This window comes from Pseudoalteromonas sp. T1lg122 (assembly GCF_002964825.1).
Classification (GTDB): domain Bacteria; phylum Pseudomonadota; class Gammaproteobacteria; order Enterobacterales; family Alteromonadaceae; genus Pseudoalteromonas; species Pseudoalteromonas gelatinilytica.
The window spans coordinates 57,007-145,606 of sequence record NZ_PQCG01000033.1; the positions used below are offsets into that span (position 1 = coordinate 57,007).

71 protein-coding genes and 2 pseudogenes are annotated in these 88,600 nt (G+C 42.5%); 23 read left to right on the top strand and 50 right to left on the bottom strand.

The genetic code is table 11. The features are described from left to right. Nucleotides 1-163 precede the first annotated feature (163 nt). Nucleotides 164-2,296 carry a S8 family peptidase gene (locus C2M33_RS16670; RefSeq protein ID WP_105174945.1) on the top strand — a complete coding sequence of 711 codons (2,133 nt, stop codon included), beginning with the start codon at nt 164-166 and terminating at the stop codon, nt 2,294-2,296. 87 nt (nt 2,297-2,383) lie between these two features. Here the strand turns inward: C2M33_RS16670 and C2M33_RS16675 are convergent, their stop codons facing one another. The 5 genes and pseudogenes from C2M33_RS16675 to prlC all read right to left on the bottom strand — a co-directional run bounded on the left by C2M33_RS16675 (nt 2,384) and on the right by prlC (nt 9,176). Then, entirely contained in the window at nt 2,384-2,857 is a 474-nt protein-coding gene (locus tag C2M33_RS16675; protein ID WP_105174946.1) for a peroxiredoxin, read from the bottom strand. Between the two features lie 105 nt (nt 2,858-2,962). After that, complete coding sequence (locus C2M33_RS16680) at nt 2,963-4,888, bottom strand: methyl-accepting chemotaxis protein (RefSeq protein ID WP_105174947.1); 1,926 nt, start codon at nt 4,886-4,888, stop codon at nt 2,963-2,965. A 150-nt stretch (nt 4,889-5,038) separates the two neighbouring features. Further along, a complete protein-coding gene (locus tag C2M33_RS16685) occupies nt 5,039-5,794 on the bottom strand; it encodes a class I SAM-dependent methyltransferase (protein WP_063699868.1) in 756 nt (251 codons plus the stop codon). Between the two features lie 43 nt (nt 5,795-5,837). Continuing rightward, nucleotides 5,838-7,016, bottom strand: coding sequence for a response regulator (locus C2M33_RS16690; RefSeq protein WP_063699869.1), 1,179 nt, complete (start codon nt 7,014-7,016; stop codon nt 5,838-5,840). 109 nt (nt 7,017-7,125) lie between these two features. Further along, nucleotides 7,126-9,176 (bottom strand): annotated as a pseudogene (gene prlC, locus C2M33_RS16695) (oligopeptidase A). Between the two features lie 151 nt (nt 9,177-9,327). Between prlC and gorA the strand changes: the two are divergent. Next, nucleotides 9,328-10,689: a glutathione-disulfide reductase gene (gorA, locus tag C2M33_RS16700; protein WP_105174948.1), complete on the top strand. Its 1,362-nt coding sequence runs from the start codon at nt 9,328-9,330 to the stop codon at nt 10,687-10,689. Nucleotides 10,690-10,935: 246 nt separating this feature from the next. Next, complete coding sequence (locus C2M33_RS21135; RefSeq protein WP_158685599.1) at nt 10,936-11,670, top strand: MauE/DoxX family redox-associated membrane protein; 735 nt, start codon at nt 10,936-10,938, stop codon at nt 11,668-11,670. Nucleotides 11,671-11,724: 54 nt separating this feature from the next. Here C2M33_RS21135 and C2M33_RS16710 read toward each other — a convergent pair whose 3' ends face one another. The 10 genes from C2M33_RS16710 to C2M33_RS16755 all read right to left on the bottom strand — a co-directional run bounded on the left by C2M33_RS16710 (nt 11,725) and on the right by C2M33_RS16755 (nt 24,823). Beyond that, nucleotides 11,725-11,973: a hypothetical protein gene (locus tag C2M33_RS16710; protein ID WP_199776374.1), complete on the bottom strand. Its 249-nt coding sequence runs from the start codon at nt 11,971-11,973 to the stop codon at nt 11,725-11,727. Nucleotides 11,974-12,149: 176 nt separating this feature from the next. Further along, nucleotides 12,150-13,589 (bottom strand): metalloprotease TldD, encoded by a 1,440-nt coding sequence (tldD, locus tag C2M33_RS16715; RefSeq protein ID WP_105174950.1) that lies wholly within the window; start codon nt 13,587-13,589, stop codon nt 12,150-12,152. Further along, nucleotides 13,586-14,416 (bottom strand): carbon-nitrogen hydrolase family protein, encoded by an 831-nt coding sequence (locus C2M33_RS16720; RefSeq protein WP_105174951.1) that lies wholly within the window; start codon nt 14,414-14,416, stop codon nt 13,586-13,588. The genes tldD and C2M33_RS16720 overlap by 4 nt, the downstream gene beginning before the upstream one ends. Further along, a complete protein-coding gene (locus tag C2M33_RS16725) occupies nt 14,406-18,263 on the bottom strand; it encodes a YhdP family protein (RefSeq protein WP_105174952.1) in 3,858 nt (1,285 codons plus the stop codon). Before C2M33_RS16725 ends, C2M33_RS16720 begins: the two co-directional genes overlap by 11 nt. After that, nucleotides 18,263-19,735 carry a ribonuclease G gene (gene rng / locus C2M33_RS16730; RefSeq protein WP_063699882.1) on the bottom strand — a complete coding sequence of 491 codons (1,473 nt, stop codon included), beginning with the start codon at nt 19,733-19,735 and terminating at the stop codon, nt 18,263-18,265. Before rng ends, C2M33_RS16725 begins: the two co-directional genes overlap by 1 nt. A 1-nt stretch (nt 19,736) precedes the next feature. Further along, nucleotides 19,737-20,306 carry a Maf family protein gene (locus C2M33_RS16735; RefSeq protein ID WP_063699884.1) on the bottom strand — a complete coding sequence of 190 codons (570 nt, stop codon included), beginning with the start codon at nt 20,304-20,306 and terminating at the stop codon, nt 19,737-19,739. Beyond that, nucleotides 20,306-20,785, bottom strand: a complete 480-nt coding sequence (mreD, locus tag C2M33_RS16740; RefSeq protein WP_054552785.1) for a rod shape-determining protein MreD — start codon at nt 20,783-20,785, stop codon at nt 20,306-20,308. Before mreD ends, C2M33_RS16735 begins: the two co-directional genes overlap by 1 nt. Further along, nucleotides 20,778-21,620 carry a rod shape-determining protein MreC gene (gene mreC, locus C2M33_RS16745; protein WP_054563354.1) on the bottom strand — a complete coding sequence of 281 codons (843 nt, stop codon included), beginning with the start codon at nt 21,618-21,620 and terminating at the stop codon, nt 20,778-20,780. The genes mreD and mreC overlap by 8 nt, the downstream gene beginning before the upstream one ends. After that, nucleotides 21,620-22,663 (bottom strand): rod shape-determining protein, encoded by a 1,044-nt coding sequence (locus C2M33_RS16750; RefSeq protein WP_054552787.1) that lies wholly within the window; start codon nt 22,661-22,663, stop codon nt 21,620-21,622. The genes mreC and C2M33_RS16750 overlap by 1 nt, the downstream gene beginning before the upstream one ends. A gap of 132 nt (nt 22,664-22,795) precedes the next feature. Further along, the gene (locus tag C2M33_RS16755; protein ID WP_063699886.1) at nt 22,796-24,823 is read right to left on the bottom strand and encodes an SUMF1/EgtB/PvdO family nonheme iron enzyme; all 2,028 of its coding nucleotides are present in this window, start codon (nt 24,821-24,823) and stop codon (nt 22,796-22,798) included. 238 nt (nt 24,824-25,061) lie between these two features. Here C2M33_RS16755 and C2M33_RS16765 point away from each other — a divergent pair, with 238 nt between their 5' ends. Further along, nucleotides 25,062-25,961: a 1-aminocyclopropane-1-carboxylate deaminase/D-cysteine desulfhydrase gene (locus C2M33_RS16765; protein WP_105174954.1), complete on the top strand. Its 900-nt coding sequence runs from the start codon at nt 25,062-25,064 to the stop codon at nt 25,959-25,961. On the opposite strand, the gene C2M33_RS16770 is transcribed toward C2M33_RS16765, so the two are convergent. The 4 genes from C2M33_RS16770 to C2M33_RS16785 form a co-directional block, all read right to left on the bottom strand. Then, nucleotides 25,958-27,682 (bottom strand): EAL domain-containing protein, encoded by a 1,725-nt coding sequence (locus C2M33_RS16770; protein WP_158685600.1) that lies wholly within the window; start codon nt 27,680-27,682, stop codon nt 25,958-25,960. The two genes, C2M33_RS16765 and C2M33_RS16770, sit on opposite strands and share 4 nt — an antisense overlap. Nucleotides 27,683-27,968: 286 nt before the next feature. Continuing rightward, a complete protein-coding gene (locus tag C2M33_RS16775; protein ID WP_158685601.1) occupies nt 27,969-29,879 on the bottom strand; it encodes a methyl-accepting chemotaxis protein in 1,911 nt (636 codons plus the stop codon). A gap of 243 nt (nt 29,880-30,122) precedes the next feature. Beyond that, nucleotides 30,123-30,809 carry a single-stranded DNA-binding protein gene (gene ssb / locus C2M33_RS16780; RefSeq protein ID WP_063699892.1) on the bottom strand — a complete coding sequence of 229 codons (687 nt, stop codon included), beginning with the start codon at nt 30,807-30,809 and terminating at the stop codon, nt 30,123-30,125. A gap of 20 nt (nt 30,810-30,829) precedes the next feature. Then, nucleotides 30,830-32,197, bottom strand: coding sequence for an MFS transporter (locus C2M33_RS16785; protein ID WP_105174957.1), 1,368 nt, complete (start codon nt 32,195-32,197; stop codon nt 30,830-30,832). Between the two features lie 162 nt (nt 32,198-32,359). Here C2M33_RS16785 and uvrA point away from each other — a divergent pair, with 162 nt between their 5' ends. Further along, nucleotides 32,360-35,179 (top strand): excinuclease ABC subunit UvrA, encoded by a 2,820-nt coding sequence (gene uvrA, locus C2M33_RS16790; protein ID WP_105174958.1) that lies wholly within the window; start codon nt 32,360-32,362, stop codon nt 35,177-35,179. A 12-nt stretch (nt 35,180-35,191) separates the two neighbouring features. Further along, complete coding sequence (locus C2M33_RS16795) at nt 35,192-36,247, top strand: hypothetical protein (protein WP_105174959.1); 1,056 nt, start codon at nt 35,192-35,194, stop codon at nt 36,245-36,247. Between the two features lie 14 nt (nt 36,248-36,261). Here the strand turns inward: C2M33_RS16795 and C2M33_RS16800 are convergent, their stop codons facing one another. Next, entirely contained in the window at nt 36,262-36,507 is a 246-nt protein-coding gene (locus C2M33_RS16800; RefSeq protein ID WP_105174960.1) for a hypothetical protein, read from the bottom strand. Nucleotides 36,508-36,784: 277 nt separating this feature from the next. On the opposite strand from C2M33_RS16800, the gene C2M33_RS16805 reads away from it, so the two are divergent. Together C2M33_RS16805 and C2M33_RS16810 are read left to right on the top strand one after the other, a co-directional pair. After that, a complete protein-coding gene (locus C2M33_RS16805) occupies nt 36,785-36,976 on the top strand; it encodes a hypothetical protein (protein ID WP_063699902.1) in 192 nt (63 codons plus the stop codon). Nucleotides 36,977-37,031: 55 nt separating this feature from the next. Further along, nucleotides 37,032-37,925 (top strand): TraB/GumN family protein, encoded by an 894-nt coding sequence (locus C2M33_RS16810; RefSeq protein WP_105174961.1) that lies wholly within the window; start codon nt 37,032-37,034, stop codon nt 37,923-37,925. A 133-nt stretch (nt 37,926-38,058) separates the two neighbouring features. On the opposite strand, the gene trpS is transcribed toward C2M33_RS16810, so the two are convergent. From trpS to rpe, 3 genes are read right to left on the bottom strand one after another with little or no spacing between them, the layout of a single operon-like run. Continuing rightward, nucleotides 38,059-39,063: a tryptophan--tRNA ligase gene (trpS, locus tag C2M33_RS16815; RefSeq protein ID WP_063699907.1), complete on the bottom strand. Its 1,005-nt coding sequence runs from the start codon at nt 39,061-39,063 to the stop codon at nt 38,059-38,061. A 51-nt stretch (nt 39,064-39,114) separates the two neighbouring features. Next, nucleotides 39,115-39,780 (bottom strand): phosphoglycolate phosphatase, encoded by a 666-nt coding sequence (locus C2M33_RS16820; RefSeq protein ID WP_105174962.1) that lies wholly within the window; start codon nt 39,778-39,780, stop codon nt 39,115-39,117. Continuing rightward, on the bottom strand, nt 39,777-40,463 hold the full coding sequence (gene rpe, locus C2M33_RS16825; RefSeq protein ID WP_105174963.1) for a ribulose-phosphate 3-epimerase: 687 nt from the start codon (nt 40,461-40,463) through the stop codon (nt 39,777-39,779). The genes C2M33_RS16820 and rpe overlap by 4 nt, the downstream gene beginning before the upstream one ends. Nucleotides 40,464-40,796: 333 nt before the next feature. On the opposite strand from rpe, the gene C2M33_RS16830 reads away from it, so the two are divergent. Beyond that, nucleotides 40,797-41,093, top strand: coding sequence for a hypothetical protein (locus tag C2M33_RS16830; RefSeq protein ID WP_063699915.1), 297 nt, complete (start codon nt 40,797-40,799; stop codon nt 41,091-41,093). Nucleotides 41,094-41,098: 5 nt separating this feature from the next. Next, complete coding sequence (locus C2M33_RS16835; RefSeq protein ID WP_105174964.1) at nt 41,099-41,275, top strand: DUF2970 domain-containing protein; 177 nt, start codon at nt 41,099-41,101, stop codon at nt 41,273-41,275. Here the strand turns inward: C2M33_RS16835 and C2M33_RS16840 are convergent. The 9 genes from C2M33_RS16840 to C2M33_RS16880 all read right to left on the bottom strand — a co-directional run bounded on the left by C2M33_RS16840 (nt 41,225) and on the right by C2M33_RS16880 (nt 50,203). Further along, a complete protein-coding gene (locus C2M33_RS16840) occupies nt 41,225-42,097 on the bottom strand; it encodes a Dam family site-specific DNA-(adenine-N6)-methyltransferase (RefSeq protein ID WP_105174965.1) in 873 nt (290 codons plus the stop codon). The two genes, C2M33_RS16835 and C2M33_RS16840, sit on opposite strands and share 51 nt — an antisense overlap. Before the next feature lie 53 nt (nt 42,098-42,150). Further along, on the bottom strand, nt 42,151-43,560 hold the full coding sequence (locus C2M33_RS16845; RefSeq protein ID WP_105174966.1) for an AAA family ATPase: 1,410 nt from the start codon (nt 43,558-43,560) through the stop codon (nt 42,151-42,153). Then, entirely contained in the window at nt 43,560-44,630 is a 1,071-nt protein-coding gene (gene aroB, locus C2M33_RS16850; protein WP_063699923.1) for a 3-dehydroquinate synthase, read from the bottom strand. The genes C2M33_RS16845 and aroB overlap by 1 nt, the downstream gene beginning before the upstream one ends. A 27-nt stretch (nt 44,631-44,657) precedes the next feature. Next, nucleotides 44,658-45,176, bottom strand: a complete 519-nt coding sequence (gene aroK / locus C2M33_RS16855) for a shikimate kinase AroK (protein ID WP_036973192.1) — start codon at nt 45,174-45,176, stop codon at nt 44,658-44,660. Nucleotides 45,177-45,355: 179 nt separating this feature from the next. Next, the gene (locus C2M33_RS16860; protein ID WP_105174967.1) at nt 45,356-47,449 is read right to left on the bottom strand and encodes a type IV pilus secretin PilQ; all 2,094 of its coding nucleotides are present in this window, start codon (nt 47,447-47,449) and stop codon (nt 45,356-45,358) included. After that, on the bottom strand, nt 47,436-47,972 hold the full coding sequence (locus tag C2M33_RS16865; protein ID WP_063699925.1) for a pilus assembly protein PilP: 537 nt from the start codon (nt 47,970-47,972) through the stop codon (nt 47,436-47,438). Before C2M33_RS16865 ends, C2M33_RS16860 begins: the two co-directional genes overlap by 14 nt. Beyond that, nucleotides 47,969-48,574: a type 4a pilus biogenesis protein PilO gene (locus tag C2M33_RS16870; protein WP_063699927.1), complete on the bottom strand. Its 606-nt coding sequence runs from the start codon at nt 48,572-48,574 to the stop codon at nt 47,969-47,971. Before C2M33_RS16870 ends, C2M33_RS16865 begins: the two co-directional genes overlap by 4 nt. Further along, entirely contained in the window at nt 48,564-49,136 is a 573-nt protein-coding gene (locus C2M33_RS16875; RefSeq protein ID WP_063699929.1) for a PilN domain-containing protein, read from the bottom strand. Before C2M33_RS16875 ends, C2M33_RS16870 begins: the two co-directional genes overlap by 11 nt. After that, a complete protein-coding gene (locus tag C2M33_RS16880; protein ID WP_063699931.1) occupies nt 49,124-50,203 on the bottom strand; it encodes a pilus assembly protein PilM in 1,080 nt (359 codons plus the stop codon). The genes C2M33_RS16875 and C2M33_RS16880 overlap by 13 nt, the downstream gene beginning before the upstream one ends. A gap of 132 nt (nt 50,204-50,335) precedes the next feature. Between C2M33_RS16880 and C2M33_RS16885 the strand changes: the two genes are divergently transcribed. After that, on the top strand, nt 50,336-52,846 hold the full coding sequence (locus C2M33_RS16885; protein WP_063699932.1) for a penicillin-binding protein 1A: 2,511 nt from the start codon (nt 50,336-50,338) through the stop codon (nt 52,844-52,846). A gap of 83 nt (nt 52,847-52,929) precedes the next feature. Here C2M33_RS16885 and metL read toward each other — a convergent pair whose 3' ends face one another. Both metL and metB read right to left on the bottom strand, forming a co-directional pair. After that, nucleotides 52,930-55,275 (bottom strand): bifunctional aspartate kinase/homoserine dehydrogenase II, encoded by a 2,346-nt coding sequence (metL, locus tag C2M33_RS16890; protein ID WP_063699933.1) that lies wholly within the window; start codon nt 55,273-55,275, stop codon nt 52,930-52,932. A gap of 5 nt (nt 55,276-55,280) precedes the next feature. Next, entirely contained in the window at nt 55,281-56,540 is a 1,260-nt protein-coding gene (gene metB, locus C2M33_RS16895) for a cystathionine gamma-synthase (RefSeq protein WP_105174968.1), read from the bottom strand. A gap of 224 nt (nt 56,541-56,764) precedes the next feature. Between metB and metJ the strand changes: the two genes are divergently transcribed. Further along, entirely contained in the window at nt 56,765-57,085 is a 321-nt protein-coding gene (metJ, locus tag C2M33_RS16900; RefSeq protein ID WP_063699935.1) for a met regulon transcriptional regulator MetJ, read from the top strand. Nucleotides 57,086-57,185: 100 nt separating this feature from the next. On the opposite strand, the gene C2M33_RS16905 is transcribed toward metJ, so the two are convergent. Together C2M33_RS16905 and rpmE are read right to left on the bottom strand one after the other, a co-directional pair. Continuing rightward, nucleotides 57,186-58,427, bottom strand: coding sequence for a malic enzyme-like NAD(P)-binding protein (locus C2M33_RS16905; RefSeq protein WP_063699937.1), 1,242 nt, complete (start codon nt 58,425-58,427; stop codon nt 57,186-57,188). A gap of 526 nt (nt 58,428-58,953) precedes the next feature. Beyond that, a complete protein-coding gene (gene rpmE, locus C2M33_RS16910) occupies nt 58,954-59,169 on the bottom strand; it encodes a 50S ribosomal protein L31 (RefSeq protein WP_036973208.1) in 216 nt (71 codons plus the stop codon). Nucleotides 59,170-59,403: 234 nt separating this feature from the next. Between rpmE and priA the strand changes: the two genes are divergently transcribed. The 5 genes from priA (at nt 59,404) to C2M33_RS16935 (ending at nt 64,518) form a co-directional block, all read left to right on the top strand. Further along, complete coding sequence (gene priA, locus C2M33_RS16915) at nt 59,404-61,584, top strand: primosomal protein N' (protein ID WP_063699939.1); 2,181 nt, start codon at nt 59,404-59,406, stop codon at nt 61,582-61,584. A 16-nt stretch (nt 61,585-61,600) separates the two neighbouring features. Next, nucleotides 61,601-62,128: an SPOR domain-containing protein gene (locus C2M33_RS16920; RefSeq protein WP_063699941.1), complete on the top strand. Its 528-nt coding sequence runs from the start codon at nt 61,601-61,603 to the stop codon at nt 62,126-62,128. An 80-nt stretch (nt 62,129-62,208) separates the two neighbouring features. Beyond that, nucleotides 62,209-62,727 carry an ATP-dependent protease subunit HslV gene (gene hslV / locus C2M33_RS16925; protein ID WP_008115012.1) on the top strand — a complete coding sequence of 173 codons (519 nt, stop codon included), beginning with the start codon at nt 62,209-62,211 and terminating at the stop codon, nt 62,725-62,727. 11 nt (nt 62,728-62,738) lie between these two features. Next, the gene (hslU, locus tag C2M33_RS16930; protein ID WP_063699943.1) at nt 62,739-64,067 is read left to right on the top strand and encodes an HslU--HslV peptidase ATPase subunit; all 1,329 of its coding nucleotides are present in this window, start codon (nt 62,739-62,741) and stop codon (nt 64,065-64,067) included. 76 nt (nt 64,068-64,143) lie between these two features. Then, on the top strand, nt 64,144-64,518 hold the full coding sequence (locus C2M33_RS16935; RefSeq protein WP_105174969.1) for a gamma-butyrobetaine hydroxylase-like domain-containing protein: 375 nt from the start codon (nt 64,144-64,146) through the stop codon (nt 64,516-64,518). Between the two features lie 93 nt (nt 64,519-64,611). On the opposite strand, the gene C2M33_RS16940 is transcribed toward C2M33_RS16935, so the two are convergent. The 3 genes from C2M33_RS16940 to C2M33_RS16950 all read right to left on the bottom strand — a co-directional run bounded on the left by C2M33_RS16940 (nt 64,612) and on the right by C2M33_RS16950 (nt 68,180). Then, complete coding sequence (locus tag C2M33_RS16940) at nt 64,612-66,492, bottom strand: methyl-accepting chemotaxis protein (protein WP_105174970.1); 1,881 nt, start codon at nt 66,490-66,492, stop codon at nt 64,612-64,614. 105 nt (nt 66,493-66,597) lie between these two features. Then, nucleotides 66,598-67,647, bottom strand: coding sequence for an MJ1255/VC2487 family glycosyltransferase (locus tag C2M33_RS16945; RefSeq protein ID WP_105174971.1), 1,050 nt, complete (start codon nt 67,645-67,647; stop codon nt 66,598-66,600). Continuing rightward, a complete protein-coding gene (locus C2M33_RS16950; RefSeq protein ID WP_105174972.1) occupies nt 67,644-68,180 on the bottom strand; it encodes a phosphatase PAP2 family protein in 537 nt (178 codons plus the stop codon). Before C2M33_RS16950 ends, C2M33_RS16945 begins: the two co-directional genes overlap by 4 nt. A gap of 212 nt (nt 68,181-68,392) precedes the next feature. Here C2M33_RS16950 and rraA point away from each other — a divergent pair, with 212 nt between their 5' ends. Both rraA and C2M33_RS16960 read left to right on the top strand, forming a co-directional pair. After that, nucleotides 68,393-68,890, top strand: coding sequence for a ribonuclease E activity regulator RraA (gene rraA, locus C2M33_RS16955; RefSeq protein ID WP_054552822.1), 498 nt, complete (start codon nt 68,393-68,395; stop codon nt 68,888-68,890). Between the two features lie 5 nt (nt 68,891-68,895). Continuing rightward, complete coding sequence (locus C2M33_RS16960) at nt 68,896-69,945, top strand: formimidoylglutamase (protein WP_105174973.1); 1,050 nt, start codon at nt 68,896-68,898, stop codon at nt 69,943-69,945. Nucleotides 69,946-70,102: 157 nt separating this feature from the next. On the opposite strand, the gene C2M33_RS16965 is transcribed toward C2M33_RS16960, so the two are convergent. Both C2M33_RS16965 and hutI read right to left on the bottom strand, forming a co-directional pair. Beyond that, nucleotides 70,103-71,785, bottom strand: coding sequence for a GGDEF domain-containing phosphodiesterase (locus tag C2M33_RS16965; protein WP_171038290.1), 1,683 nt, complete (start codon nt 71,783-71,785; stop codon nt 70,103-70,105). A 121-nt stretch (nt 71,786-71,906) separates the two neighbouring features. Continuing rightward, nucleotides 71,907-73,148, bottom strand: a complete 1,242-nt coding sequence (gene hutI, locus C2M33_RS16970) for an imidazolonepropionase (protein ID WP_105174975.1) — start codon at nt 73,146-73,148, stop codon at nt 71,907-71,909. Nucleotides 73,149-73,290: 142 nt separating this feature from the next. Here hutI and hutC point away from each other — a divergent pair, with 142 nt between their 5' ends. Then, nucleotides 73,291-73,998 (top strand): histidine utilization repressor, encoded by a 708-nt coding sequence (hutC, locus tag C2M33_RS16975; RefSeq protein ID WP_063699958.1) that lies wholly within the window; start codon nt 73,291-73,293, stop codon nt 73,996-73,998. On the opposite strand, the pseudogene C2M33_RS16980 reads toward hutC, so the two are convergent. Continuing rightward, nucleotides 73,999-74,768: pseudogene (locus tag C2M33_RS16980) on the bottom strand (NADP-binding protein). Between the two features lie 123 nt (nt 74,769-74,891). Here C2M33_RS16980 and C2M33_RS16985 point away from each other — a divergent pair. Next, the gene (locus C2M33_RS16985; protein WP_105174977.1) at nt 74,892-76,916 is read left to right on the top strand and encodes a methyl-accepting chemotaxis protein; all 2,025 of its coding nucleotides are present in this window, start codon (nt 74,892-74,894) and stop codon (nt 76,914-76,916) included. Here C2M33_RS16985 and C2M33_RS16990 read toward each other — a convergent pair. From C2M33_RS16990 to C2M33_RS17005, 3 genes are all read right to left on the bottom strand, one after another. Next, the gene (locus C2M33_RS16990) at nt 76,901-77,110 is read right to left on the bottom strand and encodes a hypothetical protein (RefSeq protein ID WP_058583864.1); all 210 of its coding nucleotides are present in this window, start codon (nt 77,108-77,110) and stop codon (nt 76,901-76,903) included. The genes C2M33_RS16985 and C2M33_RS16990 overlap by 16 nt on opposite strands. A 254-nt stretch (nt 77,111-77,364) precedes the next feature. Next, a complete protein-coding gene (locus C2M33_RS17000) occupies nt 77,365-77,523 on the bottom strand; it encodes a YqaE/Pmp3 family membrane protein (RefSeq protein WP_064971745.1) in 159 nt (52 codons plus the stop codon). 57 nt (nt 77,524-77,580) lie between these two features. Continuing rightward, on the bottom strand, nt 77,581-78,147 hold the full coding sequence (locus C2M33_RS17005; RefSeq protein WP_105174978.1) for a BON domain-containing protein: 567 nt from the start codon (nt 78,145-78,147) through the stop codon (nt 77,581-77,583). Nucleotides 78,148-78,476: 329 nt separating this feature from the next. Here C2M33_RS17005 and C2M33_RS17010 point away from each other — a divergent pair, with 329 nt between their 5' ends. After that, nucleotides 78,477-79,136, top strand: coding sequence for a LiaF domain-containing protein (locus C2M33_RS17010; protein WP_105174979.1), 660 nt, complete (start codon nt 78,477-78,479; stop codon nt 79,134-79,136). 433 nt (nt 79,137-79,569) lie between these two features. On the opposite strand, the gene C2M33_RS17015 is transcribed toward C2M33_RS17010, so the two are convergent. Both C2M33_RS17015 and pmbA read right to left on the bottom strand, forming a co-directional pair. Continuing rightward, nucleotides 79,570-79,986 (bottom strand): VOC family protein, encoded by a 417-nt coding sequence (locus C2M33_RS17015; protein WP_063699978.1) that lies wholly within the window; start codon nt 79,984-79,986, stop codon nt 79,570-79,572. A 129-nt stretch (nt 79,987-80,115) separates the two neighbouring features. Next, nucleotides 80,116-81,453, bottom strand: coding sequence for a metalloprotease PmbA (gene pmbA, locus C2M33_RS17020; RefSeq protein WP_063699980.1), 1,338 nt, complete (start codon nt 81,451-81,453; stop codon nt 80,116-80,118). Between the two features lie 137 nt (nt 81,454-81,590). Between pmbA and yjgA the strand changes: the two genes are divergently transcribed. After that, a complete protein-coding gene (gene yjgA, locus C2M33_RS17025) occupies nt 81,591-82,112 on the top strand; it encodes a ribosome biogenesis factor YjgA (protein WP_063700007.1) in 522 nt (173 codons plus the stop codon). Nucleotides 82,113-82,505: 393 nt separating this feature from the next. On the opposite strand, the gene C2M33_RS17030 is transcribed toward yjgA, so the two are convergent. The 3 genes from C2M33_RS17030 to secA form a co-directional block, all read right to left on the bottom strand. Beyond that, entirely contained in the window at nt 82,506-84,578 is a 2,073-nt protein-coding gene (locus tag C2M33_RS17030) for a M13 family metallopeptidase (protein ID WP_105174980.1), read from the bottom strand. A 426-nt stretch (nt 84,579-85,004) separates the two neighbouring features. Continuing rightward, the gene (gene mutT / locus C2M33_RS17035) at nt 85,005-85,406 is read right to left on the bottom strand and encodes an 8-oxo-dGTP diphosphatase MutT (protein ID WP_105174981.1); all 402 of its coding nucleotides are present in this window, start codon (nt 85,404-85,406) and stop codon (nt 85,005-85,007) included. Between the two features lie 62 nt (nt 85,407-85,468). After that, nucleotides 85,469-88,177 carry a preprotein translocase subunit SecA gene (gene secA / locus C2M33_RS17040; protein ID WP_105174982.1) on the bottom strand — a complete coding sequence of 903 codons (2,709 nt, stop codon included), beginning with the start codon at nt 88,175-88,177 and terminating at the stop codon, nt 85,469-85,471. Between the last annotated feature and the right edge of the window lie 423 nt (nt 88,178-88,600).

The window sequence follows — 88,600 nt, forward strand, 5'->3', positions numbered from 1 at the left end:
AAACACCATTAAAAGACTAGTTTAGACGTCTATACATTTAGTTATAACCAAAATAGAGACAACCATAATAAAACGATATTTTAACTAAATTTACATTTATTTTACCTTTGTCCCCCTTCGCGAAAAATATCGTGGAGATTTACATAACAATCTAGGGATCATTATGACAACTAACAACAACTTGAAGAAGTGCGCAATTGCACTGAGCTTGACTGCGTTGTTTGGGACGACGGCAGCAATGGCTACTCCAAACCAACTAATGTCACCATCTATGCAGGAAACTGCGGCGAAATTACAAGGCCAAGAAGGCTTTGGTACACAATTCATCATCAAGTATAAAAACAACAGTGATGAAATGATGACAATGTCGGCAGCAGAACAAACGCCGACTATGATGAGTAAAAAAGCAAAAGGCTTTGTTAAAAACTTCACCAGCAAAAAAGGTAAAGTAAAAGCACAATACGTTCGTGCAATGGCGATGAATAATCACCACGTAATGCGTGCTAATAAAAAACTTTCTGCTGAAGAAGCACAAGAATTCATGCAAGAGATGGTTGCAACAGGTAACGTTGAATACATCGAAATCGACCAAATGTTAAAGCCATTTGCAACGCCTAACGACCCTCGTTATGACGACCAATGGCACTACTACGAGCAAGCGGGTGGTCTTAACCTTCCTACAGCTTGGGATACAGCAACGGGTAGCGGTGTGGTTGTTGCGGTACTTGATACAGGTTACCGCCCACATATTGATTTAAATGCCAACATTCTTCCTGGCTATGACATGATCTCTAACGTGTCTGTAGCTAACGATGGGGGTGGTCGTGATAGCGATGCTCGCGATCCGGGTGATGCAATCAGCGCTAACGAATGTGGTTACACACATGGTGCGCAAAGCTCAAGCTGGCACGGTACGCACGTTGCGGGTACTGTTGCGGCAGTGACTAACAACGGTGAAGGTGTTGCCGGTGTTGCTTACGATGCGAAAGTAGTTCCTGTACGTGTACTTGGTAAATGTGGTGGTTTAACTTCTGATATCGCTGACGGTATTATCTGGGCTTCAGGTGGTTCGGTTTCTGGCGTACCAGCAAATGCTAACCCTGCAGATGTTATCAACATGAGTTTAGGTGGTAGCGGTTCATGTAGCTCTACAACACAAAGCGCTATCAACCAAGCACGTAACAACGGCACTGTGATCGTAATCGCTGCGGGTAACGATAACGATAACTCTGCAAACTACAACCCAGGTAACTGTAATGGTGTTGTAAACGTTGCATCTGTTGGTCGTAACGGTGGTCGTGCTTATTACTCAAACTACGGTAGCAACATTGACGTTGCAGCACCGGGTGGCGCACAAAGCTTTGCGAATGACTCTGAAGGTGTGTTATCAACACACAACTCAGGCTCTACAAGCCCAAGCAGCGATTCATATCACTACTCGCAAGGTACGTCGATGGCAGCACCACATGTTGCGGGTGTAGCAGCGCTAATCAAGCAAGCTAAACCATCTGCAACGCCAGATGAGATCGAAAGCATCTTAAAATCAACAACTCGTTCTTTCCCTGCAACATGTACAAGCTGTGGTACAGGTATTGTTGATGCAGCAGCCGCTGTGGCAGCAGCATCAGGCACAACACCACCACCAACAGGCAATGTGTTAGAAGATGGCCAAGCACTAACAGGTTTAAGTGGCTCTGCTAGCAGCCAAACTTTCTACACAATGGAAGTGCCAACAGGTGCAACTAACGTAACCTTCACAATGAGTGGCGGTACAGGTGATGCTGACCTTTACGTTCGTGCAGGTAGCGCACCTACAACGTCAACCTATGATTGTCGTCCGTATAAAGGTGGTAACAACGAAGTATGTTCTATCGATAACCCAACAGCAGGTACTTACCATGTAATGCTGAATGGTTACTCTGCATACTCAGGTGTTAGCCTAGTGGGTGATTTAACAACTTCTGGCGGTGGTTCAGGCTCAGGTTCACCACAAGCAGGTGGCGGCACTGTAACTGATATCTCTGCAAGTGCTGGTCAGTGGAAACACTACACGCTAGAAGTACCAGCAGGTATGGCAAGCTTCACTGTTACGACGTCTGGTGGTTCGGGTGATGCTGACTTATTCGTTAAGTTTGGTAGCCAACCAACGTCATCTAGCTATGACTGTCGTCCGTACAAAAACGGTAACGCAGAAACATGTACATTCAGTAATCCACAAGCAGGTACGTGGCACTTAAGCTTAAATGCTTACCGTACTTTCTCTGGTGTAACATTGGATGCACAGTATCAACCTTAATAGTTGATCTCCCCAGTATCCCCCTGGGACTTTTCAGCCGGACTTACGTCCGGCTTTTTTGTACTAATATCAAATAGCGAATTGATATTAAAGCTTTTCAAGAACAGCTTCAGCGCGGCTTACTACAAACTCTTTGTCTTGTTCAACAAACAGCCCTGTTACCGTTTGGTTTTCAACGATCATCGCATAACGCTTTGAACGTACGCCACCAAAACCAGCGGTGTCTTTATCTAAACCAAGTGCTTTAGTAAAGCTTGCATCACCATCAGCTAACATACGAATATGCTCTGCGTTATGAGCTTCACCCCATGCTTTCATTACAAATGCATCGTTCACCGATACACAGTAAATTGCATCAACGCCTTTAGCGGTAATTTTATCGGCTAGCGTAATAAACTCAGGTAAGTGAGCGTTTGAACAGGTTGGCGTAAATGCACCAGGCACCGCAAATAACACTACTTTTTTATCTGCAAATAATGCCTCTGTTGATAGTGTATGCATGCCCTCACTGGTTAATTCGCTAAGGGTTGCTGCAGGTAAATTTTGGCCTTGTTCGATCATTGTAATTCCTTGAAAGAAAATAAGAGTACAGAGTATATACCCAAAAAATTGAATACCGCATGATTTAAGGGCAAACAATGCAAACCATTGCTCGCCCTTGAAGAGTTATAAACCTAAGCTGGTTTTAATGGTGTGCATTTGCTCTTGTAGGCGATGCTGGATATCACTAACCAGTGAGTTTGACTCACTTACCTGCCCTTTCATGCTCTGCATTGATTGGCTAAAGTTTTCGAGTAAGGCATTTTGCTGTTTAGCAAGCTCCATAGCATCAAACGCGACTTTATTAGCATCTTGCGCGTTATCGGCAACGCCTTCTGAATTACGTTTAAGCTCTTGAGCATTTTGTGTTTGTAGCTCGGCATCATTTGCCAGTGCGCTAATTTGCTCCGATACCATGGTGGAGTTTTCACTTAATCGGTTTAGCTGATTGTTAATATCATCAAGCGAACCTTGTGTTTGTCTGGCAAGTTTTCGTACTTCATCGGCGACAACTGCAAAGCCTCGACCATGCTCACCTGCACGTGCCGACTCAATCGCCGCATTCAATGCCAGCAAGTTTGTTTGCTCAGCAATGTTCTTGATTACTTCAATGACTTGGCCAACATCATCAACCCCTTTTAATAGCTCTTTTAAGCTACCTAGACCTTGCTCAACGCGCTCTTCAGTACGAGAGCTTGCGGTTAACATGCTGTCGGCAAAGCCTAGGCTTTGCTCCATCGCACCAAAAGTTTGTTTGGCGTTGTCAGCCACTTGACCATTAATGTTATTGACCTGCTCACCAATGTGCTGAATATCACTTAATAAGCCTTGGTTTTGTTCCACCTGAGAGTGGCTGGCATCCGTTTGCTGAGCAATGGTATGTAAGTGCTCGCTCATCTCTAGCATAAAGTCATTAATAACTTTAAGCATTTGTGCTCGCTCTTCTGCCTCACCTCGCTGGCGCTCAATCAATTGATTAAAGTAATGGGCGATTTCACCGACTTCGGTTTTCGGATTTTTACTCTCGATATTTTTAAGCTCATTACTTTCAATTAAGAAAGCAAAGCCGTCGCGTAACTGACGCAGTGGGTTAAGTACTTGGTTACGCTGAACAAAGTAAACGCCACCCGCTAAAACCACCAGCATGCCAATAGCCACGCAAAACACGATAAATACTTGTTGTTTAAGTTGGCTTTGTTCGTCTTTTAGTTTTTGCTCTGCACCGAGTACCGTTGCTGAAAGCGCACCGATTTGTTCGCGCAGTGCCTGCATACCGGTTTGACGTAGCTCAGCTTGTTCAAGGGTCGATGCTAAATCACGTGGAAAGCGTTTAGGCCAACTACTTAGCTCTGCTTTAATGTCACCCGCTAAATCTTCAGCTTCTTCACCCAGAAACAAGGCGTCTTCATCCACTTCGCTCATTACACCTAGGTTTTCGAGTCTATCGATTTTAGCAGCAAGAGCGTTTAGGTTTTCAACACTTTGATTGAGGCTATTTTTAGTGTCTTGATCAAAGTTGATCACCAACTTGTAAGTATACAAAGCAAGTGATGTCACTTCGCTGTAGTAGTCAGCAGCAAGTCGATAATACTCAAGAGCAAGCGCAGTTTGCGGCTCTGCTTTGCTTGCATAACCAATTAACGATGAAGCAGAGCCTGCCATTTGTCTTAACGAGTTATCGAGCAGTGCCATTTCGTTACCCGATAGCTTACCTAAAGCGCGATACTTACCATTAATGTCTTTATCGAGGGCCGTAAGTTGGCTATTTAGTTGACCCGCTAGATCATTTGGTAGCTCAGCTAAATGCTGCTTTTTAACATCGCTAATCAGCGTTGAGGCTTTATTTAAGTGTTGGCTGTCACCTTGCTCTAAATAATCATCAAGGTAACTTTTTAAATCAATAATGATGGTGTTTTTCAGCTTATTATAAGCGTTATCTTGCTGCTCTAAGCCGAGTAAGGTTTGACTAGCCCAGAACAAGGTGGCTGCCAGTAAGATACTGGCGAGTGTGAGTAAAACGGCCAATAGCCGAGTAAATGATGACACGCGCATAAACGATATTCCCAAGTAACGTTACGCGCGTAGAATATTAACCTTTTATGACAATTTGATGTAAACCGTAAAAAATAACAGGTAAAAGCGATAACAACTAACCCAAAAGGGTTAAATAAATACCAATTCGCTTAATATTGCGGATTAGTATCAGACCATTGCAGCTTTTACGTATACATCAAAGCGGTTCTTTTTGGTTTTGATTTGCATACTCGGGGTTTTGTCATTTAGAAATGGGGCGTAATCAGGGCGCTTCACGACGACTCGCTTACTGGCAAGTGGATAAGCAAATTCTAATAAATCATCAGCATCGCTGTCTGCACCGACGAGTTCTTGGAATACTCGCATTTCCTTTTTAACAAGGGCTGATTTTTCACGATGAGGAAACATAGGATCTAAGTACACAACATCAGGTACTTCGTTACATTGCGCCAGTAGAGTATGACTAGAGCCAAACACTAAACTCATGTTTTCTTTCATCCAAGGGCCGATTTCTGCATCGTTATAGGCGCGTTCTAGGCCATCAAATAATAGCGCAGCAACCACTGGGTGGCGTTCATGCAAAATCACTTTACAGCCAAGTGATGCCAGTACAAAGCCATCGCGGCCAAGTCCTGCGGTGGCATCTAGCACCACAGGCGTGGCACCTTTGTTTAAACCAACCGCTTTTGCGATAGCCTGCCCTTTACCACCACCAAACTTACGTCGATGAGCTGCGGCACCCGTTACAAAATCAACATGGATAGCACCAAGCTTTGGCTCGTCCTTTTTCTTCAAGCTCAGACCTTGATCGTCATAATGAAGCGAAAAACCTGCATTTTGCTCAGCCCACTTGACCAAACCAAAACGCTGTTCAATCGCATCTAAATAAGGACGCATTTCTTTAAAAGGACAATGAATTACCACGCAAAACTCCGAGCTATCTGATTCGCCGCCAGTATAGCATGCCTTAAAATAGCTCGATATCCGTTTGTGAGGTCACATCTTCGGTATCACTCGGCTCTGCCATTTTTTGTAAACTTGCTAAAAGCGAGCTTCGCGATTCGATAATGTGCTTTAACTGATACTTTATAAACGCCAAGTCTTCATTCAGTGAGGTAAACAGTAATTGCGTTTGTTTTAATTGCTGCAGGTGAAACGCAACTTCGTCGCTACTCGCCAAACCGCTTTGTTCAATAGATTTATTTAGCTCATCGAGTTGGGCGGCAAGCTTCTCAACAGCGTGTTCGCGAGAATCGCTGTTCAGATACATTTGATCAGACAAGTCATTAAACGCATTACCAATTTGCTGTGCCTGCGTAAGCGCACGCTCATTGTTTTCCATGTCTTGTACTTTGGCGTTAGTCACCTCAAGAATATGCGGGAATAAATCTTTGTAACGACCATACAGCTGGGCATCATCTAATGGCATATTCTTAACCAGCATCGATACTTTAGGGTAATTAATAATTGTGCGATGGCTAAAATCAACAAAGCGATTCGCATCTCGGTGTTTTTCGAGTAGCTCTTGCTCAAGTGGACACACCCCGCCATCTGCACTACAAAATACGCCAACATCTTGATACCAAAACGCCAGCACGACATCGAGCTCCATCGGGTTAAAAAACTCAAACATATGTTCCGATAACGCTTTGATATCGTGAGCATGATAACTTTGCCCTACGTAGCGCATGATGCGTCCCATATCGCCTGAATCTGTCATCGCGATTTCGGCAGTAATTTGCGCTCGCTCAACATCACTTTTAAGTTTTTTCGAGTGCTGGCGATATTGATACAACACGCGAATACGTGCCATCAGCTCTTCAGCATTAAATGGTTTTACAATGTAATCAGCAGCACCTGCGTTATAGCCTTTTACACGGTCTGGTAGGTCTGACTTACCCGATAAAAACATCACTGGAATATCTTTTGTTTGCGGGTTAGCTTTTAATTCGTTACATACCTCAAAGCCTGTTTTTCCCGGCATTTCGATATCAAGTAAGATGATGTCAGGATTGTACTTTAACGCCTGTCTTAATCCTTCGTCGCCATTTTTAGCATGGATCAGTGTGCAAAAGCCTGATAGCGATTCCTCAATCACATGATGGATATATTTATCATCATCAATGGCTAATACAAGTTTTGACATGCTTAATTCCTATAAACTCTTTTTTATGAAGGATAGTACGAGAGCGTGATTTTGCGAAGAAATATTAATAAAAAAAGCGCCTTACGGCGCTTTAGATCAACAAAAATTATTATGCAGCAATGCCGCTATGTCTAAGTAGCGCATCAACTTGTGGTTCGCGTCCTCGGAACTTTTTAAATAGCTCCATAGGCTCTTCACTGCCCCCTTTTTCTAAAATGTTCTTTAAGAACGCTTCGCCCGTTGCTGGGTTAAAAATGCCTTCTTCTTCAAATTTAGAAAACGCATCCGCCGAGAGTACTTCAGCCCACTTGTAAGAGTAGTAACCTGCGCTATAACCACCCGCAAAAATATGGCTAAAACCATGCTGGAAACGGTTAAACGCGGGGGCTTTAACAACGGCCGTTTTACTGCGCACTTCATCAAGTGTTGCTTGAATATTACATGGCTCACCCGCTTTGTACGTATGGTGAATCGTAAAATCAAACAACGAGAACTCAAGCTGACGCAGCATTTGCATACCTGATTGGAAGTTCTTCGCCGCAAGAAGTTTATCTAATAACTCTTTTGGTAACGGTTCACCTGTTTCGTAATGACCCGAAATAAAGCTTAAGGCTTCTTCTTCGTAACACCAGTTTTCAAGGAACTGACTTGGCAACTCAACCGCATCCCATGCTACACCGTTAATACCTGCAACCGGCGCTGCATCAACTTGCGTCAACATATGATGAATACCGTGACCAAACTCATGGAATAAGGTCGTTACTTCGTTATGGGTAAACAAGGCTGGCTTATCACCCACTGCTTTATTAAAGTTACATACTAAATACGCAACAGGGGTTTGTAATTCGCCGTTAGCACGTACTTTACGACCCATACAGTCATCCATCCAGGCGCCGCCACGCTTACGATCGCGAGCATATAAATCGAGATAAAAACGACCACGTAAAGTATTGCTGCTATCGTAAATTTCGAAGAAGCGTACATCTGGGTGGTACGTATCAAAGTCTGTGACTTCTTTAACGCTAATACCAAATAAGCGATTTACTGTGGTGAATAAGCCACTTAATACCGTATTTGCAGGGAAATATGGACGCAATACTTCATCAGAAATCGCGTACTTTTCTTGCTTAAGTTTTTCGCCGTAGTAAGCGTAGTCCCACGCGGCAAGCTCTGTCACACCGTGCTTATCTTTTGCGTAAGCAGTTAACTCAGCAAGTTCTTGCTCAGCTTGCGGTTTTGATTTGTCGGCTAAATCTTCTAAGAATGAAAAAACCTGCTCTGGCGTTTCAGCCATTTTAGTCGCCAATGACATGTCAGCGTAGCTGTTAAAGCCCAATAACTCGGCAAGCTCGTGACGCAGTGCAAGCTCTTCGCTCATAATGGCAGAGTTATCAAATTCACCGGCGTTAGGGCCTTGATCAGAAGCACGCGTCACAAACGCAGTGTAAAACTCTTCACGTAACTCGCGGTTATCTGCGTAGGTCATAATGGGTAAGAAGATGGAAAATCTAGCGTGAATACCCAGCCATCTAGATCTTTGCTTTTAGCTGTATCAGCACCAAGGGCTAATGCAGACTCAGGTAAACCAGCCAGTTCGCTTTCATCAGTAATGTGCTTTTGCCAAGCAAGCGTGGCATCCATCACATTATTACCAAACTTAGAAGCCAACTCAGATAAACGCGCACTAATTTCGCCATAACGCTTTTGTTGCTCAGGCTTTAAAGCGATACCAGATAGCTCAAAATCACGCAGTGCATTAGTAATGGTTTTTTGTTGGGCAATGGTCAGAGTTTTAAATTCGTCACTGCTGTGAAGTGCGTTGTAAGCATCGTACAAACCTTGATGCTGACCAACAAACGTTGAATACTCAGATAACAATGGCAAACATTGCTCATAGGCTTCACGTAGTTCATCGCTGTTAACGACAGAATTCATATGTGATACCGGTGAAAATAAGCGTGATAACTTGTCATCAGCTTCTTCAAGCGGAAGAACCAAATCATTCCATGTGTATGATTTAGTTGCCAGTACCTCATCTATTTTGGCACGGCACTCAGCAATCGCCGCTTTTAATGCTGGCACTACATGTGCTGGTTTAATTTTAGAAAACGGCGGAAGCCCTTCTAAACCAATGAGTGGGTTATTTTCTGCAATTGTCATTTTCGTTCTCAAATTTTATGCGAATATGATTTTGAAGTTGGGGCGAATTGATGAAATACAAGGGGCTTAACCTTGGTCTTTATTATGCTATTATCAACTTATTACTAAATCGATTAATTAATAAAGAATTATCTATTTTTGAGGACAAACTATGGCTCAGCATTTTGATTACATTGCAATTGGTGGTGGTAGTGGCGGTATTGCCTCTGCAAACCGTGCAGCAATGCGTGGCGCAAAAGTCGCTCTTATTGAAGCAAAACACATGGGTGGTACCTGTGTAAACGTGGGTTGTGTTCCAAAGAAAGTAATGTGGCACGGCGCACAAATTGCTGAAGCAATTAACGCATATGCACCTGACTACGGCTTTGATGTTGAATTAAAAGGTTTTAGCTGGGCTAAATTAGTTGAAAGCCGCGAAGCTTACATTGGTCGTATTCACCAAGGTTACAACAAGTACTTATCTAGCAATGGTGTAACTGTAATCAATGGCTTTGCTAAGTTTGTTGATAACAAAACAGTTGAAGTAAATGGTGAGCTATACACGGCAGACCATATTCTTGTTGCTGTTGGTGGCCGCCCTACTATTCCTAACATCCCAGGCGCTGAGCTTGGCATTGATTCGAACGGCTTCTTTGAACTAGACGCACAGCCTAAGCGTGTTGCTGTGGTTGGTGCAGGCTACATTGCCGTTGAAATCGCAGGTGTACTTCATAGCCTTGGTACAGAAACACACTTGTTTGTTCGTAAAAACAAACCACTTCGTACTTTTGACCCATACATTGTTGATACGCTTGTCGAGATCATGGCGAAAGAAGGCCCGACTCTTCACACTGATTGCACACCTAAAGAAGTAGTTAAAGAAAGCGATGGTAGCTTAACAATTCACTTTGAAAATGGTCACAGCCAAAACGTTGATGAAGTTATTTGGGCTATTGGCCGTACACCTACAACTGACAAGATCAATCTTGCTGCGGCAGGTGTTGAAGTCACTGAAGGTGGTTACGTTAAAGTAGACGAATTCCAAAACACCACTGCTGAAAACGTGTACGCAGTTGGCGATATCATCGAAAACGGTATTGAACTTACGCCAGTAGCCGTTAAAGCGGGTCGTATTTTATCAGAGCGTTTATTCAATAAAGAATTACCTGATGATTTAAAAATGGATTACGAGCTAGTGCCTACAGTGGTATTCAGCCATCCACCAATCGGCACAATTGGTTTAACAGAGCAACAAGCGATTGATCAATACGGCAGCGATAAAGTGAAAGTATATCGTTCAACCTTCGCAGCTATGTACACAGCAGTAACGCAACACCGTCAACCTTGTAACATGATGCTAGTTTGTGCTGGCGACGACGAAAAAGTTGTTGGCTTACACGGTATTGGTTTTGCCGTTGACGAAATGATCCAAGGCTTTGCTGTTGCAATGAAGATGGGAGCAACGAAAGCAGACTTTGATGCTGTTGTGGCTATTCACCCAACTGGCTCAGAAGAGTTTGTAACGATGCGATAAACTCGCGTTGCGAGTTGCGAGTTGCGAGTTGCGAGTTGCGAGTTGCGAGTTGCGAGTTGCGAGTTGCGAGTTGCGAGTCAATTTTAAAACCTTGTGGTACTGCCACAAGGTTTTTTTATGCTTAAAGCTGGCACAAACCTTGTAGCTGTTAATTAAGTAACCAGTTATAGCAATAAATCACCCTTATTTACTGTGTAATTAAGCAATTATTACGCAGTAAACAAGGCATTTTTACAAGGAGGCACTGTGTCTAAGTCTGCAATTTTATATCGCATGGTGACCGATGAGCATATTTGCCCATTCGGTTTAAAATCAAAAGATTTATTAGGGCGTCATGGTTACGATGTTGATGATCGACACTTAACCAGCCGTGAGCAAACTGACGAATTCAAACAGCAGCATGATGTAAAAACCACACCACAAACCTTTATCAATGATAAACGTATTGGCGGTTACGATGATTTGCGCGACTTTTTTAATCTACCTGAGGCAGGTCAGCAAGGTACCAGTTATACGCCGGTTTTAGCGATTTTTGCAGTGACCATGCTACTAAGCTGCGGTTTTACTTATGCCAGCGGTGAAGCTTTATTTTCTATGCAAAATCTGATGTTGTTCGTTGCATTATCCATGGCGGTATTAGCCATACAAAAGCTGCAAGACTTATTCAGCTTTTCTAACTCATTTATTACCTACGACTTACTGGCGATGCGTATCGTGCCCTATGCCTATGTTTATCCATTTATCGAGGCGTATGTAGCGTTAGGTATGGTGGCTAAACTACCAGCCTTAGCTGTTGCACCATTTTCATTATTTATTGGTGGTATAGGTGCGATATCGGTTATTAAGGCTGTGTATATCGATAAGCGAGAGCTGAAATGCGCCTGTGTTGGTGGCGACAGTAATGTGCCGCTCGGCTTTATCTCACTGAGTGAGAACCTATTTATGATTGCTGCAGGTATATGGATGCTTATTAGCATTTAGCAACATGTATAACAGTGGCTTAAATCTGCGGTTAAGCCACTTTAAAGCGTGATTTTAGCCACCGTTACGTAAATCGCGCTCGAATTCACTTTCGGTTTTTACTGGATGACAAGTCGATTTGACCGCGCCTTTTTTGCTGTCGTCATCTTCGGTGCTATAAATGGTATAGGTGTAATCAGTTTCGAGTTCACCACCTAAACATTCATGCTCAGCGTAGATTTCATTTTCAGCCCCATCAACCACGGCCTGTGATGCGCAGCCTGCAAGCATAGCAAGTGCGAGTACAATTGGAATTGCTTTCATATCTTGATCCTAAAATGCTATTTTTATTTTTGCTGTAAGCAATAGGTTAGCTCACACAATTAAGTTAACGGCAAAGTACCTTTATTGATACAAAATTTGTGTAAGTTTTTGTGTAAACAGAAAGCGAAGATAAGTGAGGCAGGTCAAGAATTTAACCTGCCATATAATAAATGGTTTTAAGCCGTGCCACCCACGGTTAGGTTGTTAATTTTAAGGCTTGGTTGCCCTACACCTACAGGTACGCTTTGGCCATCTTTACCACACACGCCAACACCTTTATCAAGCGCTAGGTCGTTACCAACCATCGAAATTTGCTGCATCACTTCTGGGCCATTGCCAATCAGTGTTGCGCCTTTGATAGGTTGCGTGATTTTACCGTTTTCAATTAAGTAGGCTTCAGAGGCACTAAATACAAACTTACCTGACGTAATATCTACTTGGCCGCCACCAAAGTTAGGCGCGAAGATACCTTTTTTCACCGAGCTGATTATATCAGCTTGGCTGTGCTCACCACCTAACATATAGGTGTTGGTCATACGTGGCATAGGTAAATGAGCGTACGATTCTCGGCGTGCATTACCAGTAGGGTTAACACCCATCAAACGGGCATTTAGCTTATCTTGCATGTAGCCTTTTAGAATACCGTTTTCAATAAGCACGTTATACGCAGCAGGCGTCCCTTCGTCATCCACGTTCAATGAACCACGGCGATCAGCAATGGTGCCATCATCCACGACTGTACACAGCTCAGATGCCACCTTTTCACCTACTTTACCGCTAAATGCCGATGCGCCTTTACGGTTAAAGTCACCTTCTAGACCATGACCTACCGCTTCGTGTAGTAACACACCCGGCCAACCTGCGCCTAGCACGACTTCCATGCTACCCGCAGGTGCATCGATTGCTTCTAGGTTTACTTTTGCTTGGCGAACAGCTTCTTCGGCGTATTCCATCCAACGCGGTTTGCCATCGACTAACTCTTTAAAATAGCCATAATCTAAACGCGCACCGCCCCCTGCACCACCGCGCTCACGACGGCCGTTCTTCTCAAGTAACACTGAGCAGTTTAAGCGAATAAGCGGGCGAATATCGGTGGCAAAGGTGCCATCACTTGCAGCAATTAACACTTCTTCATAAACCGCCGACATTGAACTGATCACTTGCTCAGCATCCGGCGCTAACTGACGAATATAGTTTTCAAGTTCACGTAGCAGGCTTACTTTGTCATCGTTGCTCATGCTTTGAATTGGCTGATGCGGCGCATACTGTTGTTTAGCAGCTACATCACTGAATACTTGAATCGTTTTGTTTTCGCCAGCATTGGCAATGCTGCGCGCTGCCGTTGCGGCTTTGTTTAACGCTTCAAGGTTAATCGCATCTGAGTATGAAAAACCGGTTTTTTCACCGCTAACAGCACGCACACCCACACCACGCTCAACGTTGTATGAGCCTTCTTTTACTAAACCGTCTTCAAGCACCCAAGATTCGTGGTGACTCGATTGAAAATACAGGTCGGCATAGTCAACTTGGTGCTGATGAATAAAAGCGAGCGTTTTTTCTAATTCTTCTCTCGTAAGTTGGCTGTCATGTAATAAATGCTGTTCAACCGTGTTCATAATAAATGCTCTCTAAATCGTTGCTGAGACTGCACAGGCATGTCTTGGCGAATTGTATTCAAGCGGTTTAAATCAAGCCCATGGCTGATAAACCCGGTACCAGAGGCAAGCTCACTGAGCGTTTCTCCCCATGGTGAAATAATTATGCTGTGGCCATAAGTGTGGCGGCCATTTTCGTGCTCGCCCCATTGTGCTGCAGCAACCACATAGCATTGTGTTTCGATTGCCCGCGCAGCTAATAAAATATGCCAATGAGCAGCACCGGTGACGGTGGTAAAGGCACTAGGCACTAAAATAATCTCAGCTCCTTGGCGCTGCATGGCAGTGAATAAGCCACTAAAACGTAGATCATAACATACTGCTAAGCCAATTTTACCAAATGGCGAATCAACCACCACAATATCCTTGCCGGCTTCTGTCGCATCAGACTCACGGTAACTGCGCGTAGTGTCGGCAACATCCACATCAAATAAGTGAATTTTGTTGTATTGCGCAACCACATCACCTTGGTTGTTAAATAAAAACGAGGCCGCTAAATACTTACCATTTTGCTGTGAAACAGGCAGGGTGCCAGCGGCTAACCAAATATCATGTTGCTTACATAAATCGGCAAGTTTCGCTTTATATGCCTCACTTTGCAGACCTAATTGATAGCTTGCTTGGCTTTGCTTACTAAAGATCAAAAAGCTTTCGGGTAAACACACTAGTAATGGCCGAGTTGAAGGAAGCGTTGATAACGTCTGTGCTAGAAAAGCAAGGTTTTGCTCAGCATTCATGCTTGAGCACATTTGTACTGCAACAACCTGTGGATGAGGATTAGCTTTCATTGTTATCTAAACTCGCTGAAGATGCGGCATCTTTTAATTTTAATTGCGTCGACGACTGCGGCTGACTTTGCGCAGCTTGAGGTAACGTCACTTCACGGCTCTTACGATCCACTTCTTTCACAACTGGGTCATTCATACTGCCTGTTACTTTAAAGTTGATCTCTGAGATCACCCGCGCGGAGTGAATCACTTTATCGATTGCCAGCGCCGCAAGACCACTTACCGGGTTAACCATCCATGCCACAATCACTGGAATACTCGACGTCACCTGCGGTGCAACTGCTAGGTCGTAATCAATTTCAAAGGTATTTAAATTAGTGTGGCCTTTAATCGTTAAATCGGCAGGCACACCATCAAGTTTGGTATCTTGAGTGTAAGCAATCCCCTTTTCTAGCTGCATGGTGCCTTGCATACTGTTATAGAAAAAGCCTTTGGAGAATACATCTCTAAAATCGAGTTTCAGCTTACGCACTAACGAATCTAAACTCAGTAATGAGAATACTCGCGCACCACCATCACTGATCTCAGCAAGGTGCCCTTCACCTAAACGCCAATCTAACTCACCGGCTAAACTTGGCACATCAAAGCTATAAGGTGCGCCTTGCCAAGCAAGATCAAACTTAATATTGGCATCTGAATCTTTTACTGTGGTGGTGATATCAAACTCATCAAATAACTCGCCAATATCGTCACTTTGTAAGTTACCACTAAAGCGTGTTTGCCCATCGGCAAATTGCCCTTTACCACGTAATACGTGGTCGCCTTTGTCTATAACCAGCTCAGTAAACAAGAGTTTATCGCTCTCCCCAACTAAGCTGCTTTTAATTTTATCGAGCTGATACTCAGCGACTTTACAATCTTCACAGTTAAACTCGATGGCTGGGACTCGGGTTAACCAGCTTAAATCTTCTGGTTCTGAGTCTTGCTCTGTTTGCTCTGCGACTTCGTTAAAATTAATACGCAGGTAGTCAGTAAAAATTTGAATTGGTCTGCGCGTTTCACCGGTTGGAATAAGTGCGTCGGCACGTAATTCTTTGGCATTTAGCTTTAACTCTAAGTCTGATTGTTTTGGCGCTAAGCGAAATTCAAAATCATTAAAGTCGATATTGTGTAGTGCCAGTTTATTAAATTTACCCGTTACGTTATTGAACGCAGGCATCACACTTGGCGCATCTGACTTAACTTTGGTAAGCGCAATAATCTGATCAATTAAGCCAAACCAAGGCACTATTTCAGTTTCTGGTAAATCGATAGATACCGCAAAACCTTCACGATTAAGCCCTAAATCTTGTGCCCCCAAAATTAAATGGGCATTACTAAATTTCTTTTCGCCATTATCTAAAATCGCATTAAAGAATAACTGCTCATCGATATTTGCGGTGATCAAATTAGAGATATGGTCACCCTGCACGATCGCAGTTAATGGCCATTTCTGCTCTGCGCCTTTGTTATAAGGTGCAGGTAGCTGGCTAGTTACACCGATTAAATTACCACTCACATCGGCGCGGTAATTAAAGTCATTAGGTAAAAAGTTAAGCGACACATTTATATCAACATCACTTTGACCGCTTAAGTAACCGGCCAATAAACCATGGGCTTGTTCAATCAAAGGTTCAGCTTCAAGGGCCAGCTTTATCGCAATTTCGGCGCGATAGGTATCAGCCACATTTTCACTGTTGTAGTTGGCAGTAAGTGGCATGCCCATCCAATCTGCTTTGGCATTTTTTAAGTCGATTTTATCGTTATTAAACTTAACAATACCGGTCATGTGGTTAAGGGTGATACCTGGCTGTGCAAGGTAAACCGGAATATTAGCCAATTCAACTTCACCTATCGCATCAACATGACCCGAACGTAAATTAACTAACAACTCAATATCGGCAGTTGCTTCGCCTTGTGGTTGCACAACTTCAAAAACACTCGCCAAAGGCTTGGCAAGCGGAGTCGCCGTGAAGAAAGGATTAAGCTTATCGCCATGAGCACGTTTATTAATGGCAACTTTTAGGATTTCTGCATTCATTAAATCAGCAATACTGACATGGACACTCTCCCCTAGAGAGAGGTTAACCAGTTTGCCCGACTTACTATAGATATCCATGCGCTCATTTTCGAAATGTAAAATGACGTTGGCATCTTCAACTTCTGGCCAGCTTGGTGAAAACTTATACTTAGCGTTTTCAACATTCGCCAATACTTCAAATTGGCCTTGCTGCTCTTTGAACGGAAATCCTTTAAATGGCCCTGAGAACAGCACTTGTGCCTTGTCTACTTCACCGCCTTTGATTGCCCCATTGAGGTAATTAACTAGGTTTTCGCTCATCACAGGTAACGGAAAATAATGCCCAGCGACTTTAGCATCCGCTGCGTAAGCTTCGGCATATAAATCTAACCGCGGCTCATCAGTCAGGCTTAGCATCATCTCTGCAGCCACAGTCACTTCGTCGTTATCAAGCCAAATATTATCGCTACTGATACGCCAGCCATCATCGTAATGGTGTAGGTCGAGTTCAACATTTAATTGATTGTAGGCAATATCTTGACTAAAGCTGCCATTGGTCAACAGTTGGTTATTCTCGCCATATAGCTGAATTCGACCAGCAGTTTGATTAATTAAGCCATCAACACGAATAGCTTGTCCGCCCGGAATACCTTGTAGCGCCAGCCAATTAATTTGCTCGCCTTGGAACCAAAGCTGCCAGTTATCTTGTTGACCGAACTCAAGGTAGGCATCACTTAACTGACCATTGGGTTGACGCGCTAAAAACGGGGCAAGCACTTCAAAGTTACTTAACTGCGATAACTTTGCCAGCAATGCAAAATCAAATTGCTTTAACCAAATTTGACTTTTATCACCAAGTTGAGCTTCAAATTGTAAGGTCGGCCATTGTTTTAAATCGCTTTCAAAGGTGAGTCCGGTGCTTTTTAAGCGCCAGCCATTTTGCTTTGGAAATAAATGAAAACCACCTTCACTCAAGCTAATTTGATGTGCCTCTTGGTTTTGTTGCCAGTTGATGAAACTCGGTAGCCACTGCACTTTCACATCGCTGATCAGGCCTTTCTCAAGGCTAAACCAGGTTTGTAAATTGATGTCGGAATTAAGCTGCTGCTTGTCGGTATTAATATATTGTGCAAGCCATTTAGACACATCGACATTCGCCGCTTGCACATAGATATCACCAGCCATGGTTTCGAGGGTCGAGCCATTCAATGCCATGCGGGCATCAAAGCTACCCACTGAAATTCCCGGTAACGCTAATGTGCCCGAACCTTGATGTTGCTCAGGGGTATTTTGCCAGACAATGTTCTCAAGGATCAGCTTACGCTCTTTACCGTCACTGAGGGTAAAGTTCAAACTGCTGTCTTGCACCGCAAAGTGACCCGTTTCACCAAGGAACAGGTTTTCGATCAATTCTTTTTGTTCAAAACTGCCTGTTTGCTGGTTATTGCCCAGATCAAGCATGGTGGGTAAATCAACATCAGCATGAAAACCATTGATCACAAAGTAGCTTGATTTAAGCTGACGGGTTTTTATAGATTCCCATAAATTAACCTCAAGGCTTGCTTTATCGATGGTGAGTGCGATGGGTGAGGTTTGGTTATCTTCAAACGAAATATCTTCGATAACTAAAGCGGGTCCCTTACCCTGCCAGCTGGCTGAGATAGAACCAATCGCTAAGTTTACGTCAAAGCGTTCATACAGAAACGCTTCAATATCATCTTTGTAGTCATTCGCATAAGGCAGTGAGTACTTCACTAGCGAGACAATAACGGCCAGCAGTACGAGAGTGATAGCAAAGACTTGCCATAACTTACGTAAACAATAAAAGCAGACCGTTTTTGCCTTCATTACATCATTACCACATCAAACTGTTCTTGGTTGTATAAACTCTCTGTTTGAATACTGACTTGCTTACCAATAAATAGTTCCAGCTCGGCAAGGTTGTGGTATTCATCATTGATCAGTGCTTCACTTACCGATGGAGAGGCATAAACCATAAACTTATCAGCTGCATAAGCACGGTTTACCCTAACAATTTCACGCAATATTTCGTAGCAAACTGTCTCAACGGTTTTTTGTGAACCACGCCCCGAACACGCAGGGCATACATCACAAAGGATATGCTCTAAGCTTTCGCGGGTACGTTTTCGGGTCATCTCTACTAAGCCTAGTGCAGATAGGCCATTTATGTTGGCTTTTGCACGATCTTTTGCGAGCGCTGACTCAAGCGAATGCAAGACTCGGCGTTTGTGCTCATCACTGATCATATCGATGAAATCGATAATAATGATGCCGCCTAAGTTACGTAAACGCAGCTGACGGGCAATGGCAGACGTTGCTTCGATATTAGTATTAAAAATGGTTTCTTCGAGGTTACGATGACCAACAAATGCTCCGGTATTGACATCAACGGTTGTCATCGCTTCAGTTTGGTCGATAATTAAATAACCGCCTGATTTAAGCTCAACTTTACGGTGTAGCGCTTTTTGAATTTCGGTTTCAACATCGAACAAATCGAAAATAGGTCGCTCACCCGGGTAATATTCAAGTGCTCCCGATAAGATAGGCACAAACTCTTCAGTAAACTCTTTTAGCTCTTGATACGTTAATTTAGAGTCAACGCGGATACGCTCCATGTCTTCGCCTACGTAGTCACGTAGCGTACGAAACGCTAGTGTTAAGTCTTCATGTAAGATGCTTTCTTTACTTATTTTTTTACGCTTAGTGACGATTTTTTGCCACAGCTTTTTTAAGAATTCCGCATCATGACGTAGCTCTGCTTCAGACGCCCCTTCAGCCGCAGTACGAACAATAAAGCTGCCATCTTCGTCGCCATACTCCGCAACAATTTTCTTTAAGCGTAAACGTTCCTCTTCGGTTTCGATGCGCTGGCTTACACCCACGTGTGTGGCATCTGGCATAAACACTAAGTAACGTGAAGGAATAGTGATATCGGTCGTTAAACGCGCGCCTTTGGTGCCCAGAGGATCTTTAACCACTTGCACCATGATGTATTGACCTTGGCGCACAAGCTCACGGATATCTTGTACTTTTTTGATTGGCTGCTCATCAACACCTTCTACAATTGAGGCACTGTTAACAATGTCTGAGGCATGTAAAAAGGCCGCCTTATCTAAGCCAATGTCGACAAACGCAGCCTGCATGCCTGGAAGTACGCGACTAATTTTACCTAAGTAAATATTGCCCACGATGCCAAGGTTGCCAATTCGCTCTAGTTGGATCTCTTGCAGTACGCCGTTTTCAATTAGCGCAACGCGACTTTCGCTCGGTGTAACGTTGATCAGTAATTCAGTGCTCATGTTACCCTCTTAAAAATTCGTTTAATAACAGCTCTGTCTCATATAAAGGTAAGCCGACAACCGCAAAATAGCTACCCGAAATATGGCTAACGAAGCGCCCACCTAGGCCTTGTATACCATAACCACCGGCTTTATCTTGTGGCTCGCCACTGTGCCAGTAAGCATCAATTTCAGCATCACTAAGTGGCTTGAATGTAACATCGGTGATCACAAGACAGCTTTTTACTTGCTCACTATCAGCAATTGCCACAGCCGTCATGACTTGATGAGTGCGGCCAGATAAGCGCTTCATGGTGGCGGTAAAATCAGTTTGGTCTAGCGGTTTACCAAGTGCAGTGTCATCAATGACAACCACGGTATCACTGCCAAGCACTGGACGGTCTGTGTAACCCATAGCAACGCCCGATTGTGCCTTGAGTCTGGCTAGGCGCTCTACATAATCACGAGGGGCTTCGTTTGGGAATTGGCTTTCATCAGCATCAACGCTAAATTGAGAAAACTCAACGCCAAGTTGGCTGAGCAACTCTTTTCGGCGCGGTGATGCAGACGCCAAATAAATTGCGGTTTGCATTATCTAATCCTGAAATGACGGCGATATTTACGCAAAATTAAGAATATCCACCACCAACAAAGCATGCCGGTTAGCACTGGCCACATATAATGCGGGCTAAAGTAAACGCCCATTAAAAAGTGGTTTAGCCAAAATTGCATAAGGTGGTAAAGCGTTAAAAACAAAGCAATTAAAATGCTTTGCTGCCATAAAGAAAAGTTTCTAATTTTTTGGAAGTTACTCGCAGTGATAAATATACACACCGAATAAGTCAGTGAGTTCACACCGAGAGGCGAGCCAGAGGCAAGGTCCATCAATAACCCAACGACCCAAGCTGTGCCAATATTTAAACGATGCGGCACCGCTAACGACCAATACATTAAAACCATCAACACCCAATCTGGGCGGTATGGTTCAAACGAAATTGGTAACGGCATTAGTGCCATTACCAATGCAAAGAAGATACTGATAGCAATCAGCAAAGAGTGACGACTATTCATTGCTGATGCTCTCCTGCTGATTGCGCCACAGCACAACCAATAAGCGAATACGGTCGAGTTGCGCAATTGGCTCAGCATAAACTTGTGCGAATGGACGCCCTTCATCACGGTTAATTTCGGTCACCACGGCAACCGGATAACCTTCTGGGAAGGTGCCACCAAGACCAGACGTAACCAAGATATCGCCAATGCGAACATCAAGGCTATGCGGTACATGTGATAGCTTTACCACGTTGATTTTGCCAATGCCCTCAACCACGGTACGCACATCGTTACGTAAAATACGCACAGGTGTGGCATGGGTTGTATCGGTCATCAGCAATACGCGAGAAGTCGTCGACCCGACTTGGGTGATTTGCCCCACTACCCCCATTTCATCAATCACTGCTTGGCCTTCACTTAGACCATCCGTTGTACCACGGTTAATAACCACTTGGTGGCTATACGGGTTTGAATGAACAGAGAGGACTTGTGCAATGATTTTACGATTTGATTGCTTAGCCGATGAACCGAGTAAAGCGCGTAATTTATCGTTTTCACGAGATAAAAATGACAGTTGTTGTAGTTGTTCGCTTTGTAATAACTGCTTCTTTTTTAACGCTTCGTTTTCGGTTAATAGCTGTTCGCGGGTATGCAGATTCTTCGCGCCAATACTAAATAGCTCATACGGCAAATTGGCAAGATAAATAAGTGGGCTAACTAGGGTATTTAGACTGGTGCGAATTGTTGTACCACCTTGAGTGTAGCGATCGCCCACGATCAACACGACACTCAAAAGCACTGCGACAAAAAGTCGCAGCTGCAAAGAGATGGTACGACCAAACAGTAACTTCATTAGTCGTAACTAAATACGTCACCACCGTGCATATCAATCATTTCTAATGCCTTACCGCCGCCACGCGCAACACAGGTTAATGGATCATCAGCAACCACAACCGGAATACCTGTTTCTTCCATTAATAGACGGTCTAGGTCTTTTAATAATGCACCACCACCGGTTAATACCATACCGTGTGCAGAAATATCAGATGCAAGCTCTGGCGGAGACTGCTCAAGAGCAACCATTACCGCGCTCACAATCCCCATTAATGGCTCTTGTAGTGCTTCTAAGATTTCGTGTGAGTTCAGCGTGAATGAACGCGGTACACCTTCGGCTAGGTTACGACCACGTACTTCAATTTCAATTGGCTCATCTGTTTTGAAAGCCGAACCGATTTGGTGCTTGATGTTTTCAGCAGTTGCTTCACCAATTAAGCTGCCAAAGTTACGGCGTACATAGTTGATGATAGCTTCATCAAATTTGTCACCACCAATGCGTACAGATGAAGAGTAAACCACACCATTTAATGAGATAATAGCAACTTCAGTTGTACCACCACCAATATCAACAACCATTGAACCGGTTGCTTCAGATACAGGTAAACCTGCACCGATAGCCGCAGCCATTGGCTCTTCGATTAGATATACTTCACGAGCACCTGCACCCATTGCAGACTCACGAATAGCACGTTTTTCTACTTGTGTTGCACCACAAGGCACACAAATAAGAACACGCGGGCTTGGGCGCATAAAGTTGTTGTTATGCACTTGCTTGATGAAGTGTTGTAGCATTTTTTCGGTCACGTAGAAATCAGCAATAACGCCGTCTTTCATTGGACGAATCGCTTTAATGTTACCCGGAGTACGACCTAACATTTGCTTAGCTTCGGTACCTACAGATGCTACGCTCTTAGGGCCACCAGCACGCTCTTGACGAATAGCAACAACTGAAGGCTCGTTTAATACGATACCTTCTTCTTTTACATAAATTAGGGTATTGGCTGTACCCAAGTCGATCGATAGATCGTTTGAAAAAATACCACGGAGTTTTTTAAACATGAGGCTGGATGACCTTTGAAAATTCGTTCTTATACTAGCTGCTCTCACTCTATCATGCTAATCATGAAAAAGCGCAACTGCTTTAATTAAATTGCTAAAAAAGGAAGCATCCATTGCTTCCTTTTTAAATTCTTATCGTTCGCGTACTAAACGGAAACCGATATAGTTTGCACGAAAATCTGGCGCTAAGATTAAGCGCGTTGAAACGCGTGCTAGGCTAGGAGCAAAATTCCATGCACCGCCTCGAACAGCCACATCAGACTGTCCTGACTTTTTGTTAGTCCATTCCCACACATTACCTACTGTATCGTATAGGCCAAATGCGTTAGGAGAAAACGACCCTGTTGGTGCTGCGCTCTTGTTTGACCATTCGCTACCACACCAGCCACAGTTCGCTAGATTCTTACCAATTTCGTTACCCCAAGGGTATTCAGTTTCTTTACCTGCACGTGCAGCGTATTCCCACTCAACCTCGTTTGGTAAACGAAATAGCTGACCTGTTTGACCCGATAACCAATCTGCATACGCTTTGGCATCGTTATAAGTTAAACAAACCGCCGGAAAATCACTTTCTTGATCAAAGCCTGGGTTACGCCAGTTTAGAGTTGCTTCCCATACTGGTTCACCATTTAAGTAATACGCACAGCCGCGATCTTTTTCTGCTTCTGTTTTGTAGCCTGTATTCGCAACGAATTGCTCATACTCACCAACGCTTACTTCTTTGCTTTGCATTGCAAATGAACTTGCAATCGTTTTTTCTACTACTGGGCGCTCATTCGCTAAACCATTACCGTTAATATCACCCATTTTAAATTTACCAGCAGGGATAACCACAATGCTGGCAGAACTGGTTTTACTAACAATACTCGCAACAGGTGCTGTGACTGGTTGCTCTGGTACCGCAGTCACTTCTGCAACAACAGGTTCAGGCACTTTTACTAGGTTTGCATTAATGGTTTGTGCTTTACGCAGATCAATTCGCGCTTTGTAGCTTTTATAGCCACGTTTGCGAATTTCAATATCATGAAAACCTTTTGGTAATGATGTCGTTAACCTAGTTGCGCCATAGCTCACACCATCAATAAACACTTCGTCATCATAAACATTTGAGCGCAGTGTTATTTCAACCATTTTAGATTTTTTTAGATCAGGTAATGGTTCAACCTTTACTGGCTTTTTTACAGAGTAATCGCTTACTGGTTGTTCGCTCATACGCGAAACCGATACCACCTGGCTATTATCCTGAGAGTCACTGAATGTTAACTGACTATCAGAATATGTGGTGCCGTAGTTTGGCTGAAAGTTACCTGCCAGTGGCGAGCCATAATCTGCACAAAAACGGTTATCTAAATTAAGTAAACTGCATAAACGGCTGCTGTTTACATCACCGCGCATCGTCACACTTAAGTTAACGTTGTAGTTACCTTGGCCACTGAAAGCACTGTTCACTACATGACTACTTAAAATCTTAACTTGTGCACCAGCAAGGTTACGTTTTGGTTCAACTAAACGCTCTTCAGTTAAGTTAGCAAAAATTTGGTCTACAAAACGTTTAGTGGCTTTTTGTAAGCCCATTTGCTGACCACGCTGTTCACAGGCAGCAAGTGTTTCGGTGCGCTTACAGTTAATCGTATGATTAACCTCTAACGTGCCTTCACGCGTAAACTCGTTACGTAAACGCTCAACACGTGCCGTTGCTAACTGCTCTTTTAAACTTTCTAAGGTGTTTAACTGGGTATGCTTTGATACACGAATTTGCTCGATATCTTTTCTATGCGAAGCAATTGCCGCCAATTGCATCGAAATATCATCTTTGTTTTGTTTATGATCAACCACCGCTTTTTGATAACGCGACTGTGCATTACTGATATCAAGCGTTGGGTCATCAATCAATCGGCGATACATCTCGTTCATTGCATCTAGCGCTTGATTCTTTTCTTTGTCTAGCTCTGTTGAGCGGGCGCGCAATAATTCGAGTTGTTTTTGTAACTGACTTTCTTCTTTTAGGTGTTTTTCGAGGATTAGGGTCGAGTTATCGTATTCGGCTTGTTTTTTACTGATCTCTGATTCAATGCCAGTTACCGTAGCAGTATCTTGTGCAAATGCACTAGTTGCTAGCAAACTAACTGAAATTAACAGAGATAAAGGAGCAATTCGCATATATTCCATTCCCAAAAAGCGGCAATTATTTGGTCATTATTATTTTTTTATAATTAAACTCTTATGCTATGTACTTGCAAGGCAAAACACAAGCTTTGTTCAATTATTATCTGAGTTTACCTCTATTACCTTAGTTGATGCCAGTAAATAACAAAATCATTTTAGTTTAATTGACTAATTTCTATCTGTATGACGACTTTGCTACAATTAGGCGTGTTTTTTTACTAAAAATGATGCCGTGAATAGTTCTTTTGAGTCACCAGTACAAACAATTCATCACCCCTTATTAGCTGCGCGTAAAATTCAGCTTAGCATCAAGCGGGATGATCTAATTCATCCGCAAATTAGTGGTAATAAATGGCGTAAGCTCAAATTTAACTTAGATGCGATGCAGCAACAGGCTAAATCTGAATTACTCACTTTTGGGGGGGCATTTTCAAATCATATTCATGCCACAGCGACAGCGGGTAAACTATTTGGCTTTAAAACCCACGGTATTATTCGCGGCCCAGAGCTAGACGAAGCCAACCCCACACTCCACTACGCAAAGCAATGCGGTATGAGCTTACACCCGGTTAATCGTATAACTTACCGACTAAGGCACGAGCAAGCTTATTTAGCGCAGTTACAAGCGCAATTCCCCAATGCTTACATATTGCCAGAAGGCGGCACTAACGCTGCTGCGCTTTTAGGCTGCAAAGAATTAGCACAAAGCTTACCAAGTTGTGACGTGATTGCTTGCCCAACCGGTAGTGGCGGCACATTAGCGGGGTTAATTGAAGGCGCACCGCAGCATACAAAGCTGTTAGGTGTCGCAGTGTTAAAGCAAGCGGACTATTTAATTGAAGAAATTAAGCTGCTCAGCAATAAAGCTAAACAACAACAAAACTGGCAACTGTTATGTGATTTTCATGATGGAGGCTACGGAAAATTTAGTGATGCTTTGTGGCAGTTTTGCCAAACCTTTAGCAGTCAACACGCTATCCCTCTTGAACCTATTTACAGCGGTAAAATGCTCTATGCCGTATGGCAACTTATAGAGCAAGGCTATTTTGCTGAAGGGACGCACATCATTGCGGTTCATACCGGCGGACTACAAGGGTTAGATGGCCTGAAGTACCGAGGCCTCATTGACTAACTATAAGGGGTAATATCCGCCAGTTTTTGTAATGGCTCGGCAAAGTAAAAACCTTGAGCAGCAATAACCCCTAGGTTTTTTAAGGTCGCAAGTTCATTCTGAGTTTCTACTCCAACTGCATAAACAGGAAAGTTTAACTCAGTGCCTTTGTTGATTATCTGCTTAACCATTTTTTGTTGCTGCGTGTTGGTGTCAATATTGTGGATCAGCTCAAAAGCCAACTTAATACTGCATACATTTTTAATATCTTTGTAGGTCGCTAAATGCTCAGCAGTGCGCACATTATCAATGACAATGCCTGCCGACAGTTTTTCTAAACACTCGAACTGCTCACTGAGCTTTCTGTGCTGTTTTAAATAATCGTCTTCGCTGAGTTCAAACTGCAGTTTTTCTGCACTATTAAAATCGACCATTTGTTGTTTAAACCATTCCCAAAACTCGTCATTAAACCAATTCATTGCGTGCAAGTTTATACTCACAGTCAACGGGCCTGATTCGTTTTTCAGCATTTTCTTCACTTGAGAAATGACAGTTTGGTCCAATAACAAGACATCTTTTTTACTGCTCATATGAGGAATAAAATGCCGAGCCGCAAGCAAGCCTAAGCTCTTGTGACGAATACGGATCAACGCCTCATGCTGTAAAATATCGCCGGTTTGTAAGTCGAACAAAGGTTGAAAAAACAACATAAAGTGCTTTTTCTTTATGTACTCAAAAAGGTGTTCTTTACTATCTGCGAGCATACTTGACTGCGTATGCCCAAAAGGCAAGCGATGAATATGCTGCCAAGCGCTTTGTTTAGCCAGTGCTAATGCCGATTTAGTAAGCTGATAAACTACCGCCTGATCAGCTCCCGTACGGTAATTACACACGCCTATTTTAATATCCGATCGCGACAAGTCACTACGGTAGTTTAAACAGGCTTGATAAATAACCCGATGTAATCGCTTGGTGTATTTATCAACTTCTGTGGCAGGCACATTGTTTAATGTCACAGCAACGCCACCCGATGGCAGTAATTTAACAGAGCGATTTACTAGCTCACCAAATCCCTTTGCTATGACTAATTTAAAGTAATTATCAACGTCGAGATTAGCAGGAAATGGATTTTTCCAAAAAAACAGTGCAAACAAATGATTGTAGTTAGTTGGCACACCATACAAAATATTTAAATCTTGATGACCTAAAGGTTTTGGTGGGGCTATTTTCTTTGCCGCCAACTGATTGCCCAAAGGCTCAAATGGTTTAATAACTGGTTTTTCAACCACCGCTAACTGCTTGAACATTTTTTTCCACCAGCGGAAACCCCAATACCCAGTGCCAAGCAATATTAGATTCAAGAACAAAAATAAGTGACTTTCAACCAGCCAAGAAGGCCAATGAAACAAGCGCAGATTAACCGTTTTGTAGCTAAACACCTCTTGCTCAAGGTTAATAAAATTTGCAAAGTTATGTGGCACATCACTGGCACTCATTGCAAAGCCTTGGCTCTTTACCAAGGTCGCAATAATATCTTGCGAAGCAATCGGGTCGAGATTTAATTCATACACTTGCTTTGCAAGCTCAGTACCTGTGCGATGAACTTTATCGTGCAACACATCACTTAAGAAAATATTAAAAACAACTAATAGCAAAAACGCGGCCGCCACATAAATGGCCTCCGGTTGCTTTATTTGTGAAGTTAAGTCTCGTTTCATTTCACAGGTTAGTTGCTCAAACATACACAAAGTGTTGTTCAAGAACCCCATAAATACAAGGCTGCAGGGCGATTAAAAGCAATTTCAGAATTATCCTAGAACTAACGCTGTCAAAAGTTTTGTAATTTTAAACACCTAGCAAAAAGGGTTAATGATAATTATTTTGTAACCAGCAAAGTCCACCTTAAAGGAGTAGCAACAAAGTTTGAGTTATTAATAAAGCCAACACATGGGCTGGCTTTAAATCTTACCAATTACTTTCAGAGGGATATTAATAATACTGACGCAGCAGTTCAGTTAGTCTTGCTTTCTAATTAACTTTGAACATATTGACGGCATTAGAGGTTCTTTGTTGGGCATTTTCTAAATCAACGATAAGCTTTGAAAGTAACGTTAATTCATTTTGCACATCATGCATATTTGCCGTTATATCCTGACTTGCTTTGCTTGCTTCTTCAGCAAGTTGGCTTTGCAATTCAATCGCGTCTGACACCGTGTTTGTTTGCCTGCTCACATCGCTGATATTGTCAGTTAAAATATCAATGTTTGTTAACGCTTTCTCGCTATTATCACTGACCATTTGCGTTGATTCAGAGGTATTTTCCATGTACACCTGCAACTGCTGAACTTGCTGTTTTATATCATCTAATACAGAAGATATTTCAGATGTTGAGGCCTGACTGCGTGTAGCTAGACCACGCACTTCATCAGCAACCACTGCAAAGCCACGGCCTTGCTCTCCTGCCCTAGCAGCCTCTATTGCTGCATTAAGAGCCAGTAAATTAGTCTGTTCTGCAATGCTCGAAATCGTATCAAGCACAGATTGAATACTATTAGTCTTGGCACTTAAGGCATCCGATTGCTCATGCGCTTGCTGGATCAAATCTGACAACGAACTAATACTTGCTTTATTCTTGCCAATAATTTGCTTGGTGCTTGCGGATAAATCATTGGCTTTTGTGGTGTTTTTAGAACTCTCTTCCGCAGATACCGCGATTTGTTCAATCTGGCTATATAACCTTGTGAAGTTATCGTGCAACGTTGTCGTTGTTGAGTTGATATTTTCAACACGTACAGACAGCTCTTTAGCAAACGAGATTAACGACTTAACACTGGATTCACTGGTGTTATTTGCTTGCTGAACTTGCCTAATTAAATCAGTAAGCGCATCGACAAGTTCATCAACACTTCTGGAAATTGCACCAATTTCATCACTTGAATTATCGTTAATTCTTACTCCCAAATCATGGCTCGTGGCGATGTTACCAATAACATCTCGTACTCTCGTTACTTTTCTAGCCAGCGACTTAATAACGAATAATCCAAACGCGAGGAACAAACCTATAAGAACAATGGCAAAACCAGTTGTGGCATATACCGCTGTATGTGCACTACTGCGACCGTGCTCTATGAGCGCTTCTAGGTTTTGCTGCTTTTGCAGAATATGCTTGCGGATCTTGCCTATTAACTCGGTCGACTGAGCAAACCAATCTGCTGGTGCTGGATAGTTTTGGGCTAATTCGCCGCTTTCTTGGTTAAGTTTTTCAACAATGCTTTTTACATCTTGATAAGTTTGCGAGTTAGTCAATTCTGCTAACCACTTTTGATCCGCTTCATCTGTAAGTGTTAAAGAAAGCAGAAACAAGGTTTCTTCAATGTTGTGAAAATAGCTTCTGATAAGCACTTGATTACTTTCAGAAATAGACTTGGAAGATAAAACGCCATTCACTTTACCTCTCACCTGCCCCAATCTTTCCTTTAATAAAGACATTTCGACTATCGCAAGACCTGACGCAATCGCTTCACTTTGTTTGACCTGCGAAACGCGTCGGTTAGCCACATCAAGCATGAACTTGTTTGAATCTGAATAAACGACAAATGCATGTTGACCTTGTTGCTTATCGACGCTCTCCCTAAGCGTTGTGATCACTTCATGCTTCGCCAATACGGCTTTGAATAATGTTGATGAAAGCTTTTGTTCTTGGGTATAGCGAGCAAATTTATTAAACGCTTTATCGACTACTGAACGCTGCTGAGCAACACGCTCTTTATTTTGACTGTAGCCCGAGCCGATGAGACCAGCCGTTAACCCCCGTTCAACTGCCGTTTCGTGAGCTATCTCATCAACCATCAAAGCTTCACGTATAAATACAGCATCCTTCTCAACGGTGCTTTTTCTAGCCAGTGACTCATTAATAACAGTATAAGAAGCTGCAATCATGACAACCAAAGCAAAAGCGATAACCGCTGCTAGCGCCTGTTGAAAACTTATCTTCCTTAAAAATTGCATAGTTAATAGAAAAGTAGTGGGTTAGGGTTTTATAAATTTAGACCAGGTTTTAAATATAGCCAATTCGGACTACCAGCTTACCTTTAGGTTAAGCATTAATTCTCACACATAAAAAAGCCCCGCTAATGCGGGGCTTCTTAAAAACTAATTATACAGCTTTTGCTATGTCACCAATTAGAACGGGATATCGTCGTCAAAGTCGATAGGTGGTTCCATTGGGTTTGATGCGCCGCCTTGTGGTGCATTTTGTGGCTTAGGTGCAAAACCGCCTTGTTGAGGCGCACTGTTTTGCTGCTGACCATAGCCGCCACCGTATTGGTTATTGCTTTGCTGAGGTGCAGATTGTTGCTGCGGGCGCTGTTGTTGCGCAGGTGCAGACTGCTGCTGTGGCGCATAGCTATTATTGTTGCTTTGCTGCATTTGCTGGCCAGAACCGTAGCCGCTACTTTGTTGTTGGCCACCTTGGTAACCGCCTTGTGATTGACCACCTTGATAGCCGCCACCTTGCTGCTCACCACGACCGCCTAACATTTGCATTTGACCGCCCATGTCTACCACGATTTCTGTAGTGAATTTTTCTTGGCCTGATTGATCAGTCCATTTACGTGTTTGTAGGCGACCTTCAATGTAAACTTGTGAACCTTTACGAAGATACTCACCAGCAACTTCTGCTAGTTTGCCAAACAACACAACACGGTGCCATTCAGTACGCTCTTGCATTTGCCCTGTGTTTTTATCTTTCCAGCTATCTGTCGTAGCAATGCTGATATTCGCTACGCCATTGCCATTAGGCATATAACGTACTTCTGGATCTTGGCCTAAATTACCAACCAAGATAACTTTGTTCACACCGCGTGCCATGGAACTTCTCCTATAAAACGTTAGATTAAACCAGCCACTTTGCGTGCTTGGTCTAGGTCAAATTCTTTATCATTAATCTTTAAATAGCTGCGATTTTCATCACAGACAACCGTTGCTTCAATTACGCCCGGTAAAGCAACAAGACGAGAAGCAAGCGCTTGTGCCTGCTGCTCTGAACTTAATTCAGTCATTAAGCTAATTATTTTACTTCTTGGTGGGACTTGCATATTCCAAGCAAGGATAAGCCATATTACCCCAACAAGTGCCGCCGCCGCAAACACTGCTTGCGCACTTAATGCTTGAGCAACGTAACCTCCTAATAAACCACCTAAAAAGGCACCAAAAAACTGTGTTGATGAAAATACGCCCATCGCAGAGCCTTTCTGGTTTGCAGGAGCAATACGTGACACAAGTGCAGGCATGGTTGCTTCTAAAAAGTTAAAAGCAATAAAGTAAACCAACATACAAATACCAATGCCAATCACTGAATCAACCCATAACGACATTGCTAGCATACTTAAAACAAGCAGCGCGATTGAGCCAATAAAAGCTTGTTTTTCTTTTTCTTTACGAATCGCCACAATCATCATGGGCGCCATTAAGAAAAACGCTAAAAACAGCACTGGGATATACAAGTACCAATGATGATCGGCAATTAAACCATCTTTGATAAGCTGACCTGGTAAGGCGACAAATACAGTGGTTAATGTCAGGTGCAGCAGCATTACACCAAAATCAAGGCGTGCTAATTGCGGGTGTTTAATCAGTTGTTTAATGTCATCTAAGGTTGCGAGCGTATCCCCTTTTGGGGCTTTACTTACCGCATTAGGAACTAAAAATAACACGATTAGAATACCTAAAATGGCAAGCCCTGCGGTGAGCCAAAATACCCCAGCGACTCCCCACGATGCAGCAACAATTGGCCCTAGTAACATAGCAACAGCAAAGCTCATACCGATACACATACCAATGACGGCCATAACTTTAGGGCGTTGCTCATCACGGCTTAGATCAGAAGCCAGCGCTAATAATGCACTGGCAATCGCGCCCATACCTTGCAAGGCGCGTCCAAGCGTGACCATTTGAACAGACTCAGCAGTTGCCGCAATCACTGAACCAAGAGCAAACATACAAAGGCCACCAATAATCACTTTTTTGCGGCCAATTTTATCAGACAACCACCCCATCGGTATTTGTAACACCGCTTGCGTTAAACCGTAGGCACCAATAGCAAAGCCAATCCAAAGCGGCGAAAACCCTTCTAGTTGCTGACCATAAATCGCCAATACTGGCATCAGCATAAATAGGCCAAGCATACGGAATGCAAAGACGCTCGCCAACGAAACGGCAGCGCGTTTTTCTCGAGAGTTGAGTGAAGATGCTGTCATGAATTACTGATCTTGCTGTCTATTAAAATTTGAGCGTGGATTCTACCACAAGCGAAAACTAAATAATCACCTGTAAGCGATGATTTTTTCTTTGATCAAGGATTAATCTTATCGCGTATTATGAGATACTGAAAAAATAATTAGGTAATAAAACGAGATAGCATGGAAAACATTGAAGTCCGAGGCGCCCGTACGCACAATTTAAAAGACATCAGCCTAACCATTCCCCGTGATAAGCTGATAGTTATCACTGGCCTATCTGGTTCAGGGAAATCGTCTTTAGCGTTTGATACTTTGTACGCAGAAGGGCAACGTCGTTATGTTGAATCACTGTCAGCGTATGCAAGACAGTTCTTATCGCTGATGGAAAAACCCGATGTTGATCACATTGAAGGTTTATCACCTGCTATCTCTATTGAGCAGAAATCGACGTCGCATAACCCGCGCTCAACGGTCGGTACCATCACCGAGATTTACGATTACCTACGTTTATTATTTGCCCGTGTTGGTGAGCCACGCTGCCCTACTCACGATTTACCGCTTGCAGCACAAACGATCAGCCAAATGGTCGATACCGTTTTAGCGCTTCCTGAAGGAAGTAAGCTAATGTTGTTAGCACCGGTGGTAAAAGACCGTAAAGGTGAGCATGTTAAGCTGCTTGAGCAACTAGCAAGCCAAGGTTTTATTCGCGCCCGTATCGATGGCGAAGTCTGTGACTTATCAGATCCACCGACCCTTGAGCTTCATAAAAAGCATACGATTGAAGTTGTGGTTGACCGCTTTAAAGTTAAAGATGGCCAACAACAGCGTTTAGCTGAATCATTCGAAACAGCCCTTGAGCTATCAGCTGGTATTGCCCATGTAGCGGCAATGGACGATTCACTCAGCGAAGACATGCTGTTTTCTGCTAATTTTGCCTGCCCAACGTGTGGCTATGCAATGAGTGAACTTGAGCCGCGTTTATTCTCGTTTAACAACCCTGCGGGTGCGTGTCAAAGCTGTGATGGTTTAGGTGTGCGTCAGTATTTTGATCCAAACCGTGTTGTGCAAAATCCAGAGCTAAGCCTATCGGGTGGTGCAATTAAAGGTTGGGACAAACGTAGCTTTTATTACTTCCAAATGCTGCAAGCTGTCGCAGAGCATTATAAGTTTGACCTAGAAGTGCCTTTCCAAGAGCTTGGTAAAGATGCGCAAAAGGTGATTCTTGAAGGTTCAGGTAAAACTAAAATTGCCTTTAATTACCGTAACGACCGTGGTGATTTAATTACACGAAATCATGAGTTTGAAGGCGTTTTAAATAATATGAATCGCCGCTACCGTGAAACAGAGTCAAACTCAGTGCGCGAAGAGCTTGCAAAATACCAAACAAGCCAAGCGTGTCCGAGCTGCCATGGCTCTCGATTACGCGAAGAAGCTCGCCATGTATTTATAGGCCAAACCAATCTACCAGCAATCACCACGATGAGTATTGGTGAAAGCATGGCATTTTTTGATGGTTTAAATCTAACAGGCCAGCGCGCCCAAATTGCCGATAAGATCCTTAAAGAAATTCGTGACCGTTTATCTTTCTTAATTAATGTAGGCCTTAATTATTTATCGCTTGAGCGAAGTGCCGACACCCTGTCTGGCGGTGAAGCGCAGCGTATTCGTTTAGCAAGTCAAATTGGTGCAGGTCTGGTTGGTGTAATGTATGTACTGGATGAGCCATCAATTGGTTTGCACCAACGCGACAACGACCGCTTACTAAAAACCCTTATTCACTTACGTGATTTAGGCAACACGGTCATTGTGGTTGAGCATGACGAAGATGCCATTCGCGCTGCGGATCATATTATCGATATCGGCCCAGGAGCAGGTGTTCATGGCGGTCATGTTATTGCACAAGGTACCCATGACGATATTCTTGCCAGCAAAGATTCAATCACGGGTCAGTACCTCTCTGGTGAGAAGAAAATTGAAGTACCGGCGACTCGCCATCAAACCAACGACAAATGGCTTGAGCTATTTGGTGCCACAGGTAACAACTTAAAGAACGTTGATTTACGTATTCCATTTGGCTTAATGACCTGTATCACTGGTGTGTCAGGCTCAGGTAAATCGACACTTATCAACGACACTTTATTTAAACTGGCTCATACCGAGTTAAATGGCGCAACGACCGCTGAAGCGGCCCCGTATAAGTCAATCAAGGGTCTAGATCATTTTGATAAAGTGATTGATATTGACCAAAGCCCTATTGGCCGTACTCCGCGCTCAAACCCTGCCACTTACACCGGTATTTTTACTGGTATTCGTGAGCTATTTGCAGGCACTCAAGAAGCCCGTTCGCGTGGCTATAAAGTCGGTCGCTTTAGCTTTAACGTTAAAGGTGGCCGTTGTGAGGCTTGCCAAGGCGATGGGGTGATCAAGGTAGAAATGCACTTTTTACCTGATGTGTATGTACCTTGTGATGTGTGTAAAGGTCAGCGCTACAATCGCGAAACCCTCGAAGTACAGTACAAAGGTAAAAACATTCACCAAGTACTCGAAATGACCGTTGAAGATGCCCGTGAATATTTTGATAAAATTCCGGCCATTGCACGTAAACTGCAAACTTTAATGGATGTTGGCTTGTCGTATATTCGCTTAGGTCAAGCAGCTACTACCCTTTCGGGTGGTGAAGCACAGCGTGTGAAACTGGCTCGCGAACTTTCAAAGCGCGATACCGGTAAAACGCTGTATATCCTTGATGAACCAACTACGGGTTTACACTTTGCTGATATTCAGCAATTATTAGTAGTACTTCACCGCTTACGCGATCACGGAAATACCATTGTTGTTATTGAGCATAACCTTGATGTGATTAAAACTGCTGACTGGATTGTCGATTTAGGCCCAGAAGGAGGTTCAGGCGGTGGTGAAATTTTAATTTCTGGTACACCTGAAGACGTCGCCGATTGTGAGCGCTCACACACGGGAAGATACTTAAAACCATTACTATAAAAAGGATATTGCGTGCGTAGGTATTTAAAAATTGCAAAATGGCGCGCTAATAAACAGTTTCAACAACAGCAACGTAGCTGGCAGCCTCATAAAACAAGGCTGGTTGAACGATTACAAGCCATTTGGTTTAACTTAAGTACCGCACAAAAGCTCTACCTTTTAGCATTAAGCAGCCTGATTGTTCTGCAATCGGGCTGGCTAAGTGCCACCATCACTATCATTGCGCTTGTTATTGAGTTTTGGCCCAAGTTTAACCAGCTTTGGCACTCTCTTGCTGGCAAAGCACTGATTTTAATCTTCTATGCCAGTATCGCTAATTTTGTCTTGGCCGGTGCGAGCGGCATAGTTAATGATGTGACTCATGTCTCTTCCAGTCATTTTAACTACACACATAACTTTGCCACCCTGTTGTATTTACCACCCTGGGCAATGGGAATAACCCTAGGTACTTTATTGTTATTTCAACTTTTTTTGCCTTTCTACATTTTTATCTTGTTGCTGATAAAGCCATTCGGCTCTGAGCGAGTTAAATTTATTAGTCAAAGCTATTCGCCGCTGTTAACCGCTATTGTGCGCTTTGTTTTAGCGTCAGTGGTCTTTATTAACCTGATTTCGTTTCTTGATGATAAGCCCCCTGAAGAAGTGCTCGACAACATGGTCAGTACCTTTCTCGATAGCAAAGTCATTGCCAAAGAATCCGGTGAAGAGCAGCAAAAAGCGGTCGAAGAACTCGGTGAAAAGCTCGAGCAACAACTGCCTGAAAATAAAGAAAGCTCAGCTCCAAGCCAAGACGTAGATATAAAAGGTGACAGCGAAACCGCCGAAAACCTTCGCCAGTTTTTAGATACCAAAGGTTACTTTGAACGCAGCAAACGTTTAATTGCGATGTTTGCTTACAGCTTTGAAGCCGATAATTATTCACGCTGTTTAAAAGCAGAAAACAGTAAAGCCGTTGAGCTGAATGATTACGAAATAGTACAAGTAACCCCTGATCACAATGCCGAATATGGCTATCGATTTGAAGTGATTGCGTGTGACTCACCTGGTGTCACTCCAGTAGCAAAGTAACGCAGCAATCAATACTACTCGCTTGGCTTACTGCGCTTTTCTCTGATGAAATGAAATATGGAAAGCCCAATAAAGCCAAAGCAAACTAAGGCGATTACTAAGTTGGGTATAAAAATAAGCAGCATTGTTGCATCATAGCTGACCTTTGCGAAAGCTGCGCAAAGGCTACCAATAATAAGTTCAGTTAAAATTAGTTCCCATTCTAATGAGCTATTCGCTGCCACTGTTTTAGTCGCATAATGTTTTACTTTAAAGCCCATAGCAAAACCTACCAGTTCCTATTTTGATACAGGAACACTAACATCAAAATACACAACCTCAAAATAATAGGCTTTAAAACCTTATTTCACTCCGTAAGAATTAGACATAAAACACTGAAATTAAACAAATTAAATTTTCAAAATCTTATAAATAAATCGCTTAGAACTAGATAAGCGACTCTATGTAAATTCCTCGCTATTGTAGTTTCCATCAACGGGCTACCAACCAATTTTGCTTCGCTGATAAAACTAATCAACCAATTAAAGGAATTAAATTATGACTAACTCAGTATTAAAAATGATGTCACTTTTAGCTGTCACTGCAATCATTATTACATCGCCTAATACCTTACTTAATACGCAAGGTGCTCAAAAACTAAATCAGCAATTAGAGACTTCTATCGAAGCGTCCATTGAGCAAATGAACAATAAAATTGATTTGCAAATTGAGCAACAACTCAATAAGTAATCGTTGGCTTGCTCAGAGTGCTGAGCAAGCTTCTTTCAATTAACAGGCGTAAATAATGAAAACACTGACTCGACACTTTCTCATCTCATCAATTGCTGCATCTGGCTTATTAACAAGTGGGTTTGGCGCTGCTAAAAGTGCTGTTTGGCAGGTAAGTAAAGGCGATGACTATATTTACATTGCAGGTTCAATTCATATTTTGCCTCCAAAAGAGCTACCACTCCCAGTAGAATTTAATCAGGCTTATAAACAAGTAGATACCTTAGTACTTGAAGCCGACGTACCTGCACCAAGCGATAGTTCGGCACAGCTCACAATGCTAAAAACGCTTAGCTACCAAGCAGGTGAAACATTAAGTAGCAAGCTAACAGCAAAAGTGAAGCAGCAGTTAGAAGAGCAGCTAAACCGTTACGGTATGAAACTGAGTGAGTTCGATAGCTTTCGCCCATTTTTGGTAAGTTTGTTAATGACGTCATTAGAATTACAAAAGCAATCACTACTAGGTGAAGGTGTCGACAGCTACCTAACTAAATTAGCAAAACAAGATGATAAAGAGTTGGCTTTCCTTGAAACCTTAGCGTTTCAATTACACCTATTTAAGCAATTAGGTAGCCAAGACGAAAGTGCCTTTATTGAATCACAATTAGCGCAAATATCTCACTATCAGCATCATTATGATGCCCTGCTTGATGCATGGCGAAATGGCGATATGCAGGCAATGAATACACTCACTATTATGCCGCTCAAAGAGCATGATCTACTCACCTATAACATGCTAATTAAGCAGCGTAATTTAACCTGGCTTAGCAAGATAGAGCGCTATTTTACTAATCATCAAAAAGAGCTGGTGCTTGTTGGCGCAGCCCACTTGGCCGGTGACGATAGCTTGTTAGGCTTACTAAAAAATAAAGGCTATGCAATTAAACAGTTGAACACAGATGAGGAATAAGAAAATGGAAAAAACAGACAAAACCGCTGCTGCACTTATCTGTTTGTTTACAGTATTAATCGTGCTTAGTTTTTAATAGCTAAAAAAATACCGCTTTATAGCGGTATTTTTATTTCAATTATTTGCTGAAAGCTTACGGGCGAGGGATAAAACCTACCGCATCGTACACAGCTTTTAATGTTTTCTCAGCGCGAATACTCGCCTTTTCAGCACCTGATTTCATGATGCTATCAAGCAATGATTGATCTTCACGAATCTCTTTAAAGCGCGCTTGGATTGGCTCAATCATATTAACAACCGCTGCTGCGGTGTCTTTTTTCAGGTGACCATACATTTTGTCTTCATATTCAGGTACTAAGTCTTCAATTGAGCGCTTAGTTGCAACTGATAATAAAGTAAGTAGGTTAGATACACCTGGTTTTTCATCACGATCAAAGTAGATACGCGCTTGCTCGTCTGAATCGGTTACTGCTTTTTTCAGTTTCTTTTCAATCTTCTTCGGCTCATCCAATAACATGATGTAACCGTTTGGATTTTCATCTGACTTAGACATTTTCTTCAGCGGATCTTGTAAGCTCATTACACGTGCGCCAAACTCAGGAATGTACGGCTCAGGTAGTTTGAACACGTCACCGTATAGGTTGTTAAAACGTGTTGCGATATCACGTGTTAATTCAAGATGTTGCTTTTGATCTTCACCCACTGGCACTTGATCTGCTTGATATAACAAGATATCAGCTGCTTGCAGCACTGGGTAAGAGAATAAACCCACATTCACGTTATTCGCATGCTTAGATGACTTATCTTTGAACTGCGTCATACGATTAAGCTCACCCATTTGCGCGTAACAGTTTAATACCCAGCTTAGCTGTGCATGTTCTGGTACTTGAGATTGTACAAATAACGCCGCTTTCTCTGGGTCAATACCACATGCAGCATATAGCGCAATACCGTCAAGAACGCGCGAACGTAATTGCTCTGGATCTTGGCGTACCGTAATGGCATGTAAATCAACTAACATAAAGAAACTTTCGTGGTCTTCCTGTAGCTTAAGCCACTGGTTAATAGCGCCAACATAGTTGCCTATTGTCATACCACCGGTTGGCTGAATGCCACTTAACACTACTGGTTTACTCATGATGTTCCTTTATATTTTTTACTAAACTAAAAAGACGAAATTAAAATGCACTTACCTTTGGGTAAGAACGGGTATTATATCTAAGAAATTCTCGCAGAGGTACTCTGGATTGAAATCAGCGAGGTTTTCACTTTGGTTATAGCCATAACCAAGCGCGACAACGTCAACATTTGCAGCTTTTGCTGCCAAAATATCACTTTTTGAATCGCCAATCATAACCGCTTTTTCAGGGCTGACATCTAATTGCTGACAAGCAAATTGCAATGGTTCTGGTGAAGGTTTCTTAGCCATATCATCGCCACAGACAATAAACTGAAAATGACTAGTCAGTGACAGTTTATCAAGTAACTTTTCGGTAAAACGGCGCGCCTTATTGGTGATCACCACTTTAGGAATACCAGCAAGTGCAGCAAGCCCCGTTTCTACATGCTGATAAAGCGCGCTGTAGTCACCTACAACTTGGTCATAGTGCTGATAAAATAAATTAATAGCGCGCTCTGCAAGGGCTTCATCTAAATGCTCACTAACTTGCATATCGCCACTCAAACCACGTTTAACAAGCGTTTCTATACCATTACCGACCCAGCTCTCAACGAGCTTTTGTGTAACAACCGGAAATGCGAGGTCAGTTAGAGTCAGATTCATCGCAATGTATAAATCATAAACACTGTCGACTAGGGTGCCGTCTAAATCAAAAAATGCTGCATCGTATTTCATGATTCAACCTTTGCCAGTTCGCTACGCATCGCATCGATAACGGCTTTGTAATCTGGTTGATTGAAAATCGCAGAGCCAGCAACAAACATATCAGCGCCCGCTGCTGCAATTTCAGCAATGTTATTAACACCAACACCACCGTCAACCTCTAGTCGAATATTACGACCTGAATCATCAATAATTTTACGCGCTTGGCGAAGCTTTTCGAGCGTATGCGGAATAAAGCTTTGACCACCAAAACCAGGGTTAACCGACATTAATAGCACCACATCAACTTTATCGAGCACATGCTCAAGGTAGCTAAGGCTGGTCGCAGGATTAAATACAAGCCCGGCTTGGCAACCACTGTCTTTTATAAGCTGTAGGGTACGGTCAATATGTTCACTTGCTTCAGGGTGAAAGCTAATAATAGAGGCACCCGCTTCAGCGAAGTCGGGAATTAGGCGATCGACAGGTTTCACCATAAGATGCACATCAATCGGTGCTGTGACACCGTAATCGCGCAGTGCCTTACAAATCATCGGGCCAAAAGTTAGGTTTGGCACATAATGGTTATCCATTACATCAAAATGTACAACGTCTGCCCCACTTGCTAATACACGATCAACATCTTCACCTAAACGGGCAAAGTCAGCTGATAAAATAGAAGGGGCTATTAAATACTTTTGTAATGTTTCCAACATGAGAGATTCCATCATAATTTGCGACTGCAAGAAGAGCGCATAATGTAACCCAATCGACAGCTGATTAAAACACCACAGCAGGTTGTTAGAATGCGATAGAGAGAAGCTAATCCTTTTAGCCTATTGAATTTAAGGTGAATTAATCAAAAGTTGAGCTAAAACTCTATTAATCAAGATGTAACAATACATGCATATGAAACAAAATATAAACATAAAATTTACTTTAAAGGGTTAATTTTATTAAATTTTTATTTAATTCAGCAGTAATTAAGTTTGTTATTTGAGCAATTGTTATGTATGCTTGTCTAAATAACACAAACAAGGGTTATTCTCATGCGTGCTTTTAAAATAGGGATCTTAATCGCGTCCGCACTTTCTGTTGCTGCGTTTGTATCTTTTTCATCGGCTGATGAAGACGACTTTTTAGCAGTGGCGTCTGGTTGCTCGTGCAACACAGTTAGCGCATCATCATCTTCTGCTCAATGTATGAAAGCAGAACAAGAAACAGGATGGTTTTCTTGGTTAACGGGTGATAGCCGCAGCGCTCAATTCCATTACCTTGATTTACTTGAACTATTAACAAGTAACGAAGAATCAAAGAAAGTTAGCGGTTTAGGTTCTAAGTTCTAAATCGCATGAACAAATTCATTAGTGCATTACAAAGTGTCTTCGCGGCATTTTTTGGTGTGCAATCAGAAGACAAGCGTCAAGCTGATTTCAAAGAGCATTCGCTCAGTACAATTATCGTCATTGCCCTGGTGTTATTCAGCCTGTTTGTAGCAGCGATTTATTTCACCGTTTCTTTGGTCTAAATACATAGCCATTAGCTCATTCACTTTATTACGTGAACCTCCCTTCGGGCTAATCGTGCGTTTTACCTGAATTTCATCCAGTGATGCTTGGCTATAGATTTTACGAGTCCATACAGTATCATGGTTAGAAATAAGCACCGGCGTGTTATTTTCGAATGCCGCTTGCTCAGCTAAATTAGCCAAGTTAGCTTGATCATCTAAATTGAAGCCGCCTTTAGCGTAGGAAGTAAATGATGCCGTTTTACTCAGCGGTACATAAGGTGGGTCGCAATACACTACTGCGTTTTCAGGAATAAGCTTAAACACCTCGTCATAACCTAAACAGGTAAAGGTTGCTTGCTGTGCTTTTTCAGCAAAGAAATGCATTTCTTTTTCAGGAAAGTACGGGCGCTTATATTTACCAAAAGGCACATTAAAAATACCTTTTAGATTGTAACGACACAAACCGTTATAGCCATGACGATTCATATATAAAAATAAAATCGCTCGCTCATACACATCGCTGCTCTGATTAAATTGAACACGATACTCATAATAAGCTTCAGGATGGTTATTGAGCTCTACAAACAACTTTTTTGCATCACTGATGAACTCATCAGGCGTGCGTTTAAGCTCAGTGTAAAGGTTGATCAGATCCGCATTGATATCGTTTAAAATATAATGCTTAAAATCCGTATTAAGGAATACAGAGCCAGCACCAACGAAAGGTTCAACTAAGGTGTCAGCATCCACACTCGCTTGCTTCAAGCGGGTATGAATATCTTCAACTAGGCTGTATTTTCCACCCGCCCATTTAAGGAAGGCTCTGGTCTTTTGCTGCATCTGCTCTTAACTTCAATTCGGTGTTGCGCGATTTTACACTAATCAGTTTTAATTTACTGATTTAGTGAAGCGATTTCTTGTTTAATTTTACTTATTTTTTTATAAAACGGCTGATTTTTACGCACATTATCAGAAAGTGTTGTTACGCCCTTCTTCGCGTCATTGAGTGTGCTATAACTGCCATAAGTGACAATCCACCACGGCTTACCGTTACGTAAACTTTGGTAAGTCTTTACCTGCCCTTGCAAGCCATTTTCATTAATAAACTTATCGCTGATCTCTTGCTTAGTCACCGCAAGTAATTGGATTACAAAATTGTCATCTGGCTGAGTTAAATACCACGCGTTACCCACTAACGACTGCTGAGGTTCTGATTCAGTTACCTCGTCTGCAATTGGCTCAGCGTTACTCATGATGGCTGTCGCTACTTCATCAGGCGTTGGCTGATCAGTCTCTTCTGCTACTTGCTCTGCAGGTAATAGGCTATCAACAATCGCAGCGACATTATTGTTATGACTTTCTTTTTCACGGTTTTCTATTACAGAGTTATCAACCGGCACATTAGCAGCTTGAGTCGTGTCGACAGCATCATGATTGGTAACTTGCTGCTCGGCTTGAGACTCACCTTGAGCGTGCTCCGAAGCTAGCTCTTTGCTTTCTACTGGACCATTAATTACCGCTTCTGCAGGTAATGCGGTTGCCACAGTGCTCGTTGTATCTTGCTGGTAGTGCGCTTTCCACCACTCGGTCATGTCTGCTTTATATAGAAAGCCAATAATAAGCAGCATGGTTGTGATTAAGAGCAAAATTAAATAAAGCAGTTTATAGCTTTTTTCGGGTGCGCGAATGTCTGCGGTTTGTTGTTCTGGTTGCCATGCAAGTAATAAGGCAGGATTACCATGCGCCTCTTGTACGAAAGTGCGAAAAACAGGATCTTCTTCCACAGGGAGGCTATCGAAAAACCAACGCATGAGCTGTTTACTTTCACTTATATTTAGCGCTTCAAGGTGGATCTCGACCGCTTGACTAAATTGCCCAACCGATTGTGATGCAATCAATATATATAACGTGCTTGGGCTTTGCTTAGCAAGAATTTCTAATTGCTGAATTAACTCTTCCGATAAATGACGGCCTCCATCAATCACCCATAAACAATCACCACAAGGTTGTTGTTTATAGAGTTGATAGAAATTTTCAGACAAACTTAAAGCGTGATCAATCAGCGGGTTACTAAAGCTTTGTTCTAGCAATTCAGTCATAAACTGCTGGTCAGTCATTTTTCCTGACAACTGAACAAACGCTTTATTAAAGTTGTGGTATTTATCAGTAATGAAGGTTTCTAATAAATAGCTTTTACCAAGGCCTGACGGGCCAAGCAAGCAAATTAGATTTTGCCCATATTCAAACTGCAGAGCGATTCGATCAACTAGCGCAGCACGGCTAGGCAATATTTGCGATTGCATTAGCGCGCTATTAAATCACAAACCTGCTGATCAGTAACATCACTTACCAGCGCACATTGACCAAATTGGGTAGGAAGAATAAAGCGTATCGTGCCTTTCTTATTCTTCTTGTCTTTACGCATGTGCGTTAAAAATTGCTCGCTGGTCATTTCTGCTGGAATATCAACAGGTAAGTCATAATCTGCAATCAATTTAACGACGCGCTCAAGTTCAGCTGCGGTTAAATCACCACGGGTATGAGCTAGACGTGCTGCAAGTACCATACCTGCCGCAACAGCTTCGCCGTGTAACCAGTTACCGTAACCCATTTGCGCTTCAATCGCATGACCAAAGGTGTGCCCTAGGTTTAGTAATGCGCGTAAACCTGCTTCTTTTTCATCTTGTGCAACAATTAAGGCCTTGATTTCACAACAACGGTAAATTACGTGCTGTAATGTTTGCTCGTCGAGTGATTTAAGGTTGGCAATATTTTGCTCAAGGTAAGCAAATAATTCTGTGTCGTAAATGAGGCCATACTTGATAACTTCAGCCATACCCGCTGCGAATTCACGCTCTGGCAATGTATGAAGAGACTGTGTATCGATAAATACTGCTTGCGGCTGATAAAACGCACCAATCATGTTTTTACCAAGCGGATGGTTTACTGCCGTTTTACCACCTACTGATGAGTCAACTTGCGAGAGCAAGGTAGTTGGTACTTGAATAAAAGGCACGCCACGTTGATAACATGCAGCAACAAAACCTGTGAGGTCACCCACAACACCACCGCCTAATGCAATAAGGCACGTATCGCGACCACAGTTATGTTCAAGTAAGAACGCCGAAATCTTTTCAAACCACTCAAGTGATTTGTATTGCTCACCATCAGGGATAATAAAAGATAACGGGTTAAGATCAGCTAACGACGTCATTACATCATCAAGATATAAAGGTGCAATGGTGTCGTTAGTGATAATGATTGGTCGACAATCGCCGATGTGCTCACGCAGCCGACCAGTCTCTTTAAGAGCAGATTGACCAATATAAATAGGATAACTTCGCTCGTCCAAATTAACTGTTAATTCAAGCATAGCTAGTTTCCTTTTTATTATTGGTTTTTAAAAATCTAATTTCTCGATGATTTGATTAGCAACAACTTTCGCGCTTTGCTCATCAGTGCGGACAACAAAATCAGCAACTTCTTTGTATAACGGTTCGCGTTCTTCAGCTAAGCGCTCTAGTACATCACGCGGTGCTTCTTCTGTTTGCAATAATGGGCGACGCTTGTCGCGCTGTGTGCGTGCAACTTGCTTTTCGATTGGTGTCTCTAGGTATACAACAATACCACGAGCAGATAGCTTGTTACGTACTTCTTTACTGATCACAGAACCACCACCTGTTGCAAGAACAATACCTTGCATCTCAGTTAGGTCTGAAATTACAGTTTCTTCACGAAGTCGAAAGCCCTCTTCACCCTCAAGATCGAATACCCAAGCAATGTCTGCTCCAGTACGACGCTCGATCTCTTGATCTGAATCGAAAAATTCAAGGTGTAATTGGTCAGCAATGTGACGACCAATTGTGCTTTTGCCAGCCCCCATAGGGCCCACTAGAAATATATTACGTTTCTCAGCCATATCTTTTTAGTACAAACGAACTCTAAAATTTGAAATAAAACCCCGCCTAACGACCTGGCCCCAAAATTAAGGAGGGGATTATCTCAGTAATTGCTTGGGTATTTCAAGTCAATTAGCATAAAAAGCCAGATAACGAGCAATTAAACATGCAAATTGCTCGTTGCTTAAGAAAAAATCACTTAATCGATTTGAATTTTTGGTGTAACAAAGATTAGCAGCTCTTTTTTCTCGTTAAATTCACTGGTGCTTTTGAACAATACACCTAAGTAAGGAATATCACCTAACAGAGGTACTTTCTTAGTTGAGTTAACGATTTGCTGCTGGAAGATACCACCAAGCACCACAGTTTGGCCATTTTCTACTAATACTTGTGTTTGGATTTCTTGAGTATTAATCGCCACCGCTGAACCCGTTGGTGTTTGCACCGTATCACCACGGGTATCTTGCGTGATCACAAGATCCAGAATGACCTTGTTGTCTGGCGTGATATGTGGTGTTACTTCTAAACTTAATACCGCTTTTTTGAACGTTACTGTCGTTGCACCACTTGATGCAGCTTCAACGTACGGGATCTCTGTACCTTGCTCAATGCGGGCTTTTTGTTGGTTCGCCGTGGTGATACGTGGACTTGCGATAATCTCACCGCGGTTTTCTTCTTCAAGAGCACTTAACTCTAAATCTAAGATAGTGCCATTGGCCAATTTAGCAATTTGTACACCAATGCTACCCGCGGGGCTTGAAACCGGTAAGTTAACATTTAATCGGTCAGACAAGCTTGGAATATTATCGTATGAACCCGCGCCGACCATGCCACCAGCACCTTCTAAGGTGCCAGAGATAGCACCGTCACTGCCCACATCGCTAATCCCCCAGCGAACACCTAAGTCTTCTTGCACGTTATCATTCACTGTCACCATACGTGATTCAATGACCACTTGTTTAACAGGAATATCTAGGGTTTCAACCATACGGCGCACGCTTTCAATGCTTTTCGCTGTGTCTTTAATCAGTAATGTATTAGTACGTTTATCAACAGACACACTGCCTCGCGCAGAAATAATGCTGTTGGTGTCTGTTTTCAATAAGTCTGCAAATTCTTCAGCTTTAGCATAGTTAAGGCGGATATATTCGCTGTATAACGGCTCTAAATCTTCAACTTGTTGTTTAGCTTTAAGCTCCTTCGCTTCACGAGCGGCAAGCTCCTCTGATGGTGCAACCATCAAAATAGTACCGTCCATACGCTTATCAAGGCCTTTAATTTTAAGCACGACATCAAGTGCCTGATCCCAAGGTACACCATCTAAGCGCAGCGTGATATTGCCTGTGACAGAGTCACTTGTTACTAAGTTAAACTCGTTATAGCCAGCAATAATCTGTAGCACAGAGCGAATTGGAATATCTTGGAAATTAAGGCTCATTGGGCGACCTTGATATTCAATTCCGCCATCAAGGTAAGCTCGCTGCGTATCATCTTTTTCAACGGTTAGTGTAAAGATGTTTTCAATTTGTTGATGAGTAAACTTGAACGCTGCATTTGGTTCAACCACGATGCGCGTCATATTGCCTTCTTTGAAGGTTTCGATATTACTGACAACGGTGCCAAAGTCCATGACATCTAATTGATACAATAAATCGTCTAAAATATCTGTGTGGTGGAACTCTGCAATAATTTTGCCGCCACTTTCATGCACATCAATTGCAGCTTGTGTATCTTGTAAGAAGACTAAAAGACGTGCTTCACCTTTTTCGCCGCGACGAAAATCAATCGACTGAACTGTATTGATAAAGTTATTTGATGCTGTCAATCCACTAGCACTGTCTTCGCTCGTAATTGGGTTATCTGAAACATGCAAAGTTACAATGTTGTCTTTCGCTGAAGTTTTATAGATTTTCAGTTTGTCTAAGTTAACAACAACCTTCAAACCATCAGCGGTCAAGGTGCTGGTTACATGCTTAATGCCTGCTTGGTTAACTGGAACATCGCGTACTTCATTATCCACACCCACATTACTGAAAAGCATTTCAATACGAGCTGGCGAGTTATAAACCTGAACCTTAGGTTCAAATGTTAGCGCCTCATCAAACACCAGTTGTAATTGTGTTTCACCTTTCATTAATGGGTTATAACGTACGTCATACAGTAAAGGGGCGGCAATTGCCGTCTGTGCTACGATTAAGGCTAATGCAGCTAACATGAATTTATGCATGTGTTTTAACCAAGCCATTCCTTTATGCATCTTCTTTTTACCTTTCATAAGATTAACTTGCACCATTTGTTTCCGCCTCTAACATTTCCAGCTTAGTCAGGCGTTCCTTCCAACAACCAGCCCCATCCGGGATTAATTCTAATAATTCTATATAATTGTCGTGCACTTCTTTAATTTCACCATGGTACAGACCAATATAATTACCCACAGTGACTCGATAGAGCGTATTGTCTGCTGCTTTAATCAGCGCCCAATTGTTGCCAACACGGCCAATAGTCCCTTGCATAACTAGGTTATCTAATGGGTACTTCTCAAGTGGTTGACGAACACGATTAGGATCTGGGTGTAAGCAGTTTTTAACTTGTACTAAGTTGTTTTGGATAATTTCCGGCTTAGGTGCCACAAACGGACTGCGTAATTTTCCAGCACTATATGCAAAATGCTCAAACTTTGTGATCTCTGGTATCGGTTCAACTTTAGGCGTTGTACTCGCTTTTACTTGATCAATAAACTCTTTTTGTTCTGAAGTATCGTCATTACACGCGCTTAGCACAATAGTCATGGCAATAATTAAGGGAAGTTTCTTCATTTTTTAGCTCCCCCTTCATAACGATAAGTCTTAGCTACAACACTGAAAGTGAGTTCACCATCACCCAGCGTTTGAATAGTAAAGTCGTGTAAACTCACAATACGAGGTAATTGAGCAACTTTACCTACAAACTCACCAAACTCATGATACGTGCCTACCACTTCAATTTTAATCGGCAGCTCTGTATAAAACTCTTTTTCAACTTCAGGTAACCAGCCAATTTTTAAAAATGTTAAACCACTGGTGGTACCAACATAAGATAAATCGTCCAACAAGCCTGGTGTTTCGTTTGAGGTTGGTAAGCGCTTTAATAGCTGTGAAAACTTATCTTCCATCTCAACCATTTGCTGGCGATATATTTCTAAGTTACTCGCAATGGCATATTTTTCTTTATAAGTTTTGCGTAGTTCTGTCTCTTTCGCTACCGCACTGTGATAACTGGCTATTTCGTCAGACACTAATAAGCTGTAGCTAAAGTATAAAACCAGCGCAGCCACAAACGCACAGCACAAAGCCTTAACAGCAATGGGCCAATCGCCCATATTTTCGAGCTCTATTTCATTCCAATCTATTTCAGTTAACGCTTTGATATCAAGGTTCATTGCGTGCCTCACCTATCTGATCAAATGGTTTAACGTAAAAATCCATATTAAAGTCACTCAATAATCTTGACGTTTGTTCACCAGCAACAATGCCTTGCATAATAGGACGCTCTAACAAATATGAGCCTTGTACTTGACGCAGCATAGTTGATAAGCGGTTATTAGACTCACTGCGACCGATTACATGAATACGATCATCACGGCGTTCAAGCTTGGTTAAATAAACTCCGGCAGGAACAATATTAGCGACCTCATCCATAATTTGCGTCCCTAAGTTACGGTTACTTTGTAACTCTTCGATGAGGCGCATACGTTGCTGTAAGTTTTCTTTTTTCTTATCGAGTTCGTTTATCTCACGAATACGTTGGTTCAATAATGCAATTTCAGTATTTAAGAAATTGTTCTTCACGTTTTGTCCATCACGCAAGCCGCCATAAAAAGAGCTTAGTAAATACATACTTAAGAAGCTAACGACAACAACGCCAAATAGCACGGTAACGAACTTATTTTGTGAGTCTTTTCTATGTTGTTCGCGCCAAGGCAGCAGATTTATATGTGGCATGGTGAAAAGCTCCTTAATGCCAATCCTGTGGCTATCGCAAATTGAGTGCGGTGACGCTGCAACATATTGCGATCAATCTTTGGCGAAATTTCAATGTTAGCAAATGGCTCTGCAACAACAGTGTGAATGCCTAGCTCTTCAATTAGGAGCCTATCTAAGCCTTCGATCATAGCAGTACCACCAGTGAGTACAATGTAATCAACTTGATCTTTACCACTGGTCGTTAAGAACATTTGCACTGCGCGTCTAACTTGCTGTAGCAGTGACGTTTGGAATGGAGCTAATACTTCAAAAGTATAATTTGGTGGTAAGTCACCCGTCGTTTTACCAATTTCAGCTTCATCAAAGCTCTTGTTGTAGTATGCAACAATGCTATTTGTGTATTGGTCACCACCAAACACTTGGTCACGGGTGTAAATTGTTTCACCTTCTTGCACAACGCTCACAAGCATCAGCACAGCACCAATATCAACAACAGCAACACACTTGTTAAAAGCATCACTTGGCAGTTGTTGGTAATAAACATCCATTGCACGGCTCAGTGCATAGCTTTCAACATCAACAACCGCAGCTTTTAAGTTGGCAGTTTCTAAGGCACCTACTCGCGCTTGCACACTTTCAGTTCGAGCGGCTGAGAGCAGTACATTCACTTTACTTGGATCAGCTTCGTTGATAGCCAACTTTTCAAAGTCAATGTTAACCTCATCGAGTGGATATGGGATTAAACTATCAGCTTCTATTGCTATTTGTGACTCTAATTCAGCATCTGTTAATGATACATCCATAAAAATCACTTTCGTAATTACCGTTTGGCCTGAAACGGCTACAGCTGCGGTTTGAACTGATTTAGGAATTTTTCTTTTTAGTTTAGCGATAACATTACCTATCGCTTCTATGTCTTGTATGGAACGTTCAGACATAGCGCCTTTTGGCATAGGTTCAATAGCTAACGCTTCAAGCCGCAAACCTGCGTCTGTCTCTTGCAACAGCACTGCTTTTATACAGTGCGATCCGATGTCGATTCCTACCATCATAGATGAAGGCTTTTTAAATAGCTGACTTAGCATGTTTGCAACTTGGCCTTTGTTTTAATAATAAACAAGTTATAATTTTTATCTGAAAAAATATTATTCATTTTTTAATCAATATATACTAGCAGTCTCCGATTCTAATTGGGAGTCCATTTAGGGAAAATATAAGTGATTTTATTAAAGCGAACTTTACAATTTATTATCATCTGCTCATTTTTAGGACTAATCACTTTAGTTGGTCTATACTATTACGTTAAACCTGATATTCCTAGCGTACAGGTTCTAAAAGACGTTCAGTTACAGACACCTATGCAGGTATTCTCACGTGATGGATTATTGATTAACCAATTCGGTGAAAAACGCCGCATTCCCGTTACAATAGATCAAATACCCCAACCATTAATCAATGCAATATTAGCAACAGAAGATAACCGTTTTTACGAGCATATCGGTATCGATCCAATTGGTATCGTGCGTTCAGCCATTGTACTCATATCTACCGGTGAAAAGAAACAAGGCGCAAGTACTATAACCATGCAGCTTGCCCGTAACTTCTTCTTAACCCGAGAAAAAGCATACATTCGTAAGGTCAAAGAGATCTTCATCGCTCTTCATATCGAAAGTATATTAAGTAAAGACGAAATCCTCGAATTATATTTGAATAAAATTGAATTAGGTAACCGCGCTTTTGGTATCGGTGCTGCTGCACAGGTGTATTATGGTAAAGACCTAAATGAACTAACCTTAGCGCAAATGGCGATGATTGCGGGTCTACCAAAAGCCCCATCAGCACTTAATCCAATTCGCAACCCTGTGCGAGCCAAATCCCGCCGTAACGTTGTACTAGGGCGTATGCTTACAGAAAAGTACATCACTCAAAGCGAATATGAAGAGGCTATCAACGCACCAATTACAGCTAAATTCCATGGCGCTGAAATTGAAGTATATGCACCTTATATTTCTGAGATGGTTCGCGCTGAAATGGTTAAACGCTACGGTCATGAGCGTGCTTATAATACGGGTTTTAAAGTTTACACCAGTGTTGATTCGAACATTCAACAAGCCGCGCAAGATGCCATTGTTGATAACCTTCATGCATACGATATGCGTCATGGTTACCGTGGTGCAACTGCACAATTGTGGGATACCGAGAGCGAAAGCCCGCTTAGCCAAGAAGACATTTTAAATAAACTTAAAGACGTTAAAGAGTTTGGCCCACTATTAGCGGGTGTTGTCACTAATGTCGCTGAGCAATCAATTGATGTGCTATTAAAAAGCGGCGAACAAGTTACTGTTGAGTGGGATGGCTTAAAATGGGCTCGCAAATATATTACCCGTTACCGTCAAAGCTTCGCACCAAAAACAGCGGCTGACATCCTAACCGCAGGCGCGCAAATTTGGCTTCGCAAAAATGCGGATGAAAGCTACATATTAAGCCAGGTTCCTGAAGCATCAAGTGCTCTTGTGTCTCTTGACCCACAAGATGGTCGTATTAAAGCGATTGTCGGTGGATACAGTTTTGAACAAAGCCAATACAATCGTGCGGTACAAGCAAAACGCCAAGTAGGGTCAAACATTAAACCCTTTATTTATTCAGCAGCGCTTGAAAACGGTTACACACTCGCTTCAATTCTTAACGATGCGCCAATCAACCAATGGGATAAAAGCCAAGGTGTGGCATGGCGTCCGAAGAACAGCCCGGCGGTTTATAATGGCCCTATTCGTATCCGCCGAGCATTAGCACAATCGAAAAACGTTATTTCAGTGCGCTTATTACGCGGTGTAGGTTTAGAGCGTACAGCCGATCACCTGCTTAAATTTGGCTTTTTAAATAGTGATATTAACCGCAGCGAGTCATTGGCTCTTGGTAGCGCCTCAATCACCCCTCTTGAGCTAGCACGAGGAATGAGTACCTTTGCCAATGGCGGCCACTTAATTAAGCCTTACTTTATCTCTGAGATTCAGGATTCAGCAGGCACTGTGTTATTTAAAACAGAACCAGAACTTGCCTGTGATGCACCACAACCAGCAATTACTCCTGAGTTTGCATCACTTGATAATAATCAGCTAAACCTCACTGATACAGCTGTAACTAATGCGCCTCGTTGTGCACCGCGAATTATTTCAAAACAAAATGCATTCTTGATCTCACAAGCTATGCACAGCGCGATTTGGGGTGGTGGTAGCTGGACTCACAAAACCGGTTGGAGCGGCACCGGCTGGCGAGCTCAAGCATTGGATCGTCGCGATCTGGTTGGTAAAACGGGCACCACCAATGATTCTGTCGATACTTGGTTTAGTGGCTTCAATCGTAATGTGCTTACCTCTGTGTGGGTTGGTTTTGATAATCCAGGCATCACGCTTGGTCGTTCAACTTACAATAACAACCTCGATAAATCACAAATTTCGGGCGCAGAATCAGGCGCTAAAACAGCGCAACCTGCATGGGTCGACTTTATGCGAGCAGCGCTTGATGGCATGCCTGAAGCACCGATTGAACTCCCTGAAGGACTCGTATCAGTACGTATCGACTTAGAGACAGGTCTATTGAGTCACAAAAATGACTACACCAGCCGTTTTGAGTATTTCATTAAAGGCACTGCACCAACTAAATATGTACTTGCACAGCCTACTGACGTGTTTGAAGAAAAGCTCAGCACAGAGGAAGAGTTATTCTAAATAACTGAGTTGCTATTTTGAAACAATAAAAAAGCGCCCTTGGGGCGCTTTTTGCTTAGCTATTTAAACTAAGATCAGCAAAATTATTTTAGGTTATTTACCAGCCAATACAGGTCTGAATGAACCCCAGCCGCAGTGACTTCTTTACCTGCTCCAGGGCCTTGGATCACTAATGCATTGTCTGTATACCACTGTGAATTAATAACAAAGATGTTATCGCCCGGTTTAAGGCTTGCTAATACATCATCTTTGCCAACATTAACTAAACCAACTTGCGCCTGAACCTTGCCATCAACGAGTGTAATTGCGCCTGTGTAGCGCACTACTTTATCTTGAGCTGCAGCTTGGGCTGCTTTTTCTGTCATGAATTCATCGAGCAGCTGTTTGTTTGCAAGAAAATCTTGCCAGCTACCTGCTGCCAACGCTTCTGGCATTAGAGGTGTTAAAGCAATGTCATCAAGCTCTAAATCTAGGCCTAAGTCACGCGCTAAAATTAGCAGTTTACGCTGCATATCGCGGCCAGATAAATCTTCACGAGGATCTGGCTCTGTATAACCCATTTGCTGAGCTTGAAGCACTAAATCTGAAAACGGCACACTCCCATCGTAACTGCTACATAACCACGATAAAGTACCCGAGAATACCCCTTCAATACGGTTAATATTGTCACCGCTATTTTGTAAATCAGCTAAAGCAAAGTTAATCGGTAAACCTGCGCCTACACTGGTGTTATAGCGCCATAATAGATTTCGCTCAGCTAAATTAGTACGTAAGTTTTGATACCAACTATGCGCGGCAGTACCCGCATATTTGTTTGCACTGATCAAATGACAGTTAAGTTCAACAAAGTCAGGGTATAACTGACTAAACGCCTCACTGGCAGTGATATCAATCACCACTTTGTGCTCATAATCAAGTTCATTAATACGTGCTAATAATTCTGCCTTGTCGTAGCTTTGCGCTTCGTTATGCCACTGCTCTTGCCATGTTTCGGTATTTAAACCGCTAGCACTAAAAAGCATTTGCTGTGAACGAAGAAGAGCAACCACTTTTACCTTGTACTGAGCAGATAAACGAGCAAACTGAGCTTGGAGCTGCGCTAAGAACACTTCGCCTACATTACCAAGGCCAGCAACTATAATGGCCAACTCTTGGCCTTTGTTTACCAGCTTGTCATGTAATAACGTTAAAACGTCACTATCAATTGCCTGATCATTTAAGATCAACACATAGTTATCGTCTTGCTGTACAAAACGTGGATGAATGCTTTGCTCTTTTAAAAGCGCTGTTGCTTGCTCTGCAAGAGCACTAACATCAGCAGTCGGTGCAACCACTGCACAACCACTTAAATTAGACTCAACAATATTTGCACGGCCCGCTAAATGGCTCACAACCTGATGAGTACTTTGACCAGGTACTAATAAGTAGGTATCGCCCCCTTTAACAAAGTGATGCAGGCTGTGTTGAATTAACTGGCTTAATTCACCAACTTCACCACCGCTTAGTTTATCAACCCGTAATAAATCGATGTTATCTAAGGTCGTAATAAACCGTTTCGCTTTGCTATAACCTTCTTTAACTACTTCGGTTGGCGTTGCATCGCAATCAAAGCTACTTCTAACAACGAGCTTGATCTCTGTATCTTTTAGCGGTGACAAGGTTTTTGCATGCAATACTGGATTGCCCAAACGCGCTAATAGGTTAGCTTGCTCACGGCATACCTTGGCGTATTTAACCGCATTTTTAACTTTACGAGGATCTGTGCTGAATACACCTTGCGTGTCTGTCCAGATAGACACTTGCTTGGCAAAAGTATAACTGGCCAGTAACGTGGCGCTATAATCACTGCCATTACGGCCTAAAGTAACCGTATTACCTTGGCAATCTGCAGCAATAAAGCCCGTTACTACGTTGATATGCGATTTACTTATTGCACTTGTGCATTGCTGCTGATTTTTTTGATGTAAAAGCTGGCCATCATTTAAAGTAAATAGCTGCCTTGCATCAACATCTTGCGCAGCGACACCTAACTGATTTAAGTAAGCGGCTAACAAACGTGCTGACCACACTTCACCATGTGCAAGTAATGGGGCTTCAAGTAACTGTTGCTGACTAATTAATTCATTTAAAACAGCAAGCTCATCTTTTAGCTGTGCTAACGCCTGTTGTTTATTCTGGCCTGTGAGTAGCTGCTCAATTAAAGCGCGTTGGTTGTTATCAATAAGCAGTAGAATATCGCTAACAGCTTGACTATCTTGCTGCTGGTAACTCTGCCATAGCTTCACTAGGGTATCGGTTGTTTTACCCGATGCCGATACAACGATGCAATCGCCCTGCTCTGTATTCGCTAAAACAATGTTCGCTACCGCATGATAACGATCTGCTGAGCTTAAGCTTGAGCCACCAAATTTATGAACAATATTTACCATTTCTTCTACCACAATGCCGTATGTGCTGGCGTTAACTTGAATGACGCGTTTTGCTGTGTATCTTGCTGTGTTTGCTCTACAGCCGCTTTTGTAACTTGTTGGCCTTGACCTGGCTTAACTAAATTGAATACACGGTCTAAATCTGCAATGAGATCTTTTACATCTTCAATACCTACAGAAATACGGATCAGCGTATCGCCTACACCGGCTTCAAGACGCGCTTGAGGCTCCATACCTGCGTGTGTCATTGTTGCAGGGTGACAAATCAAACTTTCTACCCCACCTAGTGACTCAGCAAGGCTAAAATCTTTAAGACTAGTTAAAAACGCTGCTGCATCGTTAATGTCGCCTTTAATATCAAAGCTCACCATGCCACCAAAACCGCGTTGCTGTGCTTTAGCAAGCTCATGCTGCGGGTGAGAAGCAAGACCTGGGTAATAAACTTGGCTTACATAAGGAGAGTTTTCTAAATACTCAGCAATAGCAAAGGCATTTTCTTGGTGCTGCTTTAAACGCACATTTAAAGTACGTAAACCACGAAGCGTTAAGTAACTGTCAAATGGCGCACCGGTAATACCAATGTTATTTGCCCACCAAGCCAGCTCATCACCTAGCTCTTGCGTTGCAGCAATCACCGCACCACCAACCACATCAGAGTGACCATTGATGTATTTCGTGGTTGAGTGCACAACAATATCAACACCAAATTCAATTGGGTTTTGTAATGCAGGTGATAAGAAGGTGTTATCAGCCGCAACCAAAGCACCGCACTGCTTAGCGATGCGAGTGATTGCTTTAATGTCTGTTAAACGCAAAATTGGGTTACTTGGTGTTTCAATCCAAATCAGCTTAGGTTTAATCGCCAAAATTTCTTGGTGATTATCTGTGTTCGTTAAATCCAATACTTTTAGTTTTAATAGACCACGTTTTTCAAGCGAGGTGAATAAACGATAGCTACCGCCATAACAGTCATGTGGGATCACTAAGGTATCGTCACTGTTTAATAATTGGGTCGCTAAGTGTACTGCTGACATACCAGTAGCAGTGATAATGCCTTTTGCGCCACCTTCAAGCTCAGCTAAGGTTTCAGCTAAAATGTCGCGATTTGGGTTACCGCTGCGGCCATAGTCATATTGGCGCTTACTATCAAAGTCAGCAAATGAATAGGTGGTTGATAAGTATAAAGGTGGCACAACCGCACCATGATGTTTATCGGCTTCGATGCCGTGACGAACAGCAATCGTCGCTTTATTTTTTTCGCTCATTTCATCACCTATTCTTTGATTGGATGTTTAGACGTCTAAAAGGTTAGATGATCAAATATGAGAAGTCAAAGCATTTATCGCTCACACATAGAAGTTTATACATTTACACCACTAGATGGCTAAATAACTAGTATTTGACTATCTTTTTTAAAGCGATAGAATTTCCGCATCTTGCGCTGTGAATAAGGCGTAAATCACTGACAACCGAGGCAACGAAACAACTTATGGCTAAATGGAACGGTGAATACATTCACCCATATGCAGAACACGGTAAAAAATCAGAACAAGTAAAAAAGATTACCGTATCGATCCCACTTAACGTATTAAAAGTATTAACTGACGAGCGTACACGCCGCCAGATCAATAACCTGCGTCATGCGACGAACAGTGAGTTATTGTGTGAAGCTTTCTTACATGCTTTTACAGGTCAACCATTACCAAATGATGACGACCTTCGTAAAGACAACCCTGAAAAGGTACCTGAAGAAGTTAAAAGAATTATGCAAGAAATGGGGTTAGAAATCCCAGTGCTTGATTCAGAATAAGTATTTCGGCCATCGGATAACTGCCGATAATCACAGACATAAAAAAACTCAGCCTTGGCTGAGTTTTTTATTGCGCGTTATAGCTAATAGCTAATTAAGTTTAACGCATGTAATCTTCTGGCATGTCGATTTGCGCCACGCCCGACTCTATAGCCGCTTCAGCAACAGCACGTGCAATACGTGGTAAAAGACGCGGATCCATTGGCTTAGGAATAATGTACTCAGCACCAAACTCAAGCGACTCAACGCCCGCTGCTTTTAATACTTCACTTGGTACTGGCTCTTTTGCGATACCACGAATAGCGTGTACGGCAGCAATCTTCATTTCATCATTAATTGCTGTTGCACGCACATCAAGCGCACCGCGGAAAATAAACGGGAAACACAGTACATTGTTAACTTGGTTAGGATAATCTGAACGACCCGTTGCCATAATTAAATCATTACGTGCACTGTGTGCAAGCGCTGGTGCGATCTCAGGATCAGGGTTTGAACATGCAAACACCACAGGCTTGTCTGCCATCAATTTAAGATCATCAGCAGTTAATAAGTTAGGACCCGATACACCTACAAATACATCGGCATCAGCAATAACGTCTTGCAACGTACGTTTATCAGTGTTGTTAGCAAATAATTGCTTGTACTCATTTAAGTCATCACGACGAGTATGGATCACACCTTTACGGTCAAGCATATAGATATGCTCACGCAGTGCGCCACACTTAATAAGTAGTTCCATACAGGCAACGGCTGCAGCACCAGCACCTAAACACACGATGATGGCATCTTCGATATCTTTACCTTGAACTTCAAGGGCATTAAGCATACCTGCCGCAGTAACAATCGCTGTACCGTGTTGGTCATCGTGGAAAACTGGGATACTACAGCGTTCAATAAGTGCTTTTTCGATTTCAAAACACTCAGGTGCTTTAATATCTTCTAGGTTGATACCACCAAACGTATCAGCGATATTTGCAACCGTATTGATGAAATCTTCTGTTGTGCGGTGTTTAACTTCAATATCAATTGAGTCAAGGCCAGCAAAACGTTTGAATAGTAACGCTTTACCTTCCATTACAGGTTTTGATGCAAGCGGGCCTAAGTTACCTAAACCTAGAATTGCGGTACCGTTTGAAATAACCGCAACCATGTTGCCTTTGCCTGTGTATTTATAGGCATTTGCTGGATCAGCAGCAATTTCACGGACTGGTTCAGCCACACCTGGGCTATAAGCTAAAGCGAGATCGTTAACCGTTTCGGCTGGCTTGGTTAGTTCAACACTAATTTTACCTGGAACGGGGTGAGCGTGGTAATGTAATGCTTGTTCACGAAAATCTGACATAACGCGATAGTATCCTGCAAAAAGTTAAAAAGTGAGAGAGCTTGCATCAGTACGATACCTGTAATGTATAAAAATTCCAAGTATTATCAGGTCTATCCTGTTATATGCTATATCGCTTAATTTTAAAGGATTTCCCAACAATTTCTGCACATAGTTGCGATTAATCAGACATAAAAATTCACCTATTTATGACCTTTTAAGCACGTGTTTTTGTATTTTATACGCACGTACACTGCAATTAGCCGAAATTAGCCCGAAATAGCCATTTCAACGAAGTTCACAGCATTTACTCACAAAGTTATTTAAATTTATTATTTTTAATAACTTTTATGAAAGTTTATACAAAAAAGAATATAGCCAAGGGGTGGCACTTTGTCTGCAAAATTAGCGACATAATGGGCATAACAGCCAGAAATAGTTATGCAAGATACACAAGTGAAGATGATGAGCGAGTGAGTGGCAGTGTTAAGAATTTTAGGCATAAAAAAAGCACCCTAAGGTGCTTCTTTTAACAAAACAGCAGAAATTACTTCTTGCTGCTAAGTGCACCGAAGCGCTTGTTGAAACGATCAACACGGCCGCCAGTGTCTAAAATCTTTTGCTTACCAGTGTAAAACGGGTGACACTCAGAACATACGTCTAAGTGGATGTCTTTACAAAGAGTTGAGCTAGTTTCGAATTTGTTACCACATGAACAAGTTGCAGTGATAGCTTCGTACTTAGGGTGAATACCTTCTTTCATAGGGAACCTCTAGTTAAGGCCGTATCGCTCTCCAAACCCGAAGTCTGGCACCATACGCAGTTAATACAATTAATAGGCCGCGTATTTTATAGCTCAAGCGACCTTGCGACAAGCTTTAAATGCATCTTTCGCTAAAAAATTAATCAAATGACTGGTTGTTCAGTAATTTGTTGGTAGGTTTTTAACTGTAATTTTAGTACATTATCTTCCTATCTTTGTTTCAGTTGAGTTGTTATGCACTTTGTAGAAGTTGCCATAAAAGTCCCTTTACAGCGTACCTTCGATTATAAAGTTGAACAGCTGCTGCATAGCCCTGAGTTAAAGCCTGGCATGCGCGTTCGAGTGCCATTTGGTAGTCAAAAAAAGGTCGCGGTGGTCCTAGCATTAAAAACATCAACAGATGTACCTGCTGACAAAATAAAGCCGATTATTGATATCATCGACGAGACCCCTGTTTTATCGACTCAGCATTTAGCACTACTGAAATTTACTGCTCGTTACTACTGTTATCCATTGGGCGAGACCATTCATACAGCGCTTCCGGCTGCATTAAGACAAGGCGAATGCCCAGATAAAACCAGCATTAATATGGTTGAATTAACTGATAAAGGGGCAAAACTTCCGTCACTAAAAGCAAAAACCCAGTTAAGTTTATTAAAGCAGTTAGCCGAATCGGGCAAGTCATCGGTTACCGAATTAAAAGCACTTGGATTTACAAAAAAAACCATCGATAGCCTGCTCGATAAAGAACTAATCACCCAGTTTATCGAGCATGATAATCAGTGGCAGCAGCGCGCGCCAACGGTGGGTGACAAACCCGTCCTTAATAAAGAACAAGCTGTTGCTTGTACCAGCATTAATCAAGCCAGCGGATTTACTAGCTTTTTACTTGAAGGTGTCACCGGTAGTGGTAAAACCGAAGTTTACTTACAATGCCTTGAAGAAGTACTTAAAAAAGGCCAACAAGCCTTAGTATTAGTGCCTGAAATTGGCTTAACGCCACAAACGGTCAACCGTTTTCGTCGCCGCTTTCCCGATACCCCCATTATGCTGTGGCACTCAGCTCTAACAGATAACGAACGCTTACAAACTTGGCGATTCTGTGAAAAAGGCAGCTGTGCCATAGTGATCGGCACACGTTCGAGTATTTTCTTACCTTTTTTATCACTTGGTATGATCATTGTTGATGAAGAGCACGACAGCTCATTTAAGCAGCAAGACACATTACGTTATCATGCCAGAGATTTAGCCGCTTATAGAGCATATCAGCATAATATCCCGCTGGTTTTAGGCAGTGCCACGCCAGCACTTGAAACCTTACATAAAGCAATAAATAACAAATACCAGTTATTGAGTCTTACTGAGCGGGCCCAAACCAGCACAGCTAACCAGTTCCAATTAATGGACATGAAAGGGCAACCTGAGCAAGCAGGTATTGCCCATGCTAGCCTCGCCTATATGCGCCAGCATTTAGAACGTGGTAAGCAAGTGATGGTGTTTTTAAACCGTCGCGGTTTTTCACCTACTCTTATATGTCATGAGTGTGGTTGGCTAAGTGAGTGCTCACGTTGTAGCACCAGTGCAACCTTTCATAAAGCCATTGGCCAGATGATATGTCATCACTGCGGTGAGCAACATCAAGTGCCTCATCAGTGCCCTGATTGCGGTAGCACACAGATTTTCCCTAATGGTAAAGGCACAGAGCAAATCGAAGAGTTTTTAACGCAAACCTTCCCTGATATTCCAATTAGTCGTATCGACCGAGATTCAACTCGTCGTAAAGGCAGCTTAGAAAAAGCCCTTGATGATATCAATCAAGGCGGTGCCCGCATTCTTGTTGGTACGCAAATGTTAGCAAAAGGCCACCACTTTGCTGATGTTAGCCTTGTTTTGATCTTAGATGTCGACAGTGGTTTATATTCATGCGACTTTCGTGCAACCGAGCATTTAGCGCAACTTGTCACGCAGGTGGCTGGTCGTGCTGGTCGCAGTGGTGAACCTGGGCAAGTATTATTACAAACGCACTTTCCTGAGCACCCGCTACTACAAGACTTAGTAAACAATGGCTATCAGGATTTTGCCCGCTATGCACTGACAGAACGAGAAGATGCCCAACTACCTCCAATCACCAATATGGCCATTGTGCGTGCAGAAGGGCATAACATTAATCAAGTGGTGGATTTTTTAACTGATTTGGTTCCTGTCCAGAACATATCTGGTATACAATTGCTCGGTCCGATACCTGCGCCACTGGAACGTGTGGCAGGTAAATATCGCTTTCAATTACATATTCAGGCGCAGGAACGCTCCCACTTACACCAATATTTAGCGCAAATGGTCGACTATATAAGCACCAGTAAATTAGCGCAAAAGGTGCGTTGGAGCTTAGATGTTGATCCTATAGATATGATTTAAAGGCCAATTAAGAGTCATGGCACAACACGATTACATAAATAAAAAACCAGCAAATCGAAATAATAAAAAACAAGCCCCGGCGAAAAAGCCCTTCCCTGTTCTCCTTGTTTTAATTGCGCTTATTTTAGTAGGCGGGTTTGGTTATGGCTTGTGGTTTATCAAACACAATGCCGATCCTGAGTTAGTAGAGCAACAAGCAAACCCTACTAAAAAAGAAGAAGAAGTTATTCCACTCCCTGAGCCTCCTGAATTTATTCAGGAAATTAAAGACCACGAAGTTCAGGTTGAAGTAAAAGAAATTGAGCAAAAAGGCCCGTATGTAATGCAATGCGGCTCTTTTAGAACTATGGATCAGGCACAAGCGCTGAAAGCTAAAATCGCTTTTGCTGGATTAGTTGCTGAAGTTAAACGCACCGAAGGCAGTAATGGTACGTGGTATAAAGTGCGCTTAGGCCCATACGAAACCAAACGTATGGCCGAAAGTGATAAGAATAAACTTAAACGTATCAAAATAATGGGCTGCGGAATTTGGCTTTGGACTTGATTTTAGTTCATTCACCCATATAAACACCTCATCAATCGCTTTTTACGAGCGGCCTTGCCGCTCGATGATGAGGAATAATCATGACCACTATTGTAAGTGTACGCCGCGACGACAAGGTCGTTATTGGTGGCGACGGCCAAGTTTCACTTGGTAACACCGTAATGAAGGGCAACGCCCGCAAAGTTCGACGTCTTTATAATGGCAAAGTAATCGCTGGTTTTGCTGGCGGTACTGCTGATGCCTTCACCCTTTTCGAACGATTTGAAAGCAAATTAGAAATGCACCAAGGCAACTTAACCAAGGCTGCCGTTGAAATGGCTAAAGATTGGCGTAGTGATCGTGCACTTAGAAAGCTCGAAGCACTACTCGCGGTAGCTGACGAAACCGCTTCATTGATCATCACAGGTAACGGTGATGTTGTGCAGCCAGAAAACGACCTTATTGCGATTGGCAGTGGTGGTAACTTCGCACAATCAGCAGCGACAGCGCTGCTAGAAAACACCGACCTAAGTGCACGTGAAATTGTAGAGAAAAGCCTTACTATTGCCGGCAACATCTGCGTATTCACGAATAATTTCCAAACTATTGAAGAATTGTAATAGGAACTGCCATGTCTGAGATGACGCCAAGAGAAATCGTTCACGAGCTAGATCAACACATTATTGGCCAAGCTAAAGCTAAAAAAGCAGTTTCAATCGCGCTACGTAATCGCTGGCGCCGTATGCAACTAAGCGACGAGCTACGCGCCGAAGTAACACCAAAAAACATTTTAATGATTGGCCCTACTGGTGTGGGTAAAACAGAAATTGCTCGTCGCCTTGCAAAACTTGCTAATGCGCCTTTCATTAAAGTTGAAGCAACAAAGTTCACTGAAGTGGGCTATGTTGGTAAAGAAGTTGAGACTATCATTCGTGATTTAGTTGATATCTCAATTAAAATGACCCGTGAACAGCAAACCAAAAAATTTAAACACCGCGCTGAAGAAGCGGCAGAAGAGCGTATTCTAGATGCCCTTTTACCACCAGCACGCGATACATTTGGTGAGTCAAAAACAGAAGAGAACTCTTCAACTCGTCAAACATTCCGTAAAAAATTACGTGAAGGTCAATTAGACGATAAAGAAATCGATATCGATGTTGCACAAGCCCAGCCTAATGTTGAGATCATGGCTCCGCCTGGAATGGAAGAAATGACCAACCAGCTACAGAGCATGTTCCAAAACATGGGTGGCGATAAGCGCAGCAAGCGAAAGCTAAAGATCAAAGAAGCCTTCAAACTATTAGTTGAAGAAGAAGCAGCAAAACTTGTTAACCCTGAAGAGTTAAAAGAGCAAGCTATCTTCGCGGTAGAACAAAACGGTATCGTGTTTATCGATGAGATCGATAAAATCTGTAAACGTGGTGAAGCGTCTGGTCCAGATGTGAGCCGCGAAGGTGTTCAGCGCGACTTACTACCATTAATCGAAGGCTCAACAGTGAGCACTAAACACGGTATGGTTAAAACAGATCACATGTTGTTTATTGCATCTGGCGCATTCCAAATGGCAAAACCATCAGACATGATCCCTGAGCTGCAAGGTCGTTTACCAATTCGCGTTGAGCTTGAAGCACTTACTGCTGATGACTTTAAGCGTATCTTAACAGAGCCTCATGCTTCATTAACTGAGCAACAACGTGAGCTGTTAAAAACAGAACAAGTTGACGTTGAGTTCACCGATGATGCAATTGAACGTATCGCAAAAGCAGCTTGGCAAGTAAATGAAAAAACCGAAAACATCGGTGCACGTCGTTTACATACAGTGATGGAAAAACTAATGGAAGAAATTTCATTTGATGCCTCAGAAAAAGCAGGCACAACACTGACTATTGATGCCAACTACGTTGAGCAGCACTTAGGTGCCCTTGTTGAAGATGAAGACCTAAGTCGCTTCATTCTTTAATCAACAAATTAGCGTTATACTAAAAAGCCTCCAGTTGGAGGCTTTTTAGTTTATAAATCGTGGATTCGAGGCTCACATGAAAGAAGTCACTAAAGTGCATTATCACAGCGTTAGTAAAGTATTAGATGTTCATTTTGATGATCAGGCTATTGCCCAATTTAGTGCTGAATTTTTGCGTGTTCACTCACCGTCAGCAGAAGTGCAAGGTCATGGTAATGAACCAATGAAACTCGTACTTGGTAAGCAACACGTAGGAATTAGCAAGATTGAGCCGGTTGGTCATTATGCAATTCGATTAGTGTTTAGCGATAATCATAATAGTGGCTTATTCAGCTGGCACTATTTAAGTGAGCTGCAAGCTAACCATGATGAGCTTTGGCAGCAATACCAAACAAGGGTCTCAGAACACGAAGCAAGCAAAGACAGCGTGCCTATTAAGTTTGTGCCTTAATACCTAGCCGCGCTATACACACCCAAGCAACAAAAAAGCGCGATGACGAAACCGTCACCGCGCTCTATTTATATACAAAGTATCAAGTAATTATTAAACTTTAAACTTATCGATTGCCTGATAAAGCACACGTGCTTGCTCAGACACCTCTTCGCTGGTTTGTGCATTGGTTGCCGCGTGACCCGATGCTTCTTGCGCAATATCACGAATACGTACCACGTTTTTATTCACCTCAGAAGCCACTTGGCTTTGCTCATCAATCGCTGTGGCAATGTGGGTACTCATATCCATAATGGTTTGTACATCTTCGGTGATTGAGCGAAGCAGTTCACCTGCTTTACTTGCCTGTGCCGCACTTTCGCCACCTTGCGTGCGACATTGCTGCATAATACTTACTACTTCTTGCGTACGCCCTTGTAAAGTCGAAATAATGCTCTCAATCTCTTGCGTTGAATCTTGGGTACGCTGCGCAAGTGAGCGAACTTCATCTGCTACTACCGCAAAGCCACGGCCTTGCTCACCAGCACGTGCTGCCTCAATAGCCGCATTGAGTGCCAGTAAGTTTGTTTGCTCAGCAATGCCACGAATAACATCAAGGACAGAGCCAATGGTTTCAGCGTCTTTTTCTAACTGCGACACCACACTTGACGCATTACCCAGTGACTCTGATAAGTGATTAATTTGTACTACCGTTGATTCAACCTCAGAGCGACCTTGCTGCGCACTTAAGTTAGTCGACTCGGCTTTTTTCGCTGCAGCTTCAGTATTGTGCGAAATATCCTGAATCGTTGCCTGCATTTCGGTGGCTGCTGTGGCAACCATATCCGCTTCGTGAAGCTGCTCTTGCATACCAGAGCTAGTTGCTGCCGTCGTTTCTGATAGATGCTCTGTTGCCACGTTAAGTGTACTTAGCGCCGTATTTACTTCATAAATCAGCTTTTTAAAATCACTGATCAAGCTATTAAAGTCGATCGTCATGGTGGTAATTTCATCTTTACCCGATTGAGTAATCGACATGCTTAAATCATTATTGCGACGAATTTCGTTAATCGTGTGGTACACACGCTCAATAGGCTGAATAATTGAACGGCTGGTAAAGTACACCAACAGCATTACAATGATACTTGCAATAATGAACACAGCTAGCGCAATCATTTGTGCACGCGATGCACTTGATTCAACAAACGCTTTTGTTTGATCTGTAAGCTCTGTAACAATAGCATCACTCATTTCGACACTACGTTTCATTTCACCAAGTGCACCAGATTCTAAATTAAGGCCCAATGCCACTTGCGCATCAACTAAGGCTTTAAATTTGCTTTGATAAGTCGCAAGCAAACTAAGTAACTGGTTTTCGTAGTTTGCATCGAAGCCAGCACTTTTGATCTCTGATTGAAAGTTTGTGACAAGCTCATCAAACTTGCCCATATACTTTAAGTCAAAGCGCAGCATAAAGTCTTTTTCTGCACGGCGAAGCTGAAGCATTAAAGTGAGTAATTTATAGTTTTCGCGCTCACTTAATAATGTTTCTACTTGATGCACCGCACCACGTAAATCGCCGTATAAGGCATCTTTTGGATGTAAACCAATTTTCTTTTGTAGTACCACAACCTCATTGAAGTCATCGTAATAAGTTTTCGCAAGGCGTCTAAATTCATTTAGCTTCGATGAATCCATCGACAAATCTTTCACTAACTCGTCTAGTCGCGCCATTTTATTTTTTAGCTGCGAATACTCTTTCTCAAAAAGCTCTAGGCTGTCGACATCTTTGTAAAACAAAAAGTTTTTTTCATGTTTACGCATCGCAAGTTCATGAATGTCGAGCTCCTCCGCATTTTGAATTGTTTCATTGAGCTTTAGCATCATGCGCGACTCAAGGATAATTACACATAGCATCACAATCATTGCAAGACCAACAACGAGCGCGTTTAACTGCAAACGTCGCTTTATAGTTAAGTTTTGTAATACATTCATTCAAAGTGCCCTATAGAAACATGCATTTAAAGTATAGCTAAACTATTTAAAGCAGCTAATAAAAAGTGGTTAAACTTGCCGCGCATTTTCCAATATAAGGTACTTTTAAACAATCAGTTTTTGTTCTAAATCAACCTGTTGCCATAGGTGTTTATGCAATTTATCCAGCTTTTCCCATTGCTTTTTTTGCAACCAATCAACCAAAGGTGCTGGATCGCTCGGAAAATTCAGTTTTTTGTTCTGTGGCGATTGCAACCAATCATCCATCGCATTAGGGTTTAAATAGCTCATGACATGAGCTGCTCCCATCGACAATAGCGTCTGCGCATTAATTCCCTGCTCAAATTGCTTACCAAGCGGTTTTAGTAAAAGTTTTTTACCAAGCTGCAATGCTTCACTCGCAAGTTCAAATCCAGCATTGCCAATTACACCACCAGCATTAGCGAGATCATTTAAAAAGCCAACGCGTGAAGGTGCTCGAAGGTGAATATTGCCGATTGAGCAATCCTGCGCATCTGGGTGATAACAGTAAAACTCTCGCTCAGGAAAATCTTTTAAATACTCAACCACACTGTCTAGATTCTCAAAAGGGAGATACACCAATACCTTATTTTCGACCATTACCGGGTTATCATGATGATGGTTTGCAATAAATGGCGGAATAATATTTTCTGCATAAGGCTGCCAATGCACCCCCAAGTAAACACTCGCTGGCGCATAATTACGGATCAGCGCACGGCGAAAGAAAGCTCGGCCAAACATTGGCACTTTATCAGATAAAAATGCTGCTTGATGGCTCATACCAATAACAGGGATACCTTGCTGTTTAGCTGCCCACGCAGTAATCGGCTCAAAGTCATTAAACACCAAGTCATAGTGACGTAAATCAAGGTTTTTTATATCTTTAATTAGCTGAAGTGGGCGCGCATTCTTTAAAGTTTTAAAGCTATCAACTTGCCCCGATTTGCTGGTAAACGACAAGCCTCGAAAAGACCGGTAATCGGCAAAGTCATCCATATCAAAGTAGTCTTGCTCTTTACGACCCGAAAACACATAGTCAACATCGACTCCCAATGCTTTAAAAGTCGTTGCCATCACGCGTGCGCGAGTTATATGTCCATTACCCGTGCCTTGAATACCGTACAAAATTCTCATATAGATTCCACCACCATCACTGCTAATACCGCACAACTTGATCCCATCACCGCGCCAATCACTACATCAGCGGGGTAATGCACACCAATAACCACCCTTGAAGCCGCCACCCCAGATGCCCATATCAGCCACAGCACAGCAAATTCAGGAAAGTACATAGTCAAAATAGTCGCCACCACAAACGCTCCTGCACTATGCCCCGACGGTAAGCTAAACTGATCGCTCGGCACTAAATAAGCACCTTGCACTAAGCAGTCGCAAGGTCTAACCCGCGCGATGCGCTTTTTAGCGAGAAAGTAAATAGGCCGCTCAATGGCAAATCCCACCAAAATACTCATCGCCAGTTGTTGGAAATGCAGCTGCTCGGTAAACCACCAAAAACCAAGAAACAACACCACGTAAAGTCCACCATCACCGCTTTTAGATAACCCAAGCGCTGATCTTCTGAGCCAAATTGGCGAAGCATCGTTAAACACGCTTAAAAACAGCTGTTCATCGACTTTGGCCAATTTAGTAAGTATGTTGTTTGCCATGGTGAGCTCCTTGTCATACTTTGCGTCTAATTTTTATACTTATCTCAGCTTAGGTGCTAAAAATAACAATTAGGTGACGCTTTTGAGACACTAATGTTGCGGTAACGAAATTCCTTTGATTTAAACCAATAATCCGCTATTAAGTCGTTGTTATTGAGTTGTATCAGGGTATACTGAGTACTAAACAGACAGTCTCTTTAGAGGATGAAAAAATGGATTACAGCACTTCTGATTTATGCGACCACTTTGCAGATGTGGTTGATGTGCTCGAACCTATGTTTATCAATTTTGGTGGACGCCCAAGCTTTAGTGGTCGAGTAAAAACCGTTAAATGTTTTGAAAATAACGAGCTGATCCGCGAAATTTTATCAACCGATGGCACCGATAGCGTGTTATTGATTGACGGTGGTGGTTCAACCCGACGTGCCCTAATTGATATTGAGCTGGCTGAAATCGCATTAGAAAACAACTGGCAAGGCATTATCGTTTACGGTGCCATTCGCCATGTTGATGAGCTTGAAGAACTAGACTTAGGCATTCAAGCAATCGCATCTATTCCTGTTGCTGCCGATAGCGAAGGCGCAGGTGAAGATGGCATTGGCGTTAACTTCGCAGGCGTTTCTTTCTTTGATGACGACTTTGTTTACGCTGATAGCACCGGTATTATATTATCTGCTGAAGAATTAGAGTTAGAAATAATAGAAGACTAATCTCGGTGACAAACTACCTTAAAATTTATGATGAAGCGGCGGTAAAGCACTTATGTGTCCGCCGCGCTAACGAACTCAAAGCTTGGCAAGCCCTTGCCCTTCTCGACACTCAAGTTAACGCTCCACAAGCACTCATCGATGCAAAACAATTCGGTATTCGCTATGTCTTAGTCGGCGTATGTGAAGATATTGGTCCTCGCGCTAACTTAGGTAACGGTGGCTCAGGGCAAGCGTGGCAGGCATTTTTAAAGCGCTTTTTAAACCAAACGCATAACCAGTTTTTAAATCATGAGCGTGTGTTATTACTCGGCGAAGTGGCCCTTGATGACTTAAACCAACAAGCCGCTGACCTTGATAATAAAAACGACGCTGATTTAGCCAAACTCCGTGAATTATGCGCTGATATAGACACCCGCGTTGAGCAAGTGCTTGCAATGATTTTTGCAGCTGGCCTAGAGCCAATTGTAATCGGTGGCGGCCATAACAACTGCTTAGGTATTTTGCGTGCCCTTAGTAAGCAACATGGTAAACCAGTCAACGCAATCAACTTAGACCCTCATGCTGATTTTAGAGAGTGTGAAGGGCGTCATAGTGGCAATGGCTTTAGATATGCGTACAGCGAGAATCACCTTGCTGATTACCATGTAATGGGTTTACACGAATTTAAAAATAACCAAGCGATTATGGATGCCCTGACAAACGCAAACTTCAGGTTTGATAGTTACCAAGATATTCAAGTACGTCGCAAAGTCGATTTATCTTCAGCATGTAAACACGCATTAGCTCAGTTCGATAATGCGCCGCTCGGAGTCGAAGTAGACCTAGACAGCATTTCATTAATGCCGGTTAGTGCTTACACCAACTGTGGCTTTAGTGTGAGTGATGCAGAACACTTTGTGCATTTAGCTGCCAGCCAAACAACGGCTCGCTATCTACATTTATGCGAAGGCGCCCCGTCACAACACCCGGTAGGCATAGAAGCAGGCATGAACGACGCAGGCCAAATAATCACCGCCCTAGTGAATGCGTATTTGCAGGCGAGAGAGGAAAGTTAGAAAGTTAGAAAGTTAGAAAGTTAGAAAGTTAGAAAGAGTAAAGTTAGAAAGAGTAAAGTTAGAAAGAGTAAACTCTAAACAGCCCACCATCTTAGTCAAGCCGTTCGCTAACTTTACTCTTTCCCCTAGCAACTCGCTAACTGTCAATCTGACAGCGCTAACTTTCCCCCTGATGCTCTAACCGCCACTGTTTTAACCACGACATCATGCCTACGCTGCTAAGCGGGTAATTAAAGTAATAACCCTGAGCGGCGTAGGTGTTCAACGACTTAACAAATTTAAGTTGCTCTAGGGTTTCTACCCCTTCACAAATCACCTTGGCATTATTTTGATTATGCATATCCACCATGCCAGAAACTAGGCTTCGCACTTGGCTTTGATGGGCAAAATCAGCAGTTAGTGAAGCAGCCACTTTGATGTACTCAACATTAAGATTAGGCAGCTTAGCAAGCCAAATAGGCGTGTCACCAAAGCCATCAATACACAGCTTAATACCAATGCTATTTAGCCTTGCGACCATGGCTTTACCTTGGTCATCTAAGCTCATGAATAAATCGAGCGGACATTCAATGATTAAATCACCCGGCTCTAAACGGTGCTCAGTCATAATGCGATCGACAAATTCAATGAACTCTTCGTGCAGCATTTCTGGGCCAAACACGTTAATACTTAGAGGCAATTCAATACCTTCCATACGCAGTGCCATGGCAAGCTCAGCAGCCCGTTCAATAACATACGCAGCTACAGGGTAACTTAGGCCAGCAACACGAATATCATCAATAAATTTGTTCGCCGAAAGAATGCCTTGTTTAGGATGCTGCCAACGTAACAGCAATTCTAAAAATTCAATTTGCTCGTCGCTATTACGAATAACCGGCTGAAAATAAAGCTCAAGCTCGCTGGCAAAATCGAGATGAGCTAATTCGCGTAGGCGTGCTTGCTGTTCTAGTTGCTCAATCATCATTTGCGGATGATAAGGCACAATAGCTCGCTCAGGGTTTGAATCAAGGGCAAGGTTGGCAAATGAAATCAGGTTCTCGAAGCTATACTCTGGTTCGTCACAGTTCACATAACTGGCGCGTACTTTAACTTCAATCGTACAATTAGCAACGTTGAATGGCTTTAATGTTACTTGCCTAATTTGGCTTATCAGCTGCTCATGAAGATGCTTTTGCTCTTCAAGCGAGCAAATAAAAGCAAAGTTTAAGCCCCCTAAATGTGCCAGCTTTTCAGCCTTTCCAGCAGAACTAGGCATGCTAAGCACAGCATCAACACTGAGTTGCTGTTTAATACGAGTCGCCGATTGCGCTAATAATAAATCCCCAAAATCACGACCAATATGCTGGTTAACATCGTTAAAACCTTCAAGGCGGATCATCACTAACGCACAGTTTGCTGAGTGTTCTTCGCTCCAAGCAACAAACGTATTTTTTAGCGCATTACGATCCGGTAAGCCAGTGAGAGGGGTGGCATCTAAGTCATCATTATGGAGCGGCTCAATTTCAACCTGCTCTTCATCCTCTGGCTCTTCATAATTAAAAAAGCCTGAAACAGATAAAATAACTACCGAAAAAACAAGCCAATATAAAGCATTGTCGAGTAATAAATGGGCAGAGTATAAAACCGCAAACGAAATAGCGGCGGCGACACTCAATATTATGGCAAGCCAATTTGTGGTGCGAAATGCTTGCCATAAATGAAAGCATAAACTTAAAGCGAGTAAAATAACTAGCCAAGGTAAGCCTAAGCTTAAAATTGCTAAACCTAATACGCCATTAACGACTAGGCTTAGCCTTAAAATTGGGTTACGGGTTACGCATAAGGCACAGATCATTGCCATAAAAACGCTACCAGCTAAAAACACTGGCACAACATCACTTGTTAAATTTACGAGTTGGGTGCTGCTACTCGCTAAACTAAAAATCAATGACATGTAATCCAAACTGCGTAATAAAACTTATCTAACTAAGTCTACCCAAAATCCACAGATTTAACAGTTTATTTACGCCGAATTGGTAACTTAATTGTGCTGGGTGGGATATTTGCCAATGAGCAATATCAGCTCGAGCCCCTACCTTTAACACGCCACGATCGTCAAGACCCAAGGCACCCGCGGCGTTTCGTGTTACACCAGCTAATGCCTGCTCTGGTGTCATACGGAAAATAGTGCACGCCATATTCATCATTAAGTGCAATGAACATAATGGTGAAGTGCCAGGGTTAAAGTCAGTTGAAATGGCGATCGGAACTTGGTATTGCTGGAGTAGCTCGATTGGCGGATATTTTGTTTCGCGTAAAAAGTAAAATGCACCCGGTAACAATACCGCTGCAGTGCCCGCTTTGGCCATTGCTTGAATGCCAGCTTCATCTAAGTGTTCAATATGATCTGCCGATAAGCCATTAAACTCTGCAACAAGCTCTGCACCATGTTGATTAGATAGCTGCTCAGCGTGCAACTTAACCGGTAAGTTGTGCTTTTTAGCCGCTTCAAACACTCGGCGAGTTTGCTCATTGCTAAAGCCAACGTTTTCACAAAAAGCATCAACTGCATCAGCTAAATCAGCTTCAACAACACGGTCAAGCATTTCACCGCAAACAAGCTCTATGTATTCATCGCTACGGCCTTTATATTCTGGTGGTAATGCATGGGCACCTAAAAACGTGGTTTTAACATCAACCGGGTGATTTTCACCGAGTAAACGAGCCACTTCGAGTAGCTTAATTTCGTTTTCGCAATCAAGACCATAGCCAGATTTAATCTCTACCGTCGTCACGCCTTCTGCGTATAACGCATTTAAACGCTCTTTTGCACTGACAAATAAGCTTTCGTGATCAGCTTCGCGGGTTGCACGCACGGTGCTTGCTATGCCGCCACCATTAGCAGCGATTTGCTCATAGCTCACACCTTGTAAACGCTGCTCAAATTCTTCTGCGCGGCTACCGGCAAATACTAAGTGCGTGTGGCAATCAATCAACCCAGGTGTTAACCACTGCCCTTTTGCAGACACGGTAGGCGTTGCTAGCGCATCAAACTTTGGTAAATCGGTTTGTGCACCTAACCAGGCAATTTTGCCATCTTTAACGGCAATTGCTGCATTTTCAATGGCGCCGTATGGTGCATCAACAGCAGGATCCATTGTGGCGATATTGGCATCTGTGATCACTAAATCCCAGAGCGCTTGGTCATTGTTGGTTGTGTGCATTTTTCACCTATTTTGATGCTTGCAAAAGACTCAACGAGAGCCTAGATTTTAATTTGCTTAAAGTTTATCAACTCGTCTTGTATATACAAGGAAATTATGTCACCTTGTAACACACTGTTAACTTATAAATAAACTTTTCATAATGAGCGTCCCTAAGTTTGCGCAAATAAAAGAATTCATTCTGGAAAATATTCAATCGGGAGAATGGCAAGAAAACGACCGCGTCCCTTCTGAAAACGAACTCACCAGTCAATTTCAAGTTAGCCGTATGACAGCAAGGCGCGCGCTATGTGAATTAACCGATGCCGGTATTTTAACTCGCAGCCAAGGCCAAGGTACTTTTGTTGCCAGCTTCAAATCACAATCATCGTTATTAGAAATCAAAAACATTGCCGATGAAGTTAAGGCACGAAACAGTGATTACAGTTGTACAATTTTAGTAATGGAATCTATTCGCGCAATCGCCCCCATCGCAATTGCTTTGGGTGTCGAAGTCGACAGCCACGTTTATCGAAGTGTGATTGTGCACAATGAAAACGAGCAACCTTTGCAAGTTGAGGAGCGTTTTGTGAACCCCGCTCTTGCTAAAGATTACTTACAACAAGATTTTCACAGCCTAACACCCCATGAATACTTATCGCTAAATGCCCCGCTCACCGAGGCTCGTCACACGGTCGAAGCGATCATGCCCAACCAAGAAATGTGTGAATGGCTCAACCTTTACAACGAAGAACCATGCTTACAAGTGATCCGCCGCACATGGTCATCGCAAGGCATTGTAAGCTTTGCGCGCTTAGTTTCGCCGGGTAGTAAATACCGCCTGGGTGGTCACCTTACTTTTAAAAAGTAGTTAAATAGGCGCTTGATAACGAAAACTCAGTGCTCAATCGCCGAGCCATCAATGATACGTTCGCCTTTATCATGGTTGGTAAAAGTGGGTGGTTGATTACCCTGCTCAGTGCATTTTTGCTGGTAGTAATCCGCTTTTGTTGGATGTGCCGGATTTACCACATTATAAATGCTGCTCGCGCTAGACCAATTTTCGAGTACAGAAAAAATCGCCGCTATCACGTCTTGCTGCTGTACCATGTTCACCACTTGCTGACTTGAACTAGACAGCTCTTTACCAGCAACAAACTTTCCTGGATCGCGCCCAGGCCCGACTAGACCGGCCAAACGCAATACTTTACCACCGGCACTTAGCACTAACTGCTCAGCATCAAATAGCTGTTGTTGGCGTGCTGATTGGCAATTAATTATTGTGCTCTCATCGTAATGACCATTATCAGCAGGGTAAACACCTGTCGAAGAACATAAAATAAAGCCTTTACACTTTAGCTGCTTGGCAAGCTCAAGCCCTGCTTGCAAAGTGGCTAAATAATTACTTTCTGAGCTGCGACTACGCGGTGGAATTGCACACACCCACCATGCCTCTACAAGCGATACATCATGTACAAGCTCATCGCCAACAAACGCAAACTGACGCTGAAAATCATGTTCGTGCTCGCGACTACGGTGCGTGCCTTGCACTTGCCATGCTAATTCTTTTGCCTTAATACAAAGAGCTTGGCCGAGCCAACCTGCGCCTAACACTACTATTTTGTTATCACTAACAGCCATTTAGTAACTTACCTTATGTATTATGTAATATTTTATTAATAACCATCGCTTTGCAGTGTAGCGATTTGGGTGCAAATATGATTAGATAGGTAACTCTACCCGATAATAAAAACACGTGCACCTATGTTAAATAACCTCTCTTTACGTAAAAAAATATTACTACTCATCGGCGGGACGATAAGTGTACTACTGATCATCGCGTCTAGTTTTTTTGTTAGCCATATTGCTGATTTATCGCGCCAAGCTATTCAACGCGAAGCCGACAGCTATTTACAGAGTGAGCGACTTTCAATGCAAGGTTACTTTGCCAAATACGGTAAAGTAGTACAAACCTTCGTGACAAATCCGCATTTAGTAAATTGGTTCGACAACTGGACTAAACGTGACCAAAGCCTTGATAACCAGCCTGGATACGACAGTGTTAATCAAGATTTTGTCCGTATCAGTGGCAACGATGACAACATCTTATCTGCCTTCTTTGCATCAGCAACAACAGGTGAGTATTTCAAAGAAAACGAGCGTACCAGTCATTACAACGGCCAGCCTTACTACGCATATAAACGTGGTTGGTGGCAAGACGCTTTAAAGATCAACAAACTCTATGTAGGCCCAATTTCTGTGGATTTAACCACAGGTAATGCCTCTGCAGTTGTACAACAGCCTGTTTATAAACAAAACAAGCTTGTTGGCTTTGGTGGTGTTGATTTACAGCTTAATAATATCAACGACATGGTTGAAGAAATCCGCTTTAATGGCCAAGGCTTTGGTTTCTTACTTGATGGCAACCAAAAGGTTGTGCATTTTTCTAAACGCACTGGCCACAAGCTGTCTGTGACTGACGAAGGTCCGAATGGCAAAGAAGGTTTAGATGCCCTCGAAAAGCAATTTAGCGACACTTCAGGCTTTAGCGAATTAAACCGCGCGATGAAAAGCCAAAAAGATGGTAGCAGCTTTGTCACATTTAAAGGTGAGCAATATTACGTTGTATACAACCGCCTTGAATTAGAAACCCCTTACCTTGATTGGTACGTGGGTATTTTAATTCCAACTAGTATGATTGATGAACCAGTAAACGATGCGGTGATGACAACCACAACATCAGTGATCATCATTATCGCGATTATCATTGCGATGATCTTCTGGGCCACGCAAATGATCACCAAGCCACTGACTAAACTGACTTACATCATGCGTGATATCGCATCAGGTGATGGCGATTTAACACAAAAAATCGAAATTAAGAGTCATGACGAAGTGGGTCAACTTGCTCATCACATGAACACCTTCATCGATAAATTGCGCGCGATGATGCTTAATACTGCCGCGCAGGCTGAGCAACTAAGCCAAGCTGCGAGTCAGTTGAAAATTGTTTCGCAAAAAACGAACGATGAAATTCAGCAAGAAAAGCAACAAGTTGACAGTGTGAGTGCGGCTGTAACCGAAATGGCTTCTACAGTGATGGAAATCTCGCGTAATGCCCAGCACACTAATAATGCCGCTGAAGAAGTACAAACTATTACTGCAGATGGCACTAAACGCTCGACTCAAGCTCAGTCAGTAATGACCGCTCTAGCGAGTCACATCGGTGAAGCGTCTAAAGTCGTTGCGGGTCTTGAACAAGAAAGCGGCAATATCGGCGCGGTGGTTGATGTTATCAACTCAATCGCTGAGCAAACCAACTTACTCGCACTAAACGCGGCGATAGAAGCTGCCCGTGCAGGTGAGCAAGGCCGAGGCTTCGCAGTTGTTGCCGACGAAGTTCGTTCACTGGCAAGCAGAACGCAAGAATCTACTGATGATATTCGCAATATGATCAGCCGTTTACAACAAATTGCCCAACAAGCATCGACCATGATGCAACAAGGTCAAGAACGTGCTGAAGGCTCAGTTGAGCAAACACAAATTGTATTGCAAGCACTGCAAGATATCGCGCAATCAGTGACAAATGTACAAGATCAAAGTCATCAAATTGCGACTTCGACTGAGCAGCAAACTGTGGTTGCAGAAGATATCAACAATAGCTTGGCAGCGATTAATCACTTAGTGAATAGCACTGCGGATCATGCCCATGAATTGGCGGATGAAGCACGTGATTTGAATGAATTAGCTGCGTCTTTAAATAAGACTGTTAATCAATTTAAGTTATAAAGATAAATTGCTGAAGTAGTTAAAAACCCGATGTCACCTGAAGATGACATCGGGTTTTTATCGTCAGCCTTCCCTGTTAATCGTGGCGCAACCGCTTTCGCGTGTTCCATAAATTCGTGCCACTGTTGCTTGTTCCATAAAGCAACTCCTTTGTCGGTCAATCCTTGTGTTGGTTGCGTTTGTACTTGTTCCATATAGTCCCCTCCTTACGCTAGCTTCATCCTATTTGGCTCCCAGCCTAAGCTTATTCCTTGCTGTCATTTCCGTTCACTTTATCCATAAAGCGTTGCCATTGTGCGCTACTCCATAACGCCTTGTTACTTCCTTGTTGTCCTTTGTGCTTAGCTACATTGTCCATACTGTAAACTCCTTGCGGTTTATCGTCCGTTACTCCTACAGCCCTTCCTTGCTGTGCTCCATTACCCATCCTTGCTAATTAATGCGGTGATTATCGCTTAGCGATGATATACACAGCATGAATCAAACCTGGAATGTACCCTAATAAGGTTAAAAGAATATTAATCCAGAACTGCGCACCTAAACCTACCTGTAAAAATACGCCGAGAGGTGGAATTAAAACCGATAAAATAATACGTATTAAATCCATGACTCACTCCTTGAAAAAGATAAGCCCAGCCAAGGCTGAGCTATATAGGGCTTGCTATTATTCAGCAACAATCGTTAGTTCATCGATTACTTTGCGAACATCTTCAGCGTTTTCAGCAATGCTGATTGCTAATTGCTTTTCTGCATCAGACTCAACAGTACCTTTCAGTGTTACTACACCGTTGTCGGTATCAACATCGATATCGGTACCACCCACTTCTGAGTTAAATAAATAACGCGTTGTGATTACAGTACTGATTTTTGCATCGGTTAAATCGCTTTCGGCTGAATCAGCTTTATCTGCTTTCATCTTCTTAGCCTTCATGTTTTTAACAACCGTTAGTTTGTTATCTACAGAGCTAACGCCATCTAGGCTAAGAACCAGCTCTTCAGCAAGCTCTTTATCTAATTCGCTATCAACTTTACCTGTTAGTACAACCTTGCCATTCGTTACATCAGTGTTGATGTCAAAGTTGTTAAGGTTTGTGTTCATAAGAAGCACAGTTTCTGCCTTACCATCAATCCAAGCATCTTTACTTTCATTTTCCCAGCTGCTTGCCTGAGCTGACATGCTAGTTGCACCAATTACTAAAGCGGCAATCATAGATTTGTTAAAAGTGTTCATAATCTTTCTCCTTTTGATTAAAGACAGTTTTACTAATGCGACTATGATGCCAACTATTTAATTATTAATTTTCAACAAGTTAAACAGCCATTCAGCGGTGATTTATATTCATTTCGGTAAAGATTTACAAGCTGCTCGGTAAGATGTTCACAATGTTGCAAAAATAACCATTTAGTTGCTGATTTTATTAATCTGTGGTTAATTTAACGAAGTAGCTTATTCAGCTAAAAACACAACAAACTGATTTATAAAGAAATAAACTTTGGCCTAAGCTTTGCAGATAACGAATAACAGAAAAATCACTTTGATAATCACAACAGGGAACTACCATGGCCGTTAAACTTGAAGATCGCCCAATCGATCAAGTAAGAGAAGAAGTTATTGATCAACTCATTTATAACTACAGTCATGCTGTTATTTCAGCTGATGCATTTGAACGCCGCCTAGACCAAGCAATGGCGGCCACCAGCAACGAAGTACTCGTTGAGCTTGTTGCTGATTTAGATCTGAAAGCAGATATTGACTACAAATCGCAAAAGCATGCGCAATTTAAACCTCACTACAGCCATAGCAGCGACAACGAGAGCCTGCAGCTTCGAAGCATTTTGGGTTCAAATGAGCGTAGCGGCCAGTGGGTGGTACCAAAAGAAATTCACCTTACAAACTGCTTAGGTTCAATCGAACTCGACTTTAGCGAAGCGATTTTCCAACATCAGCATGTCACCATTTATGTGAACTGTATTTTAGGTAGCGACGAAATCTACGTGCCAGAACATGTCAATGTGGTATCTAAACTGTTTAGTGTGATTGGCAGCGTAGAAAACAAATCAGTTGCCTTAAACAAAGGCCAAGGCCCAACCATCACCATTGAAGGTAATGTTTGGCTAGGCTCAGTTGAGATCAAAGTAAAACGTACCATGAAAGAAAAGTTCATCAGCTTTGCCAACAGCCTAAAAGCCAGTTGGAAAGAAATGAATAAGGTGCAGTAAAGGTGCTAGGGGCTAGGGGCTAGGGGCTAGGGGCTAGTTATCGTAGCCGCAGTTTTACATCGCGCAATATAATAAGATAACGCGCGAAATAAATTTCACGCCTACATCAACCGTAGGCGTCACGCTTGCTTGGCGCGTCTTACATACAACGCTATTCCATCAACCTATGTCTGACCTATAAACAACACCGCTCGGCTCAAAACTGATAGCTGAAAGCTGATGGCTCCTTAAATTTTCGGCACTAAAGTACCTCCTACGAGGCAGGCCTTTGGTAAAGGCCTACAAACAACACCGTTTGGCTCAAAACTGACAGCTGAAAGCTGATGGCTCCTTAAATTTTCGGCACTAAAGTACCTCCTACGAGGCAGGCCTTTGGTAAAGATCCACAAACAACACAATCCGACTTAAAACTTCCAGCTTATGGCTTAAAGCTTTACTGGTCATTATTCCTCTCACTCGGGATATCACTAAAATACTCTACAAACTCAACTTCAAAGCCTGCAGGGTCGATGAAATATACATTTTTACGGTAAGGGTTTTCTGGGCCGTGTTTATCAATTTCATAACCAGCTGAAACCAGACGTTCAATGACAGCATTAATATCGTTTGTCACATAAGCAAAATGAGCCAAGCCCACTTGGTGACCTGCTAAATCACGGTTTTCAGCTTCACCGTTATCGCTTAATGCAAGATATTGGTAATCATCACCAAAGTGCAGCCATTTACGCGGTTTGCCTGACCATGTGCTATCACCTTGGCTACGCACACGCCAATGTGGGAATGCGGCTTTATAAAAGTGCAGCATGGCATCAACATTACTTACAACAAGGTTTACGTGCTCTAAATACATGGTAGTTTTCCTTTTTATTTTTAAACTGCCACCAAGATAAAACCTCAAGTTAAGTTTAGGTAAAGCGTTTTTTCAAATAAAAAAGCCCCACAAACGTGAGGCTTTAAAAATTGAGTAGTTATTGATGAATCAACTACCTGCAACCTGCATTTGTTCAATCAATACAGAACCAGTTTGAATACCACCGCGACGCTCGATGTCACCACCTAAGCCTACTACCGCTTTAAACATGTCTTTTAAGTTACCAGCAATCGTGATTTCACTGACTGGGTATTGGATTTCACCATTTTCAACCCAGAAGCCAGCTGCGCCACGTGAATAATCACCAGTTACGGTGTTTACACCTTGGCCCATAAGCTCAGTTACTAATAAACCTGTGCCCATAGTTTTTAATAGCGCTTTTAAATCAGCATGGGTTTGTTCAACTAGCCAGTTATGAATACCACCAGCATGACCCGTTGGTGTCATCGATAGTTTGCGTGCCGCGTAGCTAGCTAATAGATAAGTTTGCAGCTCACCACCTTGAATAATTTCACGGTCTACAGTTTTTAAACCTTCAGCATCAAACGGCGAAGACGCTAAACCTCTTAATAAATGCGGGCGCTCAGAGATATTCACGCAATCGCTAAATACTTTAGTCCCTAAGCTATCAAGCAAGAAGCTCGATTTACGATAAAGTGCCCCACCACCAATCGCCGACACTAAATGGCCAAACAATGAGTTAGCAATATCTGCTCTAAAGATTACAGGCACTTTCATAGTACCGAGCTTTTGGCTATTAAGCTTAGCCAAAGTTTCTGTTGCGGCTTCAAGACCCACTTTTGCAGCGTCATTTAAATCATCTTTATGGCGCGCTACGGTATAGGCTGAATCGCGCTGCATTTGCTCGCCATCTTTACCAATCACCATAGTGCTAATGCTATGACGCGTACGTGGGTAACCTGCAATCATGCCATGGCTGTTACCATAAACACGTAGACCTTGGTGAGAAGAAAAACTCGCACCGTCTGAGTTTACAATACGCTCATCGGCGTTTAATGCCGCCTGCTCTGCTTGATGACAAAGCTCAATACCTTGCTCTGGGCTTACTTCCCACGGGTGGTATAAATCTAAATCAAGCGGTGCAAACTCAAGCAACTCTTTATCAGCGATACCGTTAAATGGGTCGTCAGAAGTGAACTTAGCAATATCAATGGCTTTTTCGACCACTGTACGTAATGTTTTAGGGTTTAGGTCGGCCGTTGAAGCAGAGCCTTTGTTATTACCCACATAAACACTGATACCTAAGCCACCGTCTTGGTTAAACTCTATTGTTTCAACTTCGCCCATACGCGTGCTGACAGACAAACCTGATGTGCTCGACATCGCCGCTTCTGCTGCTGTTGCACCGAGCTTTTTTGCATGCTCAAGCACTTCGCTTACTGCGTCTTTCACTTCAGAAATGTGTTGATAAATAGGATCTTTCATCTTGTGTGTCCTAGGTTCTGATATTTTTTATAGTGTAACGAATGCTAACACACTGCGAGACCTGCATCAGCTAATATTAATCATTAACTAAATGACGTATAATAGCGAATAGTTAAGTTTACTGAATGAGCATCCTTATGGCGAAGAAGAAAAAGCCACTTATCGAAGAAGAAATTATTTACGTATCAAAAAGCGAATTAAAACGTGAAGCCATGCAATATCATGGTCTGGGTGCTGAAATCGCGAAAATGCCGAAAAAGCAACGCGATCGTTTACCGCTCAATCACGATTTAAAAGAAGCCCTTGTTGTTTCTGATAAGGTGAGTGACAAAAGCGATGCATACCGTCGTAACCTAAACTACATCGCAAAAGTATTACGTACCACAGAAAACGTTGATGAAATTCAAGCGATGATCGACATCATGCTTAACAAAAACAACCAAGCGGATGTTTTGTTGAACAAGATTGAAATGCTGCGTGATGATTTGATCAAACAAGGTGACGACCTGATCAATTCAACAATTGATCAATACCCGTCTCTTGAACGCCAAAAAATGCGCCAGTTAGTGCGTAGCGCCGCAAAAGAAGTGCAAGCAGAAAAGCCAGCCAAAGCTTACAAAGAGTTATTCCAGTATCTTAAAGATGCGATTATGGTTTAATTTCCTTCATTTATAGAAAGCCGCCTAATGAAAATTATGCGGCTTTTTTTATAATTACTTCTGCGTTAAAACGCCTCCTACAACCTTGTAGAAACGGCTTTAGCCATGAACATAGCGTACAATAATCACCTAAATATTTCGGCGTTAAAACACATCCTACAACCTCGTAGGAACGGCTTTAGCCGTGAACATCGCGCACAATAATCACCTGGGCATTTCGCTGTTAAAACACCTCCTACAACCTCGTAGGAACGGCTTTAGCCGTGAACATCGCGCACAATAATCACCTAAATATTTCGGCGTTAAAACACCTCCTACGTCGAAAGCTGACAGCTCCTAAAACAAAAAAGGCTCTGAGCGTTCACTCAGAGCCTTTTTTAAATCGATAATCAATTACCAGATTTTTACACGATCTTCCGGTTTGATATACATCTTGTCGCCTTCTTTCACATCAAACGCCTGATAGAATTCTGGCATATTTGAAAGAATACCGATTACACGGTAGTGGCTTGGTGAATGAGGGTCTGTCATTAGGCGGTTACGTAACTCTTCGTCACGGTATTTACGACGCCAAATTTGCGACCAACCCATGAAGAAACGCTGATCACCTGTGTAGCCATCAATGATAGGCGCTTTTTCATCACCAAGTGATAATTGATAAGCAGTATAAGCAACAGTTAAGCCGCCTAAGTCACCAATATTTTCACCTAATGTAAGCTGACCATTTACCGTTGCATCTTCAAATGGTTTGTACTCGTTATACTGAGCAACTAACTGACCTGTACGCTCTTCAAACTGTTTAAGGTCTGAGTCGCTCCACCAGTTACGTAAGTTACCGTCACCATCGTACTTCGCACCTTGGTCATCAAAGCCGTGACCTAATTCGTGACCGATTACCGCACCGATTGCACCGTAGTTAACAGCATCATCAGCTTCTAGGTTGAAGAATGGCGGTTGTAAGATAGCCGCTGGGAATACGATTTCGTTGTTCACAGGGTTGTAGTAAGCGTTTACTGTTTGTGGTGTCATGTGCCACTCAGAACGGTCAACTGGCTTACCTAGTTTTGCAGTCATATCTGCATATTCCCACTCGCTGTGGCGAATGTAGTTACCTACTAAGTCGTCACCTTTAACTTCAAGTGCAGAATAGTCTTTCCATTTATCTGGGTAACCGATTTTTGGCGTGAACTTATCAAGTTTCGCTTTCGCAGCGATTTTTGTTTCTGGGCTCATCCACTCAAGGTTTTCAATCGCAACTGCATAACCTTTGATTACGTTATCAACTAACTCTTCCATACGCGCTTTCGCTTCAGGTGGGAAGTTGTCTTTAACGTATACTTTACCTAGCATTTCACCTAATACACCGTTCGATGCATCAACCGCTTTTTTCCAAAGTGGTGATTGCTCTGTTACACCGCGAAGTGTGGTGCTGTAGAAATCAAAGTTAAGGTCTACTAGCTCTTTATTTAATAATGCAGCGTAGTTGCTAACAAAGTGGAACTTAAGGTAGTTCTGCCAAGTTGCTAAATCTGTATCGCTGTAGATACCCGCGAATTTTTCTAGGTAGCTAGGTTGGCGAATGATGACATCTTCAGTTTTGATACCTGATGCATCAAGGTAAGCTGCAAAGTCGAACTCACCTGTTAGTTTGTTAGCATCAGCAACACTCATCTTGTTGTAAGATTTAGTTGCATCACGGCTTTCTACACGGCTCCACTGCGCATCGGCAATGCTTGTTTCAAGTGCAATGATATCTTTAGCTGCGGCTTCAGCATCAGCGACACCCGCTTTGCTTAAGATAGCTGTTACGTATGCTTGGTAAGCTTCACGGATTTTTGTGAATTTCTCTTCATCTTTTAGGTAGTAATCACGATCTGGTAAACCTAAACCAGACTGATAAACATACATCGCGTTTTCACTAGAGTTTTTCGCGTCGTTGTTTACGTACCAACCAAACGGTAGGCTACCGCCTTTAATGCGAAGTTCAGCCATTAAAGCAACTAAATCAGACTTGTTCTTAACTGCATCAACACTTTCTAGTACTGGTGATAATGGCTTGATACCTGCCGCTTCACGACCTGCTTCGTCCATATAGCTGTTATAAAATGCAGCTAACTTAGCTTCATCAGAACCCGGCTTAACATTGGTGTTTGCCGCCGCTTTTTCTAATACTTCTTTCATCGCTTTTTGCGAATCATCGTAAAGCTGAGTGAATGAACCGTAGTTTGATTTATCACCTGGAATTTCTGTTTTCTCTAACCATTCGCCGTTTACGTGATAGTAAAAGTCATCTTGTGCGCGAACAGATTTGTCCATGTTCGCCAGTTCAATACCTGAATTTAAAGGTGCTTTTGCTTCAGTTACGGCCGCAGTTGCTGGTGCTTTAGTTTCTTGTTCTTTTTCACCACAACCAACAAGACCGAGGGCTAGTGCAATACTTGCCGCGGTAAGTGTTACTTTTTTCATGGGAGTCCCGTACTAATTATTTTTTGATGTATTTATCGAAAAACTAGCAAACCTAATTAATCATTAGTTTTTCGCTTTCTCCATAATAAACCTCTCGAGCAAAACAATAAAACCGAATATGTAACAATTCTTATCAAAACAAGATGAGTCGCATTTTTGAGCGATAGAAGGGGGAGGTTAAGTGGTTAGTGGTTAGTGGTTAGTGGTTAGTGGTTAGTGGTTAGTGGTTAGTGGTTAGTGGTTAGTGGTTAGAACAAAGTAAAATACATTTCATTCGTAGCAAGTTCTTTGTTTAATTACACAAAAAATAAAACCACCCTCTCGATCTGATCTGACTTCTGAAATCTAACTACTAAAAACTAACCTCTATTATATAACCACCGCGCGAAATAAATTTCACGCCTACATCAAACGTAGGAACGACCGTTACAGCTCAAACCGCTGCTTTATCTTTTCGATAATCTCAACATTAGCGGCTGGGAAGCTGTAATCATCAAGCTCGTTTAGTGCGACCCATTTGCCTTGTTGGCCTTCTGCGCCATGGGCTGTGCCAGTGAAGTCATCAACAATGTGCACATCTAAGCGTACGCATTTATCGCCGTAGTCATGTTCAATAACCATCAGCTCTTCACTGCCATTTACCGTTAGGTTTACTTCTTCTAATAGCTCCCGCTGTAACGCTGCAAACACGCTTTCGCCTTGCTCTACTTTACCGCCTGGGAATTCCCATAAGCCGCCTTGATGTTTGTCGTCTGGTCGCTTACAAATAAATAATTGCTGATCTTTATAAATAACACCGACTGCAACATGCACTACTTTTTTAGTCATTTGTTGTTTCCTTATTCATAAAAAAAGCGACGCAAGCGTCGCTTTTTATCACCGTGTTTTGGTTATTTTAATTTACCGCAACACTGCTTAAATTTATTACCTGAACCACAAGGGCACGGCTCGTTACGGCCGACTTTTGGCTCTGCACGTTGAGTTACTACAGCACCTTGTGGTAATTCGCCACCAATGTGCTCAGCTTCTTCGTGTTGGTATTCGCGCGGTGCATTTTCGCTACGGCGATGTTGCTCTTCAACTTTCTCAACATCTTCTTCAGCGCGAACTTGTACTTTACTTAAAATACCCACAACGTCGATTTTTAAGTTCTCAAGCATTTCAGAGAATAGCTCGAATGATTCACGCTTGTACTCTTGCTTAGGATTCTTCTGTGCGTAACCACGTAAGTGGATACCTTGACGAAGGTGGTCCATCGCAGCCAAGTGATCTTTCCAATGTTGGTCTAGGCTTTGTAGCATAATCGCTTTTTCGAATTGACGTAGTACAGACTCGCCGACCATCTCTTCTTTTTGCTTGTAAGCTTGCTCAACCGCTTCTTCGATACGCTCACGAAGTTTCTCTTCGTATAGTTTGTTATCGTCAGCTAACCATTGTGAAATTGGCAGCTCGATTAAGAAATCTTGTTTTAAGCGCTCTTCAAGGCCTGGGATATCCCACATTTCAGCTAAGCTTTGCGGTGCAATGTATTGATCAATCGTACCATTTAGTACATCGCTGCGAATGGCAGTGATAGTTTCTGAAATATCGCCTTCTTCAAGAAGCTCGTTACGTTGTGAGTAAACAACACGACGTTGGTCGTTTGCTACATCATCGTACTCAAGTAATTGTTTACGGACGTCGAAGTTACGTGCTTCAACTTTACGTTGTGCGTTTTCGATTGCGCGGTTAACCCAAGGGTGCTCAATCGCTTCGCCGCGTTGCATACCTAGTTTACGCATCATGTTAGTCATGCGCTCACCAGCGAAGATACGCATTAGCGCGTCGTCCATTGATAAATAGAAACGGCTTGAACCGGCATCACCTTGACGACCAGAACGACCACGTAACTGGTTATCGATACGACGAGATTCGTGACGCTCAGTACCAATGATGTGTAAACCACCCGCTTCGATTACTGCATCGTGGCGTTTTAGCCACTCATCTTTAATCGCTTTGATTTGTTCATCAGTTGGGTTTTCTAGCTTTTCAACTTCGCTATGCCAGTTACCACCTAACACGATATCGGTACCACGACCAGCCATGTTAGTCGCAATGGTTACTGTGCCAGGTAAACCTGCATCGGCAACGATGTCTGCTTCTTGTGCGTGGAACTTAGCATTTAGTACGTTGTGCTTAATTTTTTCTTTACGTAAGAACTGCGATAAGTACTCAGAACTTTCGATTGAAATAGTACCCACAAGTACCGGTTGGCCACGTTCTTGACAATCTTTAATATCAGCAAGAATTGCTTCGTACTTTTCTTCTTGAGTTAAGTAAACAAGGTCAGCACGATCGTCGCGGATCATCGGCTTGTTCGTTGGCATTACTACTGTGTCTAGACCATAGATAGACTGGAACTCAAACGCTTCTGTGTCTGCTGTACCTGTCATACCCGCTAGTGTTTCGTATAAACGGAAGTAGTTTTGGAATGTGATTGATGCCAATGTTTGGTTTTCGTTTTGAATGCGTACACCTTCTTTCGCTTCAACAGCTTGGTGTAAGCCTTCAGACCAACGACGACCTTCCATTGTACGACCAGTGTGCTCATCAACGATGATAACTTCGTTTTCTTTAACAACGTAATCAACGTCTTTTTGATAAAGCTTGTGAGCACGAAGTGCCGCATACACATGGCTTAATAATGTGATGCTTGAAGCTGAGTAAAGTGAATCACCTTCTTGAATTAAGCCACGCTCAATCAATAGTTCTTCTACTTTAATTTGGCCACGTTCAGTTAAGTGAACTTGCTTAGATTTTTCATCGATAGTGAAGTCGCCGTCACCTTCAACGCCTTCTTCATCTTCTTTTTCTTGTAGCTCAAGTTCTGGCACAATTTTATTGATTTCGATATATAGCTCAGAGCTGTCTTCAGCTGGGCCTGAGATAATTAGCGGCGTACGCGCTTCATCGATTAGGATTGAATCCACCTCATCCACTACTGAGTAGTAAAGTGGGCGTTGTACACGTTCTTCAATGCTAAATGCCATGTTATCGCGAAGATAATCAAAACCAAATTCGTTATTAGTACCGTAAGTAATGTCAGCAGCGTAAGCGATTTTCTTTTGCTGCGGCATCATGCCTGGTACGTTACAGCCAACTGTTAGGCCTAAGAATTCAAATAATGGGCGGTTAGTTTCGGCGTCACGTTTTGCAAGGTAGTCATTCACGGTAATTACGTGAACACCCTTACCTGTTAAACCGCGAAGGTATGCAGGTAATGTTGCTGTTAGTGTTTTACCTTCACCAGTACGCATTTCTGCAATGCGACCTTGATGTAAAACCATACCACCTAGTAGCTGTACGTCGAAGTGACGCATGCCGTTTACACGCTTAGATGCTTCACGTACCACAGCAAATGCTTCTGGTAAAATGTCATCTAGGCTTTGTCCGTTATCGTAACGCTCTCTAAATTCTGCTGTTTTTGCTTTTAGATCTTCATCAGAAAGCGCTTCTAATTGCGTTTCAAGCGCATTGATCAGTGCGACCGTCTTTCTTAGGTTTTTAATAGTGCGGTCATTGCGACTACCAAAAATCTTGGTAAATAAATTAGATATCATGATAAAACCGTTACAATATATTCTTTGTTAGCTAGTCATTAGCTAACCCACTTTCTTCAATTGATAATTAATATGCGCTTATGCTCATGATGTAGGGCATATTAATTAACAATTTATCAGTACGCTGTTCAAAACACCGCTTATTTCGTGCGCTATCATACCAGAGTCTGCGCAACATCAAACCTTCTGTGTGTGAAGATATGGATTTTCAGCAAGAAAATTTAAAAATCAGCCGTAAACTTTAGTTTAACCCCGCAAAAATCACGAAAATTAAACTACTGAGTAGATATGGCGACAATCGAAATAAAATCAAGATCAGGGGAGAAAAAAGGCGATGCGAGATGCGAGATGCGAGATGCGAGATGCGAGATGCGAGATGCGAGATGCGAGATGCGAGATGCGAGATGCGAGATGCGAGATGCG

Bases quoted from the DNA above. Each gene is read 5' to 3' on its own strand.
- C2M33_RS16920 (WP_063699941.1), top strand. From the start codon at position 61,601: ATGGCACAACACGATTACATAAATAAAAAACCAGCAAATCGAAATAAT.
- tldD (WP_105174950.1), bottom strand. From the start codon at position 13,589: ATGAACACGGTTGAACAGCATTTATTACATGACAGCCAACTTACGAGA.
- rng (WP_063699882.1), bottom strand. From the start codon at position 19,735: ATGAGCACTGAATTACTGATCAACGTTACACCGAGCGAAAGTCGCGTT.
- C2M33_RS16985 (WP_105174977.1), top strand. From the start codon at position 74,892: ATGTTAAATAACCTCTCTTTACGTAAAAAAATATTACTACTCATCGGC.
- metL (WP_063699933.1), bottom strand. From the start codon at position 55,275: ATGGTAAATATTGTTCATAAATTTGGTGGCTCAAGCTTAAGCTCAGCA.
- C2M33_RS16675 (WP_105174946.1), bottom strand. From the start codon at position 2,857: ATGATCGAACAAGGCCAAAATTTACCTGCAGCAACCCTTAGCGAATTA.
- aroK (WP_036973192.1), bottom strand. From the start codon at position 45,176: ATGGCTGAGAAACGTAATATATTTCTAGTGGGCCCTATGGGGGCTGGC.
- C2M33_RS16945 (WP_105174971.1), bottom strand. From the start codon at position 67,647: ATGAGAATTTTGTACGGTATTCAAGGCACGGGTAATGGACATATAACT.
- C2M33_RS16840 (WP_105174965.1), bottom strand. From the start codon at position 42,097: ATGCAGCAAAAGACCAGAGCCTTCCTTAAATGGGCGGGTGGAAAATAC.
- rraA (WP_054552822.1), top strand. From the start codon at position 68,393: ATGGATTACAGCACTTCTGATTTATGCGACCACTTTGCAGATGTGGTT.
- hutI (WP_105174975.1), bottom strand. From the start codon at position 73,148: ATGCACACAACCAACAATGACCAAGCGCTCTGGGATTTAGTGATCACA.
- C2M33_RS16810 (WP_105174961.1), top strand. From the start codon at position 37,032: ATGAAAACACTGACTCGACACTTTCTCATCTCATCAATTGCTGCATCT.
- C2M33_RS16725 (WP_105174952.1), bottom strand. From the start codon at position 18,263: ATGAAGGCAAAAACGGTCTGCTTTTATTGTTTACGTAAGTTATGGCAA.
- C2M33_RS16735 (WP_063699884.1), bottom strand. From the start codon at position 20,306: ATGCAAACCGCAATTTATTTGGCGTCTGCATCACCGCGCCGAAAAGAG.
- C2M33_RS16870 (WP_063699927.1), bottom strand. From the start codon at position 48,574: ATGAACCTTGATATCAAAGCGTTAACTGAAATAGATTGGAATGAAATA.
- mreC (WP_054563354.1), bottom strand. From the start codon at position 21,620: ATGAAGTTACTGTTTGGTCGTACCATCTCTTTGCAGCTGCGACTTTTT.
- C2M33_RS17005 (WP_105174978.1), bottom strand. From the start codon at position 78,147: ATGAACACTTTTAACAAATCTATGATTGCCGCTTTAGTAATTGGTGCA.
- C2M33_RS16835 (WP_105174964.1), top strand. From the start codon at position 41,099: ATGAACAAATTCATTAGTGCATTACAAAGTGTCTTCGCGGCATTTTTT.
- C2M33_RS16805 (WP_063699902.1), top strand. From the start codon at position 36,785: ATGACTAACTCAGTATTAAAAATGATGTCACTTTTAGCTGTCACTGCA.
- C2M33_RS16990 (WP_058583864.1), bottom strand. From the start codon at position 77,110: ATGGAACAAGTACAAACGCAACCAACACAAGGATTGACCGACAAAGGA.
- hslV (WP_008115012.1), top strand. From the start codon at position 62,209: ATGACCACTATTGTAAGTGTACGCCGCGACGACAAGGTCGTTATTGGT.
- C2M33_RS16880 (WP_063699931.1), bottom strand. From the start codon at position 50,203: ATGCTAAGTCAGCTATTTAAAAAGCCTTCATCTATGATGGTAGGAATC.
- C2M33_RS17030 (WP_105174980.1), bottom strand. From the start codon at position 84,578: ATGAAAAAAGTAACACTTACCGCGGCAAGTATTGCACTAGCCCTCGGT.
- C2M33_RS16875 (WP_063699929.1), bottom strand. From the start codon at position 49,136: ATGCCACATATAAATCTGCTGCCTTGGCGCGAACAACATAGAAAAGAC.
- rpmE (WP_036973208.1), bottom strand. From the start codon at position 59,169: ATGAAAGAAGGTATTCACCCTAAGTACGAAGCTATCACTGCAACTTGT.
- C2M33_RS16690 (WP_063699869.1), bottom strand. From the start codon at position 7,016: ATGTCAAAACTTGTATTAGCCATTGATGATGATAAATATATCCATCAT.
- C2M33_RS16845 (WP_105174966.1), bottom strand. From the start codon at position 43,560: ATGCAATCGCAAATATTGCCTAGCCGTGCTGCGCTAGTTGATCGAATC.
- C2M33_RS16935 (WP_105174969.1), top strand. From the start codon at position 64,144: ATGAAAGAAGTCACTAAAGTGCATTATCACAGCGTTAGTAAAGTATTA.
- C2M33_RS16680 (WP_105174947.1), bottom strand. From the start codon at position 4,888: ATGCGCGTGTCATCATTTACTCGGCTATTGGCCGTTTTACTCACACTC.
- C2M33_RS16670 (WP_105174945.1), top strand. From the start codon at position 164: ATGACAACTAACAACAACTTGAAGAAGTGCGCAATTGCACTGAGCTTG.
- hutC (WP_063699958.1), top strand. From the start codon at position 73,291: ATGAGCGTCCCTAAGTTTGCGCAAATAAAAGAATTCATTCTGGAAAAT.
- C2M33_RS17015 (WP_063699978.1), bottom strand. From the start codon at position 79,986: ATGTATTTAGAGCACGTAAACCTTGTTGTAAGTAATGTTGATGCCATG.
- uvrA (WP_105174958.1), top strand. From the start codon at position 32,360: ATGGAAAACATTGAAGTCCGAGGCGCCCGTACGCACAATTTAAAAGAC.
- C2M33_RS16950 (WP_105174972.1), bottom strand. From the start codon at position 68,180: ATGGCAAACAACATACTTACTAAATTGGCCAAAGTCGATGAACAGCTG.
- metJ (WP_063699935.1), top strand. From the start codon at position 56,765: ATGGCTAAATGGAACGGTGAATACATTCACCCATATGCAGAACACGGT.
- mutT (WP_105174981.1), bottom strand. From the start codon at position 85,406: ATGACTAAAAAAGTAGTGCATGTTGCAGTCGGTGTTATTTATAAAGAT.
- C2M33_RS16770 (WP_158685600.1), bottom strand. From the start codon at position 27,682: ATGTTTGAGCAACTAACCTGTGAAATGAAACGAGACTTAACTTCACAA.
- hslU (WP_063699943.1), top strand. From the start codon at position 62,739: ATGTCTGAGATGACGCCAAGAGAAATCGTTCACGAGCTAGATCAACAC.
- C2M33_RS16940 (WP_105174970.1), bottom strand. From the start codon at position 66,492: ATGAATGTATTACAAAACTTAACTATAAAGCGACGTTTGCAGTTAAAC.
- C2M33_RS16905 (WP_063699937.1), bottom strand. From the start codon at position 58,427: ATGTCAGATTTTCGTGAACAAGCATTACATTACCACGCTCACCCCGTT.
- aroB (WP_063699923.1), bottom strand. From the start codon at position 44,630: ATGCTTGAATTAACAGTTAATTTGGACGAGCGAAGTTATCCTATTTAT.
- secA (WP_105174982.1), bottom strand. From the start codon at position 88,177: ATGATATCTAATTTATTTACCAAGATTTTTGGTAGTCGCAATGACCGC.
- C2M33_RS16755 (WP_063699886.1), bottom strand. From the start codon at position 24,823: ATGCGAATTGCTCCTTTATCTCTGTTAATTTCAGTTAGTTTGCTAGCA.
- C2M33_RS16710 (WP_199776374.1), bottom strand. From the start codon at position 11,973: ATGAAAGCAATTCCAATTGTACTCGCACTTGCTATGCTTGCAGGCTGC.
- pmbA (WP_063699980.1), bottom strand. From the start codon at position 81,453: ATGAAAGATCCTATTTATCAACACATTTCTGAAGTGAAAGACGCAGTA.
- C2M33_RS16800 (WP_105174960.1), bottom strand. From the start codon at position 36,507: ATGGGCTTTAAAGTAAAACATTATGCGACTAAAACAGTGGCAGCGAAT.
- C2M33_RS17000 (WP_064971745.1), bottom strand. From the start codon at position 77,523: ATGGATTTAATACGTATTATTTTATCGGTTTTAATTCCACCTCTCGGC.
- mreD (WP_054552785.1), bottom strand. From the start codon at position 20,785: ATGAATAGTCGTCACTCTTTGCTGATTGCTATCAGTATCTTCTTTGCA.
- ssb (WP_063699892.1), bottom strand. From the start codon at position 30,809: ATGGCACGCGGTGTGAACAAAGTTATCTTGGTTGGTAATTTAGGCCAA.
- C2M33_RS17010 (WP_105174979.1), top strand. From the start codon at position 78,477: ATGGCCGTTAAACTTGAAGATCGCCCAATCGATCAAGTAAGAGAAGAA.
- C2M33_RS16820 (WP_105174962.1), bottom strand. From the start codon at position 39,780: ATGAAATACGATGCAGCATTTTTTGATTTAGACGGCACCCTAGTCGAC.
- metB (WP_105174968.1), bottom strand. From the start codon at position 56,540: ATGAGCGAAAAAAATAAAGCGACGATTGCTGTTCGTCACGGCATCGAA.
- C2M33_RS16785 (WP_105174957.1), bottom strand. From the start codon at position 32,197: ATGACAGCATCTTCACTCAACTCTCGAGAAAAACGCGCTGCCGTTTCG.
- C2M33_RS16775 (WP_158685601.1), bottom strand. From the start codon at position 29,879: ATGATTGCAGCTTCTTATACTGTTATTAATGAGTCACTGGCTAGAAAA.
- C2M33_RS16750 (WP_054552787.1), bottom strand. From the start codon at position 22,663: ATGTTTAAAAAACTCCGTGGTATTTTTTCAAACGATCTATCGATCGAC.
- C2M33_RS16965 (WP_171038290.1), bottom strand. From the start codon at position 71,785: ATGGCAATGATCTGTGCCTTATGCGTAACCCGTAACCCAATTTTAAGG.
- gorA (WP_105174948.1), top strand. From the start codon at position 9,328: ATGGCTCAGCATTTTGATTACATTGCAATTGGTGGTGGTAGTGGCGGT.
- yjgA (WP_063700007.1), top strand. From the start codon at position 81,591: ATGGCGAAGAAGAAAAAGCCACTTATCGAAGAAGAAATTATTTACGTA.
- trpS (WP_063699907.1), bottom strand. From the start codon at position 39,063: ATGAGTAAACCAGTAGTGTTAAGTGGCATTCAGCCAACCGGTGGTATG.
- C2M33_RS16720 (WP_105174951.1), bottom strand. From the start codon at position 14,416: ATGAAAGCTAATCCTCATCCACAGGTTGTTGCAGTACAAATGTGCTCA.
- C2M33_RS16830 (WP_063699915.1), top strand. From the start codon at position 40,797: ATGCGTGCTTTTAAAATAGGGATCTTAATCGCGTCCGCACTTTCTGTT.
- C2M33_RS16860 (WP_105174967.1), bottom strand. From the start codon at position 47,449: ATGGTGCAAGTTAATCTTATGAAAGGTAAAAAGAAGATGCATAAAGGA.
- rpe (WP_105174963.1), bottom strand. From the start codon at position 40,463: ATGTTGGAAACATTACAAAAGTATTTAATAGCCCCTTCTATTTTATCA.
- priA (WP_063699939.1), top strand. From the start codon at position 59,404: ATGCACTTTGTAGAAGTTGCCATAAAAGTCCCTTTACAGCGTACCTTC.
- C2M33_RS16865 (WP_063699925.1), bottom strand. From the start codon at position 47,972: ATGAAGAAACTTCCCTTAATTATTGCCATGACTATTGTGCTAAGCGCG.